The organism is Mycobacterium attenuatum, from assembly GCF_900566085.1.
Lineage (GTDB): Bacteria > Actinomycetota > Actinomycetes > Mycobacteriales > Mycobacteriaceae > Mycobacterium > Mycobacterium attenuatum.
Map to the genome: position 1 here is coordinate 1 of NZ_UPHT01000032.1, position 112915 is coordinate 112915.

Annotated in this window: 122 protein-coding genes and 3 pseudogenes (1 of these 125 cut by a window edge); 90 read left to right on the top strand and 35 right to left on the bottom strand. The window is 66.3% G+C overall.

Annotated elements, in window-relative coordinates; genetic code table 11:
- Positions 1–99: 99 nt before the first annotated feature.
- Positions 100–858 carry a Gfo/Idh/MocA family oxidoreductase gene (locus EET13_RS04850; protein WP_122441227.1) on the bottom strand — a complete coding sequence of 253 codons (759 nt, stop codon included), beginning with the start codon at positions 856–858 and terminating at the stop codon, positions 100–102.
- 52 nt (positions 859–910) lie between these two features.
- Positions 911–2161 (bottom strand): YcaO-like family protein, encoded by a 1251-nt coding sequence (locus EET13_RS04855; protein ID WP_122441228.1) that lies wholly within the window; start codon positions 2159–2161, stop codon positions 911–913.
- 111 nt (positions 2162–2272) lie between these two features.
- Here EET13_RS04855 and EET13_RS29830 point away from each other — a divergent pair, with 111 nt between their 5' ends.
- Positions 2273–2572 carry a hypothetical protein gene (locus tag EET13_RS29830; RefSeq protein WP_136623108.1) on the top strand — a complete coding sequence of 100 codons (300 nt, stop codon included), beginning with the start codon at positions 2273–2275 and terminating at the stop codon, positions 2570–2572.
- Positions 2573–2881: 309 nt separating this feature from the next.
- Here EET13_RS29830 and EET13_RS04860 read toward each other — a convergent pair whose 3' ends face one another.
- Both EET13_RS04860 and mftR read right to left on the bottom strand, forming a co-directional pair.
- Positions 2882–3940, bottom strand: a complete 1059-nt coding sequence (locus tag EET13_RS04860) for a DUF2332 domain-containing protein (RefSeq protein WP_122441229.1) — start codon at positions 3938–3940, stop codon at positions 2882–2884.
- Entirely contained in the window at positions 3937–4530 is a 594-nt protein-coding gene (gene mftR / locus EET13_RS04865; RefSeq protein WP_122441230.1) for a mycofactocin system transcriptional regulator, read from the bottom strand. The genes EET13_RS04860 and mftR overlap by 4 nt, the downstream gene beginning before the upstream one ends.
- Before the next feature lie 100 nt (positions 4531–4630).
- Here mftR and mftA point away from each other — a divergent pair, with 100 nt between their 5' ends.
- From mftA to mftG, 7 genes are all read left to right on the top strand, one after another.
- A complete protein-coding gene (gene mftA / locus EET13_RS04870) occupies positions 4631–4720 on the top strand; it encodes a mycofactocin precursor MftA (protein ID WP_036395329.1) in 90 nt (29 codons plus the stop codon).
- A gap of 36 nt (positions 4721–4756) precedes the next feature.
- The gene (mftB, locus tag EET13_RS04875; protein ID WP_122441348.1) at positions 4757–5065 is read left to right on the top strand and encodes a mycofactocin biosynthesis chaperone MftB; all 309 of its coding nucleotides are present in this window, start codon (positions 4757–4759) and stop codon (positions 5063–5065) included.
- Positions 5062–6246 (top strand): mycofactocin radical SAM maturase, encoded by a 1185-nt coding sequence (gene mftC, locus EET13_RS04880; RefSeq protein WP_122441231.1) that lies wholly within the window; start codon positions 5062–5064, stop codon positions 6244–6246. Before mftB ends, mftC begins: the two co-directional genes overlap by 4 nt.
- 2 nt (positions 6247–6248) lie before the next feature.
- The gene (gene mftD / locus EET13_RS04885) at positions 6249–7421 is read left to right on the top strand and encodes a pre-mycofactocin synthase MftD (RefSeq protein WP_122441232.1); all 1173 of its coding nucleotides are present in this window, start codon (positions 6249–6251) and stop codon (positions 7419–7421) included.
- 67 nt (positions 7422–7488) lie between these two features.
- Positions 7489–8238 carry a mycofactocin biosynthesis peptidyl-dipeptidase MftE gene (gene mftE / locus EET13_RS04890; protein ID WP_122441233.1) on the top strand — a complete coding sequence of 250 codons (750 nt, stop codon included), beginning with the start codon at positions 7489–7491 and terminating at the stop codon, positions 8236–8238.
- Positions 8235–9656, top strand: a complete 1422-nt coding sequence (gene mftF, locus EET13_RS04895) for a mycofactocin biosynthesis glycosyltransferase MftF (protein ID WP_122441234.1) — start codon at positions 8235–8237, stop codon at positions 9654–9656. Before mftE ends, mftF begins: the two co-directional genes overlap by 4 nt.
- 8 nt (positions 9657–9664) lie before the next feature.
- Positions 9665–11104, top strand: coding sequence for a mycofactocin dehydrogenase MftG (mftG, locus tag EET13_RS04900; RefSeq protein WP_122441235.1), 1440 nt, complete (start codon positions 9665–9667; stop codon positions 11102–11104).
- Positions 11105–11107: 3 nt separating this feature from the next.
- On the opposite strand, the gene EET13_RS04905 is transcribed toward mftG, so the two are convergent.
- Positions 11108–12706 carry an MFS transporter gene (locus tag EET13_RS04905; RefSeq protein ID WP_122441236.1) on the bottom strand — a complete coding sequence of 533 codons (1599 nt, stop codon included), beginning with the start codon at positions 12704–12706 and terminating at the stop codon, positions 11108–11110.
- Between the two features lie 143 nt (positions 12707–12849).
- On the opposite strand from EET13_RS04905, the gene EET13_RS04910 reads away from it, so the two are divergent.
- A complete protein-coding gene (locus EET13_RS04910) occupies positions 12850–13452 on the top strand; it encodes a TetR/AcrR family transcriptional regulator (protein WP_280177661.1) in 603 nt (200 codons plus the stop codon).
- 41 nt (positions 13453–13493) lie between these two features.
- Here the strand turns inward: EET13_RS04910 and EET13_RS04915 are convergent, their stop codons facing one another.
- On the bottom strand, positions 13494–13880 hold the full coding sequence (locus EET13_RS04915) for a hypothetical protein (protein WP_136623109.1): 387 nt from the start codon (positions 13878–13880) through the stop codon (positions 13494–13496).
- Positions 13881–13891: 11 nt separating this feature from the next.
- The gene (locus tag EET13_RS30190; RefSeq protein WP_168991057.1) at positions 13892–14041 is read right to left on the bottom strand and encodes a hypothetical protein; all 150 of its coding nucleotides are present in this window, start codon (positions 14039–14041) and stop codon (positions 13892–13894) included.
- A 285-nt stretch (positions 14042–14326) separates the two neighbouring features.
- On the opposite strand from EET13_RS30190, the gene rpsJ reads away from it, so the two are divergent.
- The 28 genes from rpsJ to rplO all read left to right on the top strand — a co-directional run bounded on the left by rpsJ (position 14327) and on the right by rplO (position 33274).
- Positions 14327–14632, top strand: coding sequence for a 30S ribosomal protein S10 (gene rpsJ / locus EET13_RS04920; RefSeq protein WP_003873519.1), 306 nt, complete (start codon positions 14327–14329; stop codon positions 14630–14632).
- 16 nt (positions 14633–14648) lie between these two features.
- Positions 14649–15302: a 50S ribosomal protein L3 gene (rplC, locus tag EET13_RS04925; protein WP_122441238.1), complete on the top strand. Its 654-nt coding sequence runs from the start codon at positions 14649–14651 to the stop codon at positions 15300–15302.
- Positions 15302–16009, top strand: a complete 708-nt coding sequence (gene rplD / locus EET13_RS04930) for a 50S ribosomal protein L4 (protein ID WP_122441239.1) — start codon at positions 15302–15304, stop codon at positions 16007–16009. Before rplC ends, rplD begins: the two co-directional genes overlap by 1 nt.
- Entirely contained in the window at positions 16009–16311 is a 303-nt protein-coding gene (rplW, locus tag EET13_RS04935; protein WP_122441240.1) for a 50S ribosomal protein L23, read from the top strand. The genes rplD and rplW overlap by 1 nt, the downstream gene beginning before the upstream one ends.
- Positions 16312–16351: 40 nt before the next feature.
- Positions 16352–17194, top strand: coding sequence for a 50S ribosomal protein L2 (gene rplB / locus EET13_RS04940; RefSeq protein WP_122441241.1), 843 nt, complete (start codon positions 16352–16354; stop codon positions 17192–17194).
- 77 nt (positions 17195–17271) lie between these two features.
- On the top strand, positions 17272–17553 hold the full coding sequence (rpsS, locus tag EET13_RS04945) for a 30S ribosomal protein S19 (RefSeq protein ID WP_003892827.1): 282 nt from the start codon (positions 17272–17274) through the stop codon (positions 17551–17553).
- Positions 17554–17590: 37 nt separating this feature from the next.
- Positions 17591–18136 carry a 50S ribosomal protein L22 gene (gene rplV, locus EET13_RS04950; RefSeq protein WP_122441242.1) on the top strand — a complete coding sequence of 182 codons (546 nt, stop codon included), beginning with the start codon at positions 17591–17593 and terminating at the stop codon, positions 18134–18136.
- Positions 18136–18981 carry a 30S ribosomal protein S3 gene (gene rpsC / locus EET13_RS04955; protein WP_122441243.1) on the top strand — a complete coding sequence of 282 codons (846 nt, stop codon included), beginning with the start codon at positions 18136–18138 and terminating at the stop codon, positions 18979–18981. The genes rplV and rpsC overlap by 1 nt, the downstream gene beginning before the upstream one ends.
- Before the next feature lie 7 nt (positions 18982–18988).
- Entirely contained in the window at positions 18989–19405 is a 417-nt protein-coding gene (gene rplP, locus EET13_RS04960) for a 50S ribosomal protein L16 (RefSeq protein ID WP_122441244.1), read from the top strand.
- On the top strand, positions 19405–19683 hold the full coding sequence (gene rpmC, locus EET13_RS04965; RefSeq protein WP_122441245.1) for a 50S ribosomal protein L29: 279 nt from the start codon (positions 19405–19407) through the stop codon (positions 19681–19683). Before rplP ends, rpmC begins: the two co-directional genes overlap by 1 nt.
- The gene (rpsQ, locus tag EET13_RS04970) at positions 19680–20048 is read left to right on the top strand and encodes a 30S ribosomal protein S17 (RefSeq protein WP_122441246.1); all 369 of its coding nucleotides are present in this window, start codon (positions 19680–19682) and stop codon (positions 20046–20048) included. Before rpmC ends, rpsQ begins: the two co-directional genes overlap by 4 nt.
- 470 nt (positions 20049–20518) lie before the next feature.
- Positions 20519–21205: a class I SAM-dependent methyltransferase gene (locus EET13_RS04975; RefSeq protein WP_122441350.1), complete on the top strand. Its 687-nt coding sequence runs from the start codon at positions 20519–20521 to the stop codon at positions 21203–21205.
- 38 nt (positions 21206–21243) lie between these two features.
- Positions 21244–22455 carry a cytochrome P450 gene (locus EET13_RS04980; RefSeq protein WP_122441351.1) on the top strand — a complete coding sequence of 404 codons (1212 nt, stop codon included), beginning with the start codon at positions 21244–21246 and terminating at the stop codon, positions 22453–22455.
- Positions 22456–22560: 105 nt separating this feature from the next.
- Positions 22561–24921 (top strand): arylsulfatase, encoded by a 2361-nt coding sequence (locus tag EET13_RS04985; protein WP_122441247.1) that lies wholly within the window; start codon positions 22561–22563, stop codon positions 24919–24921.
- Positions 24922–25048: 127 nt separating this feature from the next.
- Positions 25049–25564 (top strand): hypothetical protein, encoded by a 516-nt coding sequence (locus tag EET13_RS04990; RefSeq protein WP_244603767.1) that lies wholly within the window; start codon positions 25049–25051, stop codon positions 25562–25564.
- 16 nt (positions 25565–25580) lie between these two features.
- Positions 25581–26471, top strand: coding sequence for a formylglycine-generating enzyme family protein (locus EET13_RS04995; protein ID WP_122441248.1), 891 nt, complete (start codon positions 25581–25583; stop codon positions 26469–26471).
- Between the two features lie 96 nt (positions 26472–26567).
- The gene (locus EET13_RS05000) at positions 26568–27479 is read left to right on the top strand and encodes a DUF4436 domain-containing protein (protein ID WP_122441353.1); all 912 of its coding nucleotides are present in this window, start codon (positions 26568–26570) and stop codon (positions 27477–27479) included.
- A gap of 203 nt (positions 27480–27682) precedes the next feature.
- Complete coding sequence (locus tag EET13_RS05005) at positions 27683–28543, top strand: DUF4436 domain-containing protein (protein ID WP_244603773.1); 861 nt, start codon at positions 27683–27685, stop codon at positions 28541–28543.
- A gap of 584 nt (positions 28544–29127) precedes the next feature.
- Complete coding sequence (gene rplN / locus EET13_RS05010) at positions 29128–29496, top strand: 50S ribosomal protein L14 (protein ID WP_003403649.1); 369 nt, start codon at positions 29128–29130, stop codon at positions 29494–29496.
- Positions 29497–29814: a 50S ribosomal protein L24 gene (rplX, locus tag EET13_RS05015; RefSeq protein ID WP_122441250.1), complete on the top strand. Its 318-nt coding sequence runs from the start codon at positions 29497–29499 to the stop codon at positions 29812–29814.
- A gap of 2 nt (positions 29815–29816) precedes the next feature.
- On the top strand, positions 29817–30380 hold the full coding sequence (gene rplE, locus EET13_RS05020; protein ID WP_122441251.1) for a 50S ribosomal protein L5: 564 nt from the start codon (positions 29817–29819) through the stop codon (positions 30378–30380).
- A gap of 4 nt (positions 30381–30384) precedes the next feature.
- On the top strand, positions 30385–30570 hold the full coding sequence (locus EET13_RS05025; RefSeq protein ID WP_011739072.1) for a type Z 30S ribosomal protein S14: 186 nt from the start codon (positions 30385–30387) through the stop codon (positions 30568–30570).
- 26 nt (positions 30571–30596) lie between these two features.
- Positions 30597–30995: a 30S ribosomal protein S8 gene (rpsH, locus tag EET13_RS05030; RefSeq protein ID WP_122441252.1), complete on the top strand. Its 399-nt coding sequence runs from the start codon at positions 30597–30599 to the stop codon at positions 30993–30995.
- 13 nt (positions 30996–31008) lie between these two features.
- Positions 31009–31548 (top strand): 50S ribosomal protein L6, encoded by a 540-nt coding sequence (gene rplF / locus EET13_RS05035; RefSeq protein WP_122441253.1) that lies wholly within the window; start codon positions 31009–31011, stop codon positions 31546–31548.
- 41 nt (positions 31549–31589) lie between these two features.
- Entirely contained in the window at positions 31590–31958 is a 369-nt protein-coding gene (gene rplR / locus EET13_RS05040; RefSeq protein WP_081260668.1) for a 50S ribosomal protein L18, read from the top strand.
- 19 nt (positions 31959–31977) lie between these two features.
- Positions 31978–32634 carry a 30S ribosomal protein S5 gene (gene rpsE, locus EET13_RS05045; protein ID WP_122441254.1) on the top strand — a complete coding sequence of 219 codons (657 nt, stop codon included), beginning with the start codon at positions 31978–31980 and terminating at the stop codon, positions 32632–32634.
- The gene (gene rpmD / locus EET13_RS05050) at positions 32631–32837 is read left to right on the top strand and encodes a 50S ribosomal protein L30 (RefSeq protein WP_122441255.1); all 207 of its coding nucleotides are present in this window, start codon (positions 32631–32633) and stop codon (positions 32835–32837) included. The genes rpsE and rpmD overlap by 4 nt, the downstream gene beginning before the upstream one ends.
- Positions 32834–33274 (top strand): 50S ribosomal protein L15, encoded by a 441-nt coding sequence (rplO, locus tag EET13_RS05055; protein ID WP_122441256.1) that lies wholly within the window; start codon positions 32834–32836, stop codon positions 33272–33274. Before rpmD ends, rplO begins: the two co-directional genes overlap by 4 nt.
- Positions 33275–33342: 68 nt before the next feature.
- Here the strand turns inward: rplO and EET13_RS05060 are convergent, their stop codons facing one another.
- Positions 33343–34269 carry an LLM class flavin-dependent oxidoreductase gene (locus EET13_RS05060; protein ID WP_122441257.1) on the bottom strand — a complete coding sequence of 309 codons (927 nt, stop codon included), beginning with the start codon at positions 34267–34269 and terminating at the stop codon, positions 33343–33345.
- Between the two features lie 50 nt (positions 34270–34319).
- Here EET13_RS05060 and sppA point away from each other — a divergent pair, with 50 nt between their 5' ends.
- On the top strand, positions 34320–36110 hold the full coding sequence (gene sppA, locus EET13_RS05065; protein ID WP_122441258.1) for a signal peptide peptidase SppA: 1791 nt from the start codon (positions 34320–34322) through the stop codon (positions 36108–36110).
- On the opposite strand, the gene EET13_RS05070 is transcribed toward sppA, so the two are convergent.
- Both EET13_RS05070 and EET13_RS05075 read right to left on the bottom strand, forming a co-directional pair.
- The gene (locus EET13_RS05070) at positions 36107–37021 is read right to left on the bottom strand and encodes a class I SAM-dependent methyltransferase (protein WP_122441259.1); all 915 of its coding nucleotides are present in this window, start codon (positions 37019–37021) and stop codon (positions 36107–36109) included. The two genes, sppA and EET13_RS05070, sit on opposite strands and share 4 nt — an antisense overlap.
- A 123-nt stretch (positions 37022–37144) precedes the next feature.
- Positions 37145–37825 (bottom strand): class I SAM-dependent methyltransferase, encoded by a 681-nt coding sequence (locus EET13_RS05075; protein WP_122441260.1) that lies wholly within the window; start codon positions 37823–37825, stop codon positions 37145–37147.
- Between the two features lie 66 nt (positions 37826–37891).
- Between EET13_RS05075 and EET13_RS05080 the strand changes: the two genes are divergently transcribed.
- Both EET13_RS05080 and EET13_RS05090 read left to right on the top strand, forming a co-directional pair.
- Entirely contained in the window at positions 37892–38665 is a 774-nt protein-coding gene (locus tag EET13_RS05080; RefSeq protein ID WP_122441354.1) for an SDR family NAD(P)-dependent oxidoreductase, read from the top strand.
- Positions 38662–39893: pseudogene (locus EET13_RS05090) on the top strand (zinc-dependent alcohol dehydrogenase). The gene EET13_RS05080 and the pseudogene EET13_RS05090 overlap by 4 nt, the downstream one beginning before the upstream one ends.
- A gap of 9 nt (positions 39894–39902) precedes the next feature.
- Here EET13_RS05090 and EET13_RS30200 read toward each other — a convergent pair.
- Positions 39903–40061, bottom strand: coding sequence for a hypothetical protein (locus EET13_RS30200; RefSeq protein ID WP_168991232.1), 159 nt, complete (start codon positions 40059–40061; stop codon positions 39903–39905).
- Positions 40058–40732, bottom strand: a complete 675-nt coding sequence (locus tag EET13_RS05095; protein WP_425294223.1) for a class I SAM-dependent methyltransferase — start codon at positions 40730–40732, stop codon at positions 40058–40060. Before EET13_RS05095 ends, EET13_RS30200 begins: the two co-directional genes overlap by 4 nt.
- A 74-nt stretch (positions 40733–40806) precedes the next feature.
- On the opposite strand from EET13_RS05095, the gene EET13_RS05100 reads away from it, so the two are divergent.
- A complete protein-coding gene (locus tag EET13_RS05100; RefSeq protein WP_122441263.1) occupies positions 40807–41667 on the top strand; it encodes a helix-turn-helix transcriptional regulator in 861 nt (286 codons plus the stop codon).
- Positions 41668–41719: 52 nt separating this feature from the next.
- Here EET13_RS05100 and EET13_RS05105 read toward each other — a convergent pair whose 3' ends face one another.
- Together EET13_RS05105 and EET13_RS05110 are read right to left on the bottom strand one after the other, a co-directional pair.
- A complete protein-coding gene (locus EET13_RS05105) occupies positions 41720–42394 on the bottom strand; it encodes an L-fuculose-phosphate aldolase (protein ID WP_122441264.1) in 675 nt (224 codons plus the stop codon).
- A complete protein-coding gene (locus EET13_RS05110; protein WP_122441265.1) occupies positions 42391–43380 on the bottom strand; it encodes an NAD(P)-dependent oxidoreductase in 990 nt (329 codons plus the stop codon). Before EET13_RS05110 ends, EET13_RS05105 begins: the two co-directional genes overlap by 4 nt.
- A 30-nt stretch (positions 43381–43410) precedes the next feature.
- Here EET13_RS05110 and EET13_RS05115 point away from each other — a divergent pair, with 30 nt between their 5' ends.
- Positions 43411–44748 (top strand): xylulokinase, encoded by a 1338-nt coding sequence (locus EET13_RS05115; protein WP_122441355.1) that lies wholly within the window; start codon positions 43411–43413, stop codon positions 44746–44748.
- Between the two features lie 40 nt (positions 44749–44788).
- Entirely contained in the window at positions 44789–45454 is a 666-nt protein-coding gene (locus tag EET13_RS05120) for a GNAT family N-acetyltransferase (protein WP_168990684.1), read from the top strand.
- A 3-nt stretch (positions 45455–45457) separates the two neighbouring features.
- Here the strand turns inward: EET13_RS05120 and EET13_RS05125 are convergent, their stop codons facing one another.
- Positions 45458–46363: an SAM-dependent methyltransferase gene (locus EET13_RS05125; protein ID WP_122441267.1), complete on the bottom strand. Its 906-nt coding sequence runs from the start codon at positions 46361–46363 to the stop codon at positions 45458–45460.
- A 157-nt stretch (positions 46364–46520) separates the two neighbouring features.
- Entirely contained in the window at positions 46521–47468 is a 948-nt protein-coding gene (locus EET13_RS05130) for an SAM-dependent methyltransferase (protein WP_425294224.1), read from the bottom strand.
- Positions 47469–47692: 224 nt separating this feature from the next.
- Between EET13_RS05130 and secY the strand changes: the two genes are divergently transcribed.
- From secY to EET13_RS05185, 11 genes are all read left to right on the top strand, one after another.
- Positions 47693–49018, top strand: a complete 1326-nt coding sequence (gene secY / locus EET13_RS05135; RefSeq protein WP_122441268.1) for a preprotein translocase subunit SecY — start codon at positions 47693–47695, stop codon at positions 49016–49018.
- Positions 49015–49560: an adenylate kinase gene (locus EET13_RS05140; RefSeq protein WP_122441269.1), complete on the top strand. Its 546-nt coding sequence runs from the start codon at positions 49015–49017 to the stop codon at positions 49558–49560. The genes secY and EET13_RS05140 overlap by 4 nt, the downstream gene beginning before the upstream one ends.
- A 2-nt stretch (positions 49561–49562) precedes the next feature.
- Positions 49563–50363 (top strand): type I methionyl aminopeptidase, encoded by an 801-nt coding sequence (gene map, locus EET13_RS05145; RefSeq protein ID WP_122441270.1) that lies wholly within the window; start codon positions 49563–49565, stop codon positions 50361–50363.
- A 52-nt stretch (positions 50364–50415) separates the two neighbouring features.
- Positions 50416–50961, top strand: coding sequence for a sigma-70 family RNA polymerase sigma factor (locus EET13_RS05150; RefSeq protein ID WP_168990685.1), 546 nt, complete (start codon positions 50416–50418; stop codon positions 50959–50961).
- A gap of 78 nt (positions 50962–51039) precedes the next feature.
- Entirely contained in the window at positions 51040–51807 is a 768-nt protein-coding gene (locus EET13_RS05155; RefSeq protein WP_122441271.1) for an anti-sigma factor family protein, read from the top strand.
- 51 nt (positions 51808–51858) lie between these two features.
- The gene (locus EET13_RS05160; protein WP_122441272.1) at positions 51859–53568 is read left to right on the top strand and encodes a thiamine pyrophosphate-binding protein; all 1710 of its coding nucleotides are present in this window, start codon (positions 51859–51861) and stop codon (positions 53566–53568) included.
- A complete protein-coding gene (locus EET13_RS05165; RefSeq protein ID WP_122441273.1) occupies positions 53549–54226 on the top strand; it encodes an SRPBCC family protein in 678 nt (225 codons plus the stop codon). The genes EET13_RS05160 and EET13_RS05165 overlap by 20 nt, the downstream gene beginning before the upstream one ends.
- A 5-nt stretch (positions 54227–54231) precedes the next feature.
- Positions 54232–55251 (top strand): 3-oxoacyl-ACP synthase III family protein, encoded by a 1020-nt coding sequence (locus EET13_RS05170; RefSeq protein WP_122441358.1) that lies wholly within the window; start codon positions 54232–54234, stop codon positions 55249–55251.
- A complete protein-coding gene (locus tag EET13_RS05175) occupies positions 55251–56258 on the top strand; it encodes a pyridoxal phosphate-dependent aminotransferase (RefSeq protein WP_122441274.1) in 1008 nt (335 codons plus the stop codon). The genes EET13_RS05170 and EET13_RS05175 overlap by 1 nt, the downstream gene beginning before the upstream one ends.
- Before the next feature lie 47 nt (positions 56259–56305).
- Positions 56306–56818, top strand: coding sequence for a MarR family transcriptional regulator (locus EET13_RS05180; RefSeq protein ID WP_122441275.1), 513 nt, complete (start codon positions 56306–56308; stop codon positions 56816–56818).
- 20 nt (positions 56819–56838) lie between these two features.
- Positions 56839–57387: a TIGR03086 family metal-binding protein gene (locus EET13_RS05185; protein ID WP_122441276.1), complete on the top strand. Its 549-nt coding sequence runs from the start codon at positions 56839–56841 to the stop codon at positions 57385–57387.
- 1 nt (position 57388) lies between these two features.
- Here the strand turns inward: EET13_RS05185 and mmsB are convergent, their stop codons facing one another.
- From mmsB to EET13_RS05205, 4 genes are all read right to left on the bottom strand, one after another.
- Entirely contained in the window at positions 57389–58276 is an 888-nt protein-coding gene (gene mmsB, locus EET13_RS05190; protein ID WP_280177863.1) for a 3-hydroxyisobutyrate dehydrogenase, read from the bottom strand.
- 19 nt (positions 58277–58295) lie between these two features.
- The gene (locus EET13_RS05195) at positions 58296–59456 is read right to left on the bottom strand and encodes an isobutyryl-CoA dehydrogenase (RefSeq protein ID WP_122441277.1); all 1161 of its coding nucleotides are present in this window, start codon (positions 59454–59456) and stop codon (positions 58296–58298) included.
- A gap of 13 nt (positions 59457–59469) precedes the next feature.
- Positions 59470–60990, bottom strand: a complete 1521-nt coding sequence (locus tag EET13_RS05200; protein ID WP_122441278.1) for a CoA-acylating methylmalonate-semialdehyde dehydrogenase — start codon at positions 60988–60990, stop codon at positions 59470–59472.
- Between the two features lie 129 nt (positions 60991–61119).
- On the bottom strand, positions 61120–61563 hold the full coding sequence (locus EET13_RS05205; protein ID WP_136623111.1) for a hypothetical protein: 444 nt from the start codon (positions 61561–61563) through the stop codon (positions 61120–61122).
- Between the two features lies 1 nt (position 61564).
- Between EET13_RS05205 and EET13_RS05210 the strand changes: the two are divergent.
- From EET13_RS05210 to EET13_RS05220, 3 genes and pseudogenes are all read left to right on the top strand, one after another.
- Positions 61565–62029, top strand: a pseudogene (locus tag EET13_RS05210) (QcrA and Rieske domain-containing protein); the annotation flags it as partial.
- A gap of 206 nt (positions 62030–62235) precedes the next feature.
- Positions 62236–62523: a cupredoxin domain-containing protein gene (locus EET13_RS05215; RefSeq protein WP_425294003.1), complete on the top strand. Its 288-nt coding sequence runs from the start codon at positions 62236–62238 to the stop codon at positions 62521–62523.
- On the top strand, positions 62520–63449 hold the full coding sequence (locus tag EET13_RS05220) for a metallophosphoesterase family protein (protein ID WP_122441282.1): 930 nt from the start codon (positions 62520–62522) through the stop codon (positions 63447–63449). Before EET13_RS05215 ends, EET13_RS05220 begins: the two co-directional genes overlap by 4 nt.
- On the opposite strand, the gene EET13_RS05225 is transcribed toward EET13_RS05220, so the two are convergent.
- The 5 genes from EET13_RS05225 to EET13_RS05245 form a co-directional block, all read right to left on the bottom strand.
- The gene (locus EET13_RS05225; protein WP_244603769.1) at positions 63398–64684 is read right to left on the bottom strand and encodes an acyltransferase family protein; all 1287 of its coding nucleotides are present in this window, start codon (positions 64682–64684) and stop codon (positions 63398–63400) included. The genes EET13_RS05220 and EET13_RS05225 overlap by 52 nt on opposite strands.
- Positions 64685–64878: 194 nt before the next feature.
- Complete coding sequence (locus tag EET13_RS05230; RefSeq protein ID WP_122441360.1) at positions 64879–65376, bottom strand: lipoprotein LpqH; 498 nt, start codon at positions 65374–65376, stop codon at positions 64879–64881.
- Between the two features lie 91 nt (positions 65377–65467).
- On the bottom strand, positions 65468–66076 hold the full coding sequence (rfbC, locus tag EET13_RS05235) for a dTDP-4-dehydrorhamnose 3,5-epimerase (protein WP_122441283.1): 609 nt from the start codon (positions 66074–66076) through the stop codon (positions 65468–65470).
- Position 66077: 1 nt separating this feature from the next.
- Positions 66078–67073 (bottom strand): dTDP-glucose 4,6-dehydratase, encoded by a 996-nt coding sequence (gene rfbB, locus EET13_RS05240; RefSeq protein WP_122441284.1) that lies wholly within the window; start codon positions 67071–67073, stop codon positions 66078–66080.
- 140 nt (positions 67074–67213) lie between these two features.
- Complete coding sequence (locus tag EET13_RS05245) at positions 67214–68086, bottom strand: LLM class F420-dependent oxidoreductase (RefSeq protein WP_122441285.1); 873 nt, start codon at positions 68084–68086, stop codon at positions 67214–67216.
- A gap of 244 nt (positions 68087–68330) precedes the next feature.
- On the opposite strand from EET13_RS05245, the gene infA reads away from it, so the two are divergent.
- The 8 genes from infA (at position 68331) to truA (ending at position 73056) form a co-directional block, all read left to right on the top strand.
- Complete coding sequence (gene infA, locus EET13_RS05250; protein ID WP_003418601.1) at positions 68331–68552, top strand: translation initiation factor IF-1; 222 nt, start codon at positions 68331–68333, stop codon at positions 68550–68552.
- 77 nt (positions 68553–68629) lie between these two features.
- A complete protein-coding gene (gene rpmJ / locus EET13_RS05255; protein ID WP_003879483.1) occupies positions 68630–68743 on the top strand; it encodes a 50S ribosomal protein L36 in 114 nt (37 codons plus the stop codon).
- 188 nt (positions 68744–68931) lie between these two features.
- On the top strand, positions 68932–69306 hold the full coding sequence (rpsM, locus tag EET13_RS05260; RefSeq protein ID WP_036390976.1) for a 30S ribosomal protein S13: 375 nt from the start codon (positions 68932–68934) through the stop codon (positions 69304–69306).
- Between the two features lie 3 nt (positions 69307–69309).
- Positions 69310–69738 carry a 30S ribosomal protein S11 gene (rpsK, locus tag EET13_RS05265; RefSeq protein ID WP_122441286.1) on the top strand — a complete coding sequence of 143 codons (429 nt, stop codon included), beginning with the start codon at positions 69310–69312 and terminating at the stop codon, positions 69736–69738.
- Positions 69739–69758: 20 nt separating this feature from the next.
- Complete coding sequence (gene rpsD, locus EET13_RS05270; RefSeq protein ID WP_122441287.1) at positions 69759–70364, top strand: 30S ribosomal protein S4; 606 nt, start codon at positions 69759–69761, stop codon at positions 70362–70364.
- 87 nt (positions 70365–70451) lie between these two features.
- Positions 70452–71495: a DNA-directed RNA polymerase subunit alpha gene (locus EET13_RS05275; RefSeq protein WP_075547086.1), complete on the top strand. Its 1044-nt coding sequence runs from the start codon at positions 70452–70454 to the stop codon at positions 71493–71495.
- An 87-nt stretch (positions 71496–71582) separates the two neighbouring features.
- Positions 71583–72212, top strand: coding sequence for a 50S ribosomal protein L17 (gene rplQ / locus EET13_RS05280; RefSeq protein WP_122441288.1), 630 nt, complete (start codon positions 71583–71585; stop codon positions 72210–72212).
- Positions 72112–73056, top strand: coding sequence for a tRNA pseudouridine(38-40) synthase TruA (gene truA, locus EET13_RS05285; protein WP_425294004.1), 945 nt, complete (start codon positions 72112–72114; stop codon positions 73054–73056). The genes rplQ and truA overlap by 101 nt, the downstream gene beginning before the upstream one ends.
- Here truA and EET13_RS05290 read toward each other — a convergent pair.
- The 3 genes from EET13_RS05290 to EET13_RS05300 all read right to left on the bottom strand — a co-directional run bounded on the left by EET13_RS05290 (position 73021) and on the right by EET13_RS05300 (position 77409).
- Complete coding sequence (locus EET13_RS05290) at positions 73021–74490, bottom strand: amino acid permease (protein ID WP_122441289.1); 1470 nt, start codon at positions 74488–74490, stop codon at positions 73021–73023. The two genes, truA and EET13_RS05290, sit on opposite strands and share 36 nt — an antisense overlap.
- A gap of 195 nt (positions 74491–74685) precedes the next feature.
- The gene (locus EET13_RS05295; RefSeq protein WP_122441362.1) at positions 74686–75858 is read right to left on the bottom strand and encodes a PPE family protein; all 1173 of its coding nucleotides are present in this window, start codon (positions 75856–75858) and stop codon (positions 74686–74688) included.
- Positions 75859–76182: 324 nt separating this feature from the next.
- Positions 76183–77409: a PPE family protein gene (locus EET13_RS05300; protein ID WP_122441290.1), complete on the bottom strand. Its 1227-nt coding sequence runs from the start codon at positions 77407–77409 to the stop codon at positions 76183–76185.
- On the opposite strand from EET13_RS05300, the gene EET13_RS30205 reads away from it, so the two are divergent.
- Both EET13_RS30205 and EET13_RS33095 read left to right on the top strand, forming a co-directional pair.
- Entirely contained in the window at positions 77392–77553 is a 162-nt protein-coding gene (locus EET13_RS30205; protein WP_168990686.1) for a hypothetical protein, read from the top strand. The two genes, EET13_RS05300 and EET13_RS30205, sit on opposite strands and share 18 nt — an antisense overlap.
- 1138 nt (positions 77554–78691) lie before the next feature.
- On the top strand, positions 78692–78979 hold the full coding sequence (locus EET13_RS33095; protein WP_483237959.1) for an Mtp family mycobacterial-type pilin: 288 nt from the start codon (positions 78692–78694) through the stop codon (positions 78977–78979).
- 77 nt (positions 78980–79056) lie between these two features.
- Here EET13_RS33095 and EET13_RS05310 read toward each other — a convergent pair whose 3' ends face one another.
- The 3 genes from EET13_RS05310 to EET13_RS05320 form a co-directional block, all read right to left on the bottom strand.
- Complete coding sequence (locus tag EET13_RS05310; protein WP_122441291.1) at positions 79057–80733, bottom strand: purine-cytosine permease family protein; 1677 nt, start codon at positions 80731–80733, stop codon at positions 79057–79059.
- 270 nt (positions 80734–81003) lie between these two features.
- Positions 81004–81660 carry a cutinase family protein gene (locus EET13_RS05315; protein ID WP_122441292.1) on the bottom strand — a complete coding sequence of 219 codons (657 nt, stop codon included), beginning with the start codon at positions 81658–81660 and terminating at the stop codon, positions 81004–81006.
- A 40-nt stretch (positions 81661–81700) separates the two neighbouring features.
- The gene (locus tag EET13_RS05320) at positions 81701–82504 is read right to left on the bottom strand and encodes a cutinase family protein (protein WP_122441293.1); all 804 of its coding nucleotides are present in this window, start codon (positions 82502–82504) and stop codon (positions 81701–81703) included.
- A 113-nt stretch (positions 82505–82617) separates the two neighbouring features.
- Here EET13_RS05320 and eccB point away from each other — a divergent pair, with 113 nt between their 5' ends.
- Positions 82618–84024, top strand: coding sequence for a type VII secretion protein EccB (gene eccB / locus EET13_RS05325; RefSeq protein WP_122441294.1), 1407 nt, complete (start codon positions 82618–82620; stop codon positions 84022–84024).
- Here the strand turns inward: eccB and mycP are convergent.
- Together mycP and eccD are read right to left on the bottom strand one after the other, a co-directional pair.
- A complete protein-coding gene (mycP, locus tag EET13_RS05330) occupies positions 83986–85356 on the bottom strand; it encodes a type VII secretion-associated serine protease mycosin (RefSeq protein ID WP_122441295.1) in 1371 nt (456 codons plus the stop codon). The two genes, eccB and mycP, sit on opposite strands and share 39 nt — an antisense overlap.
- A pseudogene (gene eccD / locus EET13_RS05335) lies at positions 85353–86720 on the bottom strand (type VII secretion integral membrane protein EccD). Before eccD ends, mycP begins: the two are co-directional and overlap by 4 nt.
- Before the next feature lie 116 nt (positions 86721–86836).
- Between eccD and eccCa the strand changes: the two are divergent.
- From eccCa to EET13_RS05380, 9 genes are all read left to right on the top strand, one after another.
- A complete protein-coding gene (gene eccCa / locus EET13_RS05340; RefSeq protein WP_122441296.1) occupies positions 86837–90460 on the top strand; it encodes a type VII secretion protein EccCa in 3624 nt (1207 codons plus the stop codon).
- On the top strand, positions 90457–91710 hold the full coding sequence (locus EET13_RS05345) for a type VII secretion-associated protein (protein WP_122441364.1): 1254 nt from the start codon (positions 90457–90459) through the stop codon (positions 91708–91710). Before eccCa ends, EET13_RS05345 begins: the two co-directional genes overlap by 4 nt.
- A gap of 86 nt (positions 91711–91796) precedes the next feature.
- Complete coding sequence (locus EET13_RS31195; protein WP_280177862.1) at positions 91797–92111, top strand: WXG100 family type VII secretion target; 315 nt, start codon at positions 91797–91799, stop codon at positions 92109–92111.
- Positions 92112–92131: 20 nt separating this feature from the next.
- The gene (locus EET13_RS05355; protein ID WP_122441298.1) at positions 92132–92434 is read left to right on the top strand and encodes a WXG100 family type VII secretion target; all 303 of its coding nucleotides are present in this window, start codon (positions 92132–92134) and stop codon (positions 92432–92434) included.
- 250 nt (positions 92435–92684) lie between these two features.
- Complete coding sequence (gene rplM / locus EET13_RS05360) at positions 92685–93128, top strand: 50S ribosomal protein L13 (RefSeq protein ID WP_122441299.1); 444 nt, start codon at positions 92685–92687, stop codon at positions 93126–93128.
- Positions 93125–93577 (top strand): 30S ribosomal protein S9, encoded by a 453-nt coding sequence (rpsI, locus tag EET13_RS05365; protein ID WP_122441300.1) that lies wholly within the window; start codon positions 93125–93127, stop codon positions 93575–93577. The genes rplM and rpsI overlap by 4 nt, the downstream gene beginning before the upstream one ends.
- A 136-nt stretch (positions 93578–93713) precedes the next feature.
- Positions 93714–95051: a phosphoglucosamine mutase gene (gene glmM, locus EET13_RS05370; protein WP_122441301.1), complete on the top strand. Its 1338-nt coding sequence runs from the start codon at positions 93714–93716 to the stop codon at positions 95049–95051.
- A 43-nt stretch (positions 95052–95094) separates the two neighbouring features.
- Positions 95095–95415, top strand: a complete 321-nt coding sequence (locus EET13_RS05375) for a hypothetical protein (protein WP_122441302.1) — start codon at positions 95095–95097, stop codon at positions 95413–95415.
- Between the two features lie 2 nt (positions 95416–95417).
- A complete protein-coding gene (locus EET13_RS05380) occupies positions 95418–96773 on the top strand; it encodes a hypothetical protein (RefSeq protein ID WP_122441303.1) in 1356 nt (451 codons plus the stop codon).
- A gap of 5 nt (positions 96774–96778) precedes the next feature.
- On the opposite strand, the gene EET13_RS05385 is transcribed toward EET13_RS05380, so the two are convergent.
- Both EET13_RS05385 and EET13_RS05390 read right to left on the bottom strand, forming a co-directional pair.
- Positions 96779–97822, bottom strand: coding sequence for an LLM class F420-dependent oxidoreductase (locus EET13_RS05385; protein ID WP_122441304.1), 1044 nt, complete (start codon positions 97820–97822; stop codon positions 96779–96781).
- A 374-nt stretch (positions 97823–98196) separates the two neighbouring features.
- On the bottom strand, positions 98197–99036 hold the full coding sequence (locus EET13_RS05390; RefSeq protein ID WP_122441305.1) for a dienelactone hydrolase family protein: 840 nt from the start codon (positions 99034–99036) through the stop codon (positions 98197–98199).
- A gap of 229 nt (positions 99037–99265) precedes the next feature.
- Here EET13_RS05390 and glmS point away from each other — a divergent pair, with 229 nt between their 5' ends.
- The 13 genes from glmS to groL all read left to right on the top strand — a co-directional run.
- Positions 99266–101134: a glutamine--fructose-6-phosphate transaminase (isomerizing) gene (gene glmS, locus EET13_RS05395; RefSeq protein WP_122441306.1), complete on the top strand. Its 1869-nt coding sequence runs from the start codon at positions 99266–99268 to the stop codon at positions 101132–101134.
- A 56-nt stretch (positions 101135–101190) separates the two neighbouring features.
- Complete coding sequence (locus EET13_RS05400) at positions 101191–101904, top strand: rhomboid-like protein (protein WP_122441307.1); 714 nt, start codon at positions 101191–101193, stop codon at positions 101902–101904.
- A gap of 30 nt (positions 101905–101934) precedes the next feature.
- On the top strand, positions 101935–103359 hold the full coding sequence (locus tag EET13_RS05405) for an NAD(P)H-hydrate dehydratase (protein WP_122441365.1): 1425 nt from the start codon (positions 101935–101937) through the stop codon (positions 103357–103359).
- A 24-nt stretch (positions 103360–103383) separates the two neighbouring features.
- Positions 103384–104769: a glutamate decarboxylase gene (gene gad, locus EET13_RS05410; RefSeq protein ID WP_122441308.1), complete on the top strand. Its 1386-nt coding sequence runs from the start codon at positions 103384–103386 to the stop codon at positions 104767–104769.
- 138 nt (positions 104770–104907) lie between these two features.
- On the top strand, positions 104908–105861 hold the full coding sequence (locus EET13_RS05415) for a hypothetical protein (RefSeq protein WP_136623112.1): 954 nt from the start codon (positions 104908–104910) through the stop codon (positions 105859–105861).
- 188 nt (positions 105862–106049) lie between these two features.
- Positions 106050–107210, top strand: coding sequence for an alanine racemase (gene alr, locus EET13_RS05420; protein ID WP_211186351.1), 1161 nt, complete (start codon positions 106050–106052; stop codon positions 107208–107210).
- A gap of 59 nt (positions 107211–107269) precedes the next feature.
- Positions 107270–108322, top strand: coding sequence for an alpha/beta fold hydrolase (locus EET13_RS05425; RefSeq protein WP_425293635.1), 1053 nt, complete (start codon positions 107270–107272; stop codon positions 108320–108322).
- The gene (gene tsaE / locus EET13_RS05430) at positions 108315–108779 is read left to right on the top strand and encodes a tRNA (adenosine(37)-N6)-threonylcarbamoyltransferase complex ATPase subunit type 1 TsaE (protein ID WP_122441312.1); all 465 of its coding nucleotides are present in this window, start codon (positions 108315–108317) and stop codon (positions 108777–108779) included. The genes EET13_RS05425 and tsaE overlap by 8 nt, the downstream gene beginning before the upstream one ends.
- Before the next feature lie 43 nt (positions 108780–108822).
- Positions 108823–109458 carry a tRNA (adenosine(37)-N6)-threonylcarbamoyltransferase complex dimerization subunit type 1 TsaB gene (gene tsaB, locus EET13_RS05435; protein WP_122441313.1) on the top strand — a complete coding sequence of 212 codons (636 nt, stop codon included), beginning with the start codon at positions 108823–108825 and terminating at the stop codon, positions 109456–109458.
- Entirely contained in the window at positions 109455–109925 is a 471-nt protein-coding gene (gene rimI, locus EET13_RS05440; RefSeq protein WP_122441314.1) for a ribosomal protein S18-alanine N-acetyltransferase, read from the top strand. Before tsaB ends, rimI begins: the two co-directional genes overlap by 4 nt.
- Positions 109922–110956 (top strand): tRNA (adenosine(37)-N6)-threonylcarbamoyltransferase complex transferase subunit TsaD, encoded by a 1035-nt coding sequence (gene tsaD / locus EET13_RS05445; protein ID WP_122441315.1) that lies wholly within the window; start codon positions 109922–109924, stop codon positions 110954–110956. Before rimI ends, tsaD begins: the two co-directional genes overlap by 4 nt.
- 321 nt (positions 110957–111277) lie before the next feature.
- A complete protein-coding gene (gene groES, locus EET13_RS05450) occupies positions 111278–111580 on the top strand; it encodes a co-chaperone GroES (protein WP_007167930.1) in 303 nt (100 codons plus the stop codon).
- 149 nt (positions 111581–111729) lie between these two features.
- Positions 111730–112915, top strand: partial view of a chaperonin GroEL gene (gene groL, locus EET13_RS05455; protein WP_122441316.1) — the 5' portion only. The gene runs 443 nt beyond the window's last position; the window shows 1186 of its 1629 coding nt (coding positions 1–1186); the start codon lies at positions 111730–111732; its stop codon lies beyond the right edge, outside the window.

Here is a 112915-nt window from a genome sequence, read left to right on the forward strand (position 1 = left end):
TCATAGCGTTATTCGCAAGAATTCCAGACCCGACACACCATATATTTTGGCTACGTTTCGAGACCGCTGCAACACCATAGCCGCAGACCAGACACACAATTAGCGCTCAAACACGCCGTAACTTCGGTCTAGCCAGATGACCGGGCCGGCGTATGAGTGCAGCAGAAGGCTGCCGTCCGAGAATCCGATTTCGATGCGCTGCGGTACGGGGCTGTCGCTCCCGTCGTCGACGGCGCCGACGTCATGGCTGCATTGCACGCGTACCGGAACGACGTCGATCACCCCGCGAAAGCTCGTGAACGGGTGCTCCGGTATAGCGCTCGGCGCCACTTCGCGCTCCATCGCCGCCCCGGCCAGGGAGCCCAACGCTCGTCCCAGCAGATCGAATGTGGCATACGCCGATCGGGGCGCGGTAACGACGGAAGCGTACGTCGGCGGGCTCGAAGCCCGGCGCCGACGGCATTCGCCGACGAATGCGCGCGCTGGGCCCAGTTCCGCGAAGTGGCAGTTGACGGCATGAATTACCTTCGCCGACAGGGCTTCTTGACGTAGTTCCCGGAGTAGGTCGGCGCGTACCGGGTGCTCCATCAGGACGTGCACACCGCGACGCAGGAGCTGTGCGGTCACCAATGCCGCTGTTGGTGGCGGAAGCGCGACAATAGCGGCTCCCACCTGGTCGGGAACTTCTGCGACGCTCGTCCACAGCGGAACATTTTGCCGTGCCGCCAGTCGCGCGGAACGCTCGCTGCCGGCCGCGTGTATGCCGATCAGCTCGAACGAGTCGGTCAGTTTCAGCAGGGCCGGGATGTAGAAGGCGCCGTAGTTGCTACCACACAGAACTACCGTTGTCGCATTCATGATCGCGTCGGGAGATATTCGGCCTGGCCGACTAGCTCGGGCTCGGCCACGCTCAGTCAACCCCTTGCAACGAGGTTCGCATCGGTGACGCGATTGATGACAACGACAGGCCGGGCGCAACGACTTTCACGACGGGCACGCAGGCGGCGGGGGAGTCGCACACCACCGCCACCGGTTCTATCCCGGTTCGCCGAGCAACCGCCGTCGCGGCTGCGGCTACCAGGGCTGGCAGCGAATCGTTGTCCGGTACCCGCCACGACGTCGGCGTCGCCACCGGAATATGGGCCGGCGATCGGGTAGCGCCGGCAGCCGGCGCTTGGGCGAGACGCACATAGATCCTTGCGGGGATGTCCTCGCGCGCGCCGCTGATTGCGGTGAGCCGGGATTGAGCGGCTTCGGTGATGGCCCGCGACAAGGCCACGTTGGGGTCATGATGCAATCCGCTGCCGGCGAACTGCACGCTCGACGTCGGTGAAATCAGTTCGGCCGCAAAGCAGTAATAGCCCTGCCACACGTCGAGGCGGGCAATGCGCAGCTCACTGCCGGCTCGACGAACCCGGTCGGCCAGCTCGGCGCAGTCGGCGCCATCGAGATCCTGCGGCTGCACTTCCCACATCGTCGAACCGGCCACAGCCGTACCCATGGCATGTCTTTCCATGATTTCGTACAGCCCGTGCAAGGCGGCCTCGTAATAGCTGTTGCCGGAGGCCAAGCCTTGAGTGTGCATGGTGAACATCGGCGGCCCCCACCGATCGTTGACCGAAACATCCACCGCCACAACGGACCATGGCACCCACGTGTGCCGGCCCGTCAGTAGCGTGGTCGCTTGCATCCAATCGAGCCTGGCGCCGCGGTGATAAAAGCTCCCGGGCGGAAGCGACAGTGAACCGGGATCGTAGGTCAGCTCCGAGTCGAGATCGTCGGTGGAGGCAAACCTCAAGTCGGCGGTGGCGATCTCAGCATGCCAATACTCCAGCGACTCCATCACGGCCGAAACCTGGGCCGCGCGGTAGCTGGTTGCTTTTCCCTGGCTCACCGACACCGTCCGCGATGCCGGGCGCACCGCCTGCACGGTGGGAATACCGAGACTATCCAGCCAGGTGATATCGGCGACGCGAGTGATACCGGCGGCGGAAAGGAGTGGCTGAACGGCCAGCCATGTCTCCTCGGGGCTGATGGTGCGGTGCGTGCCCGCCCGGTGGCCGATCATCGCGGGGTCGGCCGAGCCGAGGAACCGATCGGGCCAAAAGGACCAATTCGGGCCGAAATTCACCGCGGTGCCCGATGAGCAGGAATTCGGCATGGCAGCATCTTACGGACAATTGATAAGACGCACAGAGGCGACGACTCGCCGAATGTGGTGCGAGTCATCGCCTCTGAGGTAAATCGGGGGTATTAGTCCAGGGTGAAGCAGGTGGCTGAGAAGATTTCGGTTTCGCCCGAGGTCTCGCCGTCAATTGCGCTGCTGAATAGCTGGTCGTGGGCCACTGGCTTCTCCTATCGGCATTGGCAGCTACCTTGTCGCTTGCTACCGAAGGCCTCATCCTACATCGCCGCCCGTGTATCGCCGAATAGCCGGGATGCCGACGGCAGCCGATCGCCGAAGGCAAGCGTGATGACGTCCGATCTGCGCAACCCCTGGCGTCGTGAGCGATCTGAGATTCGCTGCGCCTACGGAATGCCTGAAGAATTATGCTGGCAGTCCGGCCGCTAAATCCGGCGTGTCAGTCGATGGCGAAGCAAACGAATGAGGCGACCTCGATTTCGCCCGAGGTCTCGCCTTCGGTCGTGCTGCTGAATAGCTGGTCGTGGGCCATCGGCCCCTCCTATCGGTGTCGGCAGCCCCGTTTGTCGGTGCTCATCGACCATCCTGCGTGACAGCCGGCCCGTATGGCGTCAGCCGAATAGCCATATATCGGGATGAAGGCCGATCCGCCGAATAGCTCTCGGGTAATGTCCGCCGATCAGCGGACACGCCCGAGATGTAACCGAGATGTAGGCGCGACAATACCTACTGCCAGAACTACTGCCAGGTCACCGGCGGCCCGTGCGGATGACATTCGCCCAGAACCCATGCCTTGCCGCCCGGCCAACCGGCAGCACGCACCAAGAACTTGAGCGGACTACCGGGGCCGTCGCGGGCCGGTTCGAGCGTCAGGTGCGCCAACGGGGCGCGCGGGCCGGCCTGTGCGCCCAGGTGCTCGACCGCGGCGCGGATTGTGGCGCGTTCGTCGGCCGACAGGTACTGCCAGGTGATCGAATGCCACAGCACGGTCAATGTCCCCTCGGCCAGCGTCAGACCGGCCACCGCCTCGGCCGCGGTCTGGCGGTGCAGTTGCGCCGGGACTGTGCGGGCCACCGAGATCGCACCGCGCAGCCGGTTCATCCGGGCATGCTGGTCGGGCCACACGTAGCTCAACACGGTCAATTCGCCGTCGGCGCCGGTCACATCGATGGGTGCGATGTCGTACCCGTGGCGCTCGATGATGCGCACCCCGCCCGCTGGCGGCAATCGGCCGTGCCACGCGTCGTCGATCGTCACCGGTGTCCCGGCCGGTCCCCAGTGGCCGCTGCCATAGCGGTAGCGGTAGCGGTCGGCCCGCAGGTTCAGTCCGGCGCTGGCGCCGATCTCGAAAAGCCTTACCGGCAAACCAAATTCGTGGTTGATGTGTAGCAAGCCGCCGATTAACGCGGCGGATCGGCCGACCTCGTTGGTCTGTGGTGGTTGGTCCAGGGCCGCTCGCAACGCATCGGCGTGATCGGCCGCCACATCCATGATGTCGGGCCAGGCGGCCGCGGCGTCCCAGCTGCCGCCGGTGCTCGGATACCAGCGGCGCAACGTCGGCGCCCGGCCGTCGAGCACCAACCGGTGCAGGCCGCCCAGCAGCCGCAGGGGTACCGCGTGGCGTGACGGATCGTCCTCGTGGCCCGACAGGATGGGCACGAAGACCCCGCCCGCCTCGACGTCGGCGGCTACCAGATCGAACAGCTCGCCGTACATCGGCGACCCGGACCGGGCGCAGAACCGCCCCTGCGATCGCAGGGTGTGCAGCAGGTGCCCGCTATCGACCGGGCCGCTCATCCGAGCCGGTCCAACCCGGCGCCGACGGCGTCGAAGGCATTCCCGAGTGCTTCGGGCAGCGAGACAGATTCGTCACCCAGCCAATGTTCGTAAGCGCTCAACGCGACCCCCAGCATGGTCCAGGCAATGGTCTGTGGCACCAGGTCGGTGGACTCGCTGCCGAGCCGGCGGGCCGCGAACCCGGCGATCACCGCCCGCCAGCCGGCATACATGGTCATGGAATACGCTTGCAGTTCAGCGGTTTCCAGGATGATGCGCATGCGCTGACGGTGCCGGACGGTCTCGGACTCGTCGAAGGTGTTGAACGCCAGCAGCGCCGCGCGCAAGGCCGTGCCCAGCCGGACCTGTGGCTCGATGTTGTCGAGCAGGTGCTGCAACTGGCCAAGGTGCGCATCGAAGTCGCCCCACGGAATGGCGTTCTTGGAGGCGTAGTAGCGAAAGAGGCTGCGCCGTGCGATGCCGGCCGCTCGCGCGACGTCGTCGACGCTGACCTCGGCGAAGCCGCGGTCGGTGAACAAGTCCATGGCGACGTCGGTGATGTGGTGCTTGGTCGTCGAGCGGCGCCGGCCCACCCGCGACTCGTGCAGCATCAGACCCGCCCTTCCATTTCGGCACTCGATGCCATATTCTGGCGATCAGTGTGACCAGTACCACCTCACATTGTCGAGGCCCAGGACGAAAGGCATCCACGTGGACCACGAGACTGACACCGACGTCGAGCTCGTCACCGAGACCCTGGTCGAAGAGGTTTCCATCGACGGTATGTGCGGGGTCTACTGACCCGTGCCCGATTGCCCGGCCGTCCCCCGCCAGCGGGTGGTTTCTCCGGCACGGTCCGAATCGTCGGCGAGCGAGTTCGACCCCGACCGCGGCTGGCGGCTACACCCGCAGGTGGCGGTTCGGCCCGAGCCCTTCGGGGCGCTGTTGTACCACTTCGGCACCCGCAAGCTGTCGTTTCTGAAGAATCGCACCATCCTGACGGTGGTGCAGTCGCTGGCCGACTATCCCGACGTGCGCTCCGCGTGCCGCGGCGCGGGTGTGGCGGATTCCGGACAGGCTCCCTATCTGCATGCCCTGGGTGTGCTGGCAGCTTCGACGATGTTGATCCCCCGGGAGGACGGGTGACGGTACCGCGGCTCATTGAGCAGTTCGAACACGGACTGGACGCGCCGATCTGTCTGACCTGGGAGTTGACCTACGCCTGCAACCTGGCGTGTGTGCACTGTCTTTCGTCTTCCGGCAGACGCGATCCGCGCGAGTTGTCCACCCGTCAGTGCAAGGACATCATCGACGAACTCGAACGCATGCAGGTGTTCTACGTGAACATCGGTGGCGGTGAACCCACGGTGCGTCCCGACTTTTGGGAGTTGGTGGATTACGCCACCGCCCACCGGGTCGGCGTGAAGTTCTCCACCAACGGGGTTCGCATCACCCCCGAGGTGGCGGCGCGGTTGGCGGCCAGCGACTACGTGGACGTCCAGATCTCGCTCGATGGCGCGACCGCCGAGGTCAATGACACGGTCCGCGGCCCGGGCTCGTATGCGATGGCGGTACGTGCTCTGGAAAACCTGGCCGAGGCGGGCTTCGGCAAGGCCGGAGCCGCCAAGATCTCGGTGGTGGTCACCCGGCACAATGTCGGTCAGCTCGACGAATTCGCCGCGCTGGCAAGCCGTTACGACGCCACCCTGCGGATCACGCGGCTGCGCCCGTCGGGGCGGGGCGCCGATGTCTGGGAAGACCTGCACCCCACGGCGGCTCAGCAGGTTCAGCTCTACGACTGGCTGGTGCTCAACGGCGAGCGGGTGCTCACCGGCGACTCCTTCTTCCACCTGTCACCCCTCGGCGAATCCGGTGCGCTGGCCGGGCTCAACATGTGCGGCGCCGGTCGGGTGGTCTGCCTGATCGATCCGGTGGGCGACGTGTATGCCTGCCCGTTTGCCATCCATGACCGCTTTCTGGCCGGAAACGTGTTGTCCGACTCCGACTTTGGCACCGGGTTCGAGAACGTTTGGAAGAACGCTCCGTTATTCCGTGAATTGCGGGAGCCGCAATCCGCGGGTGCATGCGGCAGTTGCGGGCATTACGACAGCTGCCGGGGCGGCTGCATGGCGGCCAAGTTTTTCACCGGCCTGCCACTGGACGGCCCGGATCCCGAATGCGTGCAAGGGCACGCTGCGCCGGCCCTGGCCCGCCAACGCGAGGCGCCGCGCCCGCGCGTCGACCATTCGCGAAAGGCGAGTCGACCCGTGCCCCTGACACTAAACGTCAGACCGCCGGCCCGGCTCTGCAACGAAAGCCCGCTCTAGTCATGCCGGACGCCTGGTTCGAAACGGTGGCGATCGCCCAGCAACGCGCGAAGCGGCGCTTGCCCAAGTCGGTGTACTCGTCGCTGATTGCGGCAAGCGAACAGGGCGTCACGGTCGGCGACAATGTCGCGGCATTCAGCGAACTCGGTCTGGCGCCGCACGTCATCGGCGCGACGCAAAAGCGCGACCTGGCCACGACCGTGATGGGCCAGGACATTTCGCTGCCGGTGCTGATTTCGCCAACCGGTGTCCAGGCGGTCGATCCCGACGGCGAGGTGGCCGTTGCCCGGGCCGCGGCGGCCCGCGGCACCGCGATGGGCTTGTCTTCGTTTGCCAGCAAGCCGATCGAGGAGGTCATCGCCGCCAATCCCAAGATCTTCTTCCAGGTCTATTGGCTCGGCGGCCGCGACGCCATCGCCGAGCGGGTCGAACGTGCGCGCCAAGCCGGAGCGGTCGGGCTGATCGTCACCACCGACTGGTCGTTCTCGCACGGGCGCGACTGGGGTAGCCCCAAGATTCCTGAAGAGATGAGCCTGTGGTCGGTTGTGCAGCGGTTCCCCGAGGCCATGGTGCGGCCACGCTGGTTGTGGAAGTTCGGCAAGACGCTGCGCCCACCGGATTTGCGGGTGCCCAATCAGGGCCGCCGCGGTGAACCCGGCCCGACATTCTTCGCCGCCTACGGCGAATGGATGGGCACCCCGCCGCCGACCTGGGAGGACATCGCCTGGCTGCGGCAGTTGTGGGGCGGTCCGTTCATGCTCAAGGGCGTGATGCGGGTCGACGACGCCAAAAGAGCGGTCGATGCCGGGGTTTCGGCAATATCGGTGTCCAACCATGGCGGCAACAACCTCGACGGCACGCCCGCCTCGATTCGTGCCCTTCCCGCGGTGGCGGCAGCGGTCGGAGACCAGACCGAGGTGTTGCTGGACGGCGGTATCCGGCGGGGGAGCGACGTCGTCAAAGCGGTGGCACTGGGAGCCCGGGCAGTGATGATCGGCCGCGCCTACCTTTGGGGGCTGGCCGCCAACGGCCAGGCCGGTGTCGAAAACGTCCTCGATATCCTGCGCGGCGGCATCGACTCGGCACTGATGGGCCTGGGGCACAGCTCCGTGCAGGACCTCCGGCCGGACGACATTATCGTGCCCGCCGGTTTCGCTCGGGAATTGGGCGTGTAACGTCCAAGTAACTTCCTGTTGCGTCAATATTGGTGGCGCAGAAAAAAATTCAGTAGAAGAGGTAACAATCGGTGCACGGCAGGTAAATTCGGCCTACCATCGGCGGGTGCCCGTAAGCGGCGAACTGGGGAACTCGACGTCGAGCCAGCTACCAAGCATCTCGCCGTCGATCGTGGTCCCACTGGGGTCCACCGAACAGCACGGACCGCACCTGCCGCTGGATACCGATACCCGGATCGCGACCGCCGTCGCGCGGGCTGTTGCCGCGGGCATGTCCCAGCCCGATTGGCTCGTGGCTCCCGCGATCGCCTACGGCGCCAGCGGTGAGCATCAGAGCTTTGCCGGGACGGTCTCCATCGGTACCGACGCCCTGACCATGCTGCTGGTGGAGTACGGCAGGTCGGCCACCTGCTGGGCCGGCCGGCTGGTGTTCGTCAACGGTCACGGCGGCAATATCGGGGCTTTGCGCCGCGCGGTCGGCTTGCTGCGCTCCGAGGGGCGCGACGCCGCATGGTGTCCGTGTAGCGCCGCGGGCGGCGACGCCCATGCCGGGCACACCGAAACATCGGTGTTGCTGCACATTTCGCCGGAGGATGTGCTGACTGACTGCTGGCTCGCCGGCAACGGCGCACCCCTGCCGAAACTGTTGCCGTCGATGCGCCGTGGCGGAGTCGCGGCGGTCAGCCCAACCGGGGTGCTGGGCGATCCCACCACGGCGACCGCGGCAGCGGGCAGCCGGATCTTCGCGGAGATGGTCGACGATTGCCGGCAGCGCATCGACCGGTGGTTACCCGGAGCCGACGGGATGCTGGCATGACCCAGACCCGACTGCCGGATGGGTTCGCCGTGCAGGTTGACCGCCGCGTGCGGGTGCTCGGCGACGGCTCGGCTCTGCTCGGTGGTTCACCGACCCGGCTGCTTCGGCTGGCTCCCGCCGCACAGGACATGCTGGCCGGCGGCCGGCTAAAGGTACGCGACGAACTCACCGCGCAACTGGCCCGCACGCTGCTGGATGCCACGGTGGCACATCCGCGCCCCGCCAGTGGCCCTTCCTATCGAGATGTCACTGTGGTAATACCGGTGCGCGACAACACATCTGGTGTGCGCCGGCTGGTCGCCTCACTACGTGGATTGCGCGTCATCGTCGTCGACGACGGGTCGGCGTGCCCGGTTGAATTGGAGGACTTTCCCGGGGCGCACTGCGACATCGAGGTGTTGCATCACCCCCGAAGCAAGGGCCCTGCCGCGGCACGTAATACCGGTCTGGCCGCCTGCACCACCGACTTCGTCGCATTCCTGGACTCCGACGTGGCGCCTCGCAGAGGGTGGCTCGAAGCGCTACTGGGCCATTTCTGCGACCCCACGGTCGCCCTGGTGGCACCCCGCATCGTCGGTATGGCGCAAAGCGAGAACCTGGTGGCCCGTTATGAGGCGGTGCGCTCGTCGCTGGACCTGGGTCTGCGGGAGGCGCCGGTGTTACCGCACAGCCCGGTGTCCTACGTGCCCAGCGCCGCGATCATCTGCCGCGCCGCAACCCTGCGCGACGTGGGTGGTTTCGACGAGACCCTGCACTCGGGCGAGGACGTCGACCTGTGCTGGCGGCTGATCGAAGCCGGCGCGCGGCTGCGTTACGAGCCGATCGCACTGGTCGCGCACGACCATCGCACACAGCTACGCGACTGGATCGCGCGCAAGGCCTTCTACGGCGGTTCGGCAGCGCCGTTGTCTGTGCGCCATCCCGACAAGACCGCGCCGCTGGTCATTTCCGGCTGGGCATTGACGGCCTGGATCCTCATGTCCCTGGGCACCGGGCTTTGCCAGCTGGCATCGCTGGTTATCGCGGTGGCGACGGGCCGTCGCATCGCCCGGACCATGCGCAGCGCCGACACGCCGCTGTGGGACGTGCTGGTGGTCGCTACGCGCGGGCTGTGGTCGGCGGCTCTGCAATTGGCATCGGCGATGTGCCGGCACTACTGGCCGGTGACTTTGATTGCAGCCCTGCTGTTTCGGCGCTGCAGGCGGGTGGTGCTGGTCGCTGCGATCGTCGACGGCGTGGTCGACTGGCTGCGTCGAAAAGAGGCCAGGGATGGCGATGGCGGCGATAGTGAACCCATCGGCGTGCTGACCTACGTGGTACTCAAGCGCGTCGACGACCTCGCCTATGGCCTGGGCCTGTGGTACGGGGTGCTGCGCGAGCGCAATATCGGCGCGCTCAAACCGCAAATTCGGGTATAACGGCCGCCTTGACTGCTGCCACCGGGCACAGCGACGTGTTGATCGTCGGCGCCGGAAGCGCCGGATCGGTTGTCGCCGCGCGTCTTTCCAGCGATCCCCGCTGTGTCGTCACCGTCCTCGAGGCGGGGCCCGGACTGGCCGATCCCGAGTTGCTGGCACAAACCTCCGATGGATTGCGTCTGCCGATCGGTATCGGCAGCCCGCTGGTCCGGCGTTACCAGACCCAGCTCACTGATCGGCCGATTCGCCGGCTGGCGATCGTGCGCGGAGCAACGCTCGGTGGTTGCGGTGCCATCAACGGCGGCTATTTCTGCCGTGGTTTACCGCAGGATTTCGATCGTGCCGCGCTACCCGGCTGGGCATGGTCGGACGTTCTCGAACATTTCCGGGCTATCGAGACAGATCTGGATTTCAGCACGCCTGCGCACGGTGACGCCGGCCCCATCCTGATTCGGCGCACGCGCGAAATGACCGGCATCACCCAACTCTTCATCACCGCCGCAGAACACGCCGGGTTCCCCTGGATAGATGACCTCAACGACGTTGGGCCGTCGACTGTCCCGGGGGTGGGCGCGGTCCCGCTGAACATTGTGGACAGTGTCCGAACCGGGTCCGGCGCCGGGTATCTGCTGCCCGCGCTGCGGCGGCCAAATCTGACACTGCTGGAGCAAACCCGCGCCTTGCGACTGCGTTTCGCGGGCACCAGAGCCGTCGGCGTCGACGCGGTTGGCCCGCTCGGGCCTATCGCTTTGACGTCGGAACGAATTGTGCTGTGCGCCGGCGCAATTGAATCTGCGCATCTGCTCATGCTGTCCGGCGTCGGTGACGAGGCGATGCTTCGTGCGGCCGGCGTGCCGGTGGTGGCGCCGCTGGCGGTCGGAATGAATTGCAGCGATCACCCGGAATGGGTGCTTCCCACTGCATGGAGCGTGGCTGCCAGACGCCCGGTGCTCGAGGTGGTGCTCAGCACCGCGGACAACCTCGAGATCAGGCCGTATACCGGCGGTTTCGTGGCAATGACCGGCAATGGCACTGGCGGCCAACCGGATTGGCCGCACATCGGAGTCGCGCTCATGCAGCCGCGGGCGCGCGGCCGGATCATGCTGGCCTCGGCGGATCCTGAGGTGCCGCCACGGATCGTACATCGCTACGACAGCGAGCCGGACGACGTCGCGGACCTGCGCCAGGGTGTCGAGCTTGCCCGCGAAATAGCCGGTGGCGCGATACTTTTAGGACAGCCAGCCTGGTCGACGTCGCAACACTTGTGTGGCAGTGCGCCCATGGGCGTCGGCAGCGACCCGCGGGCCGTCGTCGACGTTCGGTGCCGGGTGCGCGGTATCGAAAACTTGTGGGTGATCGACGGGTCCATTCTGCCGGAAATCACCAGCCGCGGCCCGCACGCCACCATCGTGATGCTGGGGCACCGGGCGGCCGAGTTCGTCGCTTGAGCTTCAGGCCCGGTGACGTCGCGCTGTCGCCGGTGCGAGCATCCGGCGGATGGGAGCCAGTTGCCGGCCATCCCGGCCGGGCGCCCACAGTCCGATGAGCACCGCTGCGACGGCCACGATCACCGCCATCACCAGTGTCGAGGCGTGCATGGCCGTCATAAACGCCGCCTTGCTGACGTCGGCAAGCTGCTTTCCTTGGGGCCCAAGCCTGTTCGCCAGCTCCGTAGCCTTGGCCAGCGAATCGGTCGCCGGGTTGCGCACGGACGAAGGGAGGGACGACAAACTCGTCGTGAGTTCTTGAGCGTAGCGTCCGGCCAATATCGAGCCCGCCACTGCGATTCCCAACGCTCCACCCACCTCCCGGGTGGTGTCGTTGACCGCCGATGCCACGCCTTGCTTGTGGTCGGGAACTGCGGCCATGATCGCTGAAGTCGTTGGTGCTGTGCACAATCCGATCCCTGCGCTGAGTATCAAGGCGGGCCATGCCAGGTCGAAATACGACGAGTCGACCGACAGCCCGCGCATGCACAGGAAGCCGACCGACATCACCACCATGCCCACCAGCAGCACCAGCCGCAGACCGAGTTTCGGGACGTACCAGAATGACAGGGCCGACAAGATGCCCAGGGGCACCATGAACGGGCCGAAGGCGACCGCCGTCATCAGGGCGGAGTAGCCCATAATCTGCTGGACGTATTGCATGCCGAGGTAGAAGAAGCCGAAGGTCGCCCCGAACAGCATGACGATCGGTCCCACCCCGGTGGCAAACCCGGGATCGGCGAACAGTCGCACGTCGAGAAGCGGTTGCCGCCGCCGGAGTTCGGCAGCTCCGAATGCCCCGGCCAGGACCGCGCCGGCGACCAGGCCGCCGACGACCACGGCGTCGCTCCACCCCCGCGCGGGTGCCTGCAAGATTCCAAACACGGACACCGCGACGGCGGCGCCGATCAGGACCGCGCCCAGCCAGTCGACTCGCGGGGCATCGGGCTCGCGTGACGACGCCACGGTGCACGTCAGTAGGAAGATCAACGCGCCCGCGGCGCCGAGCGCCCAGAAGATCGACTTCCAATCCCAGAAGCTGAGCAGGATCCCGGAACCGAACATGCCCAGCACCCCTCCCGAGCCGGCCACCCCGGCCCAGATCCCGACGGCCTTCATCCGTTCTTCCTTGGGATAGGCGACGGTCAGCAGCGACAGCGTCGCTGGCATGACGAAGGCAGCGCCGGCGCCGGCGACCGCGCGGGCCGCGATGATATGCAGGGGCGCGTCGAACATGGCCGGCGCTACCGAGGCAACCGAGAAGATGGTCAGACCGAACAGCAGCGCACCCCGCCGGCCGTAGCGGTCGCCGATGGCCCCGGCCGGCAGCAGCAGGCAGGCCAGCGCCACGGTGTATCCATCGACCACCCAGGTCAGCTGCGACTGAGTCGCCGAGGTCGCCACCGCGAGATCGCCCAGTGCGGTGTTCAACGCGACCATCGACGCAACGACGAGCGACACGCCCGTGCAGGCCACCGTCAGGGTCCAGATTCGCGCGCGATGAGAGGTATCCCACGGCATCCCGTCGGTACGCTCATTGGGCCGGACGAGGGTGTTCACCATGCTGCACGCCTCCTTCCGGCGGCGAGTACTTGCCGAGACTAACGGTCTTGCATATAGACGGATAGTCTCGTTCCTAAACGGAGGTAGTGCAGATCACCGGCAGTAGCGCTGATCCCCGGCCGGAGCGGTCCCGGGCACGGTTACTGGAAGCCGCCGCTGCACTGCTGCGTTCCGGCGGGCCGAGGGCGGTGACCGTGGACGCGGTCACCCGTGGCGCCAACGTCGCCAGAGCCACGCTGTACCGGCACTTCTCGAGCGGCAACGACCTGCTGGCCGCGACATTCAACAGCCTGATACCGCCGGCGCCCATGCCGCCCTCGGAAGGTCCGCTGCGGGACCGACTCATCGCTTTGCTGCAGGCGCAGGCCGAGCTGATTGCCGAAGCGCCGGGCATGCTGACCGCGATGGCCTGGGTCGCGCTGGGCGCCGATCTTGAACAACTACCGGCGGCGCGTCACACCCGCGGCGGTGACAGCGCGGCGCTTGCTACTCTGCGCGAACGCATCGCGCGGCAGTATGCGGCGCCGTTCGACGCGATTTTCGACAGCCCCGAGGCGGCCGAACTAGGCGAGATCAACCGGTCCCGCGCGATCGCCCTGCTGATCGGTCCCCTGGTGCTGGGGCGGTTGAGCACCCTCCCGGACTTTGACTATCAGGAATGCGCGCGCGCAGCTGTCGACGGCTTTCTGTATGTCCAGTCCCGCGGGGACGGAGCGGTGGCTGCCACCAACGTCGAATCGGCATGAGTCCAGCGACGAATTTGCATCCTCAAGGGCTTTGAGCTGGGTTACCGGCCGGTGCGGTCCTTGATCCGCTGCCTGACCGCGGCCTTACCCTCGGCGAGCGTAGCCAAGCCCAGGCGGGTAGCGCTCCACCGGAACTCGTTGTTGATGATCCAGCGCACGCATACCAGTTCGGAATGTTCCAACAGCTGAACGGCTTCCAGCATCGGCTCGAGCACCGGTCGCGCCCGCACAATGAGGCCGCTGCGCCGCGGGAAGCCCCGAAACATCCAGTCGCTGAACTCCGACAACGCCAGGGCCGGAGCACTCCCTGACACGTTGGGGTCGAAGGCCGCCATCAATTCGGCGGCCAGCTCGGCCAGCGGGGCGCCGTTGATCCAGTCGACCATGGGTTGCGCGGCGTCAGTTTCCCCGGAATCCGGCCCGATCACGGGATGGGAGCCTACGCGTAGCCGCCAGCGTCCGTGCGGATCTCGCCAAAAGCCCTGGTAGGGTCGCTGTTGGCGACGACGGTTGACTGCCCGGCACTCGCCCGGGGCGGTCCACCGATGTCGATGACCCGGGATTTGGCCGACGCGGTGATCTGGGGCATACTGTTCAGGTTGCCTTGCGCCAGGTTTGCCCCTGGCCAGGCACACGACCGGCGCCCACACGGGCGCGTCCGGCCCCATCCTTGGAGCGCGACCGATTTCGGCCGCCTACAAGGCTGCGTGCGGGTGACACGCCCGACCGCGGGGGTCGGTGGACCACGACAGGTAAACAGCGGCGCAGTATCCGGCGCGCGCTAGATCGACCGGGATCGCCCGGGCCGATCGGCGGGCTGGTGGCACCAGGTCCGGACCCGGATCTGAAGTATTTGGAGTGAGGTAGGAGAAGCGTGGCGGGACAGAAGATCCGCATCAGGCTGAAGGCCTACGACCATGAGGCTATCGACGCTTCGGCGCGCAAGATCGTCGAGACCGTCGTCCGTACGGGTGCCAGCGTCGTGGGTCCGGTGCCACTGCCGACCGAGAAGAACGTGTATTGCGTCATCCGCTCCCCGCATAAGTACAAGGACTCGCGGGAGCACTTCGAGATGCGCACCCACAAGCGGTTGATCGACATTCTCGACCCGACGCCGAAGACGGTCGACGCCCTCATGCGCATCGATCTTCCGGCCAGTGTCGACGTCAATATCCAGTAGGAGAGTCTGCAGAGCAATGGCACGCAAGGGCATTCTCGGTACCAAGCTGGGCATGACGCAGGTATTCGACGAAAACAACAGAGTCGTACCGGTGACCGTGGTCAAGGCCGGGCCGAACGTCGTTACCCGGATCCGCACGCCGGAGCGCGACGGCTACAGCGCGGTACAGCTGGCCTACGGCGAAATCAGTCCGCGCAAGGTCACCAAACCGCTGACCGGCCAGTACACCGCCGCGGGCGTCAATCCGCGACGTCACCTGGCCGAGCTGCGCCTGGACGACCCCGAGGCGGTGGCCGAATACGAGGTGGGCCAGGAGCTGACGGCCGAGATCTTCGTCGACGGCAGCTATGTGGACGTGACCGGTACGTCCAAAGGTAAAGGCTTCGCCGGCACCATGAAGCGGCACGGCTTCCGCGGTCAGGGAGCTGCGCACGGTGCCCAGGCGGTGCACCGGCGTCCCGGTTCCATCGGCGGCTGCGCCACCCCGGCACGAGTGTTCAAGGGCACCCGGATGGCCGGCCGGATGGGCAATGATCGGGTGACCGTGCAGAACCTGTTGGTGCACAAGGTCGATGTCGAAAACGGCGTCCTGTTGATCAAGGGCGCGGTTCCGGGCCGCACCGGCGGACTCGTGATGGTCCGCAGCGCGATCAAGCGAGGTGAGAAGTAATGGCTCCCCAGAAGATCCTGGAAATTGAGGTCAAGACGCCGGACGGCAAGGTCGAGGGCTCCATCGAGCTGCCGGCCGAGTTGTTCGACGCCCCGGCGAACATCGCGCTGATGCACCAGGTGGTGACTGCCCAGCGCGCGGCGGCCAGACAGGGCACGCACTCGACCAAGACGCGCGGCGATGTCAGCGGCGGCGGCCGTAAGCCCTACCGGCAGAAGGGAACCGGCCGGGCACGTCAGGGTTCGACGCGGGCCCCGCAGTTCACCGGCGGCGGCGTGGTGCACGGTCCCAAACCCCGCGACTACAGCCAGCGCACCCCCAAGAAGATGATCGCCGCCGCGTTGCGGGGCGCGTTGTCGGACCGGGCACGAAACGGGCGCATTCACGCCGTCACCGAGTTGGTCGCTGGTCAAACCCCGTCCACCAAGAGCGCCAAGACATTTTTGGCCGCGCTGACCGACCGCAAGCAGGTGCTGGTGGTCATCGGACGCGACGACGAGACGGGAGTCAAGAGCGTGCGCAACCTGCCGGGTGTGCATGTCCTGTCGCCCGACCAGCTCAACACCTACGACGTGCTGCGCGCCGACGACGTGGTGTTCAGCGTGGCGGCACTCAACGCCTACATAGCCGCTAATGCCACTAATGCCGCTAATGCCGCTAATGCCGCTAATACCGGAGCCAACACTCCTGAGGAGGTCTCGGCCTGATGGCGACCATCGCCGACCCCCGCGACATCATCCTGTCCCCGGTGATTTCCGAGAAGTCCTACGGCTTGCTCGACGACAACGTCTACACGTTTGTGGTGCATCCCGATTCGAACAAGACCCAGATCAAGATCGCTATCGAAAAGATCTTCGCCGTCAAGGTCGCATCGGTGAACACCGCCAATAGGCAAGGCAAGCGCAAGCGCACCCGGACCGGATACGGCAGGCGCAAGAGCACCAAGCGCGCCATCGTCACCCTGGCGCCGGGCAGCAAGCCGATCGACCTGTTCGGAGCACCGGCCTAGCCCGGGGCTGGCCGCGCGCGAGAAAAGGACCTGACTAGACATGGCAATTCGCAAATACAAGCCGACGACGCCCGGCCGCCGCGGCGCCAGTGTGTCGGATTTCGCCGAGATCACGCGCTCCACGCCGGAGAAGTCGCTGGTACGTCCGTTGCATGGCCACGGCGGCCGCAACGCCCACGGCCGGATCACCACGCGGCACAAGGGTGGTGGCCACAAGCGCGCCTACCGGCTCATCGACTTCCGGCGTAACGACAAAGACGGGGTCAACGCCAAGGTCGCCCACATCGAGTACGACCCGAACCGCACCGCACGAATCGCGCTGCTGCACTATCTCGACGGCGAAAAGCGTTACATCATTGCGCCCAACGGACTTTCGCAGGGCGACGTGGTGGAATCGGGTCCCAACGCCGACATCAAGCCGGGCAACAATCTGCCGCTGCGCAACATCCCGGCCGGTACGCTGATCCACGCCGTGGAGTTGCGCCCCGGCGGCGGTGCCAAGCTCGCGCGCTCGGCCGGCTCGAGCATCCAGTTGCTCGGTAAGGAAGCCAGCTACGCGTCGCTGCGGATGCCCAGTGGTGAGATCCGCCGGGTCGACGTCCGCTGCCGGGCGACGGTCGGCGAGGTGGGCAACGCCGAGCAGGCGAACATCAACTGGGGCAAGGCCGGCCGGATGCGGTGGAAGGGCAAGCGCCCGTCGGTCCGCGGCGTGGTGATGAACCCCGTGGACCACCCGCACGGCGGTGGTGAGGGTAAGACCTCCGGTGGCCGTCACCCGGTCAGCCCGTGGGGCAAGCCCGAGGGCCGGACCCGCAACCCGAACAAAGCCAGCAACAAGCTCATCGTCCGGCGCCGCCGCACCGGCAAGAAGCATGGACGCTAGCGCCCGATGACGATGCACAGCGCGCAGCGCGACGAGGAAGAGTCGGGCAAATGAAGGAAGTCAGGGAGTAGCCAACTATGCCACGCAGCCTGAAGAAGGGCCCGTTCGTCGACGACCATCTGCTGAAGAAGGTCGACGTACAGAACGAGAAGAACACCAAGCAGGTCATCAAGACCTGGTCGCGGCGTTCGACCATCATTCCCGACTTCATCGGTCACACCTTCGCGGTGCACGACGGGCGAAAGCATGTCCCGGTGTTCGTCACCGAGGCGATGGTGGGTCACAAGCTCGGTGAATTCGCACCCACGCGCACCTTCAAGGGGCACATCAAGGACGACCGGAAGTCCAAACGGCGATGAGCGCTTGCGCGAAAAGCTGGACGAGTAAAGGACAGAGATGACAACGGCTACTGAATATCCTTCGGCGACCGCCAAAGCACGGTTTGTGCGGGTGTCGCCGAGGAAGGCGCGCCGGGTCATCGATTTGGTGCGCGGCCGGTCGGTGTCTGACGCGCTCGACATTCTGCGCTGGGCGCCGCAGGCCGCCAGCGAGCCGGTGGCCAAGGTGATCGCCAGTGCGGCGGCCAACGCGCAGAACAACAATGGTCTGGACCCGACGACCCTGGTGATCGCCACCGTCTACGCCGACGAGGGTCCGACCGCCAAGCGCATCCGGCCGCGTGCCCAGGGCCGCGCGTTCCGAATTCGCCGGCGCACCAGCCACATCACCGTGGTGGTGGAGAGCCGGCCGGCCAAGGATCAGCGGTCGTCGAAGTCGTCGAGGGCGCGCCGGGCCGAGGGCAGCAAGGCGGCTGCGAAGGCACCCGCCAAGAAGGCGGCCGCTCCGGCCAAGAAAGCACCTGCAAAGAAACCCGTCACCAAACCCGAGGCCCAGGCATCTGAGACATCTGAGACTTCTGAAGCGAAGGGAGGCTCAGACTAGTGGGCCAGAAGATCAATCCGCACGGCTTCCGGCTCGGCATCACCACCGACTGGAAGTCGCGTTGGTACGCCGACAAGCAATACGCCGACTACGTCAAGGAGGACGTCGCGATTCGCCGGCTGCTGTCGAGCGGCCTGGAGCGGGCCGGGATCGCCGACGTGGAGATCGAGCGGACCCGCGATCGGGTCCGGGTGGACATCCACACCGCGCGGCCGGGCATCGTCATCGGCCGCCGCGGCACCGAAGCGGACCGCATCCGTGCCGACCTGGAAAAGCTGACCGGTAAGCAGGTTCAGCTCAACATCCTCGAAGTGAAAAACCCGGAGTCCCAAGCGCAATTGGTCGCCCAGGGGGTGGCCGAGCAGCTGAGCAACCGGGTGGCGTTCCGCCGCGCGATGCGCAAAGCCATTCAGTCGGCGATGCGTCAACCCAACGTCAAGGGCATCCGGGTGCAGTGCTCGGGCCGTCTCGGCGGAGCTGAGATGAGCCGCTCGGAGTTCTACCGCGAGGGCCGTGTTCCTCTGCACACCCTGCGCGCCGACATCGACTACGGCCTGTATGAGGCCAAGACCACTTTCGGCCGGATCGGCGTGAAGGTGTGGATCTACAAGGGCGACATTGTCGGTGGCAAACGCGAATTGGCCGCCGCGGTCCCCGCGGGCTCCGAGCGGCCACGCCGTGAGCGGCCGGCAGGCACCCGGCCGCGCCGCAGCGGTGCCGCGGGCACCACCGCGACGGGCACCGACGCCGGCCGTGCCGCGGGCGGCGAAGAAGGCAACGCAGTTACGGCCAGCGCGGCAGACGGTGGAGCCGCGCCGGCCGTTGAAGCGCAGAGTACGGAGTGAACCCATCATGCTGATTCCCCGCAAGGTCAAGCACCGCAAGCAACATCATCCCCGCCAGCGTGGCATCGCCAGCGGTGGAACGACGGTGAACTTCGGCGACTACGGGATCCAGGCCCTCGAGCACGCCTATGTCACCAACCGACAGATCGAAGCGGCCCGTATCGCCATCAACAGGCACATCAAGCGTGGCGGCAAGGTGTGGATCAACATCTTCCCGGACCGCCCGTTGACCAAGAAGCCCGCCGAGACCCGGATGGGTTCGGGTAAGGGCTCGCCGGAATGGTGGGTGGCCAACGTCAAGCCGGGCCGGGTGCTGTTTGAGCTCAGCTATCCCAATGAGGCGATCGCCCGGGCCGCGCTGACCCGTGCGATCCACAAGCTCCCGATCAAGGCGCGGATTATCACTCGAGAGGAGCAGTTCTGATGGCAGTGGGAATTTCCCCTGGCGAACTGCGTGAGCTCAGCGGCGAGGAATTGACCGAGCGGCTGCGCGAAGCCAAGGAAGAGTTGTTCAATCTGCGCTTCCAGATGGCGACCGGCCAGCTCAACAACAACCGCCGGCTCCGCACGGTGCGTCAGGAAATCGCACGTGTCTATACGGTGCTGCGCGAACGAGAACTGGGGTTGGCTTCTGGGCCCGACGGGCCCGATGGGCCGGATCGTCCCGATGGTCCCGTTGGTCCCGACGGTAAGGAAGCGTGATGGCAGAGGCGAAGACGGGCGCGGCGGCGCCCAAGAAGACGGCCGGCAAGGTACCCGCACCGGAGGCCGCATCAAAGGACAAGGGTCCCAAGCACACTCCGAGCACTCCGAAGCCGCGTGGCCGCCGCAAGACACGTATCGGCTATGTGGTGAGTGACAAGATGCAGAAGACTATCGTGGTCGAGCTGGAAGATCGCGTGCGGCACCCGTTGTACGGCAAGATCATTCGCACCACCACCAAGGTAAAGGCGCATGACGAGAACAGCATCGCCGGCATCGGCGACCGCGTCTCGCTGATGGAAACGCGTCCGCTATCGGCGACCAAGCGCTGGCGCCTGGTCGAGATCCTCGAGAAGGCCAAGTAAGGGCCGGCTAGCCCGATTTCCGACGCACAGCACCCCCGGACCGTCGTATCCCCGGGGGTGCTGCGCGTTGTGGTCGCACCGGTGGGCATTGATTGTCCACCGACCGTAGGACAGGGCGTTCCCGTTGCAAATCGGCCATGCGGCGGACAGTGTTTTGCACACCGCGCTGTTAATTTTGACCAAGTCGAATGGTCTGAAATGGGCTTTGCTCTGCGCGCATCGTTGACCATCAGATATTGGATCGAAGGTAATTCATGGCACCCGAAACTCTGTTCTGCGAATACGAAGTTGTGTACACCTGGCCCCTCAACGAGGCCAACCACTGCTGCGATAAAACGTCGAAGTCCTTTCCAAGGCCGCTGCCGGCGGGGATCTCGTCAGCTCGCGAAGAAGAGATCCCCCGCCACCCAGCGAACCACCGGCGAACCGCTTAACGAATGCCGCCAGCCCAGCCAAAGGACGTTCTCGAGATGGCAAACGCAGCCACCACGGCCGCAGCCAGCGCGGTGGCAGCCGATGGCACGGCGGTCGAAATCTATCGCCGATTGCCGTCGCTGGGCGAGGTGGAGCACATTAGTTCAGTGCTGGCGCCCAACAGCTCGGTCCTCGACTTAGGCGCCGGCACCGGACGTATCGCAGATCCCCTGACTGCGCTTGGGCATCGCGTCACCGCCGTCGACGATTCCGCCGAAATGCTGGCGCACATCCGTCACGCTCGAAAGATTCAGTCCCGTATCGAGGATCTGCGATTGCCCGAGCGATTCGACGCGGTGCTGCTGGTCGGCAACATGCTGAACTATCCGGGCACGCGCCTGCGCAGGTCATTGCTGGCCACGGTGGCGCACCACCTCGCGCCGGCCGGACGAGCAATCATTCAATGGGCGCCGCCTCGGCTGCTGGCTGCCCGGACAAAAGGCCTTACCGTGGCCACCACCGTCGGGGCGGTAACGATGACCCTGTCCATCCATTCCAACCGGGGTGGTCTCGTGAAGGGCGAGTTCACGTTGGCTGCCGACAGCCAGTGCTGGCACCAACCGGTGGCCTTGGCGCGCATCAGCGCGCCGACAGTGCGCGCCGAATTGGCGCGCGCGGGGCTCGTCCTCACCACCACTGCTCCCGGAGAAACCCGCTGGCTACAGGCCAGGCGGCGGCGGTGACGGCGCGCGCGACCGGCCAGATCGCCGGTCCGCTCGCAATGGATCTGACCGATCCGGACAACTTCGCTAACGGCTTCCCGCACCATGTCTTCGCGATCCATCGCCGGGAAGCGCCGGTGTTCTGGCACGAGCCGACGGCGCACACACCCGATGACGAAGGCTTCTGGTCGGTGGCTACCTATGCCGATACCATTGCGGTACTGCGTGATTCAACGACATATTCGTCGGTTACCGGTGGCCGGCGACCGTTCGGCGGCACATTGCTGCGGGATATGCCGGTGGCCGGGCACGTACTGAATATGATGGACGATCCTAGGCATGCTCAGGTCCGACGACTGGTCGCTTCCGGGATGGGACCACGGATGATTCGCCGCCTGCAAGCTGACCTGCGCCGCCGAACCCGTAACCTGTTCGACCAGATCGAGCCGGGCGTAGCCATCGATGTCGCGGTCGATATCGCCGCCGACCTGCCGATGCAAATGATTTGCCTGCTGCTTGGCATCCCGCAGAGCGATCGGCGTTGGCTGTTGGACGAGTTTGAGCCGGGTTTCGATTTTCGCGGTTCCCGAACCGAATACCTGGCATGGATTTTCGGGGATGTCGCTGAATCACGAAGGGACAGTTACTGCCACGAGCTGATCGCGCGCAAACGCGCCGAGCCGGCCGATGACATGCTGTCGCTCGTCGCCAACGCGACCGTCGAAGATGGTGGTGCACGGGTTCTGTCGGACGTCGAGGTATATCTGTTCTTCCATACGCTGTTCAGCGCGGGCACCGAGACCACCCGCAGCGTCATCGTCGGCGGGTTGCTTGCCCTTGCCGAACGTCCAGAGCAATGGCGGCGGCTTCGTCAAGACCTGAGTTTGTTGCCTACGGCCATCGAGGAAATGGTGCGCTGGACGACGCCGTCGTCCTCGAAGCGGCGTACGGCTACCCGCTCAACCATGCTCGGCGGCCAGTCGATCGAGGCCGGACAGAAGGTGTTGGTATGGGAGGGTTCGGCCAACCGCGACCCTGTGGTGTTCGACCGAGCCGACGAGTTCGACATCACCCGCAAACCCAACCCGCATCTGGGCTTCGGGCAGGGTGTGCACTATTGCCTCGGTGCTACCTTGGCCCGCTTGGAGTTGCGGGTGTTCTTCGAGGAACTGTTGTCGCGCTTCGACCGGATCCAGGTGGTGGCACCGGTCGAATGGACCGGTAGCAACCGCCGCAACGGATTGCAGCATCTGGTCATGGCATTTGGCTGACACCTGACTCTCAGCTGATTCTGAATCCGGCTGGCTACCCTGGCTGCGGGTGTAGTCTGCACGCGATATCGGGCACGTGCAATCACTTAAGGGAGTAGGGCGGCTATGACGTCGGGTTCAACCGGGTTTCAAGGCAAAATCGAGCTGGATATCCGTGACTCGGAACCGGATTGGGGTCCCTACGCGGCTCCCACCGCGCCGGAGAACGCGCCCAACATTTTGTACCTGGTCTGGGACGACACCGGCATTGCGACCTGGGACTGCTTCGGTGGCCTGGTGGAGATGCCCGCCATGACGCGCATCGCCGAGCGCGGCGTGCGCCTGACGCAATTCCACACCACCGCGCTGTGTTCGCCGACGCGAGCCTCGCTGCTGACCGGGCGCAACGCGACCACCGTCGGGATGGCCACCATCGAAGAATTCACCGACGGTTTCCCCAACTGCAACGGCCGGATACCCGCCGATACCGCCCTTCTTTCCGAAGTGCTTGCCGAGCGCGGCTACAACACCTACTGCGTGGGCAAATGGCATCTGACACCGCTCGAGGAGGCCAACATGGCCTCGACGAAGCGGCATTGGCCCACATCCCGGGGCTTCGAACGTTTCTACGGGTTCATGGGGGGCGAGACCGACCAGTGGTACCCGGACCTGGTGTACGACAACCACCCGGTGAGCCCGCCCGGCACCCCCGAGGACGGCTATCACCTGTCGAAGGACCTGGCCGACAAGGCGATCGAATTCATCCGTGACGCCAAGGTGATCGCCGCGGACAAGCCGTGGTTCACCTACCTGTGCCCGGGCGCCGGACACGCCCCGCATCACGTCTTTACGGAGTGGGCGGACAAATATGCCGGCAAGTTCGACATGGGTTATGAGCAGTATCGCGAGATCGTGCTGGAGCGGCAGAAGTCCATGGGCATCGTGCCGCCGGACACCGAATTGTCGCCGATCAACCCCTATCTCGACGTCAAGGGACCGCAAGGCGAGCCGTGGCCGCTGCAGGACACCGTGCGGCCCTGGGATTCGCTCAACGACGAAGAGAAGAAGCTGTTCTGCCGGATGGCCGAGGTGTTCGCCGGTTTCCTGAGCTACACCGATGCGCAGATCGGCCGGATCCTGGACTACCTCGAGGAATCTGGACAGCTGGACAACACCATCATCGTGGTGATCTCCGACAACGGTGCCAGCGGTGAGGGCGGACCCAACGGGTCGGTCAACGAAGGAAAGTTCTTCAACGGCTATATCGACACGGTCGAAGAGAGCATGAAACTGTTCGACCACCTCGGTGGCCCGCAAACCTACAACCACTACCCGATCGGGTGGGCGATGGCCTTCAACACGCCCTACAAGCTGTTCAAGCGTTATGCCTCGCACGAAGGCGGAATCGCCGATACGGCCGTCATCTCCTGGCCGTCCGGTATCGCGGCCCACGGCGAAGTCCGGGACAACTACGTCAACGTCGCCGACATCACCCCGACCGTTTACGAGCTGCTGGGCATGACACCTCCAGACACCGTCAAGGGCATTGCCCAAAAGCCGCTGGATGGGGTGAGTTTCAAAGCCGCTCTTGATGATTCGGCTGCCGACACCGGCAAGAGCACCCAGTTCTACGCCATGCTGGGCACCCGCGGAATCTGGCACCAGGGCTGGTTCGCCAACACCATCCACGCCGCCACACCGGCGGGTTGGTCACATTTCGACGCCGACCACTGGGAACTGTTCCACATCGAAAAAGACCGCAGCCAATGCCATGACCTTGCTGCCGAGCATCCCGAGAAGCTCGAAGAACTCAAGGCGCTGTGGTTCTCCGAGGCGGCAAAGTACAACGGCCTGCCGTTGTCGGACCTCAACATCGTGGAAACGATGATGCGGTCGCGACCCTACCTGGTCACCGAACGTTCCACCTACATCTACTATCCCGACTGCGCCGACGTCGGTATCGGGGCCGCCGCCGAAATCCGTGGTCGTTCGTTCGCCGTCGTCGCCGAGGTGACCGTGGACACCACCGGGGCCGAAGGCGTGCTGTTCAAACAGGGCGGCGCGCACGGTGGCCACGTGTTGTTCATCCAGGACGGGCGGCTGCATTACGTCTACAACTTCCTCGGTGAGCGCCAGCAGCTGCTCTCGTCGGTCGGCCCGATCCCGCTCGGCCGACACCTGCTCGGCGTGCGCTATGAGCGAACTGGAACGGTACCCAACAGCCATACCCCGCTGGGTGATCTGACGATGTACTTCGACCAGCACGAGGTCGGCACCCTCGCCGACGTGACGACGCACCCGGGAACGTTCGGGTTGGCGGGTGCCGGCATCACCGTCGGGCGCAACGGCGGTTCGGCGGTGTCGAGTCGCTACAAGGCGCCGTTCGTCTTTACCGGCGGAACCATTGCCCAGGTGACGATCGACCTATCCGGACGACCGTATGAAGACGTGGAAAAAGAACTCGCCCTTGCCTTTTCGCGCGACTAGGTACTCAACGGTACTGCTGTGCGCAGTGGCGCTGATATGCCTGTCGGGCGTCGCGGCCGGCTGTGGTGAGCGTGGCGGTGGGGGGACGCCCGCTCACCCTGACCCGGCGGAGCCGGTGCCCGGCATCGTGACGACGCACCCGGAGCACATTCCGCCCGATACGGTCGCCTGTTCGCCGTCGCTGACCGGCGAGGGCCGAGCGACCCTGGCCGTCGTCTCGGACCCGGCCGCACCCAGGATTACGATCAGCGTGCCCGACGGTTGGACGTCGGAGCCCGGCGCCGGGGATACCGCACTGACGTTGGACGGCCCCAACGGCATGTCGGCGACTGTGACCATCGCACCTACCGATCGGCAGCCGGACGGCGCTTTCCTGGCCTACACCGCAGCCCTGGGCGGGTCGATGCGGCGTCTGAACTTTTCGGTGATCGGGGTGCCGTTTTGCGGTTTCAGCAGCCAGTTGTTGACCGGCACCCTGCAGGGATCGTCGGGCCCGATCGAATTCGCCGATCGCATCGCTCACATCTGGACCAACACCAAGAACTACCTGGTGGCCATCCATCTGGAGGGCCCGGCGGCGGTGCCTGGCTTCCGTTCGGCAAAGTCGGCCTTGATGCAGAATTTCGCCGTCGCCATCCCCTGAGTCATACCCTGAAGCCGTGTTAACCGAACTGGTTGAGCTGCCGGGCGAGTCGTTTCGTATGGGATCGACGAGCTTCTACCCCGAAGAAGCGCCGATTCATACCGTCACCGTGCCCGCGTTCGCCATCGAGAGCCACCCGGTCACCAACGCACAGTTTGCCGAATTCGTCGCTGCCACAGGGTATGTCACGGTCGCCGAACAACCCATGGATCCTGCGCTCTATCCGGGGGCCGACCCCGACGACCTGGTTCCGGGTGCCATGGTGTTCCGTCCGACCGCAGGCCCGGTCGATCTGCGCGACTGGCGGCAGTGGTGGGATTGGGTGCCGGGTGCGAGCTGGCGCCGGCCATTTGGCCCAGACAGCGACATCGTCGACAAGTCCAGCCACCCCGTCGTGCAGGTGGCCTATCCCGACGCGGCCGCCTACGCGCGATGGGCCGGACGGCGGCTGCCCACCGAGGCCGAGTGGGAGTACGCGGCACGCGCGGGAACTACGACGACGTATGCCTGGGGCGACGAGGCCACGCCCGGCGGGCAGCTGATGGCCAACACCTGGCAGGGTCAGTTCCCCTACCGCAACGACGGCGCCCTGGGCTGGGTGGGCACCTCGCCGGTGGGCGCCTTCCCGCCCAACGGCTTCCGTCTGGTCGACATGATCGGCAACGTGTGGGAATGGACCGCAACCGAGTTCTCCGCGCACCACCGCCTCGATCAGCCTCCGAAGCCGTGCTGCGCGCCGTCAGGGCCTGCCGATCCCTCCATCAGCCTGACCCTCAAGGGCGGCTCGCATCTGTGCGCGCCCGAGTATTGCCATCGGTACCGGCCGGCGGCTCGCTCGCCACAATCACAGGACACCGCGACCACCCATATCGGATTCCGGTGTGTGGCCGAACGCGGATCGCGCTAAGGGAATTCGCGGGCCTTCGGCCCGGCGCGTTGCCGCCTGATCGCCGGTGCGGCTCATTAGCATCTGCCCCGTGTGCACCACGAAGAGCTGGGCGCTATGACGCATCAGGCTCCGGAGGCCCCGGCACCAGCGTCTTCGCCCCCGGGCAAGTCGCGTGGAATTCGCCTCGCGATCGGCTTGGTTGTCGTCGTCGGCGTCATCGTCGTCTACACCTTGTCCCTGTTCGGCGTGCATTTGCTGGCCACGTCGGCGCCCGCGCTGCCGGAACCGGACCTGGGCACTACCGAAGACACCGTCGTGCAGGTCCGGCTGGAGAAGCTTGAGACCGTCGCCAACCGCCTTACGGTGAATGTGCTTGTCATTCCCGAAGATTCGAAGTTCGACAAACGTCTCGACGTGCTGACCCAAGACCTTGCCGTTCGGTTGTATCCGGAGAACGATCTTGGCGACCTGCAGTACCCGGTCGGAAAGTCACCGGCGCAGGTCAGCACGGCGATCGAGGCGGAAGGCGATCCGGCCAACTGGCCGTTCGACTCGTACACCACGGGCGTCATCTCTGCCGACGTGATTGTCGGGTCCGGCGAGAGCAGGGTGAAAGAACCCGCCCGGGTCGAGGTGATCGGCTCATTGGACGGCTGGGACGTCAGCGTGCAACGCGTCGGCGAGTCCAGCCAGACCACTAGCCGGCCCGACAACGTCATCATCACCTTGCACCGGGCAAAGGGTTCACTGATCTTCGACCTGGGCATCATTCTGGTCCTGGTCAGCCTGCCGACGCTGGCACTATGGGTGTCCATTCCGATGGCGCTGGGCAGGAAGAAGTTCTTGCCGCCGTTCGTGTCGTGGTTCGCCGCAATGCTGTTCGCGGTTGTCCCGCTGCGCAATATCCTGCCCGGCAACCCGCCGCCCGGCTCCTGGATTGACCAGGCGATCACGCTGTGGGTGCTGATCGCCTTGATCGTGGCGATGAGCCTGTTCATCTTCGCCTACCGCCGACAATCGGACTGATCTAGAAACGTCACCGGCGGGAACGCCGGTTGCTACCATCTGACTCCGTGTCTGGGGCAGATATACGTCAGCAGTCTGTCCGGCGGTGACCGCAGATGACGGATAACCACGGCCCGGCGGCGCCAGACGCGGGTGTACCTGCCGGTTCGGCGACGGCGTCTGCACCGGGCGGATCAGCGGCGTCTGTGCCGGCCCGCCCGCACATGTCGCGACGCAAACACCTGGTGCTCGATGTGTCGATCATCGTGGGTGTCGCCGTTGTCTATGTCCTTTCGCTGGTCGGCTATCACTGGCTGGCCAGCACCCCGGGACCGTTGCCCAAGCCGGATGTGGGCACCACCGAGGACACCGTGGTGCTGGTCCGCTTCGAGCAACTGCACACCGTGGCAAATCGCCTCGACGTGAAAGTCCTGGTGATGCCTGACGATTCGATGATCGACAAGCGTCTCGACGTGCTGACCACCGACACGTCGGTGCGTCTTTATCCGACCAACGACCTGGGTGACCTGCAGTACCCGGTAGGGAAATCGCCGGCTCAGGTCGCCACCACCATCGAAGCGCACGGCGATCCCGGCAACTGGCCGTTTGACACCTACACCACCGACACCATCCAGGCCGACGTGCTGGTCGGGGCCGGTGACACTCGTCAGTACAAACCCGCCCGGGTTGAAGTGACCGGATCGCTCGAGGGCTGGGACATCAGCGCCCAGCGCGTCGGGGACTCGAGCCAAACCTCGGATCGGCCGGACAATGTGATCATCACGCTGAAGCGAGCCAGGGGGCCGCTGGTCTTCGACCTGGGCATCTGCCTGGTGCTGGTCACGCTGCCGACGCTGGCCCTGTTCGTGGCCATTCAGATGGTCACCGGCCGGCGAAAATTCTTGCCGCCGTTCTCAACGTGGTATGCCGCGATGTTGTTTGCCGTGGTGCCGCTGCGCAATATCCTTCCCGGCTCCCCGCCGGCGGGATCATGGATCGACCAAGCCGTGGTGATCTGGGTGCTGATTGCGCTCGCCACGGCCATGGTGGTGTATGTCGTCGCGTGGTACCGGGAATCCGAGTAGGGAGCGCGTCGAGTTCTCGGGAATCCGGATGGCTCCTGCGGCGACGACGAACTCAACCGCGCCACCGTTTGGGAGCCGAGCCTGGCGCGCCCCTTCACGGCGGTGACCCCTACTGAAGCTTCACGACCAACGGCCTGCAGGAGTTGTCAGGCGTCGTCGATCAGCTTCAGCCCCTCAGAGTTTGCGCATCCTCGACCACATGGACGACCAAGCTTGAGTCGGGCCGGCGCATTCCCAGATCGTGACGTCCCGGGTGACCAGTGGCATGCCCAGCCGAACACTGACTTTCGCCATCGACAAGACGGAAGCGAACCAAATCCGCAAGTCGGATGCATCGCCGCCTATCCACAGAACGGTTGTCGCGGTGTCGGGCGGGGCACCGAAGTAGCCGAAGCCGCGAGGGCGGCCCTCAAATTTGGCTCTGAGCTGGCCGTCCCCTAGACTCTAGGGGTTGCCTTGGGCAGACCTCGGCCGATTCGTGCAAATGATATCGGCCCTGCGTGCCCTTCGGTGACGAAAGACCGCGCATGTCAGGGTATTCGGTTCACCCTGCCGTGCACACGTCAACCAGGTCAGGAGATCTAGTGATTCAGCAGGAATCGCGGCTCAAGGTCGCCGACAACACCGGCGCCAAGGAGATCTTGTGCATCCGGGTGCTGGGCGGATCGTCGCGACGGTACGCCGGGATCGGTGACGTCATCGTCGCCACCGTCAAAGACGCGATTCCCGGTGGCAACGTCAAGCGCGGAGACGTCGTCAAGGCCGTCGTGGTGCGCACCGTCAAAGAGCGCCGGCGTCCCGACGGCAGCTATATCAAGTTCGACGAGAACGCTGCGGTGATCATCAAGCCCGACAACGACCCGCGCGGAACCCGCATCTTCGGGCCGGTCGGGCGGGAACTGCGGGAGAAGCGATTCATGAAGATCATCTCGCTCGCCCCGGAGGTGTTGTAGATGAAGGTTCACAAGGGTGACACCGTGCTGGTGATTGCCGGCAAAGACAAAGGGGCCAAGGGCAAGGTGTTGCAGGCGTACCCGGACCGCAACCGGGTTCTGGTCGAGGGCGTCAACCGGATCAAGAAGCACACCGCGGTTTCCACCAACCAACGCGGCGCCCGATCGGGTGGGATCGTCATCCAGGAAGCGCCGATCCACGTCTCCAACGTGATGGTCGTCGACTCCGACGGCAAGCCCACCCGAATCGGCTACCGCGTCGACGAGGAGACCGGAAAGAAGATTCGTATCTCCAAGCGCAATGGCAAGGACATCTAGGGATGACCACCACAGAGAAGGTTCAACCACGCCTCAAGCAGCGCTACCGCAGCGAAATCCGTGACGCGCTGCAGAAGCAGTTCGGCTACCGCAACGTCATGCAGATCCCGACGGTGACGAAGGTCGTGGTCAACATGGGCGTCGGCGAGGCTGCCCGAGACGCCAAGCTGATCAACGGCGCGGTCAACGATCTGGCGCTGATCACCGGGCAGCGGCCGGAGATCCGCCGGGCGCGCAAGTCGATCGCCCAGTTCAAATTGCGCGAGGGCATGCCGGTCGGCGCGCGGGTCACGCTGCGCGGAGACCGGATGTGGGAGTTCCTCGACCGACTGACGTCGATCGCGCTGCCTCGTATCCGCGACTTCCGCGGGTTGTCACCCAAACAATTCGACGGAATAGGCAATTACACCTTCGGCCTGGCCGAGCAGTCGGTGTTCCACGAGATCGACGTGGACAAGATCGACCGGGTCCGCGGTATGGACATCAACGTTGTCACCTCGGCGACGACCGACGAGGAAGGGCGAGTGCTGTTGCGGGCGCTCGGCTTTCCGTTCAAGGAGAACTGAGCAGATGGCGAAGAAGGCACTGGTCAACAAGGCCGCACGCAAACCAAAGTTCGCGGTGCGCGGCTATACCCGATGCAGCAAGTGTGGCCGCCCGCGCGCGGTATTCCGCAAGTTCGGCTTATGCAGGATCTGTTTGCGCGAGATGGCGCACGCGGGTGAATTACCCGGCGTGCAGAAGAGCAGCTGGTAAGCGCGAGGAAGGGTACAGACGCTGCCATGACCATGACGGACCCGATCGCAGACTTCTTGACCCGTCTGCGCAACGCCAATTCGGCGTACCACGACGAGGTGCGTTTGCCGCACTCCAAGATCAAAGCCAACATCGCCCAGATACTGAAGAACGAGGGCTACATCAGCGACTTCCGCACCGAGGATGCTCGGGTCGGCAAATCGCTGGTCGTGCAGCTCAAGTACGGGCCCAGCCGAGAGCGCAGCATCGCCGGTTTGCGCCGGGTGTCCAAGCCGGGGTTGCGGGTGTACGCGAAATCCACCAACCTGCCGCGGGTGCTCGGCGGCCTGGGAGTGGCGATCATTTCGACCTCCTCGGGCCTGCTCACCGACCGTCAAGCAGCCAGACAGGGCGTGGGCGGCGAAGTGCTCGCCTACGTCTGGTGAGAGGGATATAGAGATGTCGCGCATTGGTAAGCAACCGATTCCGGTACCGCCCGGAGTCGACATCACGATCGACGGCCAAAACGTCTCCGTCAAGGGACCCAAGGGCGCCCTGGACATGACGGTCGCCGAGCCAATCACGGTGTCCCGCAACGATGATGGAGCCATCGTCGTAACGCGGCCCAACGATGAGCGGCGCAACCGCTCCCTGCACGGGCTGTCGCGCACCCTTGTCTCCAACCTCGTCACCGGCGTGACGCAGGGATACACCACCAAGATGGAGATCTACGGCGTCGGATACCGCGTCCAGCTCAAGGGCGCCAATCTCGAGTTCGCGCTCGGATACAGCCACCCGGTGGTGATCGAAGCGCCCGAAGGCATCACATTCGCGGTCCAAGCGCCGACGAAGTTCACGGTGTCCGGGATCGACAAGCAGAAGGTCGGCCAGATTTCGGCGAATATCCGCCGGCTGCGTCGTCCCGACCCGTACAAGGGCAAGGGCGTGCGCTACGAAGGCGAGCAGATCCGCCGCAAGGTCGGAAAGACAGGTAAGTAGTCATGGCGCAATCACAGGCTGAAACCGCTGCGCGAAAGCCGGTGGGGCAGAGCGTATCCGCAACCCGGCGAGTCTCGCGGCTGCGCAGGCACGCACGGCTGCGCAAGAAGATCGCCGGCACCCCGCAGCGTCCCCGGCTGGTGGTACACCGGTCCGCGCGGCACATTCACGTGCAACTGGTCAACGACCTCAACGGCACCACCGTCGCCGCGGCATCCTCGATCGAAGCCGATGTGCGTGGTCTGGACGGGGACAAGAAAGCCCGCAGCGTGCGAGTCGGCCAGCTGATCGCCGAACGGGCCAAAGCGGCCGGCATCGACACCGTGGTATTTGACCGCGGCGGCTACAGCTACGGCGGGCGGATCGCGGCGCTGGCAGATGCCGCACGCGAGAACGGATTGAACTTCTGATGAACGGGAGGACCGCATAATGGCGGAACAGTCGGCTGGCGGGCAAGGCGCCCCAGACAGCCGCGACTCGCGCGAGGGCCGGGGCCGTCGCGACAGCGGCCGCGGCGGCGGCCGCGACGGCGATAAGAGCAACTACTTGGAGCGCGTCGTGGCCATCAACCGGGTTTCCAAGGTGGTCAAGGGTGGTCGGCGATTCAGCTTCACCGCGCTGGTCATTGTGGGCGACGGCAGCGGGATGGTCGGTGTCGGCTACGGCAAGGCCAAGGAGGTTCCGGCGGCGATCGCCAAGGGCGTCGAGGAGGCTCGCAAGGGCTTTTTCCGGGTGCCCTTGATCCGCGGCACCATCACGCACCCGGTCCAGGGCGAAGCGGCCGCCGGCGTGGTGCTGTTGCGCCCGGCCAGCCCGGGTACCGGCGTGATCGCCGGTGGCGCGGCCCGCGCGGTGCTGGAATGCGCTGGCGTCCACGACATTCTGGCCAAATCTCTGGGCAGCGACAATGCGATCAACGTGGTGCACGCTACCGTGGCCGCGCTGAAGATGCTGCAGCGTCCCGAGGAAGTGGCCGCCCGGCGCGGTCTGCCGATCGAGGACGTCGCCCCGGCCGGCATGTTGAAGGCGCGGCGCGAAAGTGACGCGCTGGCCGCCGCCGCGGCGCGAGAGGCGGCACAGCCATGAGTCAACTCAAGATCACCCAGGTGCGTAGCACCATCGGGGCCCGCTGGAAGCAGCGCGAGAGCCTGCGCACTCTGGGCTTGCGGCGGATTCGCCACTCGGTGGTTCGCGAGGACAACCCTCAGACCCGTGGGCTGATCGCGGTGGTGCGGCATCTCGTCGAGGTGGAGTCCACGAACGGAGAGGCGACCGGAGGTACCAAGTGACCATCAAGCTGCACGACCTGCGGCCGGCGCCCGGATCAAAGACCGCGCGCACCCGTGTCGGCCGCGGTGAAGGCTCCAAGGGCAAGTCGGCCGGCCGCGGCACCAAGGGCACCAAGGCGCGCAAGCAGGTGCCGGTGACCTTCGAGGGCGGGCAGATGCCCATCCACATGCGGTTGCCCAAGCTCAAAGGATTCCGTAACCGGTTCCGTACCGAGTACGAGATCGTCAACGTCGGCGACATCAACCGACTGTTCCCGCAGGGCGGCACCGTCGGCGTCGAGGACCTGGTGGCCACGGGAGCCGTTCGCAAGAACGCTCTGGTCAAGGTTCTCGGTGACGGCAAGCTAACCGTCAAGGTCGACCTCACCGCGCACAAGTTCAGCGGTAGCGCACGCGAGAAGATCACCGCGGCCGGCGGCTCAGCCACCGAGCTCTAGTACCGCGAGCAGCCGCAAAAGCGCCCGACACGCCGAGCGTGCGGGGGCTTTTGCGGCTGCTCGCGCAACTAACCCAGCCGCGGAATCACTTCCGCGGCAAGTCGTTCCATCTGTTCGCGGTTCTGCGCGACGTCACGGCCGACGGCGTTGAGCAACAGCATCTCGGCGCCGGCGCCGATCACCTCGCTCAGCCCCCGGACGACGTCGTCGGGCGTGCCCGCGACCGACACCGAACCGATCCCGGACATCCGGCCGTAGATGCTGCTCAACCCGGCAAGGGCTCGCTCGCGCGCCCGGTCGGCGTCGTCGTCCACCATCAGATAAACCCGTTTGCCGATGGCAAACGTCGTGGGGTCGCGGTGCTGTCCGGCAAGTTCCTCGCGCACGACCGTGACGGCTTGGGCAAACTCGGCCGTGGTCGACGACCCCGCCCCCATGAATGCGTCGCCGTGGCGCACCGCTCTGGCCAACGCCGTGGGCGCCCGGCCCCCGAACCAGATCGGCGGGTGGGGTCGTTGCACCGGTTTGGGCGCGATGGGCAGGTCGTCGACGTCGCGGAACCGGCCGTGAAATGTCACCCGCGGCTCGTCGGACCAGGCCGCTTTCATCAATTGCAGGCCTTCGGTGAAATACCGGACGTGGGTTGCCTTGGCTACGCCGAACGCCGCGAACTTTCGGGAACCGCCGCCGGCCGCGACACCGAGATCGAGCCGGCCGTGGCTGAGCCGGTCGACGGCGGTCACCGCCGAGGCCAGCTGCAACGGATCATGCAGGGACGTCACCAGAACAGCGACCCCCAGCCTTAGCCGCGTGGTACAGGCAGCCGAGTACGCCAGCAGCTCCAACGGTGCCAGCAACGGTGACTCGCCGACGGCCTGTTCGAGCACCCAGCCGCCTTCAAAGCCCAACTCCTCGGCGCGACCCAGATACGAGCGCAGCCCGGCGGTGTCGAAGGTGTCGTAGTCCAGCTGAGGGATCGCGATGCATAACCGCACACCTTCACCGTACGGTGGGCGCCTGGCGGCTATGGGTACGCTGGGTAAACATGTTCGCCTTCCTGTCTTTTCTGCCCGGTGTCGACGACGTGCGCGCCCTGGCCGACCGGGTCGACACCGCGCGTCACCACGGCGTGCCGAACGGCTGCGTGCTCGAGTTCGATCTGCGAGCCATGCCGGTGGAAACGACGGGTTTCGACCCGCTGGCAATCCTGTCCGGGGGTGGCCGCCCGATGGCCCTGCGCGACGCGGTCGCCGCAATCCACCGCGCCGCCGAGGATCCACGGGTCGCCGCACTGATTGCGCGCGTCCAGCTTCCGCCGGCGCCGGCGGGCGCCGTTCAGGAACTCCGGGAGGCCATCGCGGCCTTCAGCGCCGTCAAGCCGTCGGTGGCCTGGGCTGAAACGTATCCGGGCACGCTCTCGTACTACCTGGCGTCGGCATTCCGCGAGATCTGGCTGCAGCCCTCGGGCAGTGTCGGGCTGATCGGCTTCGCCAGCAACGCGATGTTTTTGCGCGACGCGCTGGACAAGGCGGGCATCGAAGCCGAGATCTTCACCCGGGGCGAATACAAGTCGGCGGCCAACCTTCTCACCGAAGGTGGGTACACCGACGCCCATCGCGAAGCTGTTACCCGGATGTTGGAAAGCCTGCAGGACCAAGTGTGGCAGGCGGTGGCAGAATCGCGCGGCATCGGCGTCGACGTGCTCAACCAGCTGGCCGACCGGGCCCCGCTGTTGCGTGACGAGGCCGTGGCCGCCGGCCTCATCGACCGGATCGGGTTCCGCGACGAGGCCTACGCTCATATGGCGGAACTGGTTGGTATCGAAGGCGTTTCGTCGGACTCTGTCGACACCGACGAAAAGCCGCCGCGAATGTACCTGGCGCGGTATGCCGGCACGGCACGGTCGCGACTGGCGCCACCGGTACCGCCGATACCCGGTCGTCGTTCCAAGCCGACGATCGCGGTGGTCGCCGTGGAGGGTCCGATCGTCAGCGGGCGCGGTGGCCCCCAGGGTCTTCCGTTCGGCCCCTCCAGCGCCGGCGGCGACACCATAGCGGCGGCGCTACGGGAGGTCGCAGCCGACGACTCGGTTTCGGCGATCGTGCTGCGGGTCGATAGCCCCGGCGGGTCGGTAACCGCGTCGGAGACGATCTGGCGTGAGGTGAAGCGGGCCCGTCGCCGGGGCAAGCCCGTCGTCGCGTCGATGGGTGCCGTCGCTGCCTCCGGCGGCTACTACGTGTCGATGGCGGCCGACGCGATCGTCGCCAATCCCGGCACCATCACCGGTTCCATCGGAGTGATCACCGGCAAGCTGGTGGTTCGCGATCTGAAGGACCGGCTGGGAGTCGGGTCGGAAACCTTGCGCACGAACGCCAACGCCGACGCCTGGTCGATAGACGAGCCGTTCACGCCGGAACAGCGGGCCCGCCGGGAGGCGGAAGCGGATCTGTTCTACGGCGACTTCGTCGACCGCGTCGCTGAGGGCCGCAACCTCAGCGCCGAAGCCGTCGATGTGGTGGCCCGGGGCCGGGTCTGGACCGGTGCCGATGCGCTCGAGCGTGGCCTGGTCGACGAACTCGGCGGCTTCCGCACCGCGGTGCGGCGCGCGAAAATCCTGGCCGGCCTGGACGAGGACACCGAGGTTCGTCTGGTCAACTATCCGGGCTCGTCGCTGTTGGACCTGCTGCTTCCGCGTATGTCGTCGCGACCGGCGGCGGCTTCGGTACCGGATGCCCTTGGGGCACTTCTGATTCGCTCGGTGACCGGTGTCGTCGAACGTATCGAGCAGACGCTCAGCGGTGCCAGCGCGTTGTGGCTGGGGGAGTCGCGTTTCTAGGCGGACAAGACGGCGCTGATGAAGATGATCTCGCCGAGCGGATCGTCTTCTTCCGGGTCGGGCACGGGAAGGCCGGCGCGCTCGAACAATTCGGTTCGGGTCACTCCCTCGGCGCGCCACCCCTTGGCATTCAGATAGTCGACGACGTGGTTGCGTTGGCCGGGATATACCAGCGACGCCATGTCGATGTCGATGCCGTGCTCCCGGAACGCCGCCGACTGCTCCCGTATCCGGTCGGCGTCGAAATCCACTATGCCCGGCACGAATTCGGTGGCGATCGTGCTGCCCGGAACGCTGAGCGCAGCGATGTTGTCGAACAGCCGGTCCTGGGCTTCCGGCGGCAGGTAGATCAGCAGGCCTTCGGCCAGCCACGCCGTCGGGGCCGAGGTATCCAGGCCCGCCGCCCGCAGGGCCGCCGGCCAATCACCCCGTAGATCGATAGGGATCACGCGCCGCGCCGCGGTCGGCTCGGCGCCGAGCCCGGCCAGCGTGGTGGTCTTGAATTCGGCCACCCGGGGCTGGTCCAACTCATAGACCACGGTTCCGGCCGGCCATGGCAGCCGGTAGGCGCGGGCATCCAGGCCGGATGCCAAGATGACCGCCTGCCTGATTCCGCCGTTGGTGGCGCTGATGAAGTATTCGTCGAAGTACTTGGTGCGCACCGCTATTCCATCGACCATTGCCTGTGCCCGGGTCGGCGACACGTCCTGGATTGCCGCCATGTCCAGGTCGCCGTCCATCATCTTGATGAAGAACTCGACCCCGACGGCACGCACCAGCGGCTCGGCGAATGGATCGTTGATCAATCCGCGTGGATCCTTGGTCGCCATCGCGCGCCCCGCGGCCACCATGGTCGCGGTGACACCAACGCTGGAGGCCAGATCCCAGCTGTCGTCGTGACTACGTGCCATGTCCGTCCTGTCCGGGTCTAGTTGCGGTTCCCGTCCGGCATCTCGTTGCTGGGATGGTCGAACCCATTGTCCATGTCCCGGCCGAGCAGTCCGTTGGGACCCTGCGCGGGCGCAAGCCGGATGTCAGCTCGGGACGCGGGTGCCGCGATAGTAGGTGAGCCGGCCGAAGACGCGATGCCGCTGCGTGTCGACCTCCGTGCAGTCGAACCCCGCTGCCGTCAAGAGCCGTGGAATCGCGTCGCCGAGGTTGCCGGCGCCGTGGTGGCCGTGCACGATCAGTCGCGCCGCCAGGCCGTCGCGATGAGTCAGCTCACCCCCCATGTCGACTAGGTGCAGCCGGCCGCCGGGTCGCAGGACTCGAAACGCTTCGGCGGCCGCCGCGGTCTTGGCCGCGTCGTCCAGGTGGTGCAGCATCATCGACGACAGCACCCGGTCGAACTCCCCGTCGGGATAGGGCAGCCGTTGGGCATAACAGCGCTCGAAACTAATCCCCTTCAGCTGCAATGCTTTTCGTTGCGCCCGCCGTAGTGCCCGCGGGTCGGGGTCGCACCCTACCAGCTGCGCCGTAGGCTGAGCCTGCTTGACCCGGATCGCGAGATTGCCGGTTCCGCAACCGATTTCCAGCACGCGGTGGCCGTCGCCGATTTCGGCCTGCTCGATCAGCTTCTCATAGACCTGGGCGAAGCCCAGCAGCCGCGCCGCCAGGTCGTAGACCGGCAGCAGCGCATCGTGGCCCGCGGCGGGAAAGTAGTCATGGCGTTTTCCTAGCGAGCTGATGAAGCGATGCAGATGCTGATTAGCCACGAAAGCCAGGATAAAGCGCTGGCTTTGGGCGACCCCGCGCGGCAACCTTGAATCATGTCTTACGCGGTGGCCGGCAGGCGGGTGTTGATCACGGGTGCGTCCTCAGGAATCGGAGCGGCGCTGGCCAGGCGGCTGGCGGCCCAGCAGGCGGTGGTCGGGCTGATTGCCCGGCGGCGCGACCGGCTGGACGAGGTGCTGGCCGACTGCCGGACGAGCTCGCCGCAGTCGGCGATGTGGGTGGCCGACCTGGGCGACACCGCCGCGGCCGGACGGCTGGCCTTACAGGCCTGGCACACGCTGGGGGGCATCGACGTGCTGGTGAACAACGCCGCCATGCCCAAGCGCCGGGCTGTGACCGCGTTAAAGCCAGACGACGTCGAGGAGGTGATGCGGGTCAACTTCTTTGCGCCGATGCGGATGACGCTGGCGCTGCTGCCACGGATGCTGGCCCGCCGGTCCGGCATCATCGTCAACGTGTCAAGTGTCGGCGGCCGGCTCGGCATCACCCGCGAAGCAGCCTATTGTGCAAGCAAATTCGCGCTGTGCGGCTGGAGCGAGGCGATGGCCGTCGACCTGGCGGGCAGCGGGGTAGCGGTGAAGCTGGTCCAGCCCGGCCCGGTGGACACCGAGATCTGGGACCGGCCGGACAACGACGTGCCGCTCTATGGGGGGCCCAAGGTCGATGCCGACCTGGTGGCCGAGGGCATCGTCGCCGCCATCGGCAGCGACCGCTTCGAGCACTACCTGCCCGAGGTGATGGCGCTCAAAGACGTCGTCGACGCCAAGAACGCCGACCTCGACGCGTTCATCGCCGGCGCGGCCGCGATGACCTGGCAATGAAGGCATTGGTTTACGGCGTGCCGCCGGAGCCGTTCGAGGTCCCCTGCGACGCCAACGCTTTTACGCAGAACCTGTCCCACAGCCCCACCGCGCTGCGGCAACTACCCGAGTCGCGGTTGCTGCGACCGGACTGGGTGATTACCCGACCGCGGCTGACCGGCGCATCTGCGGGTCTGATTCCAAGCAGATCCTGATGGACTTCGGCGAGCACGACGCCGAACGCGATGGCCGCGTTCTGCTCCTTCCCGCAAGTCATGGGCCACGAGGTGGTCGCCGAGGTGGTCGAGCTGGGGCCGCAGGCCCGCGGGCTGGACGTGGGTCAGCGGGTGGTGCTCAATCCGTGGCTCTCCTGCGGGCCACGGGGCATCGAGCCGCGGTGTCCGGCCTGTGCCGGCGGCGACTACGGCCGGTGCTGGAGCTTCGCCGACGGCGACATCCAACCGGGAATCCACACCGGGGTGTCGGCCGACGGGACCGGCGGCTACGCCGAGTTGATGCCGGCCCACGACAGCATGCTGTTCGCCGTTCCCGACGCGGTTCCCGACGAGGCGGCAGTGTTCGCCGACCCCTTCTCGGTGTCGCTGCACGCGATCACCCGCCACCCGCCGCCGCGCTCGGGCCGGGCGCTGGTGTACGGGGCCGGCTCGCTCGGGTTGTGCGCGCTGGTCATTGTGCGGGAGCTGTATCCGGACGTGGCGGTGGCCGTCGTCGCCCGGTTCCCGGCACAGGCCGAACTCGCCCAACGGTTCGGGGTCGCCAAAGTCCTTGCCCACGAACCACGTTGGCCATCATCGAGGAACTGGTGGCCTGGGGCGGCGGCCGGCTGCGCCAGCCGCTGCTGGGACTGCCGATAGCCCATCCCGGCGCGGTCGACGTGGTCTACGACAGCGTCGGCAAGCCGGAGACGTTCGAGGTGGGGGTGCGAGTGCTGACCTCGCGCGGCACGCTGGTCAAGGCCGGTGTACACACGCCCGGGCGGTGGGAGTGGAGCCCGCTGTACTTCAAAGAGCTCAGCTGGGTCGGCTCCAATGCCTTCGGCATCGAGGAAGTTGGGGGCATCCGCCGCCACGCCATCGCCCACTATCTCGAGTTGGTGGGAGGCGGCCGAGTGGACCTGAGGCCCATGCTCACCCACACCTTTGGGCTGGAGCGGTGGCGGGCGGCCTTCCTCGCGATCGCCGATCAGGGTGCGAGCGGGGCCGTCAAGGTGGCCATCGATCAGCGGTAGGGCACCGGGTCACGCCACCGGGGGCGGACCCAGGATCTCGATGCCACACGAACGGGCCAGGTCGGCAAGGGCAGCCGGACCAACACCCCAAGACCACACCGCCCGCTGAACCTCCGGAGTGAGAACCACCGGGGAGCTTGTCGTGCCGGCGCCGTTGTATTCAGTCATCCCGCCATTGTTGCGCGCGCCGGGCCGTCGGGTCGGGTGGCGCGGTAGTAGGTGAGACGTCCCATGATGCGATGGCGCTGCATGGCGACCTCGGAGCAGTCGAATCCGGCCGCACCCAGCAGTCGCGGAATCGCGTCGCCGAGGTTGGCAGCCGCGTGGCGGCTGCGCATGACGAGCCGGGCGGCCAGGCCGTCGCGCGCGGACATGTCGCCGCCGACGTCGACCAGATGCAGCCGGCCTCCGGGTCGCAGAACACGGAAAACCTCTTTCGCTGCAGTTCTTTTCGCTCCCTCATCCAGGTGGTGCAGCATCGTCGAAGACAGCACCCGGTCGAATTCGCCATCTGGGTAGGGCAGTTGCTGGGCGTAGCCGCGTTCGAAACTGATGTCGTTGAGGCCCAGCGCCTTTCGGCGCGCACGGGCGAGGGCCAGGGGATCGGGATCGGACCCAGTCACCGCCACGCGGGGGTGGGATCGTTTGGTCCGAATAGTGAGATTGCCGGTGCCGCAGCCGATTTCCAGGACGTGCTGGCCGTCGGCGAGTTCGGCCTGCCCGAGGAGAGTGTCGTAGACGCGTCGCATGCCCAATAGCCGGGTGAGCACATCGTAGCCGGGCAGCAGCGCGTCGTGCCCGGCGGCCGGCAGGTAGTCATGTGGATGATATTTGACCATGGTGTCCATGCTGAACCGTTGTTGCACTGAAATGTCGGTCGATCATCGGTGAAAGTAGGACTATCTTCGGTTCAATGACCGTGCCAACCCGGGTGGTCCGGCAACGCGGCGGCGTGCCCGTCTACCAATATCGGGCGGATCCGGGTGCCCCGCCGGTATCGGTGTTCCGAGGCGGCGACCGCGGCGACCTCGGCGAACCGGGCCGTCACATCCACGACTTCCCCGCACTGTGGTACGTGCCCGCGGCGGGCGCGGTGTACGTGGCGGCCGCCGGTGAGGTGATCGACCCCGCTCAGGTAGGCGATGCCGACGACGGGGTCGGGGTGTTCTTCGATCCCGCTGCGCTCGGTGAGGACGGCCGATCGCCGTGGCCGGCGTGGCGGGCGCACCCGTTGCTGTTCCCGTTCCTGCATGGTCGGCCGGGCGGGCTGCTGCGGCTGCAGGTACCGGTGGCCCGACGGACGTTGTGGGACGACGCGATCCGGTCGATCGAAACCGAACTGACCGGGCGGCTGGCTGGCTACCGGCAGGCTGCCCTGGCCCATCTCACGCTGCTGCTGATCGATCTCGCTCGCCTGGCCGACGATGTGGTCGCAGACCTACGCCGCAGCGGTGAACCGTTGCTGGCCGAGGTGTTCGCGGTGATCGACCGCCGGCACGCCGAGCCGTTGTCGCTACGCGACGTGGCGCGCGAGCTCGGCATGACCCCGGGACACCTGACCACCGTCGTGCGCCGCCGCACCGGACGTACCGTCGGCGAGTGGATCATGGAGCGCCGCATGGCCGAGGCTCGCGGCTTGCTGGCCGACACCGATCTTCCGGTCAGCGAGGTTGGCCGGCGGGTGGGGGTGGGTGACCCCGGCTACTTCAGCAGACTGTTCGGCCGCATCCATGGCGCCTCGCCGCGGCAGTGGCGCGAGCTGGGCCGATTGTGAATCTCCCGGAGCCTTCGCGGCGTTTCGCGTCGCACGGTTCACAGTCGGCGGGCTACAACGGATTGGCGCGCAGGTAGCTGTAGACGCCGGCGAAGTTGCGGTTCACCTCCTCGGGGATAGCTACCGGTCCACCGAGTGCGCCTGCGCCCCAGACGATTTGGGCGGTCCGCTCGACCAGGGCGGTGACGTGCAAGACCTTGTCCGGCCGGGGTCCGACGGCTACCAGGCCGTGGTTGGCGATCAGGGCCGCGGCGCGGTCTTGCAAAGCCTGCACCGCGTTCCGGCCGACCTCGGGGGTACCGGACACGGCGTATTCGGTGCAGCGCACGTCGCCGCCGCAGTACACCGCGAACTCGTCGATACAGGCCGGAATCGGCTGATGGGCGACGGCGAACATGGTTGCCCACACCGGATGGCTGTGGATGACGCTGCCGATGTCGTCGAACGCCCGGTAGCACGCCAGATGCAGGTGCATCTCGGTCGACGGTGAGCGCCCCGGCTTAGCTTGCAGCACAGCGCCTTCCGGGTCGACGAGGACCAGGTCGTCGAGGACCATCGCGCCGTAGTCGACCGACGACGGCGTGATGACGATGTTGCCGTCGCTGCGCCGGACCGAGATATTGCCCGCCGTTCCTTCGACCAAGCCGCGGCGCAGCATGTCCTTGGCCGCCGCCAGCACCGCGGCCTCCGGATCGTCCACCGATTTTGCGGATCTCACCGATGTCATGAGCCGAGCACCTCCGGGTTGACGATATGGGTAGGCCGGTTACCGGACAGCAGCGCCTCCAGGTCGTCGGCCACCAGCTGCGCCTGCCGGGCCTCAGTGTTCCACGTTGCCCCGCCGATGTGCGGCGTGAGCACCACGTTGGGCATGCCCGTCAGCGGATGATCGGCCGGCAGCCATTCGCCGGCGAAGTGGTCCAGGCCGGCTGCGGCCACCTTGCCGCTGCGCAGGGCGTTTACCAGCGCATCGGTGTCGTGCAGTTGCGCCCGGGCGGTGTTGAGGAAGACGACGCCGTCGCGCATCGCCGCGAACTGATCGGCGCCGATCATGCCCACAGTTTCGTCGGTGACCGGCGCGTGCAGGGAGATGACGTCGGATTCGGCGAACAGCTCGTCGAGGCCGTGGCGAGCTTGGTCGTTGTACGGGTCGTGGGCGATGACTCGCAAACCCAGCCCGGCGAGTCGCCATCGCAAGGCGCGGCCCACCGCGCCCAGACCCACCAGTCCCGCGGTGAGCCCGGCGATTTCCCAGCCGCGGAACCGTTGATAGGGAATCGTGCCGTCTCGAAACACGTTGCCCGAGCGCACCTCTGCATCCGCGGTCAGGACGTGGCGGGTGACCGCCAGCAGCAGCGCCACCGCCATCTCGGCAACCGCATCCGCATTGCGGGCCGGGGTGTTCAGCACCGGGATGCCGGCCGCGGTGGCGCCGGGGATGTCGACGTTGTTGGGATCCCCGCGGGTGGCCGCTATGGCAATCAGGGCTCGCGATCTCTGCTCGAACACCGGCCCGCTGACCGAATCCGCTTCCACCACAACGATATCGGCGGCTTCGGCAGTGATCCGTTCGGCTAGCTGCTTGGCGTCGTAGATGCGCGGCGGGCTCGGGTCTATCCAGGGGTCGTATACGACATCGGCCAGGTGCTGCAGTTTGGCCAGTCCCGGTCCTCGCAGCGGGGCCGTTACCAGGGCGCGCGGTCGAGACGTCACGTATGCCAATGCTGGCGTACCGTGGCGCCCGTGTCACGCGAAGCCGTCACAATGGGCATCGACATCGGCAGCACGGCGGTCAAAGCGGTGGTCGCCGACGAGAACGGCAACGTGACGGCGCGAGTGCGGATCCCGCATCGACTGCGGGTGCCGGCCTCCGACCGGCTCGAGCACGACGCCGACGAGGCATGGCGGCGGGGCCCGTTGGCAGCCCTGCACCAACTCGCCCCTGCCGCCGCGAAAGCGGTGGCCGTTTCGGCGATGGTGCCCTCGCTGACCGCAGTCGACTCCGACGGCCGGCCCCTCACCCCGGGGCTGCTGTACGGCGACAGCAGGGGCCGCGCACCCGGTGCGGCCCAACAGCCCCTGCCGGCAGTGGGTGAAGCCGCCGAATTTCTGCGCTGGACGGCCGCCGAAGCGCCCGGCGCGGCCGGCTACTGGCCGGCTCCCGCGGTGGCCAACTACGCATTGGCGGGTGCGGCGGTGATCGACTTCGCCACGGCCATCACGGGTCTGCCGCTTTTCGACGGGTCCGGCTGGAACCCGGCGGCGTGCGCCGACTGCGGGGCCAGCGTGGAGCAGATGCCGCGCGTCGAAACGTTCGGCTCGGCGATCGGTCAGGTGCACGGGACTGACGCGGTGCTGGGGACCGGCGCCATCGACGCCCTGTGCGAGCAGATCGTGGCGGGTGCCGACCATGACGGCGACGTATTGGTGATGTGTGGCACCACGCTGATCGTGTGGACGACCATCGCCGAGGCCCGGCAGGTGCCCGGCTTGTGGACCATTCCGCATACCGCGGCCGGCAAGAGTCAGATCGGCGGAGCCAGCAACGCGGGCGGCTTGTTCCTCGATTGGGTGGATCATCTTGTGGCACAAGCTGATACGGCCAGCGCCGACCCGCGGCGGGTACCGGTCTGGCAGCCCTACATTCGCGGCGAACGGACACCGTTGCATGATCCCGACCGCCGGGCCTTGCTCCACGGCCTGGATCTCACCCAGGACGCCGCGTCGATACGGCGGGCCGCCTTGGAGGCATCCGGGTTCGTGGTTCGCCAGCTCATCGAGATGAGCGGGGCGCCGGCCCTGCGTCTGGTCGCGGTCGGCGGCGGCACCCGCGTCCAGCCGTGGATGCAGGCCATCGCCGAGGCGACCGGCCGGCCGGTGCAGGTGTCGCGCGTGGCCGAGGGAGCTGCGCTCGGCGCCGCTTTCCTCGCGCGGATGGCGGCCGGTCTGGAATCGACGGTGGCCGACGCCGCCCGCTGGGCTTCGATCGAGCGGACCGTCGAACCCCGTCCGGAGTGGATCGGCCCGACCAAAGAGCGCTATCACCGGTTCCTGGAGCTCAGCGGATCAAAGTTGGCCTAGCGGTGGCGCGGTACCGGGTATGTCGTTCTACGCTTATGCAATGACAGACCACGACCAGACTGCCGTCCGCCGCGAGATCGCAGATGCCTTGCTCGCCGCACTTGAACGTCGGCATGAGGTCGCCGACGCCATCGTCGATGCCGAGAACAAAGCGGCCGCGGTCGAGGCGATCGTGGCGCTGCTGGGCACCTCCCATGTGGCCGCCGAAGCGGTGATGAGCATGTCTTTCGACCAGCTCACCCAGGACGCGCGCAACAAGATCCTGGATGAACTCGACGATCTGAACAAACAATTGAGTTTCGCCTCGAAAGATCGTCCGGCCAGCCTTGGCGAGAGTCTGGAACTGCGGCCCTTCTCCCCAGAGGACGACCGCGACATCTTCGCCGCGCGCACCGAGGAAATGGGCGCCGCCGGCGACGGGTCCGGCGGGCCCGCCGGCAACCTCGACGACGAGATCAAGGCGGCGCTGCGCCGGGTCGACGACGAGGAGGCCGCCTGGTTTGTCGCGGTCGACGCCGGGGAGAAAGTCGGGATGGTGTTCGGCGAGCTCGTCCACGGCGAGGTGAACGTCCGGATCTGGGTACACCCCGAGCACCGCAAGAAAGGTTACGGCACAGCGGCTTTGCGCAAGTCGCGCTCCGAAATGGCCTGGGCGTTCCCGGCGGTGCCCATGGTCGTGCGTGCGCCGGCCGCCCATCCGGCCTAATCGTCAGAGGGTGGCGGTGACGGCGACGATGTCGCCGAGCTGCGACATATCGTCGGGGAAGATGCGACCGTAATCGGTGAACAGCTCCCGACGGGGCTGGGTGCCCACCAGCCAGCCGCGGCCGGTCAGATAATCGACGACGTTGCTGCGCTCGCCGTCGTAGAACAGTCCCGTCAGGTCGATATCGCAACCCAAAGTGGTCCACCGCTGGGTGAACTCCTGGGCCCGCTGGGCCAGCGTCGAACCGGTGTCCGGGTGGTATTCGGTGGCCAGCCTGCTTCCCGCTGAGCTGAGCTCGGTGATGTTGTCGAACAGGCGGTCCTGGGCTTCAGGTGGAAGATACATCAGCAAGCCTTCGGCGCTCCAGGCGGTCGGCTGTGTATCGTCAAAGCCGCTGTGGCGCAAGGCGTTCGGCCAGTCGTCGCGAAGGTCGATGCTGACCGTCTGGCGCTGCGCGGCGGGAACGGCGCCCAGCTGCGACATGGTAGTGCTCTTGAACTCGACGACCGCGGGCTGATCAATTTCGTAGACCACACTGTCGCTCGGCCAGGGCAACCGGTAAGCCCTGGCGTCGAGGCCGGCGGCCAAGATGACGTATTGCCGAAGACCGTCGCGAGCCGCATCACGGAAAAATTCGTCGAAGAAGCGGGTGCGCACCGCGATCGACTCCGTGATGAACTGCAATTCGCGCTCGGCTTGGTCGTCGCGGGTTATGTCGCCGTCGACCAGGCGGGTGAAAAAATCGAGGCCGACCGCGCGCACCAGCGGTGCGGCGAACGAGTCCACGACAATCGGGTCGGCCGCCGTGGACGCCAGCGCGCGGGCGGCGGCGACCATTGTCGCCGTGGCGCCGACGCTGGAAGCCAAATCCCAGCTGTCGCCGGGGGATCGGGATGAGTCGATTGCCATATCCTTCAATCTCAGAACGTGTCGATGTGGAGAAAATTCTCTACAGTCTGCCTCTGGCTCTGACCGTGCGGCGCGGCGCGGTCCGGTGCCGACCTACCCGCTACGCGCGCTGACTGGTTGCGTGTCCACTTCGCATCCACTTCGCGTCGGCTCCGCCTCAGCCGCGTCGTTCGGCCGAGATGTAGACCACCTCGCCGAAGGGAGCATCGTCGCCGTTGACGGGCGGCAGTCCGTGTCGGGCGAACAGCTCGGTGTCGCTCACGCCGGTGGTTTGCCAACCATGGGCAGCCAGATACGTGCCCGCGTCGGTGCGGCCGTCGAAATACATCAAAGCCGCCATGTCGAGATCGAAGCCGTGGCGATTCCACCGCTCTTTCTGGCGGTACATGCGCCGTCGCAGCTCTTCCCGGTTGAGATCGCTGACGTCGAGCAGACCTTCGGTGGCGAACCGGCTGCCCGGTGCGCTGTTGGCGGTCACCTGATCCAGCAGCCGGTCCTGAACCCGTGCCGGCAGGTAGCCCAGCAGCCCTTCGGCTGTCCAGGCGCTTGGCCGCCCCGGGTCGAAGCCGGCTTCGTGCAACGCCGCCGGCCAGTCATCACGCAAGTCAACGCCGACCGGGCGTCGATCGGCGCTCGGTCGCACGCCCAGCTCGGCTAGCGTCGCTGTCTTGAACTCGATCACCTGGGGTTGGTCGACCTCGAACACCGTGGTACCGGCCGGCCAGCGCAACCGGTACGCGCGGGAATCCAGGCCGGAGGCCAGGATGACTGCCTGGCGGATGCCGGCCCGGGCTGCGTCGGCGAAGAAATCGTCAAAAAAGCGGGTGCGCACGGCCATCGCGTCAGCGAAATGCCGAATGCCGTTGGTCGTGTCGTCGTCGAGGTCGCCTGGATCCAGCTCACCACTGGCGAGACGGCTGAAGAAGTCGACGCCCACCGCTTTGACGAGCGGCTCGGCGAAGTTGTCGCTGGCAACGGCTCCCGCGCCGGTGACGTCTCGGCAGGCGACCGCACGTGCAGCCGCCACCATGGTGGCCGTCAAACCCACGCTGGAAGCCAGATCCCAGGTGTCCCCTTCGAAGCGCGCGCTACCCACTTGCGTCATCCGTTTACCCTCCGCCGCCGGAACGTTGATATTTAGCCAATATAACGAACTATCAAGACTGTACGCCCCCTCCGCCGCCGCCACGGCCACCCTGGCAAGTCCGGCCCGCATCAGCTGTTAATCTCGTAACGGTTTGACGCGCTGTAGATAATGCGGCCGTACGTCCTGGTCTGCGAGTGTTGGGCGCGTAATGCAGGATGACCCCCCGCTGCGCAGGAGGAAGAGTGCTTTCGGCTTTCATCTCATCGCTGCGAACAGTCGACCTGAGACGGAAGATCCTCTTCACGCTGGGCATCGTCATTCTGTACCGGGTCGGCGCCTCGCTGCCGTCTCCCGGTGTCGACTTTCCGCACGTCCAGCAGTGCATCAAGCAGGCCAGCAGCGGCGAAGCCGGCCAGATCTACTCGCTGATCAACCTGTTCTCCGGCGGCGCGCTGCTCAAGCTCACGGTGTTCGCGGTCGGGGTGATGCCCTACATCACCGCCAGCATCATCGTGCAGCTGTTGATGGTCGTCATTCCCAGGTTCGAGGAGCTGAAAAAGGAGGGTCAGTCCGGCCAGGCCAAGATGACGCAGTACACGCGTTACCTGGCCATCGCGCTGGCGATTCTGCAGGCCACCAGCATCGTGGCGCTGGCGGCCAACAACCAGTTGCTGCAGGGCTGTCAGGAACAGGTCATCGCCGACCAGAGCATCTTCACCCTGGTCGTCATCGTGCTGGTGATGACGAGCGGCGCGGCGCTGGTGATGTGGATGGGCGAGTTGATCACCGAACGCGGGATCGGCAACGGCATGTCGCTGCTGATCTTTGTCGGTATCGCGGCCCGCATTCCGGCGGAGGGTCAGCAGATCATGGAGAGCCGCGGTGGCGCGGTCTTCGCTGCGGTGTGTGCGGCCACGCTGATCATCATCGTCGGTGTGGTGTTCGTCGAGCAGGGCCAGCGCCGCATCCCGGTGCAATACGCAAAGCGCATGGTGGGCCGGCGGATGTACGGGGGAACCTCGACATATCTGCCGCTCAAGGTCAACCAGGCCGGTGTCATCCCGGTGATCTTTGCCTCGTCGCTGATCTACATTCCGCATTTGATCACGCAGCTGGTCCGCAGCGGCACCGGCGGTGTAGGCCACGGGTGGTGGGACAAGTTCGTCGCCACCTACTTGTCCGACCCCAGCAATGTTGGCTACATCGTCATCTACTTCGGTTTGATCATCTTCTTCACGTATTTCTATGTGTCGATCTCGTTCAATCCCGACGAGCGTGCCGATGAGATGAAAAAGTTCGGCGGCTTTATTCCGGGCATTCGCCCGGGCCGCCCGACCGCCGACTATCTGCGTTATGTGCTGAGCCGGATTACTCTGCCGGGATCGATCTACCTGGGCGTGATCGCGGTGTTGCCCAACCTGTTTCTCCAGATCGGCAACACCGGCGGAGTCCAGAACCTACCCTTCGGGGGTACCGCAGTCCTGATCATGATCGGTGTCGGCTTGGATACGGTCAAACAGATCGAGAGTCAGCTCATGCAGCGTAACTACGAAGGGTTCCTCAAGTGAGAGTCGTGTTGCTGGGACCGCCCGGGGCGGGCAAGGGGACGCAAGCTCAAAAGCTGGCCGAGAAGCTGGGCATCCCGCAGATCTCCACCGGCGAACTGTTCCGCCAGAACATCCAGGAAGGCACCAAGCTGGGCTTGGAGGCCAAGCGCTACCTGGATGCCGGCAACCTGGTGCCGTCCGATCTGACCAACGAACTCGTCGACGATCGGCTGAACAACCCCGACGCGGCCAACGGCTTCATCCTGGACGGATATCCGCGCTCGGTGGACCAGGCCAAGGCGCTGCACGAGATGCTCGAACGCCGGGGGACCGACATCGACGCCGTCCTGGAGTTCCGGGTTTCGGAGGGCGTGTTGCTGGAGCGGCTCAAAGGCCGTGGTCGGGCCGACGACACCGACGATGTCATCCTCAACCGGATGAAGGTCTACCGCGACGAGACGGCGCCGCTGCTGGAGTACTACAGCAGCCAGCTGAAGACCGTCGACGCGGTCGGCACCATGGATGAAGTCTTCACTCGCGCGCTGCAGGCTCTGGGGAAGTAGCCATGCGTGCCCTGGCACGGTTGCGGGGCCGCAAAGTCGTGCCACAACGCAGTGCCGGCGAACTTGACGCGATGGCAGCCGCGGGCGCCGTGGTGGCTGCGGCCCTGCGGGCCGTGCGCGCGGCGGCGGACGCCGGCGTGTCCAGTCAGACCCTCGACGACATCGCCGAGACGGTGATCCGCGAAGCCGGCGCCACCCCGTCGTTCCTGGGCTATCACGGCTACCCGGCGTCGATCTGCGTTTCGGTCAATGACCGGGTGGTCCACGGCATTCCCTCCGCCGCCGAGATCCTGGCCGCCGGTGATCTGGTGTCGGTCGACTGCGGCGCGGTCTTGGACGGCTGGCACGGCGACGCGGCCATAACGTTCGGGGTGGGACCGCTCAATCCGGCCGACGAAGCCCTGTCAGATGCGACCCGGGAATCGCTGGAGGCCGGAATCAAGGCGATGGTGGTCGGCAATCGTCTGACCGACGTCTCGCATGCCATCGAGCGGGGCGCCCGCACCGCCGAAGTCCGATACGGCCGCTCCTTCGGAATCGTCGACGGGTACGGCGGACATGGGATCGGCCGGCAGATGCACATGGATCCGTTTCTGCCCAACGAAGGCGCTCCCGGGCGCGGGCCGGTACTGGCCGCGGGCTCGGTGCTGGCCATCGAGCCCATGTTGACCCTCGGCACCGCCAGGACCGTGGTGCTCGAGGACAACTGGACAGTCACTACTGCCGACGGATCGCGTGCGGCACACTGGGAACACACAGTGGCGGTAACCGAGGACGGACCCCGAATCCTGACCTTTGGTTAGATAGCTGAACCAAACACCTACTCGACTCGTGTCAGAAGCGGGAGGTGATCGAGTGGGTCGGGTGCCCGGTGCTCGGGCCGCGTCCGGGGCCGCAGAAGCCGCGCTGATGAAGGCGCTCTACGACGAGCACGCCGCGGTGTTGTGGCGTTATGCGCTGCGGTTGACCGGCGACGCGAGCCAGGCCGAGGACGTCGTCCAGGAGACCTTGCTGCGGGCATGGCAGCATCCGGAAGTGATAGGTGATGCCGAGCGGTCGGCGCGCGCGTGGTTGTTCACCGTCGCGCGCAACATGATCATCGACGATCGGCGCAGCGCACGGTCACGCAATGTCGTCGGCTCCACCGACGAATCGGGCGCGCCCGAGCAGTCCGTGCCCGACGAGGTGAACGCGGCGCTGGACCGGTTGCTGATCGCCGAGGCCATGGCGCACTTGTCCGGTGAGCACCGGGCCGTGATCGAGCGGTCCTACTATCGTGGATGGACCACGGCGCAGATTGCCAGCGACCTTGGAATCGCCGAAGGCACCGTCAAGTCGCGACTGCACTACGCGGTGCGGGCACTGCGGCTCGGGCTGCAAGAGCTTGGGGTGACGCGATGACGGCAGGACAGACTCGAGGCACTGTTCACAGACCCATCCGGGCGGCCGTGGGTTCCGAATACTTGAGGGTGACAGGAGATGGATGACATGGTCACGTCGCTTCGGGGGCTGGGCCCGCCCGGTGACAACGAGGGGTATGACCTCACGGCCGGTCACCACCCCCGGTATGAGATGTGGGACGCCGCTTACGTTTTGGGGTCGCTGTCGGCGACTGACCGCCGCGAATACGAAGAGCACATGAGTGGGTGTGCCGCCTGCCGGCGCGCCGTCGCCGAGCTTTCCGGTGTGCCCGCATTGCTTTCGCAGCTCGACGGCGACGAGGTGGCGGCGATGAACGAGTCCGGCACCGGCACGGATGGTCCGCCGGCTCCGCAGCTGTCGCCGCAGTTGTTGCCGTCGTTGCTGGCAACGGTGCGCTGGCGCCGTCGCCGCGCCCGGCTGACCACATGGGCGGCCTCGGCCGCGGCGGCCATGGTGTTGGGGATCGCTGTGCTGGTTGGTGTCCAGAGTCATTCCGGATCGCCGCAACCGGCGGTGTCGGCGCAACCGATGGCGCAGGTGGGGACCAACCTCTTGGCGTCGACGGTGTCGCTTCGCCCCGAGCACTGGGGGACGTTCATCAACCTGCGGTGTGTTTGCCTGGCTCCGCCGGATGCGCACCACGACACGCTGGCGATGGTGGTGGTGGGTCGTGACGGCAGCCAAACCCGCCTGGCGACGTGGGTGGCCGAACCCGGCCACACCGCGACACCGGCCGGCAGCATCTCGACGCCGGTTGATCGGATCGCCGCCGTGCAAGTGGTTTCCGCCGATACCGGCCAAGTGCTGCTGCAGCGTTCGCTCTGAATTCGCCCGGCCCGCGGTGAACTGAAGTTCGCCGCGGGTCGTGTTACCGACATGCCCAGGAAGCACCGGGTGGTCGACCACATCGTGAACCACCTCGCGGCAATCGGAGTCGACCACGTCTTCGGTGTGGACGGAGCCAACATCGAAGATCTCTACGACGCCGCGCATTTCCACCCGTCGCTGTGCGCCATCCTGGCCAAGCACGAATTCTCCGCCGCCGCAATGGCTGACGGGTACAGCCGCAGCGGATGCGGATTAGGTGTTGTGGCGGCGACTTCCGGCGGCGGCGCCCTCAACCTCGTGGCCGGCCTGGGCGAGTCGCTCGCAAGCCGGGTGCCGGTGCTCGCCCTGGTGGGCCAAGCCGCCACCACGCTGGACGGCCGGGGCGCCTTCCAGGACACCAGTGGGCGCAACGGATCGCTGGATGCCGAAGCGGTATTTACCGCGGTGTCGCTGTCGTGCCAGCGGATGCTCGCCCCGGCCGACATTGCCTCGGCCCTGCCGCGGGCCATCGCCGCGGCGCGTACCGGTGGTCCGGCAGTGCTGTTGCTGCCCAAGGATATTCAGCAGGGGTACGTGGAGGCCCAGGAGCGCAGCGAGGCGCCGGGGGAGGTGCGGCCCATCGGCAACCCCTATCCCATCGCGCGGATTTTGCGCCGGGCGAACGGCCCGGTCACGATGATCGTCGGCGAGCAGGTCGCGCGCGACGACTGCCGCCCGGAGCTCGAACAGCTGCGAGCGGTGTTGCGGGCGCGCGTGGCGACCGTGCCGGAGGCCAAGGATGTCGCGGGAACACCGGGGCTTGGGTCGTCGTCGGCGCTGGGAGTGACCGGCGTCATGGGCCACCCGAACGTGGCCGACGCGGTGGCCGGCAGCGCGGTGTGCCTCGTCGTCGGCACCCGCTTACCCGTTACCGCCCGCGCCGGCATGGAAGAAGCGCTGGCCGCGGTGCCAACGGTGTCGATCGGTTCCGCGCCGCCCTACCTTCCCTGTACCCATGTGCACACCGACGACCTACGCGGCTCGCTACGCATCCTCACCCAGGCGCTCTCGGGTTCCGGGCGGCCTACCGGCCTGCGAGTGCCCGACATGGTGCAGCGCACCGAGCTGCGGCCCCCGGGTTGGACGGGTCCGGGCGTGCGGTACCGCGATGCCATGACCGTGCTCAACGATGTGCTGCCCGACGGCACCGACATCGTAGTCGACGCCGGCAACACCGGGGCCGCCGCGATCCACTACCTGGGTGCCCGTCGGGGCGGCAGGTTCGCTGTCGCGCTCGGCATGGGCGGCATGGGCTACAGCTTCGGGGCCGGCATCGGAATGGCCTTGGGCCGCGCCAACAGTGGACGGCCTGCGGGGCGCACCGTGGTGATCGCCGGGGATGGAGCGTTTTTCATGCACGGCATGGAGGTGCACACCGCCGTTCAGTACCGGCTTCCGGTGACGTTCGTGCTGTTCAACAACAACGCCCATGCGATGTGTGTGACCCGCGAGCAGCTGTTCTACGGAGACCTCTACAGCTACAACAGATTTCGCCGCAGCCGGCTGGGCTCGGGGCTGGCGGCGATGTTTCCCGGTCTGACATCCGTCGACGTCTCCGACATCGAGCGCTTCCGAACGGCGGTGCGCGCCGCCGTCGGCGTCCACGGACCGGCGGTGGTCAGTGTCGAGTGCGCTGCCGACGAAATCCCGCCGTTCGCACCATTTCTGGTTACACCTATCGCAGAGGAGAACCGTACTGATGTCGCTGCCAGCGCTTGACGATATCTTGACCCACGCCCATGCTGGTACCGGCGTCGTGGCGCCGATCGAGGGGTTGACCCGCATCGAAACCAGCCCGCGCGAGAAGGCCACCCCGATCATCATGGAGATGATGAGGTCGGTGTATCCGCATGATCAGGTTTTCGGGCAGTACTGCACCGTGACCGATTTCATCGATTGTCCCCCCGATGAGCTGTACGACTACATGGCCGACACGCGCAGCCTCGAGGAGTGGACGTACAGCCTGCGCGGCTTCGCGCCGACCGACGAGCCGGGGCTGTGGCTGGCCTACGACCGGCTCGGATCGCAGACCAAGATCTACACCCGCACCATCGCCAACGAGCAGGCCCGGACGGTGGACTACCACTGCGCCTGGGATCAAGGCAAGCATCTGTGGATGGTCTACCTGATGCGCGTCGTCGACGCACAGGTGGTCCTCGACAAGCCGGGTTCGGTTGTGCTGTGGACGAATTGCCATCATCCCTTCTACGACCACAACCCCTACCCGCAGACCGCGCCGCCCGACCGTCCCATTTGGGTGGGGGATTTCTGGGATATGTTCGCCGCGGGCCACTTGCTGGAACTAAAGAACCTCAAGGCCATCGCGGAATACCGGCACCGCAACGGCTTGCCCGTCGTCCCCATCTGGATGAGGTGAAATCCATGGTGAGCCAACCCGTTAGTCTCATCGACGTTTCCAGTTATCTGCCCGGGGAGCCGATCGGTGCGGACTACTACGCGCAATTCGCCGAATCCGACGACCTGCGTGACAGCCGCATGTTTCGTGCGCCGGCGTTTCGCCATCATGTCGCCCCGGATGAGACCGCGGTCGACATGGTGGAGCGTGCGGCGCGGGGGTTGATCGAACGCCATGGCGAGGAGGTGATCGAGACCGTCGATGTACTGATCACCCACACCCAGGCGCCGGATATGCCGTTCTACGGTGCCGGTGGCGGCATTGCGCACCGCCTCGGCATGCGACCGTCGTGGGTGCTGGACTTGCACAATGGTGGATGCGCAGCATTTGTGTTGGCGCTCAACGTCGCTCGCCAACTATTGATCTCCGGCGCGGGTCGCACGGCGCTGATCGCGATTGCGCAGAACTCGGCCGGCCAGGTATTCGATCAACCCGGAGTCCGCCGTAAGGCGCAGGCGGCGGTACCCGGCGACGGGGCTGCGGTGGGCTTGGTCGCACTGACGGACCGCTCGCCCATTCTGGGGGTCGAATGCCGCACCTACGGCGAATACGCCGGCGAGATGACCCTTGCCCCCGATCCGCCGCGCAAGTGGTGGCAACCCGGCGCCGGTGAGCTCTGTATCGGGTTCACCGAGAGCAAGATCACCAAGGTGCTGGCCCGCGGCAACCGGCAGGTTCCCGAGGTGGCGCTTGCCGTGTGCGATCGAATCAACATGCCCGCCAAGGATATTGATCTACTGGTCACCAATCAGCCGAACCGGGTGTTCCTGCGGAACTGGCGCGAAGCACTCGAACTGGCCAACGAACGGCACTTAGACACCTTCGACGCGTGCGGAAACCTGTTCGGTGCGGGGATTCCGGTCAACCTGGATCGGGCGATCACGACCGGGCGGATGGCCGCCGGCGCGGTAGTCATGATGGCCGGGTTCGCCCACGCCGGCGATTTCGCCGGGGCGGCGGCGATGCGCTGGGGCGGGCGGCCCTGATGCTCACCGTCGCGACCCCGAGTGCGATCGACCCGTGTGCGTTGTCGCTCAACGAGAATCCGTTTCCACCGCTGCCGGCGGTGCGCGCGGCGCTGATTCGCTCGATCGAGGCGGTGAACCGGTATCCGGAGTTTCTGCCGCAGCGCCTGCGCGAATTGATCGCCGCCCATATCAGCATGCCCGTCGACCAGGTGGTGCTCGGTGCCGGTGCGACCGGAGTGGTGATGCAGGCCATCCGGGCGGTGACCGTGCCCGGCGATGCGATAGCGATGGCCACGCCGACCTTCGACGGATATCCGATCGTCGCGCAGCTGGCGGGACTGATCGTGGTGACCGTCCCCCTCGACGAATACGGCCACCACGATCTGGGCGCGCTGGCCGACGCCGCCACCCACGCCCGAGTGGTGGTGCTGTGCCGGCCGCACAATCCGACCGGCACGCTGGAGCCGGCGCCGGCGGTGGCGCGGTTCCTGAGCCGGGTACCGCCGGACACCGTGGTACTGCTCGACGAGGCGTACATCGAATTCGCCATGCCGCAGCATCGAATCGACGCTGCGGCATTGCTTTCCCGGTTCCCCAATGTGCTGGTGGTTCGGACCTTTTCCAAGGCCTACGGGCTGGCCGGGCTGCGGATCGGTTACGGCCTGGCCGCGGCGGAGCTGGCCGCAGCGATGTGGGCGCAGCAGCTTCCGTTCGGCATGGCCGGCACCGGCTTACTCGCGGTCGCCGCTTCCTATGAGGCCGAAGACCAGCTGGCGCACCGGATTCGACTGATCACGGCCCAACGGCGCTATCTTCAGCAGCAATTGAGCGCGATGGGGATATTCACCACCGACGCGCACGCCAACTTCATGTACCTGCCGTCGAGGGGTCGGCGTTGGGATGAAGTTTTCACCCGGGCCGGCTTGCAGGTCCGGCCGTACCCGGACGGCGGTGCGCGGATAACCGTGGGCAGCCTCGCGTCAACTCTGGCGGTGTTGCGCGCGGTCGGAAAATCTGCCGCGTGAACCTCGTGTGTTGACCCGATGGGCCCGGCGGTGCGGTATGAAAGGGCGTGGCTGCATCACGACCGGAGAAACCTGACCCGATCGCCGTGGCTCGGGCCAACTGGGAGAAGGCCGGCTGGGGTGACGTGGCGCCGGGCATGGTCGCGGTGACGTCGGTGATGCGGGCACACCAGATCCTGCTCGCTCGCGTCGAAACGGCGCTGCGCCCCTACGATCTCAGCTTCTCGCGTTTCGAGCTGCTTCGCCTCTTGGCGTTCAGCCGAACCGGAGCATTGCCGATCACCAAGGCCTCCGACCGCCTGCAGGTTCATGTCACCAGCGTCACGCACGCGATCCGCCGCCTGGAAGCCGACGGGCTGGTACGACGGGTGCCGCACCCCACCGACGGGCGGACCACGTTGGTGCAGATCACCGAGTTGGGGCGCGCGACCGTCGAGGGCGCCACCTTGACCCTCAACGAGCAGGTGTTCGACGACATCGGAATGGACGCTAACGAATCGGCGGCGCTGGTGTCGGCCATCGAAACCTTGCGGCGCAACGCCGGAGATTTCACCGATTGAACCGAGAGAAAGGCACGTCAGTGGACCCACTAGTTGCTCACCAGCGAGCGCAGGATGCGTTCGCCGGCGTCCTCGCCAACGTCAGCCCCGAACAGCACGGCGCTGCGACACCCTGCTCGGAGTGGACCGTGCGGGATCTGATCGAACATGTCATCAGCGGCAACGAACACGTCGGGCAATGGGCGCAACACCCGGTTGAGCCGTCTGCACGGCCCGACGACGTGCTGGCCGCCCACCGGACCGCGGCCGCCGCCGCCCACGAGGTTTTCGCCGCGCCGGACGGGATGTCCACCACCTTCAAGCTGCCGTTCGGGGAGCTGCCCGGCCAGGTGTTCGTCGGGATCCGCACCAGCGATGTGCTGACTCACGCCTGGGATCTGGCGGCCGCCACGGGTCAATCCACCGATCTGGATCCCGAATTGGCGACCCAACAGCTCTCCGCCGTGCGCGCATTCGTGGGGCCGCAGTTCCGCGGGCCGGGCAAGCCCTTCGCCGAGGAACAGCCGTGCTCACCCGAGCGTGCGCCCGCCGACCAACTTGCCGCATTCCTGGGCCGAGAGGTCCAGTGAGCTAGCCGGTCCGCAGCATCTCGATCACCGCGCTGAAGTCCAAGGCGTTGTGGGAGACGTCGGACGCGATGAACTCGGCATAAATTTCGGCGGCGTGCCGGCCCAGCGGTGCCGCGGACCCCGTAGCCCGCACCGCGTCCATCGCCAAGCCCAGGTCCTTGTTCATCAAGGCGGTCGCGAAACCCGGCTTGAAATCGTTGTTGGCCGGCGACGTCGGCACCGGGCCGGGCACCGGGCAATTGGTGTGCACCGCCCAGCAGTTGCCGGTCGCTCCGGTGATGACGTCGAACAGCGACTGGGCCGACAGCCCGAGCTTCTCGGCAAGCACGAACGCCTCGCCGATCGCGATCTGCTGCACGGCCAGGACCATGTTGTTGCACAGCTTGGCCGCCTGGCCCGCGCCGGCCGCACCGCAGTGAATGATCTTGCCCGCCATGGGTTCCAGCACGGGGCGGGCCCGCTCCAAGACGTCCGCGTCGCCGCCGACCATGAACGCCAGCGTCCCGGCCGCGGCACCCTTGACACCGCCGGACACCGGCGCGTCGAGTTGGGCCAGACCGCGCGATGCGGCCAGCTCATGCACCTCGCGGGCGTCGCTGACCGAGATCGTTGAGCTGTCGATGAGCAGCGCACCCGGTCGTGCGGCGGGCAGCACCTCGGCGTAGCAGCGCTTGACCACCTCACCGGTGGGCAGCATGGTGATCACGACGTCGGCCTCGGAAACCGCGCCGGCTGGGCTGTCGACCACCGCGCAGCCGCTTGATGCCGCCGCTGCCGCCGCTGCGGGTGCCGGGTCGTAGGCACGCACAATGTGGCCGGCGGCAACCAGATTCGCCGACATGGGCGCGCCCATGTTGCCCAGTCCCAAGAACGCGATCGTCGTTGTCACGTGTGTCACCTGGTGGAGCCTAAACGGTGGTTCGGAACCGCGCAGCCTCGGCCCGGCCGATGACCACCCGCATGATTTCGTTAGTTCCTTCCAGAATGCGATGCACCCGCAGGTCGCGCACGATCTTCTCCAGGCCGTACTCGCGCAGGTAGCCGTACCCGCCGTGCAGTTGCAGCGCTTTGTCGGCGACCTCGAAGCAGGTGTCGGTGACATAGCGCTTGGCCATGGCGCACAGTTCGACCTTGGTGGAGGCGTTGTCGTCGAGCGCACTCGCAGCCCGCCACAACAACATTCGCGAGGTTTCCAGTCCGGTGGCCATATCGGCCAGGGTGAACCGGACGGTAGGTTCGTCGAGCAGGCTGGCCCCGAACGCGTGTCGCTCCCGAACATAGGCGCCGGCCTTGTCGAAGGCGGCCTGCGCGCCGCCCAGCGAACACGCCGCGATGTTGAGCCGGCCGCCGTTGAGACCGTTCATCGCGATGCCGAAACCGGCGCCCTCGCCGTCGACGCCGCCCAGCATGGCGTCGGTGGGCACCCGGACGCCGTCCAGGATCACCTGGGCGGTCGGTTGGGCGTGCCAGCCCATCTTCTCTTCCGGAGCGCCGAAACTCAGTCCAGCAGTTCCCTTTTCGACCACGAAGGCCGAGATGCCGCGCGGTCCGTCGGCGCCGGTGCGGGCCATCACCACGTATACATCCGAGGCTCCCGCGCCGGAAATGAACTGCTTGACGCCGTCGAGCACGTAGTCTGAACCGTGCTTGACCGCGCGGGTGCTCAGCGCACTGGCGTCCGATCCGGCGTCGGGCTCGGTCAGGCAGTAGCTGGCGATGACATCCATGGTGGCCAGCCGGGGAATCCAGTCCTTGCGCTGCTCGGCGGTGCCGAAGCTGTCGATCATCCAGGCGCACATGTTGTGGATGGACAAGAACGCGGCGGTGACGGGGTCGGCGAGGGCCAACTGCTCGAAGATGCGCACCCCGTCGAGCCGGCGCAGCCCGCTGCCCCCCACGTCGTCGCGGCAGTAGATGGCGGCCATCCCGAGTTCGGCGGCCTCACGTAGCACGTCCACCGGGAAGTGGTTGCTGACGTCCCATTCCAGAGCGTATGGGGCAATGCGCTTCTCGGCGAAGGCGGCCGCCGTCTCGGTGATCACCCGCTCGTCGTCGTCGAGGGCAAACATGGGTGCCTACCGCCTACTGCATCGTCGGGATGACGAACTCGGCACCGTCTTTGATGCCCGACGGCCAGCGCGAGGTGACGGTCTTGACCTTGGTGTAGAACTGGATCGACGTCGGCCCGTGCTGGTTGAGATCGCCGAAACCAGAGCGCTTCCAGCCGCCGAAGGTGTGATAGGCCACCGGGACCGGGATGGGGACGTTGACGCCGACCATGCCCACCTGAACCCGCGAAACGAAGTCGCGTGCGGTATCGCCGTCCCGGGTGAAGATTGCCACCCCGTTGCCGTATTCATGTTCCGAGGGCAGGCGCAGGGCATCTTCGTAGTTGTGCGCGCGGACCATGCACAGCACCGGCCCGAAGATCTCATCGGTGTAGATTGACATGTCCGGGGTGACGTGGTCGAACAGCGTCGGCCCGATGAAGAAGCCGCCTTCCAAGTTGGCGTCACCGAAAGTCAGGTCGTCGCTGGCCCGTTCGCGGCCGTCGATGACGATCTCAGCACCGGCCTGGACACCCTGGTTGATGTAGTCGCGCACCCGGCTCAGCGCGGCCTCGGTGACCAGTGGGCCGTAGTCGGCCTTGGGGTCCAGGCTGTGACCGACGCGCAGGTTGTTGATCCGCTCGATCAGCCTGGCGCGCAACCGTTCCGCGGTCTGCTCACCGACCGGGACCGCGACGCTGATCGCCATGCAGCGTTCGCCGGCGCTGCCGTAACCGGCGCCGATCAGCGCGTCGACGGCCTGGTCGAGATCGGCGTCGGGCATCACGATCATGTGGTTCTTTGCGCCGCCGAAGCATTGCGATCGCTTCCCAGTGGCCGCGGCCCCGGAGTAGATGTACTGGGCTATGTCGGAGCTGCCGACGAAGCCGACCGCCTTGATGTCGGGGTGGTTAAGGATGGCGTCGACGGCGTCCTTGTCGCCGTGCACGACCTGGAACACACCCGAAGGCAGGCCGGCTTCGGCGAACAGTTCGGCGAGCCGTACCGGAACCGAGGGGTCACGTTCACTTGGCTTGAGCAGGAAGGCATTTCCACAGGCGAGGGCCGGACCGGCCTTCCACAGCGGGATCATCGCCGGGAAGTTGAACGGGGTGATGCCGGCGACCACGCCGAGGGGCTGGCGCAGCGAGTAGACGTCGATGCCCGGACCGGCGCCCTCGGTGTACTCGCCCTTGAGCAGATGCGGGATCCCGAGGCAGAACTCGATCACCTCGATGCCGCGCTGGATATCGCCCGCGGCGTCGGGCAGCGTCTTTCCGTGTTCGAGTGAGAGTAGTTCGGCCAGTTCATCGTTGTGGTCGTTGACCAGCTCGATGAACCGCATCAGCACCCGGGCGCGGCGTTGCGGATTCCATGCGGCCCAGCCTTTTTGGGCCTCGACGGCCGATGCCACCGCGGCGTCGACGTCGGCTTGGTCGGCCATCGGCACTTTCGCCTGGACCCTTCCGGTGTTGGGGTCGAAGACGTCGGCGGTGCGGCTGGACTGGCCGGTGGTGCGCTGGCCGTCGATGAAATGCGGAATGTGTGTGGTCATGGCGTGTGTCCCGTAGGGGTCGTATTGCGGTGGAATATCCAGATACTTGGATATCCTAGTAAATAGTGTCCGGCGTGCGCAAGTTGTCACAAAATTGAGGTCAAAACCCGGTCAGAGCTAGGCGATTCGCTACGTCCACCAAGTGGTGCCGGTGTCGCCGGAATTACCCGTAGGACCGCTGGGACCACCCTGACCGCCGCTGCCACCAGCCCCGGCGAAGGCATCCTGAATTTTCTTCGCGGATGCGTCGCCGCCGTTGCCGCCGGCGCCGCCACTTGCGTAGATTTCCTGGCTGTTGCCTCCGTTGCCGCCTTTGCCGCCCACGGCGGCTCCGCCATTGGTGTTGTAGGACTCTGCGGTGCCACCAATGCCGCCGTCCCCTCCGTAGCCGCCGGTCCCGCCGGTGCCGCCATAGCCGCCGTAGGCGGTGCCGCGAGTGTGGCTCGTCGCCGTTCCGCCGGATCCACCGTTTCCGGCATACATCGTGCCGGCGCCGCCGTCACCGCCCCTGCCGCCGTAGGCGTTAGTTTGGTCGCCTGCCTTGATGGGTGCGGAGCCCCAGCACAGCCCCACGCGCCGTCACGTCATCATCGCCACCTCGGCCGCTGCCGCTGCCGCGGCGGCGGCGGTTGTTATCGATCGAGCCGTAATCGGCGACCAAGCCGGCGAACCCCCGGACGTCGCCGGGCAGCTCACCCCCAACGACGGAAGCTGGCAGCGGGTCGCGGTCAGCGCCGACGTGCCCGACGGCCGCATGCACCCGTTTGATCTCGGTTTAGTCAGCGGATTTGTGCGCCGCGTCGACGGCCAACCCCAAGCCGTATCCGGCGTGTGCACCCATCAGGGATGCCGGCTGTGGTTCGACGCATCCGATGATCGGCTACGTTGCCCGTGTCACTCGACATCGTTCGCGCCGACCGGGCAGGTGCTCACCCACCAATTGCCGATGGCGCCAAAGCCATTGCCCGCATTGATGGTTCGCGAGGCCGACGGTTTCATCGACGTCTTCGCGCCGGTGCGCCGCGACCAATCCGGCTGACCGGTGTAACCCGCCGCCGTATCCCTTCGTGACCATTGACGGGCTCTGCCCAACCAATCGATCACGGAGGTGCCATGTCGCCGGTGCTACTCAGATATCACGTCGCCGCAGTGGCTTTGAGCGTGGCGCTGGCCGGGTGCGCGGGTTCGCGGCCCGTCAGTCAACCGGCGCTGACGTTCGGCTCCGCCGCGGACGCGACCCCGGGGATGTCGGCGGTGTCGGCAACACCGCCGGTGCCGGCGGCGGGCGACCAGGTCGGCATCGACGACTTCGCATTCGCCCCGGCCACCTTGACGATCCGCGTGGGCGGCACCGTCACCTGGACCAACCACGACGAAGAACCGCACACGGTCGCGGCGAGCGACGGTTCGTTTCATTCGCCCGGAATGGGTACCGGAGCCAGCTTCTCGCACACCTTCACCATGCCGGGCACCTTCGGTTACCTGTGCTCGATTCACCCGATGATGCACGGCACCGTGGTGGTGACCCGATGAGCGGCGACCCACGCGCGATGAGCCGCCGCCAGCTCATCAGGCACACGGCCTGGTTCGGGGCTGCGGTCGGATTTGCCGTCTGCGGTGGCGAAGTCATCTCACACGTGGCCGGGGCGGCGGAGGCACCGTCTGCCGCCGGTCGCCCGGCACTGCGATTCGCCCAGATCAGCGACAGCCACCTGGGCTTCGCCGACGAAGCCAACCACGACGTCGCGGCCACCTTCGGCCAGGCCATCGACCGGATCAACAATCTGGGCTACACACCGGATTTCGTCATCCACACCGGCGACCTCACCCACCTGTCCACCCCCGACCAGTTCGATCAAGTGAAGCAGATGGTGACCGGCCTGAGGACATCGCATGTGTTCACCGTTCCCGGCGAGCACGACTCGATCGACGATGCCGGACAAAAGTACCGCAACGCCTTCGGTGCGGGAACCCGTGGCGACGGCTGGTACAGCTTCGACATCGCGGGTGTCCACGTATTCGCCCTGGTCAATACGCTGAATATGGACAAGCTCGGGCATCTGGGCGTCGAACAACTGGAGTTCATCGAGAAGGACGTCGCGCGGCTGTCGAGCGATACGCCGATCATTGTGATGAGCCACATCCCGTTGTTCGCTATGTATCCGGACTGGGGCTGGGCAACCGACGACGCGGCAAGGGCTTTGGGCTACCTGCGCCGGTTCTCGTCAGTCACGTGTCTGAATGGTCATGTCCACCAATTATTTTCCAAGACCGAAGGCAACGTGACGTTTTACAGCGGTACGACGACGGCCTACCCGCTGCCGCGTCCGGGGGACGGACCGACGCCCAAGCCGGTCACGTTGCCGGCAAGACAGCTCGGTGCCGTGCTCGGCATCCGCGAGGTGAGCTATACCCGCGCACAGCATCCGCTGGCCTTGAAGGAGCGCAGCCTGCAATGACGTGGACGCAGCGGGTGCTTCGGCTTTTCCGAGCGTGGCTGGGATCCCGCACCGCACGCGGGGTTGACTGTGGGCGCCGAACTGGTGACGGTGGCGCTGTGGGTCGCCGTCGTGGTGACCCGCCGCAAAACGTCACGGAGGTTGTAGCGCAGCGCCTCATAAGTATCAGCGCGAGCATGTTGCCGGCTTCGAGCAGCGTGCTTGTCCCTGCGCAAGCGCGCTTTGCAACCCATCGCAGGCTTTTCCACCAGGAACCAGCTCAACGCGGCTACCGGCAGGGTGGCCAGTGTCGCAATGCCCCACAACGCAATTGGGTTCATGCTTTCCAGCCCGCCGATGATCAGCAGCCGCTGAATGGGGAACGCGAAAATATACACTCCATATGACAGATCCGTGCGCAAGGAAAAGCGTCGGTTGCTGATCAGGGCACCCGAAACGATGATGGCGTAGGCCAGCGGGACCGCGGCGATCACCCGATAGTTGGGCAACAGACCGCCGACGAGCACGATGCCCACGCTAAGCGCGACCAGCGACCACCGTGCGGGCGTTACGTTTCGGCATTGGTAGATCAGCGCTCCGGCGAAAAACATGACGGCGAAGCGTGCGGCATTCTGCTCGGGCGTCGGGACTTCCCAGGTCGTCGGCGGCACCACCGCCGACCACAACACTGCAAGTGCAGTCGCCGCCGGCAGCAACCACATTCGACCCAGCAGCCCGGCCACGCCCAGGACAGCCACGGTCAGGTAGCACAGCAATTCCCATCCGAGCGTCCACAACGAGCCGTTCCAGGAACCGGGGAAGGGGATTCCGCTCGGTGTTCCCCCGATGTCGGCCTTGAACACCCATACCGCACCGTTTTTGACCATGTACTCGATCGGTGCGGCCGAAAACAGCAGTCTCGCGGCCGGGCCACCCTGAATCGCCACGCCGAGCGGCGCAATGACCAACGCGGTGATGATCAAACAGGTGTAGAAACCAGGCAGGATCCGCAGACCTCGGGCCACCAGGTAGTCGCGGACGCTCGGGTTGCGCAACCAGCTCGACGTGATCAGGAATCCGGATATCGCAAAGAACCCGTCGACATGCACCGAGCTGAGAAGCTGGCGGGCCGCCGGAACAGACACGTCGTTGCCGGTGAGCGGGAAGGAGTGCCAAAGGATCACCGCAATCGCCAGGGCGAGCCGAAATGCATTCAGTGCATTTTTCCGCGGGTCGAACTGCTCCCCGAGTGTCATCGTTGTGGCCTGTCGTCGCGCTTGGTGCTCGGCGCGGCAGCTCCAGGCAACGAGAACTAGCGGATCGCGGTGCAAACCGGAGCTTGCGCTCCGGTCAATTTACGTCGCGATGCGACCCGGCGGACTGTTATTGGCAAACCTTCGTGCGGCTTTCATCCGGCTCGGTCGGGGGCAGGAAGGTGACGGTTGCGCTGCTAGGGGCAGGTGACGTCGACTTCGAACGGTTTGTGGACCTGCTGGCCGGCGTTGTCGACGCCGCTGGCCACGCCAGTGATGTGGTAGCTGTTGCCGGTTTTGGTAGCGCTGGCGTTCTCGTCGGGCACTCCCTCGGTGAAGCTCATGACCACGCCGTCGACGGTACCCAGGCCGGCGCTGTGAACCACCGACCCGTCCGGTTCCAGGCCGACGATGATTCCCGTTGCCATGTCGCCGACGGCGATGGAAAACCTTCCGGCATTCGTCGAGCACACCACCGGACCACTGACGTTTTGCGGCTGGCCGCCGATGATCACCCGGGTCTGTCCGGCTGCTGCCGGCGTAGTGCTCGACGCGGGCGCCGATGCCGAACTGGTGGCTGGGCTGGACGACGTGGCCGAGCTGGATGACGGTCCGGACTTGTTGTCGTTGGAGCACCCCGCCACGCCCGCGACGATGGTCGCCGCCCCGACGGCGATCCACAATTCACGCTTCACCAAGTTCTCCTTCGGATAGTTCCGCACCCGCGATACCGGCGGATCTTGTGAAGCAGTATGTATGGCGGCGCAGCCGGCGTACAGATGCGGTTTACCCGCCGCGCCGGGCGTCCACGAACTTCTGGGTCGCTGCCCAGGTCGGCAAGACACCCGAAGCGCGTACCGCCTGCAGACTGGGAGCGGCGGCGTCGCGGTCGGACAGGCTCGCCGCCACACCGTCGACCAACGGCCAGTCGATGGCCAGCGTTGGATCTGTTGCACAGATCGTGTGCTCGCGCTGCGGGTTGTACTCTGCCGAGCACAAATACATCACAGTCGAATTGTCTTGCAGCGCAAGGAAACCGTGCGCCAAGCCTTCGGAGATGTAAACCGACCGGCGGTCCACGTCATCGAGCAGGACCGAGTCCCACTGTCCGAATGTCGGTGAACCCAAACGGATATCGACGACCACATCGAATACCGAGCCGGACACGCAGGTCACATACTTGGCCTGGCTCGGCGGCAGCTCGGCGAAATGCAGGCCGCGCAGGACCCCCGCCGCCGATACCGAGCAGTTGGCTTGCCGGACGTCCAGACGATGGCCCGCGAAGGCGCTGAAGCCGCGCTCGGTAAGCCATTCGAAGAACAGTCCGCGCGAATCGCCGTGGATGGCAGGGGTAATCTCCCACGCGCCGGGGATGTCGAGTTCGCGTACCTTCATGTCACTGACCGCGTTGTTCGTAGCGTGCCTCCGCGGCGTCTTTTAGAGGCCGCCACCACGCTTCGTTGTCGCGGTACCAGTCGATAGTGGCGCGCAACCCCTCGTCAAAATTGGTATGCTTTGGCGCCCAAGCCAATTCGTCGTAGAGCGGGGACGGGTCGATGGCGTAGCGCAGATCATGACCGGCCCGGTCGGTGACGTGGTCGAAATCGTCGGGGTCGCGGCCCATCATCCGCAGCAGCGTGCGCAGCACCGTCAGGTTGTCGCGCTCGCCCTCGGCACTGATCAGGTAGGTCCGCCCGATCTGGCCCTTTTCCAGGATCCGCCATACCGCACTGTTGTGATCGTCAACGTGAATCCAGTCGCGCACGTTGGCGCCGCTGCCGTAGAGCTTGGGCCGCCGCCCGGTGAGCACATTGGTGATCTGGCGCGGAATGAACTTCTCGACGTGTTGATACGGCCCGTAGTTATTGGAGCAGTTGGAGATGGTGGCGCGGACGCCGTAGGACCGCACCCAGGCCCGCACCAGCATGTCACCGGCCGCCTTGGACGCCGAGTACGGACTCGACGGGTTGTACGGTGTCGACTCGGTGAACCGCTGCGGGTCGCCGAGTGGCAGGTCGCCGTAGACCTCGTCGGTGGAGATGTGGTGCAGCCGCACACCATGGCGCCGCACCGCTTCCAAGATTGCGTACGTACCGACCACGTTGGTGTGCAGGAACGGTTCGGGGTCGTCCAGCGCGTTGTCGACGTGGGTTTCGGCGGCAAAGTGCACGACGGCATCCGATTCGCCCACCAGCCGGGAAACCAGTCCGGTGTCGGTGATATCACCTTCGACCAGCGTGATGGCGGCCTCGACGTCGGCCAGCGAATCACGCCGGCCCGCGTAGGTGAAGGCATCAAGGACTGTGACCTGATTCTCGGGGCGTTCGCGCACGGTGCTGTGCACGAAGTTGGCGCCGATGAAGCCCGCTCCACCGGTGACTAGCAGCCGCATGGCCAAACCCTAACGGGTGCGTCGCGGCGGCCCGCACCAGCTGGTGCTCCGTGGCCGGGAGCCGACCCGGTGTTGACGCTCCCGATGGCCGGCAGCGGCGAGGATCTACGACGCGGCTGCAGCTGGGCCTGCATCCCGTGTCAGGACTGGGTGAGCCCGAGTGGTCCGGCCAATTCGGCAAGCGCCGGCACCAGGTTCTCCGTCGTTGTCAGGACCTGCACGGGGACGTGGTCGGCTCCGGCGTCGAGGTGCTGCTTTAGCCGTGTCGCGATGGCCTCCGGGGTGCCGTAGGCGACTACGGCGTCGACCAGTCGGTCGCTGCCGGGCCGGGAGACTTCGTCGTCGCCGAAGCCGAGCCGCTTCCAGTTGTTGCGGTAGTTGGCGAGGTTGAAATAGACGTCGAGCGCCTTGCGGCCCACCGAACGAGCCTGCTCGGGGTCTGTGGTCAGCACCACCTTGTGTTCGGGCGCCAGGAACGCCGCCGGGCCGATCAGTTCGCGAGCCTGCGCGGTGTGTTCGGGGGTGGTCAGGTAGGGGTGTGCCCCGGCGCTGCGTTCGGCCGACAACTTGAGCACCCGGGGACCCAGGGCCGCCACCACGCGTCGGTTGGCCGGCACGCCGTACTCGTCCAGCTGGTCCAGGTACTGCACCAGGGTCGCCAGTGCGTTCCGGGGGTTGCGGTACTCGGTGGTCGCCTCGGAGTGGCCGACACCGACACCGAGTAGGAAACGGCCCGGGTAGGCCGTGTCGATCCGATGGAACGACTCGGCGACCGGCTTGGCCGGCGCTGACCAGATGTTGACGATGCCGGTAGCCACCTGCAAAGTGGTCGTCGCCTCGAGGATCGGTTCCACCCAGGCCAGCTCTGCGCGCGGCGAGCCACCCACCCAGATGGCCCCGTAGCCCAGGGCTTCGATTTCTTTGGCCTGCTGAGGGGTTACACCCCATCCGAAGGATCCGAAACGGCCGAGATCGGGCTTGCCGGTCGAAGAACTGGGATCAGAATTGGTCATGGTTGGTCCAACCCGCGGCTCCGGGCACGCTATTCCTGTTGGTTCCGGTCGGGTTTTGCGTCGGACCCGGCGATGCGAGTATTGTGGACCAACGGTGCGGCGCCCGTGCCGGCTTCTGGCCTGCCCAGTCCCGAAATTTCTCGGAACGCTTCGCGGAATTTCCACCACCGGCTGACGTTTGTGGTCGGGCAGGTGCTGCGCCGAACCCGGTGCACTGACAAGAAGTGAGGATCGCCAGAACGCAATGGCCAAGAAGGACGGCGCCATCGAGGTCGAGGGTCGCGTGGTCGAACCCCTGCCCAATGCCATGTTTCGCATTGAGCTGGAAAACGGCCACAAGGTGCTCGCCCACATCAGCGGCAAGATGCGGCAGCACTACATCCGCATCCTGCCCGAGGACCGCGTGGTAGTGGAGTTGTCTCCCTACGACCTGTCCCGGGGCCGCATCGTGTACCGGTACAAGTAGCCGCGCCGGCATTGAGACCCCGGCATTGAGACCCCGGCATTGAGAACAAAGCCCCAGAGAACAGGACCGAGACTGCCGTGAAGGTGAACCCGAGCGTCAAGCCGATCTGTGACAAGTGCAGGGTGATCCGTCGACACGGACGGGTCATGGTGATCTGCTCCGATCCGCGCCACAAGCAGCGGCAGGGGTAGTCAAGGCGTCCGCCGGGACCCCGCCGAGCACACCGACACAACTGAATGCAGACCTCCCAGCACCAATGAGCGGCTGGCATCTATAGAGATGGGCCAGTTCATCCACGCCCGGACGGAGGCCGGGCCCCGCAACTGAGGCGGGAACGGACTGGGACCACACCTCCGCAGAGAAAGAGGAAACGCCACCTATGGCTCGATTAGTCGGCGTCGACCTGCCGCGCGACAAGCGGATGGAGGTCGCCCTGACCTACATCTACGGCATCGGCCGTACCCGCTCCAACGAAATCCTGGCCGCCACCGGCATCGACCGCGACCTGCGGACTCGCGATCTCACCGACGACCAGCTCACCCATCTGCGTGACTACATCGAAGCGAACCTGAAGGTCGAGGGTGACCTGCGCCGCGAGGTGCAGGCCGACATTCGGCGCAAGATCGAAATCGGCTGCTACCAGGGTCTGCGGCACCGCCGTGGCCTGCCCGTGCGCGGCCAGCGGACCAAGACCAATGCGCGGACCCGTAAAGGTCCCAAGCGCACCATCGCCGGCAAGAAGAAGGCCAGATAACCGATGCCACCAGCCAAGAAAGCAGCAAGCGGCGCAGCCAAGAAGGGCCACAAGGGGCAGAAGACCCGGAGGCGGGAAAAGAAGAACGTCCCGCACGGCGCCGCCCACATCAAGAGCACCTTCAACAACACGATCGTGACCATCACCGATCCGCAGGGCAATGTCATCGCCTGGGCGTCGTCGGGTCACGTCGGGTTCAAGGGTTCGCGGAAGTCGACCCCGTTCGCGGCGCAGCTGGCAGCGGAGAACGCCGCACGCAAGGCGCAGGAGCACGGGGTGCGCAAGGTCGACGTGTTCGTCAAGGGGCCCGGCTCGGGCCGCGAGACCGCGATCAGGTCGCTGCAGGCCGCCGGCCTCGAGGTCGGCGCTATCGCCGACGTCACCCCCCAGCCGCACAACGGCGTCCGCCCGCCCAAGCGCAGGCGAGTCTAGGAAGGGTTTAGGAGACAATCATGGCTCGTTACACCGGACCCATCACCCGCAAATCACGCCGGCTGCGCACCGACCTCGTCGGTGGCGACCAAGCCTTCGAGAAGCGTCCCTACCCGCCGGGCCAGCATGGCCGCGCGCGGATCAAGGAAAGCGAATACCTGCTGCAGCTGCAGGAAAAGCAGAAGGCCCGCTTCACCTACGGCGTGATGGAAAAGCAGTTCCGCCGCTACTACGCAGAGGCCGTGCGCCAACCCGGCAAGACCGGTGAGGAGCTGCTGCGCATCCTGGAGAGCCGGCTCGACAACGTCGTCTACCGCGCCGGGTTGGCGCGCACTCGTCGGATGGCTCGCCAGCTTGTCAGCCACGGGCACTTCAGCGTCAACGGCGTGCACGTCAACGTCCCCAGCTACCGCGTATCGCAATACGACATCATCGATGTGCGGGACACGTCGCTGAACACCGTGCCGTTCCAGATTGCCCGGGAGACCGCCGGCGACCGGCCGATCCCGAGCTGGCTGCAGGTGGTGGGGGAGCGGCAACGCATCCTGATCCACCAACTGCCCGAGCGCGCCCAGATCGACGTCCCGCTGACCGAGCAGCTGATCGTCGAGTTCTATTCGAAGTAAACGCAAGTCGTCTGCTGCGGCAGCCGCCGCAACGGAGCACCCCCAAAGACGTCATATGGCGGACGTCGAAAGGAAGAACAAAACACCATGCTGATCTCTCAGCGGCCCACCCTGTCGGAGGAAGTCCTTACCGACAACCGGTCCCAGTTCACCATCGAACCGCTGGAGCCCGGATTCGGCTATACCCTTGGCAATTCGCTGCGCCGCACCCTGTTGTCATCGATTCCGGGTGCGGCCGTCACCAGCATTCGCATCGACGGTGTGCTGCACGAATTCACCACGGTGCCGGGGGTCAAAGAGGACGTCACCGATATCATCTTGAACCTCAAGAGCCTGGTCGTGTCCTCCGAGGAGGACGAGCCGGTCACCATGTACCTGCGCAAGCAGGGTCCCGGTGAGGTCACCGCAGGTGACATCGTGCCCCCGGCCGGTGTCACGGTGCACAACCCCGGCATGCATATCGCCACGTTGAACGACAAGGGCAAGCTGGAAGTGGAGCTCGTCGTCGAGCGCGGCCGAGGCTACGTCCCGGCGGTGCAAAACCGGGCCTCTGGCGCCGAAATTGGCCGTATCCCAGTCGATTCCATCTATTCGCCGGTGCTCAAGGTCACCTACAAGGTGGAAGCTACCCGCGTCGAGCAGCGTACCGACTTCGACAAGCTAATTCTCGACGTGGAGACCAAGAGCTCGATCACTCCCCGCGACGCGCTGGCGTCGGCCGGCAAGACTCTGGTCGAATTGTTCGGTCTGGCACGCGAACTCAACATCGAGGCCGAAGGCATCGAGATCGGCCCGTCACCGGCCGAGGCCGACCACATCGCGTCGTTCGCGCTGCCGATCGACGACTTGGACCTGACCGTGCGCTCCTACAACTGCCTCAAGCGCGAGGGTGTGCACACCGTCGGCGAGCTGGTCAGCCGCACCGAATCCGACCTGCTGGACATCCGCAACTTCGGTCAGAAGTCCATCGACGAAGTGAAGGTCAAGCTGCATCAGCTGGGCCTGTCGCTCAAGGACAGCCCGCCCACCTTCGACCCGTCGGAGGTCGCTGGCTACGACGTGGCCACCGGCACCTGGTCCACGGAGGGTTCCTACGACGACCAGGACTACGCCGAAACCGAACAGCTCTGAACGGCCCCGGTGACGATGCCGGCCGCTAGCGGCCCGCTGAGGAGCCGGACAATTGGACTCAGCGCGATCTAGACAGGAGCGTCAGCAATGCCCAAGCCCACCAAGGGCCCGCGCCTCGGCGGGTCGTCTTCACACCAGAAGGCGATCCTGGCCAACCTGGCCACGTCCCTGTTCGAGCACGGCCGGATCAAGACCACCGAGCCCAAGGCTCGGGCGTTGCGCCCGTACGCGGAGAAGCTGATCACCCATGCCAAGAAGGGCACGCTGCACAATCGGCGCGAGGTGCTCAAGAAGATCCGCGACAAGGATGTGGTGCACGCCTTGTTCGCCGAGATCGGGCCGTTCTTCTCCGACCGCGACGGCGGCTACACCCGCATCATCAAAGTCGAGCCGCGTAAGGGCGACAACGCTCCGATGGCCGTGATCGAGCTGGTGCGGGAAAAGACGGTGACGTCGGAGGCGGATCGGGCGCGTCGGGTGAAGGCGTCGAAGAAGACGGTCGCAGGTGATGACGCGCCGGTGGCAGCCGCGGCGGCACCGCAGGCGGCGGTCGAGCCGGAAGCCGCGGTCGGTACGACCGTCGACGAAGCCGCGGCAGCCGCCGACGAGGTTAAACCTGCCGACGAGACCACCGAAGCCACCCCTGACGACGCCGACGCGGCCCCTGACGAGGCAGAAGCGGCCGCCGACGAGGCCGAAGGGTCCACCGAGGATTAGTGCGGACGTCCGGCTGCGGTTCGACATCGCCTACGACGGAACCGACTTCGCGGGCTGGGCAACGCAGACGGGGCAGCGCACGGTCGCCGGCGTGCTCGATCACGCCCTGACGACCGTATTCCGCACCCCGATACGGCTGCGCGCGGCCGGACGGACGGATGCTGGGGTCCATGCCAGCGGACAAGTGGCCCATGCCGATGTGCCGGTCGACGCATTGCCGAACGCCTACTCGCATTCGGCCCGCGCCGGTCAGCCGGAATTCCGGCCCCTGGTGCGGCGGCTGGGCCGCTTCCTGCCCGCAGACGTCCGGGTGCTCGATATCACCCGCGTCCCAACGGCTTTCGATGCCAGATTTTCCGCGTTGCGCCGCCACTATGTCTACCGGCTGTCGACGGCACCCTACGGAGTGGTGCCGCAACTGGCGCGCTACGTCACCGCCTGGCCGCGGGATCTGGATGTTGAGGCGATGACGGTCGCGTCGCGAGAGCTGTTGGGGCTGCATGATTTCGCCGCCTTCTGCCGTCATCGAGACGGTGCCACCACTATCCGGGAATTGCAGCGGCTGGACTGGGTCCGAGACGGCGATCTGGTCATCGCGCAGGTCAGCGCCGACGCATTCTGCTGGGCCATGGTGCGGTCCCTGGTCGGGGCTTTGCTGGCGGTTGGCGAGCATCGGCGCGGCACCGCCTGGTGTCGCGAATTGCTCGAAGCGACAGGCCGTTCCAGTGATTTCGCGGCCGCACCGGCGCATGGCCTGACACTGGTCCAGGTGGACTATCCGCCTGATGACCAGCTGGCGTCACGGGTGTTAATCACCCGGGACCTGCGCTCGCGTACCGACTAGATCACCGTCCATTTCGGCCCGGAACCGCAGGTACTGCTCGAGATGACCGGGCCGCCGGCGCACGAACACCCAACCGGCGGCGAGGACCACGAACCACACCGGAATCCATGGCAGGGCTGTCGCAGTTTCCGGTTGGGTCGTTAGGGTCCAGATCACGAAAATGAAGAACACCAGGACCGCACAGCACATCGCCACCCCACCCGGCATCTTGTAGCGGGATTCGGCGTGACGCTGGGGATGCCGTCGGCGATAGACGAGGTAGCTGATAATGATCATCGCCCAGACGAACATGAACAGCGTCGACGAAACGGTCGTGATGACGGTAAAGGCGCCGATCACCGTACCGCCCGCGTAGAGCAACGGGATGGCGGTCAGTAGCAGGGCCGCGGTGAACACCAGAGCGGCTGCGGGAACGCCGCGGCGGTTGAGTCGGGCGAACAACGCAGGCGCGGTCCCTTCGTCGGCAAGGCCATAGAGCATCCGGCCGGTTGAGAATATTCCTGAATTCGCGGAAGAGGCGGCCGAGGTGATGACCACGAAGTTGACGAAGGACGCTGCCGCGCCGAAGCCGGCGAGGGAGAACATCGTCACGAACGGGGATTCGCCGCTGGCGAATCGCCGCCACGGGACGACGGTCAGGATCGCCAGCAACGCTCCGATGTAGAAGATGGCTACCCGCAGTGGGACCGCGTTGATAGCGCGGGGAAGGGTGCGCTGGGGGTCGGTGGTCTCGGCCGCCGTTGTGCCGACCAGCTCCACCCCGATGTAGGCGAAAATGCCGATCTGAAAGCCGCTGACCACACCCATGAATCCGGTCGCGAAGAATCCGCCGTCGTTCCAAAGGTTCTCGAACGCCGCACGATCACCATCGGGTGAGACGAACTGGCTGGCGACCAGCATTGCGCCGACGATCACCAGGCAGAGAATCGCAACGACTTTGATCAGCGCGAACCAGAATTCGGTCTCACCGAACTTACTGACGCCCAACAGGTTAATCGCCAGCATGAGGCCGATGGCGACCACCGCGGGCAACCAACTCGGCAGCTCCGGCCACCAAAACTTTGCGTAGCCGGTGATCGCGACGAGGTCGGCGATACCGGTGACGATCCAAGCGAACCAGTACGACCATCCCGTAAAATAGCCGGCCGCTGGCCCGAGTAAGTCGGCCGCACAATCGACGAACGACTTGTAGTTGAGGTTCGACAGCAGCAGTTCACCCATTGCGCGCAGCACATAGAACGCAAAGAAGCCGATGACTCCGTAGACGAGCATCACCGCCGGACCGGCAAGGGCGATCGTTCTGCTGGACCCCATGAATAGCCCGGTGCCGATCGCGCCCCCGATGGCGATCAGTTGTATATGGCGGTTGGAAAGTCCCCGATGTAGATGCGGAACGCGGTCACCGGCGTTGTGAGTGGTGGTGTCGGAGGACATGGCTGGGATCCTTGTCAGGTCGGAGCAAGATCTGGCTGCCGGCGGTGGCGAGGCGCGCGTAGCACTTCTTGACCCAACCGATCGGCCCGTCGAAGAGTAAGTGGCTGGGAGCACGGGTACGCCAACGACCTGCAATCACTTGCCCTGCAAGCCGTTGTCATCCCGCTAGATACGGTGCCGGGACGGGTGGCAGCCTTATCCGGCACACGTGGGACGGATCATGACTTTCGGACGAAAGCCGTACCGGGGACCGCTACCAGAGGTAGTTGAGCCTGCGCCGGACAGCGGAATGCCACCAAACACGTCGCCGCCCGAGGCGGCCCCTTCCGTCTCGACTATGTCGCTGACAAAGGGGGCGGATGCCGAACGTACCGTCGGGGCAAGTTCCGCGCCAGCCCCTGGCCAGGCCGCCGGCACCGACAGCTTGCCGATGGATCCCGCATTACCTAACCCCGCAGCGACCTGCCCACCATTGCCCAGTATCCCCACTGCCTCTTTGCCAGCTTCTGCTGCGACGCCAGCAGCTGCCGCGGCGGCGTCTGGCCCGATCGCTCCGATCGCCCTCGCCGATGAGATGAGGCTGTTGCCAATACCGATGCCGAAATATGGCAAGCCGGTCAGGTCGTACCAGATGTCGTAAACCGGCCAAAGCAGGTTCAAGAAGTTGGTCAGCCAAACAATCCATGCCGGTGTTGATCCCGCAAGGGTGGAGATCGGCGATGCGAGTCCGTGCAGTGCTCCCGGCATGGCGGAAACCAGCTTCATCAGCGTTTCCTCCGCGGTACCGGCCGCGGTGGCTGCGGCATGAGCGACCGCGGCGGCCTGTGTCGTCGCTGCGGTCGGATTGGTGGTATGCGGCGGTGCGGTAAACATCGTCACCTGGGCGGCGTTCGCCGAGGAACCCGCATAGACGTACATCGCCGCCGCGTCTTGGGCCCACATCTCGCCGTATTGGGCTTCAACGGCCGCGATAGCTGCGGTGTTCTGCCCGAACACGTTTCGGGCAAGCAGCGTCGCAAGCTGCACACGATTGGCTGCGATCAGTGGTGGCGGAACCACTGACGACATCGCGGTCTCATAGGCGGCAACGGCCATTCGTGCCTGGCCGGCTGCCTGCTCGGCTTGACTGGCGGTGGCTTTCATCCATGCCACATAAGGCGCAACCGCTTCGGTCATCAATGCCGACGCGGGCCCGCTCCAATACTCCTCATGCAGCGTCATGATCACTTTCTCGTAGCCGGCGGCGGCTGAAGTTAGCTCACTGGCCAAGCCGTTCCATGCTGACGCGGCAGCGACCATGGGCGCCGACCCCGGGCCGGTATACAGCCGCCCCGAGTTGAGTTCCGGCGGTAACGCACCGAAATCCATCATCGCGAACTCCGTACCTCGCCGCGGCCGGCGTTATGATCGCTGGTCGGTGGACAGGCATCCCGAAGCGGGATGGCCATCGCTGAGAGCGCGGACCGCAGATCTTGCTGCCTGGCCATAACTGACATACCGTTTCCTTTCAGTCGCCCTGGGGCTGAAGAACTTTCACAACTTCTGTCGCCGGCTCCGTTTGCGTCCAGCCGCACATCGTGGCTCGGGCTCATGCGCAGACCCCCGCTCGTTCGTAATCCGCAATTGCGTTCGAGTGCACGTGCGTTGTGGCACCGGGTGTTTCCGGTTCGGTTCCGTAGTGTTGCCATGGCGCTAACCGATCGCCTGCGGACTTAACACGCTGGGCCGGAACCCATATCGGCGCTGGGCAAAGTTCGAACCGCGCCGGGAGCCGCCACCGGTTGGCACGCCCCGAAGCATGCTCGCTGGCTTGGTTGTTGTTGGCGCAGTGTGGAATACGGTGCGCGAGCTCGTCGCGGAAACATCATGGGGCGCAGTGGGTGCAGTGGCCCAACTCGGTGGCGTCGACAAGAATCCAATCTTTTCGGCCTGGCCCAAACTTGCCGACACCGAACCTGCGCCCAAGCCTGCCAGGCTGGGTTCGAGTGCGGCCGCACCCAAGCCGGCCGCCGCCGGGGCTACCGCTGCCGCCGCTGCACCCAGGGGCGCCCAGGTCATCGCCTGCCCCACCTGCAGGATGTTCAAGGTGTACCCCTGCGTGTCATAAATCAGGGACATGATGTCGACAAGCGTGAAACTCCACGCGATCCAGACGTTGAGCAGTGCTGGCCAGTTCGCCTTGAGCCATGTCAACACTGCCCAATACCACGGGGTGGGCGCCGTCGACGAAAGTTGGGCCAGCATATGTAGTCCCGCCAAGGCAAAGCTCATCGGGTGAGTCACCGATGAGACGATCGATTTCGACACCCCTGCCGCTGTCATCGCCGCTCTTTCGGTCGCAGCCGCCTGCGCGGCAAGTCCGGGCGGGTTGCTGGTGTTCGGCGGCGCCGTGTACGGGGTCAAAGCCGAGATAGCTGCCGAAGAACTCGCATATTCGTTCATGGCGGCGGCATCTTGAGCCCACATCTCGGCGTAGAGGATCTCGGTGGTCGCGATAGCCGGTGTGTTTTGTCCGAAGAAATTCGTCGATATCAATACCAGCAGCAAGGCTCGATTCGCTGCGATTAGCGGCGGGGGCACCGTCATAGCGTGGGCTGTTTCGAACGCGGCGACCGCCGCGCGCGCCTTGGTCGCTGTCGTCTCGGCTAGCCCAGCGGTAGTCCTGAGCCAGCCGACATAAGGCGTGATTGCCGCCAGCATGGCCGCCGACGTGGGACCCACCCACTTGCTACTGAGCTCCGAGACTACCGAGTCGTAGCTTGTGGCGGCCACGGCAAGCTCGGCAGCCAGCTCGTCCCAGGCAGCGGCGGCCGCGATCAACGGCCTGGATCCGGGGCCGCAATACATGCGTCCTGAATTGATCTCGGGGGGCAGGACCCCGAAATCACATACCAATTGAGGGTGAAGCGCGGTCAGCATCGAGACGCCATCGCGATAGCGCTGCTCGGGTTGTTTGCTGGGGCCGGCGCCACCGCATCGACAAGCGTCAGCACCACCGGAGCTATTAGGGGTAGCCGCGACATGACGCTGCTGGAGGCGTCGGAAGTCATCGGACCGTCCTGAGCACTTCGGGAATGGCTATGCCATACCGTCCTGCCGCTGCCATTGGTAGACTGCGGATCCGTAACTGGTCGATTTTGCACCGGCATGCGCTGGGAATATTTTCCTCCTATTGTTACGGTTTATACCTATTGCTCTCTGGTGGACGATTGCGCCCAGCCTCGCTGTCGAAGCAATCGAAAATATCAATCACCGACCGACCCGTGCGGACGCGGTGGTAACTAAATCCGGACAAGACCTGCGCATTCCTATAGTTGCTTCGGAAGGTCGACGGCATTGATACTCGGTGCGGTCAACCACGACACTGCGCGAGACGGTAACGCCATCGCGTCGACGAGTCGCGGGACGGCCGGAGCGGCGCCATGCCGAATGGTAAGGGCGCGCTACCAACCGCTCCTTTCTGTTGACGCAACATTGTCCCGTCGCTCGACGCCCACGTACGTATTGCCCGCTCAACGTTGCCCAACGCTCGCAATATTCACTGGTCTGTTTCGGGCTTGCCGGCGATACGCAACCGCTACGCGCGACCTGGGGGAGGGCGCCGCGAGCGCCGAGAGGCCGGGGGCGCCGGCAGCGTCCGAACCGAAGTGCCCGGTCAGCGGGCACAATCGCCGCAGTCAGGCTCGCTGAGCCTGCGGAAAATACCGTCAGCATCACCAACGCCCCTTGCGGTCGATCACGGATTTGGGACACGTCATCGGGCCTTGCTGCAGTTCTGGCGTACCATACGGATGTACCAGATCCCATACGTAAGTATCGGTGATAGTTGCACACGTCAACGGTTTAGTCAATCGCTCGGTGCCGATCACGCGAATGCGCGGCTATCGACGAGCGTCACCAGGCTGAGGAAGTTGCTGCCGTCGGGCCGGACCTCCGTGTCGCCTCAGTGAAGCGACGCTCTCCGTTCGACATGACTATAACCGTGATGCGAAAGTCTCGTGATGCAAATTTCGAATGGAATGATAACTTCAAGTTATTGGTAATCGCGCCGGCAACTCGTGTCCGCTCAGGGGTATGCAGCGCCGTGCAGATCGCCTAGGCTGCGCTGTACGTATACGAGAAAATGGCGTCCTGGCGGTCCGGGAAGTGTGCCGATTAACCGATATTCCGTGGAGATCGTGTGTTAGCGCTGAGGTGGAACATGTTCAGGTTCATTTACCGTGCAGCTTTGTCGACGGCTCTAGCCGCGACCGCGACGTTGTGTTCGACAGAATTCGCCGGGACAGCGAACGCTGTAGCGCAGCCGTCGCTGATGCCAACTTATTTCTGGTGTCCGGGCCAGCCATTTGACCCGAGTTGGGGGCCAAATTGGGACCCCAATGACTGCCATGACGACAATCGCTACTTTCCCGGCCTTCAGGACCAACCGCCAATATACGACGATCCGGATGACGCGCCGCCTCCGCCGGCCGCTGGCGGCGGAGGTTAACGGGTGATCCGCTCATCGAATCGGAATTCCGCGAGACTCGCGCGTATTCGTGAAGCGACTCGCTACATTTTGAGCATCTAGTCTTTGGATTTCGACGCTGGGAGCGCCCTTCCAAGGACGTGCTCGCCTCGCTTGTCGGTGGAGACGCACAACGAGCAGACGTGGCCGGTATGTGCATGACAGGCCAGCATGTCGGGCCGCTCGAAATCATGACGGCAGACATGACAGTTGAGTAGCTCGGCCGAGGGGTTGCCGTGTTCGTCGTGCATGGGCAGGTCGATGCCGTCGTGCGGGTGCCGCAGGTAATACCTGCCGTGGGTGGCGATCGCGAGGATCGGTGGCATCACCATGGCGACGACGATCGCTACCAGCGGCGAATAGGGCCGCAGGGTCGGGCCCAGGCCGCCGAAGAACGCGACGATCGAGAACCCCGCAGCCAACAGCAGTGACCCGAAGCCGACCGGGTTGACGGCATACAACATGCCGCGGCGGAATTCCGGGGTCTTCGGTGAGAGCCGCAGCAGGTACTTGTTGAAGGCGATGTCGGAGGCCACGGTCACCACCCATGCCATGCCGCAGTTGGCGTAGCACCCGAGGATTGTGTTGAGGAAGTCGAACATGTCGGCTTCCATCAGAATCAACGCAATCGCCAGGTTCACGGCGAGAAACACGATCCGGCCGGGGTAGTGCTTGGTGACGCGGGTAAACGAATTGGTCCATGCCAGCGAGCCTGAATAGGCGTTGGTCACGTTGATTTTGACCTGACTGAGGACCACCAGGATCACGGCCAGCGCCAGCGCCAGCCAGCCCGGCATGACGTTGCGGTAGATCTGCATGAATTGGTGCACCGGAAGATTGGCGATCGCCGTGGCGCCGGCCATGTGGGAAATCAGATACACCGCCAGGAACAGACCGATGATCTGCTTGAGTGCACCGAAAACAACCCAGCCGGGCCCTGCCAGCAGCGTCCACGTCCACCACCGGCGGACGTTTTGCGGCGTTCGTGGCGGCATGAAGCGCAAATAGTCGATCTGCTCGGCGATCTGGGCGATCAGCGACAGGCATACCCCAGCCGCCAACAGGACCGAACCAACGGTGACGCCGCCGCTACCGTCTTTACCCGCGTAGGAGAAGAACTCGCCGACCGATTCCGGATGGCTGATAACCAAGTAGCCGAACGGGGCGACCATCAGCAGCAGCCATAGCGGAGTCGTCCAAAGTTGTAGCTGGGAAAGGACTTTCATGCCGTACATCACCAGCGGGAAGATCATCAGCGTCGAGATTGCGTATCCCAGCCACAGCGGGACATGCAGTCCCAGATCGAGGCCCTGCGCCATGATCGAGCCCTCGAGCGCAAAGAAGATGAATGTGAAGGTCGCGAAGATCACGTTGGTGACCACCGAACCGTAGTAGCCGAAACCGCTACCGCGGGTGATCAGGTCCAAGTCGATGTTGTAGCGCGCCGCGTAGTAGGCCAGGGGCAGCCCGGTGGTGAACACCACGACAGCGAAAATCCCGATGCCCCAGAGGGCGTTCGCGGTACCCCAGGTGATTCCGACGTTCGCGCCGATCGCGAAGTCGGCCAGGTAGGCAATTCCGCCGAGCGCAGAAATTCCCACCACCGCCGGGGACCATCGGCGGTAGCCGCGAGGTGCGAAGCGCAGCGTGTAGTCTTCGAGCGTCTCGCCGGTAGCCGGGATGTGATCGAAATCATTTGGCGCCGAAGTCATGATGTCGATTTCAGTGCCCGACATCGACCCTCCTCAGCGCATTCGCCACTCAATGGCAATCAGATTCGATGTTGTGCCCGCACAGTCGTCTTGGTGGAAAGCGTGCAAGTGAACTCGTGCGGCTACGCGTTCGGTGAACGTCGTTGCGGTCCGGCGTGATCCTAACCCCGGTTTTCAGGAGCTTCGAACCGAAAGCGGTCCGACACAGCGATGCCGAAGCGGTTGCTCAGTAGCCTCACAAGATAGCCGCACAAGATTGGCCGGATCGGATTGGTGGTTGCGCTGAGTCGGCTGTTAGAGCTTGCCGGCAACGAAACTTGCCGCCTGGTTGGTCAGTCCCGGGACGTAGCCGGTGTGGGCTTTCCATTGGTTGCCGTCGGAGCAGATCGGGTCGCCCTCGTTGCACAGGTTCAGGATTTTGCCTTCGAAATGCGGGCTCAGCGCGCTCATGAGCCCGCCGGCGCGCCCGGACGGGTTACCAAACAGGGTAACCGCGGCGACGTGATCTGCCGCTTCGGTCGGTAGCGGCTGGGTGAAGCCCAGGGCTGCCAGTGGTGCGGCGGTCACGATGTCGATGACCGCGGCGCCCTGAGAGTACCCACCGAGCACCAATTTCGTGTCCGGGCACGCGTTCGCCATGTGTTGCACGTGGTCGCTGGCGTCGTTGGCGCCGTCCGCGGCTGCCAGGAAGTCTTTGCTGGCAGGATAGTTCACCCCGTAGGCCCCGACGTTCCTGCCGGTCTGCTGGCGTAGTGAGGCGACCATGGCGTTGCCCACGCGGCCCAGTCCCGGCGGCTCGCTGGTGCCCCGGGCGAACACCACCTCGACGTCCGGGCACGACGCGGAAGCCCTGGGCGGCAACGGCCAGGCAAGTGACAACGTGGCCGCCGCGAGCGCGGCGGCCACCAAGCGGGTGATGAGTCTTGCTCTGCCCGTGGAGATAAGCGGCATAACGCGATCTTACGGGCTTATTGAACAAGCGTTGATTGCGTTACTGGACGTGCACCACGGACCCAGGCGCGCCTACCACCGATCCAGGTGTGCCGGTCGAGGGCCCGGGCGCCTGCGGCAGTGGGCCAGGCGCCTGCGGGACGGGCCCGGGCAACTGCAGTAACGGTGGTGTGGCGGCGGCCGCAAGCTTGGCAGCGACAAAGCTCGCCGCCTGGGTGGTGTAGGTCGGGACATAGCCGTCGGTGTGGTCGCTCCACTCGTTGCCCGGGCCCGCATGACAAATCGGGTCGCCGGGATTGCACAGGTCGATCGCCTTGGCGCCCAGCAACGCACTCTGTGTCGTCAGCGATCCGCCAGAGCGGTTGGCCACGTTGCCGAAGACGGCCACAGCCGCGATGTTGTCGGCGTATTCGGCGGGTAGCGGGCTGCCAAAACTGATGCCCGCCAAGGGAACTCCCGCTACGATATCGATCACGTCGGCACCCTGGGAGTAACCGCCGAGAACCAGCTTGGTGTTCGGGCATGACGCGGCCATGGATTTGATATGTGCGATGGCATCGTTGGCGCCGTCACCGGTATGCAGCTGAAGGCGGCTCGCGGCGTAGTTCACCGCGTACACCCCGATGTTCTTGCCAGTCTGCTGCCGCAGCGAGTCGACGAACGCTTCCCCGACGCGGCCGATGCCGGGCGGTTCGCTGGTGCCGCGGGCGAAGATGACCTCCGCGTCCGGGCAGTCGGTGGCAGCGGCCGACGGGATCGCTGCCGGTAAGGCGGACGGAGCGAGGACCATACCGGTGGCGGCGGCCAGGGCGCCGGCCAACAGCCCCATGGGGTGTGTGTTCACGGCGAAATTTTACCCGCTGGCGGGCGCTACAAAACCTGCGACAAATTCCGGCCTGGGCCCGGGCTGTGGATGGATGACTGAAGAAGTTGCTGCTCAGGCCCTAGAGTCCGGGCATGGGCGGGGAGTACTTGTCGGAGCAATCGATCACCTGGCGACACGTCAACGCCTACCGCTTTCTGGTTCGGCGCCTCGAGTGCGCGTTGCTGCAGCGGGAGTGTGATCGGGCACTGCGGGCACCCGCGCTGGCGTGGGCGCTCGGCTGTGTGGTAGCCGCCGTCGCGGCGGTGGCCGTCGCGACAGTTGCAGTGGTGCAGCCGCAGCCGGGCCTCGGCGATGCGCGCATTGTGATGGGCCGTGACACCGGGGCGTTGTATGTGCGGGTCGGCGAAACCTGGCATCCGGTGCTGAACCTGGCTTCGGCGCGGTTGATCGCGGCGACGGACGCCAATCCCCGGCGGGTACGTGAGGCCGAACTACGCCACGCCAAACTCGGTCCGCTGCTGGGTATTCCGGGCGCACCGCAGCTGATCGGTCCGTCGCTGCCCGCCGCCGAGTCGAGGTGGACTCTCTGCGACACCGATCGGGGGGCCGCAACCACGGTGCTGGTCGGGCCCGTCGCCGAGACGTCGGTTCGGCGGCTGGCGGCCGAGCAGACGATCCTGGTGACCGTCGGACGCGGTGCGCCGGCATATCTGCTCTACCACGGACGCCGGGCCGTGGTGGACCTTGCCGACACCGCGGTGCTGCGGGCGTTGCGGCTGGAGGGCCGGGCTCCGCAGATCGTGTCGCAGTCTTTGCTCAGCGCCGTACCGGAGGTGCCGTCGATCACGGCTCCGCACATCAGCCACGCGGGCGAGCCGGGCGCGGCCGGGTTTCCCGTCGGCACTGTGTTGCGCATCACACACGACGGCGGCGAAGAGTTCTACGTGGTGCTGCAAACGGGTGTTCAGCGGATCGGCCCCGTAGCGGCGGACCTGCTGCGGTTCAGCGACTCGCGCGGCAACGTTCATGTCGTCGCCGTGGCACCCGATGTGATCCGCGCTGCGCCGGTCGCGGATGTCCTGCCGCTCGCCACGTTGCCCGATGCGTTGGGCACGCCTCGTGACGATAGCGACACCACGTTGTGTGTGACGTGGCTGCCGGGGCAGTCGGGCCGTCCCGAGCTTGGCTTCCTGACCGGCAGCGGCCTGCCAATGCCCGCCGCGGCGGCCCCGGTGACGCTGGCGCAGTCCGATGGTCGCGGCCCGGCGCTGGACGCGGTGTACCTGCCACCGGGTCACAGTGCCTACGCGGTTGCGCGCAGCTTGTCGGGCGTGGACACGAGGACGGTGTGGCGCTACCTGGTCACCGAAACGGGGGTGCGGTTCGCGATCCGCGACGATGAGACCGCACGTCACCTCGGTTTGGGAGCGCCGGCTCCAGCGCCGTGGCCGATATTGGCGGCCCTGCCGCAGGGACCCGAACTCGGTGGGGAGCAGGCGTCAGTCGCCCACGACACCGTCGCGACCCGACCGTCTTAGCCGGGGCCGGATGACCGGGAACGACCCCGCAATCGCCATGAGCGCCACCAGTCCCATGGCCGTGCCGGCCAATGCCGTGTTGCGGCCGTGGCGATCGGCAGGCGCCGGCGATGCCGGGGTGGTGAGCGGTCCGGCTGCGGTGTCAGGATTGGTCGTGGGTTCCGGCGGCGTGGCATCCGTGCTCAGCGCGGCCAGCGCGTCGACGGTCCCGTTGCCTACCAGGGGATTCCATCCGGCCGGCGGATGATGTGCGGTTGCGGTGATCCGCTGCATCACCTGCCGTGCGGTCAACGCCGGAAATCGGGCGCGAAGCAACGCGACCAGCCCGCTGACGACGGGAGCGGCAAAACTCGTCCCGGACAATGGCGCCGAGCCATGTTGTCCGTCAAGAGAATTCACGATTCCATTGCCGATCGGGCTCAGCGAGGTCACTTCCTCGCCGGTGGCGGCGACGTCGACCCACGGCCCGGCGAGAGTGAACGACGAGGGCGCGCCGGCGCGGTTCACCGATCCGACGGTCAGCACGTAGTCGTCGTACCAGGCCGGACTGACCGCGACCGTAACGGTGTCGCGGGACACGTCAGACCGCTGGGCCGGACACTGTGCGCCATCGTCGGCGTTGCCGGCCGCGGCCACGACGACGGCATTCTTGACTTCGACCGCGTAGGCCAGTGCGGCGCCCAGGGCGCGGTCGTCGAGCAAGGGCGCGGCCGGGACGCATGCGACCGACGAGATGTTGATCACCGACGCGCCGAGATCGGCCGCGGTGCGCACGGCTTGCGCCATCGTGTCGACATCGCCGACCCCGGCGCCGGCGCGGTCGGCCAGCGGAGCGAATTTGGTGCTGGACTGCCGGATGCTGATCACCGTGGCCTCGGGTGCTATCCCGCTGAACCCGTCCGCGCTGGAATCCGGTGCAGCGGCGATGATTCCAGCGACAACAGTGCCGTGGGCGTCACAGTCCAGGGTGCCGTCGCCGGTGCTGACATAGTCGCCGCCGCCGACGAGGTGCGGCAGCCGTCGGTGCCGGGCGACGCCGGTGTCGATGACCGCGACCCGCTGGCCGGCGCCGCGCGTGAGCTGCCAGAGCTGCGGCAACTGGAGATCTGCGAGCTGAGCCGAAGCGTCGTCCCGACCGGATACCGATGTGGCCGCGGTGCAGACGTCGCGTTGCACGGTCGGTTGCGGCGGGGCCGGTGATGTGGCCGCGGGCAGCCACTTTTCGTCCACCCGAGGTGGCGACACGGCGTGCGCCGGCGGCGCCATCCACAGCGGCACCGTGACGAGCGCTGCCGCCAGCAGATGGGTGATGCGCGTGGTGGCCGCGTTCATATCAGGTCGAGGGCACGAATGGCGCCGAAGGTGCCGCATGTCCAGCAGGCCAGCGGCGCCATGGCGGCCCATGCCGCCAGCTCCAGCGCCTCGACACCTCGCGTGACGACGGGCGGGCGCGGCACGCGGGGAGCAACGAAGCCAAGGCATATCGCCGTGGCGGCCAGTATCGCCGTCAGTGCGGCAATCAGGGCTCCGTGCTGCGGCCAGCCTGCTGTCGCGATAACGAACGCTGTTGTGCCGGTGCTGGTTCCGCTGATGACGAGTAGTAGCCCGCGTGTCCGGTGACGATGCGCACGGGCGCGCATCACCAGCAGTGCGGCGGTGACGGCGGCCAGGGCGACGCCGCGATGGGTGGCCAGGGCGGCGACGACGGCCCCAATGGCCGCACATCACGAAAAGGTGGCCAGCAGGCCGGTGAGCCAGTTGTCGGCCCGGGCCGATCTGGCAGTCAATACCTCGGGTGGCGGTAGTTGGCCGGCATCGTGGTCGGGCGCCGTTGGCAGCCGCGGCGACAAGCCCGCCAACGCAATGGACATCCGCGCGGACGCTTCCAGCAGACCCAACGATGCCAACGCGGTCGACGAACCGATGACGTACCATGGCGCCGCGGTCAGCACCCCGGCCAGCGCGGCGACCGCGATGACCGTCGCGCAGCCGGCTACGGCGGTCAAAGTGGCTACACCACAGCCGGTTACCCGGATGGCCAGCGTCGCCGCGACCGCCGCAGCGGTGGCCGCGAGCATGGCATGCGGCATGCCTGGGGTGCCTGGCACCACCAGCAGACCGGCAACCGCGAGGAAGGCAGCGGCGATCATGGTCAACGTGAGTGCGGCGATCGGATCCCGGTGGATCCGCTGTACCAGGCCGGCGAGCAGCAGGGCGAACACGGCGGCTGACGCCGCGACGCCGGTCGCCGCCGCGTCATGGTGAGCGCCGGCGCGCAGCGCATGCCGGATCAGCACCCCAACCCCCGCCGTCGTCACCGCACCGGCCGCCAGCGCACCGGTGAGCCGGGTGACTGCCCGGCAGGGACGGTGGACCGCGCCCAGAGTGGCCGCCACCGCCTCGGCCACGTCGTCGTGGCGATGGTTGGGCGGTTCGGGAACCGACCGGGTCAGCACCAGCACGGCGCCGTCGCGAATATCGCTTTCCGCCAGAGTCGTTGGTGAGGCCAGTGCTTCCCCGCCCGCAATGCACAGCCGGTAGCGGGTCGCGGTGTCCGGCGCGATGTGATCGCCCAGGATGTCGATGATCGGCGGGATCAACGCCGCGACGGGAAGCGCTGCGGGCAGCGACAGGTCGACGGCGGTGGTGCCGGCATGAACGGTGACGCGGCGCAAGCCCGGATCGGCTGCAGACAACGGGGCTCCCCTCGGGTTGGGTCCAGCGGCACCTTAACCGGATTGGTCCGGCGCCGTTTCCGGCTGTGCACAGCTGACTTGCGGCCGGTCGCGGTGCTGCCTAGCGTCGTCGCACTGTGACAGCCGAAGTGGTGGTCGCGCCGCCGCCAGAGGTGCCGCGATCCGCGTCAGCGGGTCTACTGGCTCGCATTGCGCCGATCGCGGTGTCGGTTGTGATGCTTGGCATTACGGCGGTCGCCTTCCTTTCCGGAACGGCTGGGCGCAACCCCATGTTCTTGGCGTTGCCGGCGATGACCGTGACATCGCTGGTCGTCACCGCGGTAGCTGGCCGTGGTCGTGGCCGGGATGACGACCTGGACGGCGAACGCCTGGACTATCTCCGATATCTGGCCGGCCTGCGGGCCATGGTCACCGAAACCGCGGTGGCGCAACGTTCGTCATTGAATTGGGCGCATCCGGAGCCCGACACGCTATGCAGCTTGATCGGCGGCACCCGGATGTGGGAGCGCTGTCGCACCCATGCCGACTTCTGCCGGGTGCGTATCGGCCGTGGGACTCAGCCGCTGGCAAGCCGGTTGGTGGTCCCGCAGCTGGCGCCGGGGCGCCGGGCCGATCCGGTCACCGTGACCGCGCTGCGCCGCTTTGTGCGCACGCATTCGACACTTGCCGACGCACCCGTCGCGGTTTCGCTGCCCGAAGCCGGGGCCGTGACGATCGATGGCGATGCTGCCGCGGTGCGTGGGCTGATTTGCGCGATGGTCTGTCAGATCGCGGTGCTGCACCCGCCGGATCGGGTGTCGATCGTGGCGGTCGCCGACGACCGGAATCGATGTCATTGGGACTGGTTGAAGTGGTTGCCGCACAACCGGCATCGGAAGCGGTTCGATGCGGTGGGCCCGGTCCGGATGGTGTACGGCACATGGGCCGCGGCCCGCGGGGCAATCGGCGAGGCGACGGCGCCGTCCGTGGTGATCGTCGACACCGACGAACCAGCCGGCGCTGCGCTCACGGGTGCGATGACCCTTGCGGTCGGCCGCTGCCGCGACGGTGCGGCTGTGGTGCTCCGGCATGGCGGCGCAGCCGAGACGCCGACTCGTGTCGACCGGATGGAGCCGGTTGACGCGCTGGTATGCGCGCGCCGGCTGGCGGGCTACGGGGCCGGCCACCGGGCCGACCGCCCTACCGCCGACTCACAGTGGGCCGAGTTGGTAGGCATCGGTGCCGCCGAGGCCTTCGACCCAGCCGCCCTGTGGCGCAACCTGAACGCCGCGGATCGGCTGCGCGCTCCGATCGGAACCGCGGTCGACGGCACGCCCGTCGAACTGGACATCAAGGAGCCCGCCGAAGACGGCATAGGACCGCACGGTCTGTGTGTCGGCGCCACCGGGTCAGGAAAGTCGGAGCTGCTACGCACCGTGGCGCTGGGCATGATGGCGCGCAACCCTCCCGAGGTGCTCAATCTGCTGCTGATCGACTTCAAAGGCGGCGCAACATTTCTCGATCTCGCGGCGGCGCCGCACGTCGCCGCGGTCATCACCAATCTGTCCGACGAGGCACCGCTGGTCGCCCGGATGCGTGAGGCGCTGGCCGGCGAGATGAACCGTCGCCAACAGCTGCTGCGTAGGGCCGGCAACTTCGTCAGCGTGGCAGCCTACGAGAAGGCACGCCGCAGCGGCTGTCCATTGGCCGCGCTCCCGACCCTGTTCATCATCGTCGACGAGTTCTCCGAACTGCTGAGCCAGCACCCCGATTTCGCTGAGGTATTCGTTGCGATCGGCCGGCTCGGGCGATCGCTGGGTATGCACCTGCTGCTCGCCAGTCAGCGGCTCGACGAGGGCAGGCTGCGTGGGCTGGAGGCCCACCTGTCCTATCGGGTGTGCCTGAAAACGTTGTCCCCCAGTGACTCACGCTCGGTGTTGGGAACACTCGACGCCTACGAGCTGCCGAACATTCCGGGTGCCGGCTGGCTGCGCGCAGCCAGCGCAGAGCTGACCCGGTTCCACACCGCGTTCGTCTCCGCGCCGCTCCCGGCGACTGGGACCGCAACCGAACCGGCTTTGCCGCAACAGGTGCGGCTGTTCACCTGCGAACCTGCGGGGACTGTCACCGACGTCGCCAAGGGGAGTGCCGAGCCCGCACACAGCGTGTTGCATGCGGTGTTGGGCCGACTGGCCGGTCACGGTCCAGCCGCACACCGGGTCTGGTTGCCGCCGCTGGAGTCGGCACCGGCGCTGGATGCCCTGCTGGCCGACGAAGCGCGACCTGAATTGACGGTGCCGATCGGCATCGTTGACCGGCCGTTTGACCAGTCCCGGTCGCCGCTGACGGTCGACTTGTCGGCGGCGGCGGGTCATGTCGCGGTGGTGGGGGCGACCCGATCGGGCAAGTCGACCGCGTTGTGCACGCTGATCACCGCGCTGGCGGCCAGCCACGATGCGGGCCGGGTCCAGTTCTACTGCCTGGACTTCGGCGGCGGTGCCCTGGCCTCCGTGCGGGGCCTGCCGCAAGTGGGGGCGGTCGCCGGACGCTCGGAGCCGGAGTTGGTCCGGCGTATGGTCGCCGAGCTCGAGTCGGTCCTGCGGTCGCGAGAGTCGCTGTCGTGCGACCAGAGAACCGGCCGCGACCGGCGCGCCGACGTATTCTTGGTCGTCGACGGTTGGGCAAGCCTGCGCCAGGCATTCGGCGAACTGGAGGAGCCGATTACCGCGCTTGCGGTCCAAGGCCTTTCGTTCGGCATCCACGTGGTGGTGTCGGCATCGCGGTGGGCGGAGATCAGGCCGTCGCTCAAGGACCAAATCGGTACCCGGATTGAGCTGCGCCTGGGCGAGCCCGCCGATTCCGAAGTGGACCGCAAGCAGGCGCGGCAGGTGCCCCCCGACCGCCCGGGGCGCGGGCTTGCGCCCGACGGCTCGCACATGATGATCGCCCTGCCCGAGCCGCATCAGATGAGGTGCTGCCACGGTGACACGGTCGCGCCGCCCATACCGTTGCTGCCCACACGGGTGGACTACGGCAGCGTCCTGCACCGAGCAGGTGACCAGGATCGCCGGCGCATCATCATCGGTGCCGAGGAGAGCGGATTGCAGCCCGCCACAGTCGATTTCGAACATCACTCCCATCTGGTGATCTTCGGCGACAACGAGTGCGGAAAGTCGGCCACGCTGCGCCTGCTGTGCCGGGAGATCGTCCGGACCAGGACTCCTGCGCAGGCCCAACTCTTCATCGTCGATTATCGGCGTGCACTGCTCGGCGTTGTCGAGTCGGAACACCTTGGCGGCTACGTCGTGTCCGCGCCGGGATTGAATGCGGTGCTGCCGGGCGTGTTATCGCGGCTGCACGACCGAATGCTCCCGGCGGATGTCAGCCAGGCGCAGTTGCGCGCCAGGTCCTGGTGGGGCGGCCCGGACATTTACCTCGTGGTCGACGACTATGATCTGGTTGCCACTGCCGCGGCTAACCCACTGCTGACATTGCTCGAATACCTGCCGCACGCAATCGATCTCGGACTGCACCTGGTGGTCGCTCGGCGCAGCGGCGGGGCCGCGCGCGCCATGTTCGAGCCATTGTTGGCGGGCCTGCGTGACTTCGGCTGCATGGCGCTGATGATGAGCGGGCGTCCCGAGGAAGGCGCGTTATTCGGCACGAGCCGCCCGGGCCCGTTGCCCGCGGGCCGCGGTGTCCTGATCGCCCGTACCGGTGACGAGCGGCGCGTCCAGGTCGCGTGGAGTCCGCCGCCATGAGCCGGCCACATCCCGCGGTGATCGAGACCGGCCCAGGCGCCGTCCGCCGGTTATGTTGTGGCGCAGGGCCGCTCGTCAACACGGAGGTGTGCGCGGCTGCGCTGGATGCGATCGACGATGCGGTGGCGCTGGTCGCCGAGCACCCGGTGACCGTCGGCGCGTTGTGGTCGGCGACGCTTCGCGATCTGGCGCGTGATCACGGCGCTGGCATGGTCGTCGTGCATCCGTCGTGGTGGCCGCCATCGCGGGTGCGGGTGGTCAGCACGGCGGCCCGCGCTGTGGCCGCCGGTGACATCGTGGTGCGGCCGCGGTCGTGGTTGCTGAACCGGGCGGCCACGCAGGCGGTCGTGGTGGAGATCGCGGATCGGCTGGTGGCTGTCGTCGGCTCCGACGAGATGGTCGCGGTGGCGCGTTTGGCGCAGGCTCGAGTTTTGACCCAAGAGGCCGAAGAGGCCGAAGAGGCCGAAGAGGCCGAAGAGGCCGAAGAGGTAGCCGCCGTCGTGGCCGGCATGACCCGGGGTACCGCGGCGGCGGTGGTCATCGATGCTCAGAGCGCGGTCGCCGGAGCGGCAGCGCTTGCGAAATCGATCGCGGGTGCCCTGCGGGATCGCCACGCCGTCGCCGAGGTCGACGACGCCGGATTAGCCCGGTTGGCCCGGGACACGCCGGCGGAGCAGTCGCAATCCGCGGGCGGGTCCTTGAATGCTGAGCGTGGAGCCCGCGGTCGCAGGCTGGCGGCATGGATGGCCGCCGGCGTGGCTATGACGGTGGTGGTGGTGGCCGCAACGGCGCGACACGGTGCTGTGGCGGTGCAGGTGGCGCCGACGACGTTTCTGGTGGAGGGCCGCGTGGCGCTCACCGTTCCGGCCGGCTGGTCCACGCAGCGGGTGACCGGTGGGCCGGGCTCGGCTCGAGTACAGCTCACGTCGCCGACGGATCCGGAGGTGGCCTTGCATGTCACGCAATCACAGGTGCCCGGGGAGACGCTGACCCAGGCCGTCGAACGGTTGCGAAGAGCCGTCGACGCAGAACCGGCGGGTGTATTCGTCGACTTCAATCCTTCCGGCGTCAGCGCCGGCCGACCCGTGGTGACCTACCGCGAGCTACGGGGCGGACATGACGTGTGGTGGACGGTGTTGCTCGACAGCGGCGTGCGGATCAGCATCGGATGTCAGAGCCGGCCGGGGGCCCGGGATGCCGTCCGCGACGTGTGCGAACGTGCCGTGCAATCGGCGCATGCGGTCGGTTGAACCGGGAAATTTGGACGGAACCGAATCGCCTCGGCCGCAGTCGTATTTGGTATCAGCAACCGGAGAGCAACTGGGGAAGGAAACAGGTGAGCCCGAACGCCCTGAATGCCGATTTCGACCTGATGCGGTCGGTCGCGGCAACGACCGACGCGCGCAACGAGGAAATCCGGGCGATGCTGCAGGCATTCATCGGCCGGATGAGCAGCGTGCCGCCGTCGATCTGGGGTGGGCTGGCGGCCGCGCGATTCAAAGACGTAGTGGAGCGCTGGAACGCGGAGTCGACGCGCCTCTACCACGTGTTGCATGAGATCGCCGAAACCATTCGGCACAACGAGGCCGTGCTGCACGAGGCCGGTCAAAACCATGCCCGCCACGTCGCCAGCGCCGGCGGAACATTGTGACCGAGAGGATTAGCCTTGATATGACCGCCGAGCCGGCCTTGTCGTACAACTTCGACGCCATCGAATACGGCGTTCGTCAGGAGATCCACACCACCTCGGCGCGTTTCAACGCCGCGCTCGAGGAGCTGAGCTCCCGCATCGCGCCGTTGCAGCAGCTGTGGACTCGGGAAGCGGCCACGGCGTATCAACTCGAGCAACTCAGGTGGCACCAGGCCGCTGAGGCGCTCAACGAGATCCTGATCGACCTGGGAAATGCGGTCCGCGACGGTGCCGAGGAGGTGGCGCACGCCGACCGCCGGGCAGCGGGTACGTGGGGGCGGTAGTCACCTGCTGAGACTCTGTGCGGTCCCGGCGGAGGAGAGCCGTCGGGACCGCACAGTGATATTGACCTGCGGCGATTTTGACCTGCGGGGATGGCCGTCGGTAAGCTGCTCCGTTGGCGTGTGGTACGCCGGGGCCTCGGGTCAATGTCGGTCGCCGAGAACTAGCCCATCGTTGACGCTCACCGTCGACGCCTGACCGGCGCCCGGATCACACCGGGGTCCGCCCGAGAGAGAAAGTGTGGTAAGCGCTGTGCCTACATACGCGCCCAAGGCGGGTGACACCACGAGGTCGTGGTATGTCATCGACGCCACGGACGTTGTGCTTGGCCGCCTTGCCGTTGCAGCGGCCAACCTGCTGCGCGGCAAGCACAAGCCGACGTTCGCGCCCAATGTCGACGGTGGCGACTTCGTCATCATCGTCAACGCCGACAAGGTTGCCATCAGCGGCGACAAACTGCGTCACAAGATGGCTTACCGCCACTCGGGATATCCCGGCGGCCTGCGCAAGCGCACGATCGGCGAGCTGATGCAACAACATCCGGATCGCGTGGTGGAAAAAGCGATCGTCGGGATGCTGCCGAAGAACAAGCTGAGCCGTCAGATCCAGCGCAAGCTGCGCGTCTACGCCGGGCCGGAGCATCCCCACACCGCGCAGCAGCCGGTTCCGTTCGAGATCAAGCAGGTGGCGCAGTGACCGAAATCAGCGAGGCTCCCGCCGTCGAGAGCCAGTCAATCCAGCACGAATCGTTCGTGTTCGAACGGCCCATCCAGACCGTCGGACGCCGCAAGGAAGCCGTGGTGCGGGTGCGACTGGTGCCCGGTACCGGCAAGTTCGACCTCAACGGCCGCACTTTGGAGGACTACTTTCCGAACAAGGTGCACCAGCAACTCATCAAGGCTCCGCTGGTCACGGTCGACCGGGTGGAAAGCTACGACGTCTTCGCTCACCTCAACGGTGGCGGCCCCTCGGGCCAGGCGGGGGCATTGCGCCTCGGCATAGCGCGCGCGCTGATTCTGGCCAACCCGGACGACCGGCCCCCGCTGAAGAAGGCCGGCTTCCTGACCCGCGATCCGCGTGCCACCGAGCGCAAGAAGTACGGCCTGAAGAAGGCCCGCAAGGCACCTCAGTACAGCAAGCGCTGACCAACATCACTTTCTGGCCGCAACCGTGCCATTTATGCATCATGTGCGGCGTGTCGACGTTCACACGGGCACGGTTTCGGCGAGAAAGAAATGGGCACCTTGGGTGCAAGACGTCAACTGTGAGAGGTTTGTCCGCATGGGTCGACTATTTGGCACCGACGGCGTGCGCGGGGTCGCCAATCGTGAGCTGACCGCGGAGTTGGCCCTGGCGCTGGGCGCCGCCGCGGCGCGGCACCTGGCGAGCCCGGGTAGACCCGGCCGGCGAATAGCCGTCGTCGGCCGCGATCCGCGGGCCAGCGGCGAAATGCTGGAAGCTGCCGTGATCGCCGGGCTGACCAGCGAAGGTGTCGATGCGCTGCGGGTCGGGGTGCTGCCGACACCGGCGGTGGCCTACCTGACCGGCGCCTACGACGCCGACTTCGGGGTGATGATCTCGGCGTCGCACAACCCGATGCCCGACAACGGCATCAAGATCTTCGGCGCCGGCGGCCAGAAACTGGACGACGACACCGAGGATCAGATCGAGAACCTGGTGGCATCCGGTCCGGGGCTGCGCCCGGTAGGCACCGGAATCGGCCGTGTCGTCGATGCCGAGGACGCCGCGGAACGCTACCTGCGTCAGGTGAGCAAGGCCAGTACCACCCCGCTCGACGGGCTGACCGTGGTCGTCGATTGCGCCCACGGCGCCGCCTCGGCCGTGGCGCCGCGCGCGTATCGCGCCGCCGGGGCCAACGTCATCGCGATCAACGCCGAGCCCAACGGAGTCAACATCAACGACGCCTGCGGATCGACGGACTTGGATACCTTGCGGGCGGCGGTCATCGCGCACCGTGCCGACCTGGGTCTGGCGCACGACGGAGATGCCGACCGCTGCCTGGCGGTCGACGCCAACGGTGAACTCGTCGACGGCGACGCCATCATGGTGGTGCTGGCGCTGGGCATGCGGGAAGCAGGCGAACTGACTGCCGACACGTTGGTCACCACCGTCATGAGCAACCTGGGGCTGCACCTGGCCATGCGCGCCGCCGGCATCACGGTGCGCACCACCGCCGTCGGTGACCGTTACGTCCTCGAGGAGTTGCGCGCCGGCGACTACAGCCTGGGCGGTGAGCAATCCGGCCATATTGTGATGCCGGCGCTGGGATCGACCGGAGACGGCATTGTCACCGGGCTGCGGGTGATGACCCGCATGGTGCAGACCGGCTCGTCGCTCGCCTCGCTGGCGTCGGCGATGCAGACGTTGCCCCAGGTGCTGATCAACGTCGAGGTTGCCGACAAAGCCACCGCCGCCGCGGCGCCGTCGGTCCAGACGGCCGTCGACCAGGCTGCGGCAGAGTTGGGCGACACGGGCCGAATCCTGTTGCGCCCCTCCGGAACTGAACCGGTCATCCGAGTCATGGTGGAGGCGGCCAACGAGGACGTCGCGCAGCGGGTGGCGGCCGGCGTCGCGGACGCAGTCAGCGCCGCGCACTGAATTTCGGCGGAACCCCGGCGCCGTATCCGGCGTCGAACCAAATATGAGACTCGATGATGGAAAAAGCTACGCCGGCAGCGCTATTGACGTGGCGGCGGTGCTTGCGGTCGCCGACAGGATCAGCAGTGCAGCCGAGTTGGTCGACGATGCTGCCGTAAACCTGTTGTCCCGGTTAACTTTCTGCGCCGCCCGCGCCGGCCGGGCGTACTCGCAGCATGGTGAGGCGTTGCGTACCGGGATGGACCGGCTGGGCGCCGACTTGTCGCAGTGGTCGCGTGCGGCCGCCGAGCTGGCCGTCGCGCTGCGTGCCAGCGCCGTGCGCTATGCCGATGCCGAGCTGTCCGCCGCGGGCCGGATCGCCTGATCGTGGCCAATCGGTTAGGCGTCGCCGAACGCCTCGCGGAAGGCGCGTCGGCGCTCGAACGAACCGAGACCTACGTGCGGGCCTGCCAGCGGCTTGGCTACCACCACCCGGACCTGACGTCGCGGCCCGGCCAGATCAGCGACTGGTACGACGGCGAGGTAGGGCTGGACCTGTATGCGCTCGACGCAGACTGCGCACAGCTGCGGGCCGCGGGTACCGCGATCACCGAGGCGTTGCGGATACAGCGTGCCCAGATAGCTGAGCTGGCATCGGCATGGGCGGGACCGGCAGCCGATGCGGCGGTTCGTTTTCTGCAGCGACACTGCGATGCGGCGACCACGTTGGCCACCGAAGTGCGCGCGGCGGCACAGCGTTGCGAGTCACTGCGCGACAACCTGTGGCAGCTGATCGACTCCAAGGTGGCGACGGCTATCGCCATCGACGATCGCGCGCTCGCCCAGCGGCCGCTGTGGTCGGCGGCGGCCGCCACGGTGCTCAGCGGCGCGGGAGACCGGCGCACGGCCGAAGAGGTGCTTCGCGGTCAGGTTATGTCCTACGTTGACAACGATATTCGCCATGACTGGCTGAGGGCGATGTGTTCGACTCTGGCCGGGGTAACGGCGTCCTACGACATGGTCAGCGACCGGTTGGCGGCCACACCGCGGGTGTGTTTCGAGACGGCCGGAGACCTCGCCACGGATTGGCCCCCCAGTCGGTCCGGATGGCTGCCCGCACCCAGGACGGCTGGCCCGCCCGCCGCGGGTGTCGCGGACGCCGTGCCGTCGGACCCGGCGCCGGCTCAGACTGCGGTTGCACCGGCGACTCCCGCGGCCCAGGGCGCCGCACCGGCCTTGTCGGGGCTGGCGGGCGATGGTGCGGCCGCTCCGCTCGGCGGCTCGGGCGGACTCGGGGGAGCCGGCGGCCTAGCTGAACTTGCCGGCCGAATTGTCGATGCAATGGAGGGCCTTGTGGGCGCGGCCGCCGGACAGTTCAGCGACCCGTTGGTTTCCGGGGGTCCTGCTGTGGCCGATGATCCCGTGGTTGACGACGCTGTCGACGATGGTGGACCCGACGAGGCAGCACGTTCGGCCCAGCCCCAACGAGCCAGCGACCTCGGCGGACCGGGCTCCGGCAACGTGACCGACGAAGCCATTGCCGAGCCGGCGGCAATGCCCGCTGCACCGGCCGCTGCCGGGCCGCCGAGCGCTGAACCGCCGGCTGAGCGGCCGCTAGTGGTTGACCCGCCGCCCGCGGCCGCGCCGCCGGTGCCGGCGGACGGGTCGCATCCCCAATCGCCTGCGAAGGCGTCGACGCCCTGTGAGATCGCCGCGGATGAGCTTCCGAAGGCCGGGCAATGACCGCGTCAGCAGGGCCGCAGCCGCAGCAGCTCCTCGACGTAGCGCACCGCTTCACCGGCATCGCCGGTGACCGGTCTGGCCAAGAGCGTGGTGACGCCGGCGTCAGCGAAGGCGGCCAGGCGTTCGGCGACGTGGCCTCGCGGCCCGATCAGCGAGATCCCGCGCACCAGCTCGTCGGGAACCGCGTCGATCGCCTGTTGTTTGCGGCCTGCCAGATACAGCTCCTGGATCCGGTCTGCGGCCGCCCCGAAGCCATATCGGGTGGCCAGGCTGTGGTAGAAGTTGCGGCCTTTGGCGCCCATTCCGCCGATGTAGAGGGCCAGTTGCGGTTTGGTCCACCCCAGTCGCTCATCGACATTGTCCCCGATCGCCAGGGAGGTACCGACGATCACGTCCAGCGGTCCCAGCACAGGATCTCGTTTGGCGGTGCCGGCAGCCAGCGCTTCTCCCCAGACCGCGTGAGCCTTCTCCGGGTAGAAGAAGACGGGCTGCCAGCCCTCCGCGATCTCTGCGGTCAGCTCGACGTTCTTCGGTCCCAGCGCGGCGATGGATATCGGGATGCGTTCTCGCACAGGATGGTTGATGAGCTGCAGCGCTTTACCCAAACCGGTTCCTCGATCAGCGGGCAGTGGGATCTGGTAGTGCTTGCCGGCGAAGTGCAGACGCTCCCGGCGCCAGATCCGCCGACAGATTTCCACCACCTCACGGGTGCGCCCTATCGGGGCGTCGAATTCGACGCCATGGAAGCCCTCGATCACTTGAGGTCCGGACGTGCCGATCCCCAGGTGGAAACGGCCGTCGGAGACGAAGTCCAGGCCGGCGGCGGTCATGGCCAGCAGCGGCGGCGTGCGGATATAGATCGGAACCACCCCGGAAGCCAACTCCACGCGGGTGGTCCTGGCCGCCAAAAACCCCAGCTGGCTGACGGCGTCAAAGGAATACGCCTCCGCCACCACCGCGAGGTCGATGCCGGCTTTTTCCAGTTCGACGACGCGGTCGACGGCTTGGTGAAAGCCGCCCGAGTAGTCCAGGGCAATGCCGATTCGCATCAACGACACTTACCACGGTGACACGGCCGCGCGGCGCTGCGGTGCCCGCGCATGGCTTAACCTGAGCAGCCGCGCCGCGCATGAGGCAGACCAACTCGACCGCCGTTGCCAACAGTTTTCGAGCTGGTCCGGGCAATCCTTGGAAACAAGATCAAAGTCCATACCCGCCACGCATTCGTACTGAGCAAAGGTTCCTCGTCGACAAGTCCAGGAAGGCGAGCGCGATCAATTTCGTCGATGCCCGCACCGCTCCGTGAGCAGGACGTCGGAACCCTGCGCTTTTCGCAGGCTAATGCAGCATGCGTTCAAGCTAGGTGGGTAGCAGGACCCGCGCTCGGGACTATGGCTCAAGTCGCCTGGGCGCGCGGCAGGCGTCACTTCAACAGCGTGACGATCTTCTCTTCAGCGGTCACCGGCGGAGCTTCCGGATCCACCACGTCCGTCTTGGGCAACTGCACGTCCGGGTCGGCGAACTGGCGATACGTCTTGTCGCCGCCAAGGGTGTACAGCAGATATCCGGTGAGCAGCGCCCGAACCGAGCGCTGGGTCCTGCGGTCAGCGCCGGCCAGTCCGACCGCCTTCGCCAGCCGCCTGCCCTCCACCAGGCCGCCGGCCTTGGCTTTGCTGACGATGCGCAACGTGGCCGCGTCCCACGCCCGCGCCAACTCGAGCGCATTGGACGTCAACGTCTTGGGATCGGCGGGCGCGGCCATGATCAGACCCGGAACCTGCAGGGTCGCGACGGGCTGCTCCGGCGGGGGAGCGGTCACGCTGGGAAAGATCGCCGCCACGGCTGCCGGCTTATTGGGCATGCCGGCCGCCGCGAACACCGCGGCCGAGCCGCCGAAGCCGTGTCCGGCCAGTCCCAGCTTGGCGGGGTGCACGCTAATCTTGCCGGGCCCCAGCCGGACCCCCGCCACGATGTCGAGGGCAACGCCTAGATCGAAGGCCAGGTTCAGCGCCGACGGCGCGAGGCCCCGTTGAGTATCGGGCGCCCCGGCCACAATGCCCCATGACGCAAGGTGTTCCAACAGGCCCGAATAGCGGGTAGCTGAGGTCAGCCAGTCGTGGCCGAAGGCAATGCCGGGCAAGTTGGTCCCGGCTTCCGGGGTGTACACCACTCCCGGCAGGCCGGCAAAGGCGAGGTCACCGCGCAGAACGCGGTGGGGACCACGGCGGCTGAGGGCGGCGAAGAGCTTGCGGGTGCGGGCCACCCGTCGACGTTAGCGGTGACGCCAAGGATGGGTCCAGTGGTCCACCGGGGTAGCAGCGTCATCGTGGGCGGCGCCGGCACTACCTCGGTCTGCTTAGTGCAGGCGCCCTGGGGCGGCGCCTGCACTACCCTGGTCTGCTTCGTGCAGGCGCCCTGGGGCGGCGCCTGCACTACCTCGGTCTGCTTCGTGCAGGCGCCCTGGGGCGGCGCCTGCACTACCCTGGTCTGCTATGTGCGGAATTGTCGGCTACGTGGGGCAGCGTCCTGCCTGCGAGGTCGTCCTGGACGCGCTGCGTCGGATGGAGTACCGCGGCTACGACTCGTCGGGCATGGCCGTGGTCGACGGTGAGGGCAAGCTCACAGTGCGCCGCCGTGCCGGCCGGCTGGCCAATCTGGAGGCGGCCGTGGCCGACATGGCGCCATCCGAGTTGACCGGCACCACCGGCTTGGGTCACACCCGCTGGGCCACCCACGGTCGTCCCACTGACCGCAACGCGCACCCCCACCGCGACGCCGCCGGCAAGATCGCCGTCGTCCACAACGGCATCATCGAGAACTTCGCCATGCTGCGCCAGGAGCTGGAGACTGCCGGCGTGGAGTTTGCCAGCGACACCGACACCGAAGTCGCGGTGCACCTGGTGTCCCAGGCGTATCACCAGGGCGCCACGGCCGGCGATTTCGTTGCCTGCGTGCTGTCGGTGCTGCGTCGGCTCGAGGGCCACTTCACCCTGGTGTTCGCCAACGCCGACGATCCCGGCACCATCGTCGCGGCCCGCCGCTCGACTCCGCTGGTCCTCGGTATCGGCGACGGCGAAATGTTCGTCGGCTCCGACGTGGCCGCGTTCATCGAACACACCCGCCACGCGGTCGAACTCGGCCAGGACCAGGCCGTAGTGATCACCGCAGACGGCTACCGGATTATCGACTTCGACGGCAACCCCGACGACGCGAGCGCGCGAGAATTCCATATCGACTGGGACCTGGCGGCTGCTGAAAAGGGCGGCTACGAGTACTTCATGCTCAAAGAGATCGCCGAACAGCCCACCGCGGTGGCCGACACATTGCTGGGTCATTTCGTGGGCAACCGCATCGTGCTCGACGAACAACGCCTGAGCGATCAGGAACTGCGCGACATCGACAAGGTGTTCGTGGTGGCCTGCGGCACCGCCTACCACTCCGGGCTACTCGCCAAATACGCCATCGAGCACTGGACGCGACTGCCGGTGGAAGTGGAGTTGGCCAGCGAATTCCGCTACCGGGACCCAGTTTTGGACCGCAGCACCTTGGTCGTGGCCGTCTCACAGTCCGGGGAAACCGCCGACACGCTGGAGGCGGTGCGCCACGCCAAGGAGCAGAAGGCCAAGGTGCTGGCGATCTGCAACACCAACGGCTCCCAGATCCCTCGGGAGTGCGACGCGGTGTTGTACACGCGCGCGGGCCCCGAGATCGGCGTTGCCTCCACCAAGACGTTCCTGGCCCAGGTGACCGCCAACTACCTGCTCGGTCTGGCCTTGGCACAAGCCCGTGGCACTAAATACCCCGACGAGGTGGAACGCGAGTACCGCGAGCTGGAAGCGATGCCCGATCTAGTGGCCCGGGTCATCTCCGGCGTCAAGCCGGTGGCCGACCTGGCCTACCGGTTCGCGCAGTCGTCGACGGTGCTGTTCCTGGGGCGCCATGTCGGCTACCCGGTGGCGCTGGAAGGTGCGCTCAAACTCAAGGAACTGGCCTACATGCACGCCGAGGGTTTCGCGGCCGGTGAGCTCAAGCACGGCCCGATCGCCCTCATCGAAGACGACCTTCCGGTCATTGTCATCATGCCCTCGCCCAAGGGCTCGGCCACACTGCACGCAAAGTTGCTGTCCAATATCCGCGAGATTCAGACCCGCGGCGCGGTGACCATCGTGATCGCCGAGGAAGGCGACGAAACGGTACGTCCCTACGCCGATCATCTGATCGAAATCCCTGCTGTGTCAACGCTTTTGCAGCCGCTGCTGTCGACGATCCCGCTGCAGGTGTTCGCCGCCGCGGTCGCCCAGGCCCGCGGTTACGACGTCGACAAGCCGCGCAACCTGGCCAAATCCGTCACGGTGGAATAGCAGACGCACGGCCCGACCCTTCACGCGGCAACGCCGGGCATGCAAAAGTTGACTGCGTGGCGAACGTATCGGAGCCGGCCCGGGCGCGACGGTGGGCGCTTGCCGCGTGGCATTTCGTGAGCAACGCGCCGTTGACCTACACCTGGCTGCTCGTGCTGGCGATCACCACGATCATCCAGAACCAGCTCACCGGGCGGCAATTGCACAGCGTCCTGCTGCACCGGTCCACCAATATCAGCCATCTGGGTAGGGATCCGCTGGAGGTGCTGTTCTCCAGCCTGTTGTGGATCGACGGCCGAAACCTGGAACCCTACCTTTTGCTGTTCACCCTGTTTCTGGCGCCCGCCGAGCATTGGCTTGGCCAACTACGTTGGCTCACAGTGGGTTTGACCGCACACATCGGCGCCACGTACTTCAGCGAAGGCCTGCTGTATTTCGCCATCCAAATGCGTGACGCGTCGGAACGGCTAGTGCATTCCCGCGACATCGGGGTCAGCTACTTCCTGGTCGGAGTCATGGCTGTGCTGGCCTACCACATCGCCAAGCCGTGGCGGTGGGGATACCTGGGTGTGCTGCTGGTCATCTATGGCTTCCCGCTGATCACGATGGACAAATCCGAGCTCAACTTCACCGCTATCGGCCACTTCACGGCGATCCTTATCGGGCTTGCGTTCTATCCGATGGCCCGAGAACGCAAGAGCCCGGTGTGGAATCCGGCAAGGCTCAAGGAGATTTTCCGGCGGCGCCGCTCGCGCGAGGCGCCGGTCTAGGCTACGTGCCCGCATGCGATGCTGACACCGATGCGGCATTACTACTCTGCAGACCAGATCCGCAACGCCGAAGCACCGCTGCTGGCCAGCCTGCCTGACGGCGCCCTGATGCGGCGGGCGGCCTACGGATTGGCCACCGGGATCATCCGGGAATTGACCGGCCGCACCGGCGGCGTCGCCGGCCGGCGTGTGTGCGCCGTCGTCGGATCCGGCGACAACGGTGGTGACGCGCTGTGGGCGGCCACCTTCCTGCGCCGCCGCGGCGCGGCCGCCCATGCCGTGTTGCTCAACCCCGAGCGCACGCACCGCAAGGCGCTGGCGGCGTTCACCAAAGCCGGCGGTCGTGTCGTCGAAAGTATCTCAACTGCAACCGATCTCGTGATCGACGGCGTAGTTGGCATCTCCGGTTCGGGGCCGTTGCGGCCCGCGGCGGCTGAGGTGTTCGCCGCGGTACACGACGCCGGGATCCCGGTGGTCGCCGTCGACATCCCCAGCGGCATCGACGTGGCGACCGGGGCGATCGCCGGCCCCGCGGTGCACGCCGCGCTGACCGTCACCTTCGGCGGGCTCAAACCTGTACATGCGCTGGCCGACTGCGGCCGCGTCGTCCTCGTCGATATCGGGCTCGACCCACCCGACACCGACCTGCTAGGCATGCAGGCCGCCGACGTACTCGCGCGCTGGCCAGCACCGGGCCCCGGCGACGACAAATACACCCAGGGAGTCACCGGTGTCCTGGCCGGCTCGTCGACATATCCGGGTGCGGCGGTGCTGTGCACGGGCGCGGCGGTCGCGGCCACCTCGGGCATGGTCCGCTACGCCGGTAGTGCCCATGCCGAGGTGCTCGCGCACTGGCCGGAGGTGATCGCGTCACCCAGCGCGGCGGCGGCCGGACGGGTCCAGGCCTGGGTCGTCGGGCCGGGACTGGGTACCTCAGGCCAGGAGGCGGCCGCGGCGTTGTGGTTCGCCCTGGAAACCGATCTGCCGGTCCTGGTCGACGCCGACGGCCTGACCATGCTGGCGGCTCACCCGGAGTTGGTGCTCAATCGCCGGGCGCCGACGGTGCTGACGCCGCATGCCGGTGAATTCGCCAGGCTGGCCGGCGCACCTCCCGGCCCCGATCGGGTCAGCGCGTGTCGCAAGCTCGCCGACACCTTCGGCGCCACCGTGCTGCTCAAGGGGTACGTCACCGTCATCGCCGACCCCGGCGGCCCGGTGTACCTGAGTCCGGCGGGCCAATCCTGGGCCGCCACGGCCGGTTCCGGAGACGTGCTGTCCGGGATGATCGGCGCGCTGCTGGCATCGGGGCTGGCGCCGGCCGAGGCGGCCGCGGCAGCGGCCTTCGTGCATGCTCGCGCGGCCGGGATTTCGGCCGTCGATCCCGGGCCCGGCGGTGCGCCGACGTCCGCATCACGAATCCTGCACCACATCAGGGCCGCCCTGGCTGCTCTGTAGACATCCACAACGAAAGGATCTGCCGTGTCCCGCAGCCACCCGTCCGTGCCCGCGCACTCGATTGCTCCGGCCTACACCGGGCGGATGTTCACCGCTCCGGTGCCGGCGCTACGGCTGCCCGACGAGTCGATGGATCCCGAGACCGCCTACCGCTTCATCCACGACGAACTCATGCTCGACGGCAGTTCGCGGCTGAACCTGGCCACTTTCGTGACCACCTGGATGGACCCCGAGGCCGGCAAGCTGATGGCCGAGACGTTCGACAAGAACATGATCGACAAGGACGAATACCCGGCGACGGCGGCCATCGAGTCCCGCTGTGTATCCATGGTGGCCGACCTCTTCCACGCCGAGGGATTGCGTGACGACGACCCGGGCAGTGCCACCGGGGTTTCGACCATCGGCTCCAGCGAGGCGGTGATGCTGGGCGGGCTGGCCATGAAATGGCGCTGGCGGCAGAAGGTGGGCGCCGGCTGGGCCAAACGGACCCCGAATCTGGTGATGGGTTCCAACGTGCAGGTGGTATGGGAGAAGTTTTGCCGGTACTTCGACGTCGAGCCCCGCTACCTGCCGATGGAGAAGGGGCGCTACGTCATTACTCCCGAGCAGGTGGTCGATGCCGTCGACGAGGACACCATCGGTGTGGTGGCGATTCTGGGCACCACCTACACCGGTGAGCTGGAACCGGTCGCGGAGATCTGCGCCGCGCTCGACAAATTGGCGGCGAGCGGTGGGGTGGACGTCCCGGTGCACGTCGACGCCGCCAGCGGCGGGTTCGTGGTGCCGTTCTTGCATCCCGACCTGCAGTGGGACTTCCGGTTGCCCCGAGTGGTGTCCATCAACGTCAGCGGCCACAAGTACGGGCTGACCTATCCCGGCGTCGGGTTCGTGGTGTGGCGCGGCCCCGAGTATCTGCCCGAGGAACTGGTATTCCGGGTCAATTACCTGGGCGGGGACATGCCGACGTTCACGCTGAACTTCTCCCGGCCGGGCAACCAGGTCGTCGGCCAGTACTACAACTTCCTGCGGCTGGGCCGTGAGGGCTACACCAAGGTCATGCAGGCACTGTCGCTGACTGCGCGGTGGATCGGCGAGCAGCTGCGTACGGTGGAACACTGCGAGCTGATCTCGGACGGCTCGGCGATCCCGGTGGTCGCTTTCCGGCTCGCCGGGGACCACGGCTACACCGAGTTCGACGTCTCACACGAATTGCGTACCTTCGGCTGGCAGGTCCCGGCCTACACCATGCCGGACAACGCCACCGACATCGCCGTGCTGCGCATCGTGGTGCGGGAAGGGCTGTCTGCCGACCTGGCTCGGGCATTGCACGACGACATCTCCAGCGCGGTGCGCACGCTGAACAAGCTCAAGCCCGGCGGGCACTACGACGCCCAGCATTTCGCGCATTAGTTTCGCTAGCTGTATAAAAGTCGGGTACTGAGGTGTGAACACCAACCCCGGCGTCCGGCCAAAGCTCAGAAACAATGTGGCCGTCCGCGGCGGGGGTATTCCTTCAGCGGAAAGGCCGATTTCTTGTCTCTGTCTCGATTGCCGTCTCGATTGCCGGGTGGTTCCAAAACCGTCGGCGACGTCAGTGCTAGCGAACCCGACCTTGTCTACCGCCAAGACGGGACCGCGAAGGCGCAGCGCGGCAAACATGGCGCTGCGGTTGTGCTGGGGGCTCTGGCACTGACCAGCGGCATCGTCGCCGTCACCGATGCCGCCACCACCAGGGAGCCGCATATCGGCGTGGGCAGACTCGCGATCATCTTGACTCATGGTGGATTCAAACTCGACACCTGCTCGAATGGCGAGTACAACAGCAATTCAGCTACCTCTGACAATACTCAAGATAACATTAGCAATTCAACTACCCCTAGCATCGATCAGGGGAACGCGCAGGTAGACTACGTTTCTCTCGATGAGACCCCGCTTTCGGATTCCAGCGACTACTACGCGAATAGTATTATCATCGAACAAAATAATAACCGTCAGTATGGCGAATTCGAACGCTTCAATGATGATTGGCTAAACCGCAATATCGAAAATAGAATTACCAATGTCGATGTCAATCCAAACAATTCTAACGATATGTACATCATCGCGAACGCAAATCTTGGCGACGTTGATGAAGATATAACTGAACTCTCCAACCCATTTCCTCAGGCGACGTTTGATGTCAACTACACCACGCGACCGCAGAGACTTGACACCTGGCTTATTTATGACGAGAATGGCGATGCTCGGACTCGTAACATGCATACTTTGTCGCGAGGTGGTCAGCTAAATTTCGAGGCCATTTCTCCAGGCCTCTACCAGCAGGGCCGAGACATTGAAATGATATTCAGAGACTGGTACAACCGAGGCATTGGAGGAAATCTAAATTTCGATCCGAACTATGGTCAGGAAGATCCCTTTAATCACGATTACGATGCACCCTATAGCGTGCCTGACCCTTATGAACGGCCGGATTGGTCCGATCTTTCCGATGACGACGATTAGGAACTCTACCGAGTGAGCCTCGACTCTCCGCGGACCCGACGTGCTGTCTTGATCGGTCCCGCCGGTAGCCGGGTCGAGCACCGCGGGGCGAATTGCACCGTGAACCCCCCGCCGCATGGCTCTCACCAGCTAGTTGATGTAGTTCTGGGAGGATGGCGGGTGCTTACACAGTAAGGAGCACGACTTCGTTGGCCGTTACGCCGATATCCCGAACGCCGGGCGTCCTGGCCGAGGCCGTGGTCGACCTGGGTGCCGTCGAACACAACGTGCGGGTGCTGCGCGAGCACGCCGGAAGCGCCCAGGTTATGGCCGTCGTCAAGGCGGACGGTTACGGACATGGCGCGACCAGGGTCGCCCGCGCCGCGTTGGCTGCGGGTGCAGCCGAACTCGGCGTCGCCACCGTCGACGAGGCGCTGGCATTGCGCGCCGACGGGATCACCGCGCCGGTGTTGGCCTGGCTCCATCCGCCCGGCATCGATTTCGGTCCGGCGCTGGTTGCCGATGTCGAAATCGCGGTCTCGTCGGCGCGTCAACTCGACGAGCTGCTGGATGCGGTGGCCCGTACCGGCCGGACGGCAACGGTGACTGTCAAGGTCGACACCGGACTCAACCGCAACGGCGTGCCGCCGGCGCTGTACCCCGAGATGCTGGCTAGGTTGCGTGAGGCCGCTGCCGAGCATGCGATCCGGCTGCGGGGACTGATGTCGCACCTGGTGTACGCGGACGCGCCGCGACAGCCCATCAATGACGTTCAGGCCCAACGGTTCCAGGACATGCTGTCGTACGCCCGTGAACAGGGCGTCCGGTTCGAGGTAGCGCACCTGTCCAATTCGTCGGCGACCATGGCCCGTCCGGATCTGACCCTCGATCTGGTGCGTCCGGGCATCGCGGTGTACGGGTTGAGCCCGGTACCGGAGCGGGGAGAGATGGGCTTGGTGCCGGCCATGACCGTGAAATGTGCTGTGGCGCTGGTCAAATCGGTTCCGGCGGGAGAGGGCGTGTCGTACGGGCATACCTGGATCGCGCCGCACGACACCACGGTGGCGCTGCTGCCGATCGGCTACGCCGACGGCGTGTTCCGGTCGCTGGGCGGGCGTCTCGAGGTGCTGATCAATGGCCGGCGACGACCGGGCGTCGGCCGGATCTGCATGGACCAGTTCGTCGTCGATCTCGGCCCCGGTCACGTCGACGTGACCGAAGGCGATGAGGCCATTCTGTTCGGGCCCGGCAACCGCGGCGAGCCCACTGCACAGGACTGGGCCGATCTGGTCGGCACCATCCATTACGAAGTGATCACCAGCCCGCGCGGGCGGATCACCAGAACCTATCGCGAGGTCGAAAACCGTTGACCTTCAACGAATCCCATAGGGACAATAAGGGTAGGGCCTGGCTGGCGGGAGGTGCCGGGCTGACCGCGGTAGCCACGATTGTCGGAGCCTCTGCCCGCCGGTCGTTGGCCGAACGCAGCGGTGTGGTCGAAGACCCCTTCGCCGACGAGGATTTCGAGCGGCTGGACAGCGACCGCGGCCACGTGGTGACCACCCCCGACGGGGTACCGCTGGCGGTGCGCGAGGCTGGGCCGGTCGATGCGCCGGTGACCCTGGTCTTCGCCCACGGGTTTTGTCTTCGCATGGGCGCCTTCCACTTTCAGCGGATCCGGCTTGGCAAACACTGGGGCTCGAAGGTGCGAATGGTCTTCTACGACCAGCGTGGGCATGGCCAGTCCGGTGAAGCCGCGCCGCAGACCTACACGCTGACCCAGCTCGGCCAGGACCTGGAAACGGTCCTGCGGGCGACCGCGCCGCGCGGACCGATTGTGCTGGTGGGACATTCGATGGGCGGAATGACGGTGCTGTCGCATGCCCGCCAGTTCCCTGAGCACTACGGCCAGCGGATCGTGGGGGCCGCGATCATCTCCTCGGCCGCCGAAGGGGTGACGCGCTCACCGCTGGGCGAATTCCTCAAGAATCCGGCGTTGGAAGCGGTGCGGTTCACGGCCCGCTCCGCGCCGAAGCTGGTGCACCGCGGCCGTACCGTGTCACGTTCGCTGATCGCCCCGATCCTGCGCGCGGCATCCTTCAGTGACCTGCAGATCAGCCGGAGCCTGGATGCGTTCTCGCAGCGGATGATGAACGACACCCCGATCGCCACTCTGGTGGAGTTCCTGCAGGCGCTGGAAGTCCACGACGAAACCGCGGGACTGTGGACGTTGCTGAAGGTCCCGACGCTGATCGCCTGCGGCGACCACGACCTGCTCACCCCGGACGAATATTCGAGGAAGATGGCGGCTTCGCTGCCGCAGTCGGAACTGGTCGTCGTCACCGGGGCCAGTCATCTGGCGCTGCTGGAGAAGCCCGACGCCATCAACGAGGCACTGGTCCGGTTGGTCGACCGGGCCACTCCGGGCGCAATGACGTTGCGGTACCGGCGGTTGCGGGAACGGTGGCGCCGTCGTGGCTGAGCAACACAAACTCGAGCATGTCGAAGACACCGTCGCGCTGGGAGCCCGGTTGGGCAAGCAACTGCGCGCCGGCGACGTGGTGGTGCTATCCGGTCCGCTGGGCGCGGGAAAGACCGTGCTGGCCAAGGGGATTGCCGAGGCCATGGATGTCGACGGTCCGGTCCTCTCGCCGACCTACGTGCTGGCGCGGGTACACCCGGCGCGCCGTCCCGGCCGTCCGGCGATGATTCACGTCGACATGTATCGCCTGCTTGATCAGCCCAACCATCTAAGCGCCGATCTGCTCGGCGAGCTCGACTCGTTGGACCTCGACACCGAGCTCGATGACGCGGTTGTGGTGGTCGAGTGGGGTGCGGGCCTGGCCGAACGTCTGTCCCAGCGGCACCTCGACGTCCGGTTGGAGCGGCTCAGCCATTCCGACGTGCGGATCGCCACCTGGCAATGGGTGTGTTCATGAGCCGCACCGGCGACGACGCAAAGCGCAGCGATGAGGAGGAGCGGTGCCGATAAACACCGTTCTGGCCATCGACACCGCCACCCCGGCCGTGACGGCAGGCGTGGTCCGCAAAGACGGCGGCCAGTGCGTCACCCTGGCTCAGCGGGTCATCGTCGACGCCCGGGCACATGCCGAACGGTTGACCCCTAACGTGCTGTCCGCACTCGCTGACGCGGCGCTGAGCATGGCCGACCTGGACGCCGTGGTGGTGGGCTGCGGTCCGGGCCCGTTCACCGGTCTGCGGGCCGGGATGGCGACGGCCGCGGCCTACGGACATGCGCTGGGGATCCCGGTGTACGGCGTGTGCAGCCTGGACGCCATCGGCGGCCAAACCGCCGGTGACACGCTGGTGGTCACCGACGCCCGCCGCCGCGAAGTGTATTGGGCGCGATACCGCGACGGAGTGCGCGCCGCCGGGCCGGCCGTCAACGCCCCGGCCGACGTCGATCCCGGCCCGGCCCGCACGGTCGCCGGATCGCCGCAGCACGCCGCGTTGTTCGATCTGCCCCGGTGTGAGCCGGTATATCCGACGCCGGCGGGTCTGGTGGCCGCGGTGAACGAGTGGTCGGACCCTCCGCCGCCGCTGGTGGCGCTGTATCTGCGCCGCCCGGATGCCAAGCCGTTGGCGGCTCGCACATGACCGCGCACATCCAGCCCGTCACCCTCGCTGCGCTGGCACCCGCGGACGCCGACCGGTGCGCCGAATTGGAAGCCCAGTTGTTCGACGGCGACGATCCGTGGCCGGCGGTGGCCTTCGAGCGGGAACTGGCCAGTGCGCGCAACCACTACGTGGGCGCCCGCAGCGGCGACACCCTGGTCGGCTATGCCGGCATTTGCCGGCTGGGCCGCACCGCGCCGTACGAGTACGAGGTGCACACGATCGGTGTGGACCCGGCCTACCAGGGACAGGGCATCGGCCGTCGGCTCCTCGACGACCTGCTCGACTTCGCCGGGACCGGCGTCGTCTACCTCGAGGTCCGTACCGACAATGAGCCCGCCCTCGCGCTGTATCGCAGCGTTGGATTCGAGCAGGTCGGCCTGCGCCGGCGCTACTACCGGGTGAGCGGCGCCGACGCCTACACGATGCGACGGGAGCCGCGCCGATGAGCATCGTGCTGGCCATCGAAACTTCCTGCGACGAAACGGGAGTCGGCATCGCCCGCCTGGAGGCTGACGGCACGCTGACATTGCTGGCCGATGAGGTGGCCTCCAGCGTCGATGAGCATGTGCGGTTCGGCGGCGTGGTTCCCGAGATCGCGTCACGGGCGCACCTGGAAGCGCTTGGTCCGCTCATGCGCCGGGCGCTGGCGGCGGCGGGTCTGCAGCGACCGGACGTCGTTGCGGCCACCATCGGCCCGGGCCTGGCTGGTGCGCTGCTGGTGGGAGTGGCGGCGGCCAAGGCCTACGCGGCGGCCTGGGGGGTGCCGTTCTACGGCGTCAACCACCTCGGCGGGCACCTGGCGGCCGACGTCTACGAACACGGCCCCCTGCCCGAGTGCGTGGCGCTGCTGGTGTCCGGCGGACACACCCACCTGCTGCACGTGCGCTCGCTTGCCGAGCCGATCGTCGAGCTGGGCAGCACCGTCGACGACGCGGCCGGTGAGGCCTACGACAAAGTGGCGCGTCTGCTGGGGCTGGGTTATCCGGGTGGCAGGGTGCTCGACGACCTGGCCCGCACCTGCGGCCGGGAGGCCGCGGAGATTCCCGTGTTCCCGCGCGGCATGACCGGTCCGCGCGATGATCCCTACGCGTTCAGCTTCTCCGGGCTCAAGACCGCGGTGGCCCGCTATGTCGAGAGCAATCCAGACTTCCGGCCCGCCGACGTCGCGGCCGGGTTCCAGGAGTCCGTCGCCGACGTGTTGACCAAGAAGGCGGTGCGCGCGGCCACCGAACTGGGGGTGTCGACCCTGCTGATCGCGGGCGGGGTGGCCGCCAACTCCCGGCTGCGCGAGCTGGCCACCCAGCGCTGCGCCGAGGCCGGGCTGGATCTGCGGATCCCCAAGCCTCGGCTGTGCACCGACAACGGCGCCATGATCGCCGCTTTCGCGGCACACCTGGTGGCCGCGGCAGCGCCGCCGTCGCCGCTGGACGTACCCAGCGACCCCGGACTGCCCGTGGTAGTTGGGCAGCTGAGCTAGCCTCTTGCCCGAAATTGCCGTCATGGCTGTCGTTGGCGAGCGGATCGCCACCCTGGCGGCGGCCTCGGCGTCGGCGGCCCGCGCAACGCCGACGCGCAGAAGCACCGGGGTGCCCTTGAGTGCTAGCACTCTCATGTATAGAGTGCTAGGTGGCAGTTCGGACGGCCCCTGTTGCCGGCACCCGCGACGACGGCGCAAGAGCACGGAAGAATGCCAAATCACCTGGTAATTCGGACGGTTCCGGGGGCAAGCCCCGGACCGACCGCCAACTCCGGTCCGGGACAGAACCCGGACCCGACCCAATAGTGGAGGGCTCCAATCGTGGCGAAGGTGAACATCAAGCCACTCGAGGACAAGATTCTCGTGCAGGCCAACGAGGCCGAGACCACGACCGCGTCCGGTCTGGTCATTCCCGACACCGCTAAGGAGAAGCCCCAGGAGGGCACCGTCGTCGCTGTCGGCCCCGGCCGCTGGGACGAGGATGGCGAGAAGCGGATCCCGCTGGACGTTTCCGAGGGCGACACCGTCATCTACAGCAAGTACGGCGGCACCGAGATCAAGTACAACGGCGAGGAATACCTGATCCTGTCGGCACGCGACGTGCTGGCCGTCGTTTCCAAGTAACACAACCGTGTTCCGCCCCGGCGATCCCCGTGTACGACACGGGTGATTTCCGGGGCGGCATGCGTTAGGAGCCGAGGCGGTGCCTGCCATTGCCCGGCTTACCCACAGGCCGTGGCAGGCCTGCATCGTCGCCGAGCGGAAGGAAACTGATGAGCAAGCTTATTGAGTACGACGAAATCGCTCGCCGCGCCATGGAAGCGGGCGCGGACAAGCTAGCCGACACGGTAAGGGTGACGCTGGGCCCGCGTGGTCGCCATGTGGTGCTGGCCAAGTCCTTCGGCGGGCCGACCATCACCAATGACGGCGTCACCGTCGCACGTGAAATCGACCTGGAGGACCCCTTCGAGAACCTGGGGGCACAGCTGGTGAAGTCGGTGGCCACCAAGACCAACGACGTCGCCGGCGACGGCACCACCACCGCCACCGTGCTGGCCCAGGCCCTGCTCAAGGCCGGCCTGCGGCTGGTCGCCGCGGGTGTCAACCCGATCGCACTCGGTGCCGGCATCGGCAAGGCCGCAGACGCGGTGTCGGAGGCGCTGCTCGCCTCGGCCACGCCGGTATCGGGCAAGGAGGCCATCGCGCAGGTGGCCACGGTCTCCTCGCGCGACGAGCAGATCGGTGAGTTGGTGGGCGAGGCGATGACCAAGGTCGGCGCCGACGGCGTGGTCAGCGTCGAGGAATCTTCGACGCTGAACACCGAACTGGAATTCACCGAGGGTGTCGGCTTCGACAAGGGCTTCTTGTCGGCGTACTTCGTCACGGACTTCGACTCCCAGGAGGCCGTGCTCGAAGACGCGCTGATCCTGCTGCACCAGGAGAAGATCAGCTCGCTGCCGGACCTGCTGCCGCTGCTGGAGCTGGTCGCCGAATCGGGCAAGCCATTGGTGATCATCGCCGAGGACGTCGAGGGTGAGGCGCTGGCGACGCTGGTCGTCAACTCGATCCGCAAGACGCTGCGGGCTGTCGCGGTGAAGTCGCCCTATTTCGGCGACCGGCGCAAGGCGTTTCTGCAGGACCTGGCGGCGGTGACGGGCGCCGAGGTGGTCAACCCCGACGCCGGCCTGGTGCTGCGGGAAGTGGGCCTGGATGTGCTGGGCTCGGCCCGGCGGGTGGTGGTCAGCAAGGACGAGACCATCATCGTCGACGGTGGCGGCGCTCCGGAGGCGGTCGCGGCGCGGGTCAATCTGCTGCGCAGCGAGATCGAGCGAAGCGACTCCGACTGGGATCGCGAGAAGCTGGGCGAGCGGCTGGCCAAGCTGGCCGGCGGAGTGGCCGTCATCAAAGTGGGTGCCGCCACCGAGACCGAGCTCAAGGAACGCAAGGAAAGCGTCGAGG

Coding starts and splice junctions, on each gene's coding strand:
- EET13_RS05275 (WP_075547086.1), top strand. CDS start 70,452: ATGCTGATCTCTCAGCGGCCCACCCTGTCGGAGGAAGTCCTTACCGAC.
- rpsE (WP_122441254.1), top strand. CDS start 31,978: ATGGCGGAACAGTCGGCTGGCGGGCAAGGCGCCCCAGACAGCCGCGAC.
- EET13_RS05200 (WP_122441278.1), bottom strand. CDS start 60,990: ATGACCACACACATTCCGCATTTCATCGACGGCCAGCGCACCACCGGC.
- infA (WP_003418601.1), top strand. CDS start 68,331: ATGGCCAAGAAGGACGGCGCCATCGAGGTCGAGGGTCGCGTGGTCGAA.
- EET13_RS05155 (WP_122441271.1), top strand. CDS start 51,040: ATGGATGACATGGTCACGTCGCTTCGGGGGCTGGGCCCGCCCGGTGAC.
- rpmD (WP_122441255.1), top strand. CDS start 32,631: ATGAGTCAACTCAAGATCACCCAGGTGCGTAGCACCATCGGGGCCCGC.
- EET13_RS05290 (WP_122441289.1), bottom strand. CDS start 74,490: ATGTCCTCCGACACCACCACTCACAACGCCGGTGACCGCGTTCCGCAT.
- rplE (WP_122441251.1), top strand. CDS start 29,817: ATGACCACCACAGAGAAGGTTCAACCACGCCTCAAGCAGCGCTACCGC.
- EET13_RS05070 (WP_122441259.1), bottom strand. CDS start 37,021: ATGGCACGTAGTCACGACGACAGCTGGGATCTGGCCTCCAGCGTTGGT.
- EET13_RS05220 (WP_122441282.1), top strand. CDS start 62,520: ATGAGCGGCGACCCACGCGCGATGAGCCGCCGCCAGCTCATCAGGCAC.
- sppA (WP_122441258.1), top strand. CDS start 34,320: ATGTTCGCCTTCCTGTCTTTTCTGCCCGGTGTCGACGACGTGCGCGCC.
- rplQ (WP_122441288.1), top strand. CDS start 71,583: ATGCCCAAGCCCACCAAGGGCCCGCGCCTCGGCGGGTCGTCTTCACAC.
- EET13_RS05375 (WP_122441302.1), top strand. CDS start 95,095: ATGAGACTCGATGATGGAAAAAGCTACGCCGGCAGCGCTATTGACGTG.
- EET13_RS04855 (WP_122441228.1), bottom strand. CDS start 2,161: ATGCCGAATTCCTGCTCATCGGGCACCGCGGTGAATTTCGGCCCGAAT.
- rpsD (WP_122441287.1), top strand. CDS start 69,759: ATGGCTCGTTACACCGGACCCATCACCCGCAAATCACGCCGGCTGCGC.
- EET13_RS05120 (WP_168990684.1), top strand. CDS start 44,789: ATGACAGACCACGACCAGACTGCCGTCCGCCGCGAGATCGCAGATGCC.
- rplF (WP_122441253.1), top strand. CDS start 31,009: ATGTCGCGCATTGGTAAGCAACCGATTCCGGTACCGCCCGGAGTCGAC.
- EET13_RS05170 (WP_122441358.1), top strand. CDS start 54,232: ATGGTGAGCCAACCCGTTAGTCTCATCGACGTTTCCAGTTATCTGCCC.
- EET13_RS05225 (WP_244603769.1), bottom strand. CDS start 64,684: ATGACACTCGGGGAGCAGTTCGACCCGCGGAAAAATGCACTGAATGCA.
- rpmC (WP_122441245.1), top strand. CDS start 19,405: ATGGCAGTGGGAATTTCCCCTGGCGAACTGCGTGAGCTCAGCGGCGAG.
- rpsH (WP_122441252.1), top strand. CDS start 30,597: ATGACCATGACGGACCCGATCGCAGACTTCTTGACCCGTCTGCGCAAC.
- EET13_RS05000 (WP_122441353.1), top strand. CDS start 26,568: ATGACGCATCAGGCTCCGGAGGCCCCGGCACCAGCGTCTTCGCCCCCG.
- glmS (WP_122441306.1), top strand. CDS start 99,266: ATGTGCGGAATTGTCGGCTACGTGGGGCAGCGTCCTGCCTGCGAGGTC.
- EET13_RS05355 (WP_122441298.1), top strand. CDS start 92,132: ATGACCGCCGAGCCGGCCTTGTCGTACAACTTCGACGCCATCGAATAC.
- EET13_RS04905 (WP_122441236.1), bottom strand. CDS start 12,706: ATGGTGAACACCCTCGTCCGGCCCAATGAGCGTACCGACGGGATGCCG.
- rpsK (WP_122441286.1), top strand. CDS start 69,310: ATGCCACCAGCCAAGAAAGCAGCAAGCGGCGCAGCCAAGAAGGGCCAC.
- EET13_RS05215 (WP_425294003.1), top strand. CDS start 62,236: ATGTCGGCGGTGTCGGCAACACCGCCGGTGCCGGCGGCGGGCGACCAG.
- EET13_RS05125 (WP_122441267.1), bottom strand. CDS start 46,363: ATGGCAATCGACTCATCCCGATCCCCCGGCGACAGCTGGGATTTGGCT.
- EET13_RS30200 (WP_168991232.1), bottom strand. CDS start 40,061: ATGACTGAATACAACGGCGCCGGCACGACAAGCTCCCCGGTGGTTCTC.
- EET13_RS05385 (WP_122441304.1), bottom strand. CDS start 97,822: ATGCGAATCGGCATTGCCCTGGACTACTCGGGCGGCTTTCACCAAGCC.
- EET13_RS05175 (WP_122441274.1), top strand. CDS start 55,251: ATGCTCACCGTCGCGACCCCGAGTGCGATCGACCCGTGTGCGTTGTCG.
- EET13_RS04975 (WP_122441350.1), top strand. CDS start 20,519: ATGGCAAACGCAGCCACCACGGCCGCAGCCAGCGCGGTGGCAGCCGAT.
- EET13_RS05195 (WP_122441277.1), bottom strand. CDS start 59,456: ATGTTTGCCCTCGACGACGACGAGCGGGTGATCACCGAGACGGCGGCC.
- rplW (WP_122441240.1), top strand. CDS start 16,009: ATGGCGACCATCGCCGACCCCCGCGACATCATCCTGTCCCCGGTGATT.
- EET13_RS04985 (WP_122441247.1), top strand. CDS start 22,561: ATGACGTCGGGTTCAACCGGGTTTCAAGGCAAAATCGAGCTGGATATC.
- rpsS (WP_003892827.1), top strand. CDS start 17,272: ATGCCACGCAGCCTGAAGAAGGGCCCGTTCGTCGACGACCATCTGCTG.
- EET13_RS05005 (WP_244603773.1), top strand. CDS start 27,683: ATGTCGCGACGCAAACACCTGGTGCTCGATGTGTCGATCATCGTGGGT.
- EET13_RS30190 (WP_168991057.1), bottom strand. CDS start 14,041: ATGCCCCAGATCACCGCGTCGGCCAAATCCCGGGTCATCGACATCGGT.
- mftF (WP_122441234.1), top strand. CDS start 8,235: ATGACCCAGACCCGACTGCCGGATGGGTTCGCCGTGCAGGTTGACCGC.
- EET13_RS05160 (WP_122441272.1), top strand. CDS start 51,859: ATGCCCAGGAAGCACCGGGTGGTCGACCACATCGTGAACCACCTCGCG.
- EET13_RS05100 (WP_122441263.1), top strand. CDS start 40,807: ATGACCGTGCCAACCCGGGTGGTCCGGCAACGCGGCGGCGTGCCCGTC.
- rplP (WP_122441244.1), top strand. CDS start 18,989: ATGCTGATTCCCCGCAAGGTCAAGCACCGCAAGCAACATCATCCCCGC.
- rplX (WP_122441250.1), top strand. CDS start 29,497: ATGAAGGTTCACAAGGGTGACACCGTGCTGGTGATTGCCGGCAAAGAC.
- EET13_RS05095 (WP_425294223.1), bottom strand. CDS start 40,732: ATGGTCAAATATCATCCACATGACTACCTGCCGGCCGCCGGGCACGAC.
- rfbC (WP_122441283.1), bottom strand. CDS start 66,076: ATGAAGGTACGCGAACTCGACATCCCCGGCGCGTGGGAGATTACCCCT.
- rpsM (WP_036390976.1), top strand. CDS start 68,932: ATGGCTCGATTAGTCGGCGTCGACCTGCCGCGCGACAAGCGGATGGAG.
- mycP (WP_122441295.1), bottom strand. CDS start 85,356: ATGAACGCGGCCACCACGCGCATCACCCATCTGCTGGCGGCAGCGCTC.
- EET13_RS33095 (WP_483237959.1), top strand. CDS start 78,692: ATGTTCAGGTTCATTTACCGTGCAGCTTTGTCGACGGCTCTAGCCGCG.
- EET13_RS04980 (WP_122441351.1), top strand. CDS start 21,244: ATGGATCTGACCGATCCGGACAACTTCGCTAACGGCTTCCCGCACCAT.
- rplD (WP_122441239.1), top strand. CDS start 15,302: ATGGCTCCCCAGAAGATCCTGGAAATTGAGGTCAAGACGCCGGACGGC.
- EET13_RS05130 (WP_425294224.1), bottom strand. CDS start 47,468: ATGACGCAAGTGGGTAGCGCGCGCTTCGAAGGGGACACCTGGGATCTG.
- EET13_RS04850 (WP_122441227.1), bottom strand. CDS start 858: ATGAATGCGACAACGGTAGTTCTGTGTGGTAGCAACTACGGCGCCTTC.
- EET13_RS05105 (WP_122441264.1), bottom strand. CDS start 42,394: ATGACATCGGTGAGATCCGCAAAATCGGTGGACGATCCGGAGGCCGCG.
- EET13_RS05165 (WP_122441273.1), top strand. CDS start 53,549: ATGTCGCTGCCAGCGCTTGACGATATCTTGACCCACGCCCATGCTGGT.
- EET13_RS05345 (WP_122441364.1), top strand. CDS start 90,457: ATGAGCCGGCCACATCCCGCGGTGATCGAGACCGGCCCAGGCGCCGTC.
- EET13_RS05025 (WP_011739072.1), top strand. CDS start 30,385: ATGGCGAAGAAGGCACTGGTCAACAAGGCCGCACGCAAACCAAAGTTC.
- rfbB (WP_122441284.1), bottom strand. CDS start 67,073: ATGCGGCTGCTAGTCACCGGTGGAGCGGGCTTCATCGGCGCCAACTTC.
- mftD (WP_122441232.1), top strand. CDS start 6,249: ATGCCGGACGCCTGGTTCGAAACGGTGGCGATCGCCCAGCAACGCGCG.
- rimI (WP_122441314.1), top strand. CDS start 109,455: ATGACCGCGCACATCCAGCCCGTCACCCTCGCTGCGCTGGCACCCGCG.
- EET13_RS05315 (WP_122441292.1), bottom strand. CDS start 81,660: ATGCCGCTTATCTCCACGGGCAGAGCAAGACTCATCACCCGCTTGGTG.
- EET13_RS05295 (WP_122441362.1), bottom strand. CDS start 75,858: ATGGATTTCGGTGCGTTACCGCCGGAACTCAACTCGGGGCGGCTGTAT.
- rplB (WP_122441241.1), top strand. CDS start 16,352: ATGGCAATTCGCAAATACAAGCCGACGACGCCCGGCCGCCGCGGCGCC.
- tsaD (WP_122441315.1), top strand. CDS start 109,922: ATGAGCATCGTGCTGGCCATCGAAACTTCCTGCGACGAAACGGGAGTC.
- rplC (WP_122441238.1), top strand. CDS start 14,649: ATGGCACGCAAGGGCATTCTCGGTACCAAGCTGGGCATGACGCAGGTA.
- eccB (WP_122441294.1), top strand. CDS start 82,618: ATGGGCGGGGAGTACTTGTCGGAGCAATCGATCACCTGGCGACACGTC.
- EET13_RS04860 (WP_122441229.1), bottom strand. CDS start 3,940: ATGAGCGGCCCGGTCGATAGCGGGCACCTGCTGCACACCCTGCGATCG.
- EET13_RS05245 (WP_122441285.1), bottom strand. CDS start 68,086: ATGACCAATTCTGATCCCAGTTCTTCGACCGGCAAGCCCGATCTCGGC.
- EET13_RS05300 (WP_122441290.1), bottom strand. CDS start 77,409: ATGCTGACCGCGCTTCACCCTCAATTGGTATGTGATTTCGGGGTCCTG.
- glmM (WP_122441301.1), top strand. CDS start 93,714: ATGGGTCGACTATTTGGCACCGACGGCGTGCGCGGGGTCGCCAATCGT.
- EET13_RS05405 (WP_122441365.1), top strand. CDS start 101,935: ATGCGGCATTACTACTCTGCAGACCAGATCCGCAACGCCGAAGCACCG.
- mftR (WP_122441230.1), bottom strand. CDS start 4,530: ATGCTGCACGAGTCGCGGGTGGGCCGGCGCCGCTCGACGACCAAGCAC.
- rplV (WP_122441242.1), top strand. CDS start 17,591: ATGACAACGGCTACTGAATATCCTTCGGCGACCGCCAAAGCACGGTTT.
- EET13_RS05310 (WP_122441291.1), bottom strand. CDS start 80,733: ATGTCGGGCACTGAAATCGACATCATGACTTCGGCGCCAAATGATTTC.
- map (WP_122441270.1), top strand. CDS start 49,563: ATGCGTGCCCTGGCACGGTTGCGGGGCCGCAAAGTCGTGCCACAACGC.